This is a genomic window from Flagellimonas sp. 389 (genome assembly GCF_018449435.1).
Lineage (GTDB): Bacteria > Bacteroidota > Bacteroidia > Flavobacteriales > Flavobacteriaceae > Flagellimonas.
The window spans coordinates 1-115,343 of sequence record NZ_JAHCMU010000005.1 but is presented as its reverse complement, the minus strand read 5'-3'; the positions used below and the strand labels follow the sequence as shown (position 1 = coordinate 115,343).

97 protein-coding genes, 1 tRNA gene and 2 pseudogenes (1 of these 100 running past the window's edge) are annotated in these 115,343 nt (G+C 38.5%); 52 read left to right on the top strand and 48 right to left on the bottom strand.

Features of this window, described 5'->3' with window-relative positions:
- From gldK to KIM67_RS06040, 5 genes are all read left to right on the top strand, one after another.
- On the top strand, positions 1–834 hold the 3' portion of the coding sequence (gldK, locus tag KIM67_RS06060; protein ID WP_213830453.1) for a gliding motility lipoprotein GldK. 546 nt of this gene lie to the left of the window's left edge; the window shows 834 of its 1,380 coding nt (coding positions 547–1,380); its start codon lies beyond the left edge, outside the window; the stop codon is at positions 832–834.
- Positions 835–915: 81 nt separating this feature from the next.
- Entirely contained in the window at positions 916–1,566 is a 651-nt protein-coding gene (gene gldL, locus KIM67_RS06055; protein ID WP_213830452.1) for a gliding motility protein GldL, read from the top strand.
- Positions 1,567–1,632: 66 nt separating this feature from the next.
- The gene (gene gldM, locus KIM67_RS06050) at positions 1,633–3,192 is read left to right on the top strand and encodes a gliding motility protein GldM (protein ID WP_213830451.1); all 1,560 of its coding nucleotides are present in this window, start codon (positions 1,633–1,635) and stop codon (positions 3,190–3,192) included.
- 19 nt (positions 3,193–3,211) lie between these two features.
- Positions 3,212–4,114 (top strand): gliding motility protein GldN, encoded by a 903-nt coding sequence (gene gldN, locus KIM67_RS06045; protein WP_213830450.1) that lies wholly within the window; start codon positions 3,212–3,214, stop codon positions 4,112–4,114.
- Between the two features lie 165 nt (positions 4,115–4,279).
- The gene (locus tag KIM67_RS06040) at positions 4,280–5,335 is read left to right on the top strand and encodes an FAD-binding oxidoreductase (protein WP_213830449.1); all 1,056 of its coding nucleotides are present in this window, start codon (positions 4,280–4,282) and stop codon (positions 5,333–5,335) included.
- Here the strand turns inward: KIM67_RS06040 and KIM67_RS06035 are convergent.
- On the bottom strand, positions 5,323–5,715 hold the full coding sequence (locus KIM67_RS06035; RefSeq protein WP_213830448.1) for a DUF983 domain-containing protein: 393 nt from the start codon (positions 5,713–5,715) through the stop codon (positions 5,323–5,325). The genes KIM67_RS06040 and KIM67_RS06035 overlap by 13 nt on opposite strands.
- 65 nt (positions 5,716–5,780) lie before the next feature.
- Between KIM67_RS06035 and KIM67_RS06030 the strand changes: the two genes are divergently transcribed.
- The 8 genes from KIM67_RS06030 (at position 5,781) to KIM67_RS05995 (ending at position 17,461) form a co-directional block, all read left to right on the top strand.
- Positions 5,781–7,691, top strand: coding sequence for an ABC-F family ATP-binding cassette domain-containing protein (locus KIM67_RS06030; RefSeq protein ID WP_213830447.1), 1,911 nt, complete (start codon positions 5,781–5,783; stop codon positions 7,689–7,691).
- 135 nt (positions 7,692–7,826) lie between these two features.
- Positions 7,827–8,714: a hypothetical protein gene (locus tag KIM67_RS06025; RefSeq protein ID WP_213830446.1), complete on the top strand. Its 888-nt coding sequence runs from the start codon at positions 7,827–7,829 to the stop codon at positions 8,712–8,714.
- 150 nt (positions 8,715–8,864) lie between these two features.
- Positions 8,865–10,001, top strand: coding sequence for an efflux RND transporter periplasmic adaptor subunit (locus KIM67_RS06020; protein ID WP_213830445.1), 1,137 nt, complete (start codon positions 8,865–8,867; stop codon positions 9,999–10,001).
- A complete protein-coding gene (locus KIM67_RS06015) occupies positions 9,998–13,282 on the top strand; it encodes an efflux RND transporter permease subunit (RefSeq protein ID WP_213830444.1) in 3,285 nt (1,094 codons plus the stop codon). The genes KIM67_RS06020 and KIM67_RS06015 overlap by 4 nt, the downstream gene beginning before the upstream one ends.
- Positions 13,279–14,607 (top strand): TolC family protein, encoded by a 1,329-nt coding sequence (locus KIM67_RS06010; protein WP_313788427.1) that lies wholly within the window; start codon positions 13,279–13,281, stop codon positions 14,605–14,607. Before KIM67_RS06015 ends, KIM67_RS06010 begins: the two co-directional genes overlap by 4 nt.
- Before the next feature lie 76 nt (positions 14,608–14,683).
- Entirely contained in the window at positions 14,684–14,866 is a 183-nt protein-coding gene (locus tag KIM67_RS06005) for a CPXCG motif-containing cysteine-rich protein (RefSeq protein WP_213830443.1), read from the top strand.
- 38 nt (positions 14,867–14,904) lie between these two features.
- The gene (locus KIM67_RS06000) at positions 14,905–16,236 is read left to right on the top strand and encodes an MFS transporter (protein ID WP_213830442.1); all 1,332 of its coding nucleotides are present in this window, start codon (positions 14,905–14,907) and stop codon (positions 16,234–16,236) included.
- 121 nt (positions 16,237–16,357) lie between these two features.
- Complete coding sequence (locus KIM67_RS05995) at positions 16,358–17,461, top strand: formylglycine-generating enzyme family protein (protein WP_213830441.1); 1,104 nt, start codon at positions 16,358–16,360, stop codon at positions 17,459–17,461.
- 9 nt (positions 17,462–17,470) lie between these two features.
- Here KIM67_RS05995 and KIM67_RS05990 read toward each other — a convergent pair whose 3' ends face one another.
- The gene (locus tag KIM67_RS05990; protein ID WP_213830440.1) at positions 17,471–19,858 is read right to left on the bottom strand and encodes an outer membrane beta-barrel family protein; all 2,388 of its coding nucleotides are present in this window, start codon (positions 19,856–19,858) and stop codon (positions 17,471–17,473) included.
- Positions 19,859–20,053: 195 nt separating this feature from the next.
- On the opposite strand from KIM67_RS05990, the gene KIM67_RS05985 reads away from it, so the two are divergent.
- The 11 genes and pseudogenes from KIM67_RS05985 to KIM67_RS05945 all read left to right on the top strand — a co-directional run bounded on the left by KIM67_RS05985 (position 20,054) and on the right by KIM67_RS05945 (position 30,487).
- Positions 20,054–21,124, top strand: coding sequence for a sensor histidine kinase (locus KIM67_RS05985; RefSeq protein ID WP_213830439.1), 1,071 nt, complete (start codon positions 20,054–20,056; stop codon positions 21,122–21,124).
- Positions 21,121–21,822, top strand: a complete 702-nt coding sequence (locus KIM67_RS05980; RefSeq protein WP_213830438.1) for a LytTR family DNA-binding domain-containing protein — start codon at positions 21,121–21,123, stop codon at positions 21,820–21,822. Before KIM67_RS05985 ends, KIM67_RS05980 begins: the two co-directional genes overlap by 4 nt.
- Before the next feature lie 193 nt (positions 21,823–22,015).
- A pseudogene (locus KIM67_RS18770) lies at positions 22,016–22,957 on the top strand (tetratricopeptide repeat protein); the annotation flags it as partial.
- A pseudogene (locus tag KIM67_RS18765) lies at positions 22,931–23,845 on the top strand (histidine kinase); the annotation flags it as partial. The pseudogenes KIM67_RS18770 and KIM67_RS18765, both read left to right, overlap by 27 nt.
- Complete coding sequence (locus KIM67_RS18760; RefSeq protein WP_371815687.1) at positions 23,843–24,211, top strand: ATP-binding protein; 369 nt, start codon at positions 23,843–23,845, stop codon at positions 24,209–24,211. The pseudogene KIM67_RS18765 and the gene KIM67_RS18760, both read left to right, overlap by 3 nt.
- On the top strand, positions 24,211–24,936 hold the full coding sequence (locus tag KIM67_RS05970; RefSeq protein ID WP_213830436.1) for a LytTR family DNA-binding domain-containing protein: 726 nt from the start codon (positions 24,211–24,213) through the stop codon (positions 24,934–24,936). Before KIM67_RS18760 ends, KIM67_RS05970 begins: the two co-directional genes overlap by 1 nt.
- Positions 24,937–25,096: 160 nt before the next feature.
- A complete protein-coding gene (locus KIM67_RS05965; protein ID WP_213830435.1) occupies positions 25,097–25,315 on the top strand; it encodes a hypothetical protein in 219 nt (72 codons plus the stop codon).
- A gap of 27 nt (positions 25,316–25,342) precedes the next feature.
- Positions 25,343–25,912 carry a hypothetical protein gene (locus KIM67_RS05960; protein WP_213830434.1) on the top strand — a complete coding sequence of 190 codons (570 nt, stop codon included), beginning with the start codon at positions 25,343–25,345 and terminating at the stop codon, positions 25,910–25,912.
- Positions 25,913–26,941: 1,029 nt separating this feature from the next.
- Complete coding sequence (locus KIM67_RS05955; protein ID WP_213830433.1) at positions 26,942–27,658, top strand: ABC transporter ATP-binding protein; 717 nt, start codon at positions 26,942–26,944, stop codon at positions 27,656–27,658.
- Positions 27,655–29,076 carry a DUF3526 domain-containing protein gene (locus tag KIM67_RS05950; RefSeq protein ID WP_213830432.1) on the top strand — a complete coding sequence of 474 codons (1,422 nt, stop codon included), beginning with the start codon at positions 27,655–27,657 and terminating at the stop codon, positions 29,074–29,076. Before KIM67_RS05955 ends, KIM67_RS05950 begins: the two co-directional genes overlap by 4 nt.
- Positions 29,063–30,487 (top strand): DUF3526 domain-containing protein, encoded by a 1,425-nt coding sequence (locus tag KIM67_RS05945; RefSeq protein ID WP_213830431.1) that lies wholly within the window; start codon positions 29,063–29,065, stop codon positions 30,485–30,487. Before KIM67_RS05950 ends, KIM67_RS05945 begins: the two co-directional genes overlap by 14 nt.
- A gap of 217 nt (positions 30,488–30,704) precedes the next feature.
- Here the strand turns inward: KIM67_RS05945 and KIM67_RS05940 are convergent.
- Positions 30,705–30,777 (bottom strand) — tRNA-Met (locus tag KIM67_RS05940).
- Between the two features lie 226 nt (positions 30,778–31,003).
- On the opposite strand from KIM67_RS05940, the gene KIM67_RS05935 reads away from it, so the two are divergent.
- The 3 genes from KIM67_RS05935 to KIM67_RS05925 all read left to right on the top strand — a co-directional run bounded on the left by KIM67_RS05935 (position 31,004) and on the right by KIM67_RS05925 (position 34,878).
- Entirely contained in the window at positions 31,004–32,386 is a 1,383-nt protein-coding gene (locus KIM67_RS05935) for a sodium:alanine symporter family protein (RefSeq protein WP_213830430.1), read from the top strand.
- Positions 32,373–33,257 carry a GTPase Era gene (gene era / locus KIM67_RS05930; protein WP_213830429.1) on the top strand — a complete coding sequence of 295 codons (885 nt, stop codon included), beginning with the start codon at positions 32,373–32,375 and terminating at the stop codon, positions 33,255–33,257. Before KIM67_RS05935 ends, era begins: the two co-directional genes overlap by 14 nt.
- Positions 33,258–33,333: 76 nt before the next feature.
- Positions 33,334–34,878: a choice-of-anchor I family protein gene (locus tag KIM67_RS05925; protein WP_213830428.1), complete on the top strand. Its 1,545-nt coding sequence runs from the start codon at positions 33,334–33,336 to the stop codon at positions 34,876–34,878.
- Positions 34,879–34,935: 57 nt separating this feature from the next.
- Here the strand turns inward: KIM67_RS05925 and KIM67_RS05920 are convergent, their stop codons facing one another.
- Positions 34,936–35,439: a GTP-binding protein gene (locus KIM67_RS05920; protein WP_213830427.1), complete on the bottom strand. Its 504-nt coding sequence runs from the start codon at positions 35,437–35,439 to the stop codon at positions 34,936–34,938.
- A gap of 77 nt (positions 35,440–35,516) precedes the next feature.
- On the opposite strand from KIM67_RS05920, the gene der reads away from it, so the two are divergent.
- On the top strand, positions 35,517–36,818 hold the full coding sequence (gene der / locus KIM67_RS05915; RefSeq protein WP_213830426.1) for a ribosome biogenesis GTPase Der: 1,302 nt from the start codon (positions 35,517–35,519) through the stop codon (positions 36,816–36,818).
- A 71-nt stretch (positions 36,819–36,889) separates the two neighbouring features.
- Here der and KIM67_RS05910 read toward each other — a convergent pair whose 3' ends face one another.
- The 4 genes from KIM67_RS05910 to KIM67_RS05895 all read right to left on the bottom strand — a co-directional run bounded on the left by KIM67_RS05910 (position 36,890) and on the right by KIM67_RS05895 (position 40,077).
- On the bottom strand, positions 36,890–37,615 hold the full coding sequence (locus tag KIM67_RS05910; RefSeq protein ID WP_213830425.1) for a LytTR family DNA-binding domain-containing protein: 726 nt from the start codon (positions 37,613–37,615) through the stop codon (positions 36,890–36,892).
- A 2-nt stretch (positions 37,616–37,617) separates the two neighbouring features.
- Positions 37,618–38,295, bottom strand: coding sequence for a sensor histidine kinase (locus KIM67_RS05905; RefSeq protein ID WP_250149173.1), 678 nt, complete (start codon positions 38,293–38,295; stop codon positions 37,618–37,620).
- 358 nt (positions 38,296–38,653) lie between these two features.
- Positions 38,654–38,992, bottom strand: a complete 339-nt coding sequence (locus tag KIM67_RS05900; RefSeq protein ID WP_163417785.1) for a DUF4907 domain-containing protein — start codon at positions 38,990–38,992, stop codon at positions 38,654–38,656.
- A gap of 86 nt (positions 38,993–39,078) precedes the next feature.
- On the bottom strand, positions 39,079–40,077 hold the full coding sequence (locus KIM67_RS05895; RefSeq protein ID WP_213830424.1) for a kelch repeat-containing protein: 999 nt from the start codon (positions 40,075–40,077) through the stop codon (positions 39,079–39,081).
- A 226-nt stretch (positions 40,078–40,303) separates the two neighbouring features.
- Between KIM67_RS05895 and KIM67_RS05890 the strand changes: the two genes are divergently transcribed.
- Positions 40,304–41,623: a DUF4270 family protein gene (locus tag KIM67_RS05890; protein WP_213830423.1), complete on the top strand. Its 1,320-nt coding sequence runs from the start codon at positions 40,304–40,306 to the stop codon at positions 41,621–41,623.
- A complete protein-coding gene (locus tag KIM67_RS05885; RefSeq protein WP_250149172.1) occupies positions 41,616–42,866 on the top strand; it encodes an OmpP1/FadL family transporter in 1,251 nt (416 codons plus the stop codon). The genes KIM67_RS05890 and KIM67_RS05885 overlap by 8 nt, the downstream gene beginning before the upstream one ends.
- An 80-nt stretch (positions 42,867–42,946) precedes the next feature.
- Here the strand turns inward: KIM67_RS05885 and KIM67_RS05880 are convergent, their stop codons facing one another.
- The 13 genes from KIM67_RS05880 to KIM67_RS05820 form a co-directional block, all read right to left on the bottom strand.
- Positions 42,947–43,681, bottom strand: coding sequence for a LytTR family DNA-binding domain-containing protein (locus tag KIM67_RS05880; protein ID WP_213830421.1), 735 nt, complete (start codon positions 43,679–43,681; stop codon positions 42,947–42,949).
- 17 nt (positions 43,682–43,698) lie between these two features.
- Complete coding sequence (locus tag KIM67_RS05875) at positions 43,699–44,742, bottom strand: sensor histidine kinase (RefSeq protein WP_213830420.1); 1,044 nt, start codon at positions 44,740–44,742, stop codon at positions 43,699–43,701.
- Between the two features lie 13 nt (positions 44,743–44,755).
- Positions 44,756–45,976, bottom strand: a complete 1,221-nt coding sequence (locus tag KIM67_RS05870; RefSeq protein WP_213830419.1) for an ABC transporter permease — start codon at positions 45,974–45,976, stop codon at positions 44,756–44,758.
- A gap of 1 nt (position 45,977) precedes the next feature.
- Entirely contained in the window at positions 45,978–46,718 is a 741-nt protein-coding gene (locus tag KIM67_RS05865) for an ABC transporter ATP-binding protein (protein ID WP_213830418.1), read from the bottom strand.
- A gap of 11 nt (positions 46,719–46,729) precedes the next feature.
- A complete protein-coding gene (locus tag KIM67_RS05860) occupies positions 46,730–47,962 on the bottom strand; it encodes an efflux RND transporter periplasmic adaptor subunit (protein ID WP_213830417.1) in 1,233 nt (410 codons plus the stop codon).
- Between the two features lie 71 nt (positions 47,963–48,033).
- Positions 48,034–49,362 (bottom strand): TolC family protein, encoded by a 1,329-nt coding sequence (locus KIM67_RS05855; RefSeq protein ID WP_213830416.1) that lies wholly within the window; start codon positions 49,360–49,362, stop codon positions 48,034–48,036.
- A gap of 298 nt (positions 49,363–49,660) precedes the next feature.
- Positions 49,661–52,033 carry a penicillin-binding protein 1C gene (gene pbpC / locus KIM67_RS05850; protein WP_213830415.1) on the bottom strand — a complete coding sequence of 791 codons (2,373 nt, stop codon included), beginning with the start codon at positions 52,031–52,033 and terminating at the stop codon, positions 49,661–49,663.
- A gap of 4 nt (positions 52,034–52,037) precedes the next feature.
- Positions 52,038–57,608 carry an alpha-2-macroglobulin gene (locus KIM67_RS05845; protein WP_213830414.1) on the bottom strand — a complete coding sequence of 1,857 codons (5,571 nt, stop codon included), beginning with the start codon at positions 57,606–57,608 and terminating at the stop codon, positions 52,038–52,040.
- A gap of 213 nt (positions 57,609–57,821) precedes the next feature.
- Positions 57,822–58,655: a TPM domain-containing protein gene (locus KIM67_RS05840; protein WP_213830524.1), complete on the bottom strand. Its 834-nt coding sequence runs from the start codon at positions 58,653–58,655 to the stop codon at positions 57,822–57,824.
- A gap of 7 nt (positions 58,656–58,662) precedes the next feature.
- On the bottom strand, positions 58,663–59,100 hold the full coding sequence (locus tag KIM67_RS05835; protein WP_213830413.1) for a TPM domain-containing protein: 438 nt from the start codon (positions 59,098–59,100) through the stop codon (positions 58,663–58,665).
- A gap of 2 nt (positions 59,101–59,102) precedes the next feature.
- Positions 59,103–59,702, bottom strand: a complete 600-nt coding sequence (locus KIM67_RS05830; protein ID WP_213830412.1) for a LemA family protein — start codon at positions 59,700–59,702, stop codon at positions 59,103–59,105.
- A 174-nt stretch (positions 59,703–59,876) separates the two neighbouring features.
- The gene (locus tag KIM67_RS05825; RefSeq protein ID WP_213830411.1) at positions 59,877–60,206 is read right to left on the bottom strand and encodes a MerR family transcriptional regulator; all 330 of its coding nucleotides are present in this window, start codon (positions 60,204–60,206) and stop codon (positions 59,877–59,879) included.
- Entirely contained in the window at positions 60,206–61,183 is a 978-nt protein-coding gene (locus tag KIM67_RS05820) for a M23 family metallopeptidase (protein ID WP_163417794.1), read from the bottom strand. Before KIM67_RS05820 ends, KIM67_RS05825 begins: the two co-directional genes overlap by 1 nt.
- Before the next feature lie 105 nt (positions 61,184–61,288).
- On the opposite strand from KIM67_RS05820, the gene alaS reads away from it, so the two are divergent.
- Genes alaS through KIM67_RS05800 form a run of 4 tightly spaced genes read left to right on the top strand, consistent with a single transcriptional unit; the run spans position 61,289 to position 66,157 of the window.
- A complete protein-coding gene (gene alaS / locus KIM67_RS05815) occupies positions 61,289–63,901 on the top strand; it encodes an alanine--tRNA ligase (RefSeq protein WP_213830410.1) in 2,613 nt (870 codons plus the stop codon).
- Positions 63,902–63,916: 15 nt separating this feature from the next.
- Positions 63,917–64,573 (top strand): hypothetical protein, encoded by a 657-nt coding sequence (locus KIM67_RS05810; RefSeq protein WP_213830409.1) that lies wholly within the window; start codon positions 63,917–63,919, stop codon positions 64,571–64,573.
- A 9-nt stretch (positions 64,574–64,582) separates the two neighbouring features.
- Entirely contained in the window at positions 64,583–65,527 is a 945-nt protein-coding gene (locus tag KIM67_RS05805; RefSeq protein WP_213830408.1) for a GSCFA domain-containing protein, read from the top strand.
- 3 nt (positions 65,528–65,530) lie between these two features.
- Positions 65,531–66,157, top strand: a complete 627-nt coding sequence (locus KIM67_RS05800) for a DUF4230 domain-containing protein (RefSeq protein WP_213830407.1) — start codon at positions 65,531–65,533, stop codon at positions 66,155–66,157.
- Here the strand turns inward: KIM67_RS05800 and KIM67_RS05795 are convergent.
- The 3 genes from KIM67_RS05795 to KIM67_RS05785 all read right to left on the bottom strand — a co-directional run bounded on the left by KIM67_RS05795 (position 66,125) and on the right by KIM67_RS05785 (position 68,805).
- Positions 66,125–67,882, bottom strand: a complete 1,758-nt coding sequence (locus tag KIM67_RS05795) for an aromatic amino acid hydroxylase (RefSeq protein WP_213830406.1) — start codon at positions 67,880–67,882, stop codon at positions 66,125–66,127. The genes KIM67_RS05800 and KIM67_RS05795 overlap by 33 nt on opposite strands.
- A 101-nt stretch (positions 67,883–67,983) precedes the next feature.
- A complete protein-coding gene (locus tag KIM67_RS05790) occupies positions 67,984–68,574 on the bottom strand; it encodes a DUF4136 domain-containing protein (protein WP_213830405.1) in 591 nt (196 codons plus the stop codon).
- 69 nt (positions 68,575–68,643) lie between these two features.
- Entirely contained in the window at positions 68,644–68,805 is a 162-nt protein-coding gene (locus KIM67_RS05785) for a DUF5522 domain-containing protein (RefSeq protein WP_213830404.1), read from the bottom strand.
- A 175-nt stretch (positions 68,806–68,980) separates the two neighbouring features.
- Here KIM67_RS05785 and KIM67_RS05780 point away from each other — a divergent pair, with 175 nt between their 5' ends.
- From KIM67_RS05780 to hemL, 4 genes are read left to right on the top strand one after another with little or no spacing between them, the layout of a single operon-like run.
- The gene (locus tag KIM67_RS05780; RefSeq protein ID WP_213830403.1) at positions 68,981–69,310 is read left to right on the top strand and encodes a hypothetical protein; all 330 of its coding nucleotides are present in this window, start codon (positions 68,981–68,983) and stop codon (positions 69,308–69,310) included.
- A gap of 9 nt (positions 69,311–69,319) precedes the next feature.
- Positions 69,320–70,225, top strand: a complete 906-nt coding sequence (locus tag KIM67_RS05775; protein WP_213830402.1) for a 1-aminocyclopropane-1-carboxylate deaminase/D-cysteine desulfhydrase — start codon at positions 69,320–69,322, stop codon at positions 70,223–70,225.
- Positions 70,222–71,076, top strand: a complete 855-nt coding sequence (locus tag KIM67_RS05770) for a glucosaminidase domain-containing protein (protein WP_213830401.1) — start codon at positions 70,222–70,224, stop codon at positions 71,074–71,076. Before KIM67_RS05775 ends, KIM67_RS05770 begins: the two co-directional genes overlap by 4 nt.
- 44 nt (positions 71,077–71,120) lie before the next feature.
- Positions 71,121–72,398: a glutamate-1-semialdehyde 2,1-aminomutase gene (hemL, locus tag KIM67_RS05765; RefSeq protein WP_213830400.1), complete on the top strand. Its 1,278-nt coding sequence runs from the start codon at positions 71,121–71,123 to the stop codon at positions 72,396–72,398.
- A 20-nt stretch (positions 72,399–72,418) separates the two neighbouring features.
- Here hemL and KIM67_RS05760 read toward each other — a convergent pair whose 3' ends face one another.
- A complete protein-coding gene (locus KIM67_RS05760; RefSeq protein WP_213830399.1) occupies positions 72,419–74,713 on the bottom strand; it encodes a glycoside hydrolase family 3 protein in 2,295 nt (764 codons plus the stop codon).
- A gap of 66 nt (positions 74,714–74,779) precedes the next feature.
- On the opposite strand from KIM67_RS05760, the gene KIM67_RS05755 reads away from it, so the two are divergent.
- Complete coding sequence (locus tag KIM67_RS05755; protein WP_213830398.1) at positions 74,780–75,499, top strand: NUDIX domain-containing protein; 720 nt, start codon at positions 74,780–74,782, stop codon at positions 75,497–75,499.
- A gap of 57 nt (positions 75,500–75,556) precedes the next feature.
- On the opposite strand, the gene KIM67_RS05750 is transcribed toward KIM67_RS05755, so the two are convergent.
- The 9 genes from KIM67_RS05750 to KIM67_RS05710 form a co-directional block, all read right to left on the bottom strand.
- Positions 75,557–76,729, bottom strand: a complete 1,173-nt coding sequence (locus tag KIM67_RS05750; RefSeq protein WP_213830397.1) for an MFS transporter — start codon at positions 76,727–76,729, stop codon at positions 75,557–75,559.
- A gap of 100 nt (positions 76,730–76,829) precedes the next feature.
- Complete coding sequence (locus KIM67_RS05745) at positions 76,830–77,228, bottom strand: hypothetical protein (protein ID WP_213830396.1); 399 nt, start codon at positions 77,226–77,228, stop codon at positions 76,830–76,832.
- Entirely contained in the window at positions 77,221–78,078 is an 858-nt protein-coding gene (locus tag KIM67_RS05740) for a hypothetical protein (protein ID WP_213830395.1), read from the bottom strand. The genes KIM67_RS05745 and KIM67_RS05740 overlap by 8 nt, the downstream gene beginning before the upstream one ends.
- An 84-nt stretch (positions 78,079–78,162) precedes the next feature.
- A complete protein-coding gene (locus tag KIM67_RS05735) occupies positions 78,163–78,474 on the bottom strand; it encodes a type II toxin-antitoxin system RelE/ParE family toxin (protein WP_213830394.1) in 312 nt (103 codons plus the stop codon).
- Positions 78,456–78,698, bottom strand: coding sequence for a hypothetical protein (locus tag KIM67_RS05730; RefSeq protein WP_213830393.1), 243 nt, complete (start codon positions 78,696–78,698; stop codon positions 78,456–78,458). Before KIM67_RS05730 ends, KIM67_RS05735 begins: the two co-directional genes overlap by 19 nt.
- Positions 78,699–78,868: 170 nt before the next feature.
- Positions 78,869–79,987 carry an adenylate/guanylate cyclase domain-containing protein gene (locus KIM67_RS05725; protein WP_213830392.1) on the bottom strand — a complete coding sequence of 373 codons (1,119 nt, stop codon included), beginning with the start codon at positions 79,985–79,987 and terminating at the stop codon, positions 78,869–78,871.
- Positions 79,988–80,045: 58 nt separating this feature from the next.
- On the bottom strand, positions 80,046–80,492 hold the full coding sequence (locus KIM67_RS05720; RefSeq protein WP_213830391.1) for a DoxX family membrane protein: 447 nt from the start codon (positions 80,490–80,492) through the stop codon (positions 80,046–80,048).
- A 1-nt stretch (position 80,493) separates the two neighbouring features.
- A complete protein-coding gene (locus KIM67_RS05715; RefSeq protein WP_213830390.1) occupies positions 80,494–81,384 on the bottom strand; it encodes an IPT/TIG domain-containing protein in 891 nt (296 codons plus the stop codon).
- Between the two features lie 13 nt (positions 81,385–81,397).
- A complete protein-coding gene (locus KIM67_RS05710; RefSeq protein WP_213830389.1) occupies positions 81,398–83,503 on the bottom strand; it encodes a TonB-dependent siderophore receptor in 2,106 nt (701 codons plus the stop codon).
- A gap of 102 nt (positions 83,504–83,605) precedes the next feature.
- On the opposite strand from KIM67_RS05710, the gene KIM67_RS05705 reads away from it, so the two are divergent.
- From KIM67_RS05705 to KIM67_RS05690, 4 genes are read left to right on the top strand one after another with little or no spacing between them, the layout of a single operon-like run.
- Positions 83,606–84,532, top strand: coding sequence for a DUF6607 family protein (locus tag KIM67_RS05705; protein ID WP_213830388.1), 927 nt, complete (start codon positions 83,606–83,608; stop codon positions 84,530–84,532).
- Positions 84,516–85,070: an FMN-binding protein gene (locus tag KIM67_RS05700; protein WP_213830387.1), complete on the top strand. Its 555-nt coding sequence runs from the start codon at positions 84,516–84,518 to the stop codon at positions 85,068–85,070. The genes KIM67_RS05705 and KIM67_RS05700 overlap by 17 nt, the downstream gene beginning before the upstream one ends.
- A gap of 12 nt (positions 85,071–85,082) precedes the next feature.
- Complete coding sequence (locus tag KIM67_RS05695; protein WP_213830386.1) at positions 85,083–85,427, top strand: hypothetical protein; 345 nt, start codon at positions 85,083–85,085, stop codon at positions 85,425–85,427.
- A gap of 36 nt (positions 85,428–85,463) precedes the next feature.
- Positions 85,464–85,982 (top strand): hypothetical protein, encoded by a 519-nt coding sequence (locus tag KIM67_RS05690; RefSeq protein WP_250149169.1) that lies wholly within the window; start codon positions 85,464–85,466, stop codon positions 85,980–85,982.
- Here KIM67_RS05690 and KIM67_RS05685 read toward each other — a convergent pair.
- From KIM67_RS05685 to KIM67_RS05675, 3 genes are all read right to left on the bottom strand, one after another.
- Complete coding sequence (locus KIM67_RS05685; protein WP_213830385.1) at positions 85,979–86,701, bottom strand: DUF3307 domain-containing protein; 723 nt, start codon at positions 86,699–86,701, stop codon at positions 85,979–85,981. The genes KIM67_RS05690 and KIM67_RS05685 overlap by 4 nt on opposite strands.
- The gene (locus KIM67_RS05680; protein WP_213830384.1) at positions 86,698–87,306 is read right to left on the bottom strand and encodes a transcriptional regulator; all 609 of its coding nucleotides are present in this window, start codon (positions 87,304–87,306) and stop codon (positions 86,698–86,700) included. The genes KIM67_RS05685 and KIM67_RS05680 overlap by 4 nt, the downstream gene beginning before the upstream one ends.
- 203 nt (positions 87,307–87,509) lie before the next feature.
- On the bottom strand, positions 87,510–88,325 hold the full coding sequence (locus KIM67_RS05675) for an SH3 domain-containing protein (RefSeq protein WP_213830383.1): 816 nt from the start codon (positions 88,323–88,325) through the stop codon (positions 87,510–87,512).
- A 216-nt stretch (positions 88,326–88,541) separates the two neighbouring features.
- Here KIM67_RS05675 and KIM67_RS05670 point away from each other — a divergent pair, with 216 nt between their 5' ends.
- Positions 88,542–90,284 (top strand): alkaline phosphatase, encoded by a 1,743-nt coding sequence (locus tag KIM67_RS05670; RefSeq protein ID WP_213830382.1) that lies wholly within the window; start codon positions 88,542–88,544, stop codon positions 90,282–90,284.
- 61 nt (positions 90,285–90,345) lie between these two features.
- Here KIM67_RS05670 and KIM67_RS05665 read toward each other — a convergent pair whose 3' ends face one another.
- From KIM67_RS05665 to KIM67_RS05655, 3 genes are all read right to left on the bottom strand, one after another.
- On the bottom strand, positions 90,346–90,792 hold the full coding sequence (locus tag KIM67_RS05665; protein WP_213830381.1) for a hypothetical protein: 447 nt from the start codon (positions 90,790–90,792) through the stop codon (positions 90,346–90,348).
- Positions 90,793–90,899: 107 nt separating this feature from the next.
- Complete coding sequence (locus KIM67_RS05660; RefSeq protein ID WP_213830380.1) at positions 90,900–91,088, bottom strand: hypothetical protein; 189 nt, start codon at positions 91,086–91,088, stop codon at positions 90,900–90,902.
- 271 nt (positions 91,089–91,359) lie between these two features.
- Positions 91,360–93,855 carry a zinc-dependent metalloprotease gene (locus tag KIM67_RS05655; RefSeq protein ID WP_213830379.1) on the bottom strand — a complete coding sequence of 832 codons (2,496 nt, stop codon included), beginning with the start codon at positions 93,853–93,855 and terminating at the stop codon, positions 91,360–91,362.
- Positions 93,856–94,123: 268 nt separating this feature from the next.
- Between KIM67_RS05655 and KIM67_RS05650 the strand changes: the two genes are divergently transcribed.
- On the top strand, positions 94,124–94,858 hold the full coding sequence (locus tag KIM67_RS05650; RefSeq protein WP_213830378.1) for a hypothetical protein: 735 nt from the start codon (positions 94,124–94,126) through the stop codon (positions 94,856–94,858).
- A 355-nt stretch (positions 94,859–95,213) separates the two neighbouring features.
- A complete protein-coding gene (locus KIM67_RS05645; RefSeq protein WP_213830377.1) occupies positions 95,214–95,516 on the top strand; it encodes a hypothetical protein in 303 nt (100 codons plus the stop codon).
- 63 nt (positions 95,517–95,579) lie between these two features.
- On the opposite strand, the gene KIM67_RS05640 is transcribed toward KIM67_RS05645, so the two are convergent.
- From KIM67_RS05640 to KIM67_RS05625, 4 genes are all read right to left on the bottom strand, one after another.
- Positions 95,580–97,010, bottom strand: a complete 1,431-nt coding sequence (locus tag KIM67_RS05640) for a DASS family sodium-coupled anion symporter (RefSeq protein ID WP_213830376.1) — start codon at positions 97,008–97,010, stop codon at positions 95,580–95,582.
- A 383-nt stretch (positions 97,011–97,393) separates the two neighbouring features.
- A complete protein-coding gene (lysS, locus tag KIM67_RS05635; RefSeq protein ID WP_213830375.1) occupies positions 97,394–99,085 on the bottom strand; it encodes a lysine--tRNA ligase in 1,692 nt (563 codons plus the stop codon).
- A gap of 49 nt (positions 99,086–99,134) precedes the next feature.
- Complete coding sequence (locus tag KIM67_RS05630; protein ID WP_213830374.1) at positions 99,135–99,692, bottom strand: thioredoxin family protein; 558 nt, start codon at positions 99,690–99,692, stop codon at positions 99,135–99,137.
- Positions 99,693–99,791: 99 nt separating this feature from the next.
- Positions 99,792–100,841, bottom strand: a complete 1,050-nt coding sequence (locus KIM67_RS05625; RefSeq protein WP_213830373.1) for a response regulator transcription factor — start codon at positions 100,839–100,841, stop codon at positions 99,792–99,794.
- 92 nt (positions 100,842–100,933) lie between these two features.
- Between KIM67_RS05625 and KIM67_RS05620 the strand changes: the two genes are divergently transcribed.
- From KIM67_RS05620 to lipB, 3 genes are read left to right on the top strand one after another with little or no spacing between them, the layout of a single operon-like run.
- Positions 100,934–101,089: a YqaE/Pmp3 family membrane protein gene (locus tag KIM67_RS05620; RefSeq protein WP_082433465.1), complete on the top strand. Its 156-nt coding sequence runs from the start codon at positions 100,934–100,936 to the stop codon at positions 101,087–101,089.
- Positions 101,090–101,099: 10 nt separating this feature from the next.
- The gene (locus tag KIM67_RS05615; RefSeq protein ID WP_213830372.1) at positions 101,100–101,840 is read left to right on the top strand and encodes a hypothetical protein; all 741 of its coding nucleotides are present in this window, start codon (positions 101,100–101,102) and stop codon (positions 101,838–101,840) included.
- A 32-nt stretch (positions 101,841–101,872) separates the two neighbouring features.
- The gene (lipB, locus tag KIM67_RS05610; RefSeq protein WP_213830371.1) at positions 101,873–102,589 is read left to right on the top strand and encodes a lipoyl(octanoyl) transferase LipB; all 717 of its coding nucleotides are present in this window, start codon (positions 101,873–101,875) and stop codon (positions 102,587–102,589) included.
- 32 nt (positions 102,590–102,621) lie between these two features.
- On the opposite strand, the gene KIM67_RS05605 is transcribed toward lipB, so the two are convergent.
- From KIM67_RS05605 to KIM67_RS05590, 4 genes are all read right to left on the bottom strand, one after another.
- Positions 102,622–103,320 (bottom strand): hypothetical protein, encoded by a 699-nt coding sequence (locus tag KIM67_RS05605; protein WP_213830370.1) that lies wholly within the window; start codon positions 103,318–103,320, stop codon positions 102,622–102,624.
- Positions 103,321–103,335: 15 nt separating this feature from the next.
- A complete protein-coding gene (locus tag KIM67_RS05600) occupies positions 103,336–104,652 on the bottom strand; it encodes an OmpA family protein (RefSeq protein ID WP_213830369.1) in 1,317 nt (438 codons plus the stop codon).
- A gap of 295 nt (positions 104,653–104,947) precedes the next feature.
- Entirely contained in the window at positions 104,948–107,407 is a 2,460-nt protein-coding gene (locus tag KIM67_RS05595) for a ribonuclease HII (protein ID WP_213830368.1), read from the bottom strand.
- 29 nt (positions 107,408–107,436) lie between these two features.
- Complete coding sequence (locus KIM67_RS05590) at positions 107,437–108,033, bottom strand: ribonuclease HII (RefSeq protein WP_213830367.1); 597 nt, start codon at positions 108,031–108,033, stop codon at positions 107,437–107,439.
- Between the two features lie 218 nt (positions 108,034–108,251).
- Between KIM67_RS05590 and KIM67_RS05585 the strand changes: the two genes are divergently transcribed.
- The 3 genes from KIM67_RS05585 to KIM67_RS05575 all read left to right on the top strand — a co-directional run bounded on the left by KIM67_RS05585 (position 108,252) and on the right by KIM67_RS05575 (position 115,161).
- Positions 108,252–111,551: a SusC/RagA family TonB-linked outer membrane protein gene (locus KIM67_RS05585; protein WP_213830366.1), complete on the top strand. Its 3,300-nt coding sequence runs from the start codon at positions 108,252–108,254 to the stop codon at positions 111,549–111,551.
- Positions 111,552–111,562: 11 nt separating this feature from the next.
- Positions 111,563–113,044 carry a RagB/SusD family nutrient uptake outer membrane protein gene (locus tag KIM67_RS05580; protein ID WP_313788426.1) on the top strand — a complete coding sequence of 494 codons (1,482 nt, stop codon included), beginning with the start codon at positions 111,563–111,565 and terminating at the stop codon, positions 113,042–113,044.
- Between the two features lie 134 nt (positions 113,045–113,178).
- A complete protein-coding gene (locus KIM67_RS05575) occupies positions 113,179–115,161 on the top strand; it encodes a putative porin (protein ID WP_213830364.1) in 1,983 nt (660 codons plus the stop codon).
- Positions 115,162–115,343 lie beyond the last annotated feature (182 nt).

Genomic DNA, 115,343 nt, shown 5'->3' with positions numbered 1-115,343 from the left:
TTATACATACCAGAGGAAGAAAGCTACAACGGTCAACGAACTATTGATGTTACTCAATTGAAATACAAGTATAATTGGATGGATATTGAGGCTGCTGCAAGAGCCAAGACAGCCAGTAGAAAAGACTTTATTAAACAAGAAGAGTTGGAAATTTATCCCGATACTACCGTTTGGATTCGTGATTTTGAGTACTCTTATAACGAACCCATGCACAATGATTATTTTTGGCATGATGCTTACAGTGACTACCCTGTAGTTGGTGTAAATTGGCAACAGGCCAAAGCATTTTGTTCTTGGAGAACCAAGTTTAAAAATGATGATCAAAAAAGTAGGGGAAAACAGTTCGTTAACCAGTTTAGATTACCTACCGAAGCAGAATGGGAATATGCGGCACGAGGAGGTATCGAAGGAGGAACATACCCATGGGGCGGTCCTTATGTAATTAGTGATACTGGTTGTTTTATGGCCAACTTTAAGCCACAGCGAGGAGATTATGCTGCAGATGCTGCTCTTTATACTGTTGAGGCAAAATCGTATGAGCCTAATGAGTACAACCTATACAATATGGCAGGAAACGTTTCTGAGTGGACAAGCTCCAGTTTTGATCAAGGGGCATACGAGTATCTGTCTACAATGAATCCAAATATCGGGTCAAAACAAAACAAAAGAAAAGTTATTCGTGGAGGATCATGGAAAGATGTTGCTTACTTCTTACAAGTAAGTACCAGAGATTATGAATATCAGGATTCCGCCAGAAGTTATATCGGTTTCCGAACAGTTCAAGATTATATGGGCGAAGAAGATTCAACCAGAGGTCAAGGACTTCCAAACTAATTAGTAACAAGCAAAGGAGAGAACATTATATTAAATCAGTAACCAAATACTTATTTATATAACTTAATTAAAACTAGAATTATGGCACAGTCAAAATCAACAAAAAAACTGTTTAACATGGCCTACGGGCTTGGAGCATCAGTAGTAATTATTGGTGCACTATTTAAAATCCTTCACTGGGAATTTGGACCACTGACCGGTGGATTGCTTCTTGCGGTAGGACTTATTACTGAAGCATTAATTTTCGCGATCAGTGCATTTGAACCAGTAGACGATGAGTACGATTGGTCTTTGGTTTATCCAGAATTAAACAATGGTGAAGCTAAAGGAAACAAAAATGAAGCTAAGCAAGCCCAGGAAGCTGAAGGTCTTCTTTCCAAGAAATTGGATGATCTTCTTAAAGATGCAAATATTGATTCTCAACTTTTTACAAGTTTGGGTGATAGCATCAAGAATTTTGAAGGTGCTGCTAAAGGTATTGCACCTACTACAGATGCAATTCAGCATACTAAGAAATACTCTGAAGAATTATCACATGCTGCCGCTCAAATGGAATCTTTGAACAGTTTGTACAAAGTACAGTTGGAAAGTGCAAGCAGACAAGCTTCTATTAACGAAGAAGTCGTTCAGAATGCTGGTGCATTGAAAGATCAAATGGAGTCTTTGGCAACTAACCTTTCCTCTTTGAATGGAGTTTACGGTGGTATGCTATCTGCAATGAGCAAAAACTAATTAGGGATTTGATTAATATACCAAAACCCAGATCAAATTAATTATTAATTCTAATTAGAAAAAAACATGGCAGGAGGAAAACAAACACCACGTCAGAAGATGATCAATCTTATGTATTTGATCTTCATCGCGATGTTGGCCCTGAATATGAGTAAGGAAGTTCTTGCGGCGTTCGGTATCATGAACGAAAAGCTTGAGACTTCCAATATAAAGACTACCGAAAGTAATGATAACTTTTTGGCGAGTCTGGAAACTAAATCCGAAGAGGATGCCGCGAAATACGGTGTCTTGTTTCAAAACGCTCAAAAGATAAAAAGTTTATCGCAAGAGTATTTTGATTATTTGGAATCCCTTAAAAAGGGTATGACCGAAAAGCTTGAAGACCCCAAGGATTATGCAAGAATGGATAATTCGGATTATTTGGATCAGAAACTTTTTCAAGGAGACAATTTATCTAAGGAGGGTAAGGAATTCATGAAAAGAATTACTGATTACCAAACCCAAGTTGCCGCTATTGTACCAGAAGCTCTAAAGCAGTCCGTAAAGACCCGTTTTCAAACTGGTGATGAGAACGGTAAGGTTGAAAAAAGAGATGGGACGAAGCAAGACTGGATAAACTATCACTATGAAGGATATCCATTGGTAGCTTCTTTGGCTAAGTTAACTGCACTACAGGCAGATGTTAAGGCTACTGAAGAGAGTGCTTTAAAATCGATGTTGGAAGGTGAACTTACAAGTCAGGTTTCATTGACAAACTTTGCCACTTCATTGTTGGCTTCTAAGTCAGCTTTCTATAACGGCGATAAGTACGATGGTAAAATTATCATCAGTAAAACAGATAAAACATCTACACCTGTTAAAGCTGAATTGACTTTGGACGGTAGAAAATTGACCGAAGGTAAAGATTACAGATTGGAAGCTGGTGGAGTTCAAATGTTGATTGGTGCCGGTAGCCCGGGCGATCATGAAATTGTTGGTACTATGTACTTTATGCAAGATGGTGAAGAAATACCTGTTGAAGTAAAAAATACTTTTGCAACAATTTCTAAACCAAATGCTGCAGTAATCGCTGCTGACAAGATGAATGTGGTATACCGTGGGGTTGCTAACCCTATGACCATATCCATTCCTGGTATTCCTGATAACAAAGTTTCCGCATCTGCTCCTGGACTTTCCAAGAGAAGTGGTAGCAAGTATGTAATGAATCCTGGAAAAGGAAGAGAAGTTACAATTAGTGCTTCCGGTGTTTTGCCAGATGGTCAGCGTATCAGTACACCTGCAACGTTCCGTATCAAAGATATTCCAAGACCAGGAGGTACCGTAAGAGGTGAATCCGGTAGCGTTAAAATGCCAAGGAAGAACTTGGAAATATCTACGATAGGAGCTATGTTGGAAGACTTTGACTTTGATTTAAATCTTGGTGTAAGTGGATTTAAGTTCAAAGTACCGGGTCAACCTACTATAGTGATCAACGGAAACAAATTGAATGCCAGAGCCAAATCTGCCCTGCAAAGAGCTAAGAGAGGTGAGGCGGTTCAGATATTTGATATTAAAGCATACATTTCTAACAACAAGAGCTATAAGTTGAAAAAAGTTTCTCCTGTTGTTGTAGAGCTTACAAACTAAATAAAGTATACAGATTATCATGAATTGGAAAAATGTATTTTTAATTGGAGCTTTAAGTTTGGTACCGGTGTCTATGATGGCCCAGGCAAACATTCTGAATGCCAAATTGCCAGAAGATATCGGTAAGAAAACCGAGGCTCAAATAGAACAGGACAACGATGCCCCGTTGGAATATGGATACACAGATGATAGAGATATCCTTTGGTCCAAAACCGTATGGGAAGTAATTGACCTGGATGAGCGTGTTAATTTCCCGTTATACTATCCAACCGATACCATAGGTATTGGAGGGGACAGAAGGTCCTTGTACCACGTATTGATGAAAAATATCAAAAATGGTAAACTGACCGAAGTATACACGGATTCTTACTTTACCGAAAAGCGTAAGTTTGAAGATTTAAGCGCTACGCTGAGTAAAGTGGATACCACAGACCTTGGTTACGAACAAATCAATGCGGGTGAGCAAATTTCAGCTGAGTTTATCAATCAGAGAGATTTGACCGCTGCAGATATTGAAGAGTATCGCATCAAAGGCATCTGGTATTTTGATAAGCGTCAAGGGGAATTGAGATACCGCTTATTAGGTATTGCACCAGTTGCTCCAGACGTAAACTTTATCGACGATGAGTCTGTAGATCCTGGTGAGAATAAAGTAGAATTGTTTTGGGTCTGGTATCCAGCAGCAAGACAAGTTTTGCATGAAGCCAAAGTGTATAATCAACGTAATTCGGCACGACCAATTACTTATGATATGCTGTTGAACGCAAGACGTTTTAATGGCGTCATCTATAAAGAAGACAATGTTCACGGTGACCGTGAAATTGACGACTATGTTTTTGACAATGCACTTTTCCAACTATTGGAGTCCAAAAGAATCAAAGAGGTGATCCGAGATAGGGAGCAGGATATGTGGGCATATTAGCCCCAAGTATTAAATTTCCAATTCAATTCATACAGACGCCGCACGAAAGTGCGGCGTTTTTATTTTGGTACCTTTTGTGTAGATGTATTGTCTAATGCGGAGTTTTCCAATCTCATTTAATTTGGTAAAGTAGCAAATTCCAATGAAGAAGATTAGTTTTGCATTATGTTGGATTATCTGGTAGTTGGTCTTGGTTTAGCGGGAATTGCTTTTTGTGAAAAATTGGAAAAAGAAGGTATGTCCTTCAAAGTAATATCGGATGATTCCCAACAAGCATCGCTTGTAGCTGGAGGACTTTACAATCCGGTCATCCTAAAAAGATTTACTCTGGCCTGGAACGCTAGGGAACAAATGGATTTGGCTATTCCGTTTTATGCTGATTTAGAACAAAAACTCAGCATAACATTAGATCATAAGCTTCGAGTATTACGAAGGTTCGCATCCATAGAAGAACAGAATTCTTGGTTTCAGGCTGCAGACCGCCCTGGACTTGATTATTTTTTATCCACTACTATCCTCAAAAACAATAATGCAAATATTGATGCTCCTTTTGGTTTTGGAGAAGTTAACTATACGGGTAGAATAGACACAAAGGCATTACTGTTAGCCTATTCGAATAGTTTGATTCAAAAGAACCTGCTGATTAAAGAACCTTTTGAATATGGTAGTTTTGAGGTGCTTGAGGATTATGTTTCGTATAAACCTACAAAAGCAAAGTATATCGTTTTTGCTGACGGCTACGGACTCAAGAGCAACCCTTTTTTCGAGTATTTACCGTTAAATGGTACAAAAGGAGAGCTTTTGACCATAAGAGCACCTGAGTTGAAAGAAAACAGTGTCATTAAATCTTCTGTTTTTATTATCCCGTTGGGAGAAGACTTGTATCGTGTAGGCGCTACATACAAATGGAAGGACAAGACCAATGAACCTACGATTGATTCAAAAAATGAACTGCTAACAAAATTGAAGACATTTTTAAAATGTGATTTTGAGGTCGTGAAACATGTTGCAGGTATTAGACCAACTGTAGTGGACAGAAGACCATTGGTTGGACAGCATCCGGAATATAAAAGATTATATGTATTAAATGGTCTTGGTTCCAGGGGTGTACTAATAGCACCACAAGTTTCCAATCAATTGTTCAGTGCAATCGAAAAGAATATGGCACTGGATTCGGAAATTGATATTGATCGGTTTACAAGAAAGTATTATTCCAACTGACCCTTCAAACCTTTGGGTTCGTACTTAATAAAAAAGTTGATCCAAATATTTCTGGACAACCGAATGATTACCGGCATAAAAACAATCAATGTTAGTACAATAGCAATAAAAGTGTTTACAAGAGAAGCGCCAACTATCAAGAAAACGATAACAAAAGCCGCTACGGCAAATGCTATTCCAACCCCATAACTCACATACATAGAGCCGTAGAAGAAAGAAGGCTCGATTTTGTATTTAAGCCCACAATTTGAACAGCGTTCATGCATCTTAAAAATCTGTCCAATCGCATACGGATTATTGTTTGCATACATGTTCTCCTCGTGGCACCTAGGACAACTTCCTGTTAAAATGCTGTAGAGTTTGTTTCCTTTTTTTAACATTTGTAACAATTTTTTACAAAGGTACGGATTCAACTACTTTTGTTATGTAACACAGGTCACGTAAAATGCTGAACATTCATAATCTATCTGTAGCTTTTGGGGGTGATTACCTTTTTGAAGAAATTGCCTTTCGTTTAAATGGAGGTGACAGGGTAGGTCTCATTGGAAAAAACGGAGCTGGAAAATCCACTTTGTTAAAGTTGCTTGCCAAGGAAATGGCTCCAGATTCTGGAACGATTGCCATGGAAAAGGATATTAGGGTTGGATTTTTAAAACAAGACATCGATTTTGAATTAGGAAGAACGGTTTTAGAAGAATCCTATCAGGCATTTCACGAGATTAAATCATTAGAGCTGCAGCTTGATGAAATAAACCAAGGTCTTGCCGAGCGTACAGATTATGAAAGTGAGGCGTATAACCAACTCATGATAGACCTAACCGATGTTACCCACAGATACGAGATTTTGGGAGGCTACAATTACCAAGGAGATACAGAAAAAGTGCTCTTGGGATTAGGTTTTAAGAGAAATGATTTTGATAAAGTCACCGATACGTTCTCAGGAGGTTGGCGAATGCGAATAGAGCTTGCAAAACTTCTGCTTCAAAATAATGATGTGCTGCTATTGGATGAACCTACCAATCATTTGGATATTGAGTCCATTATCTGGTTAGAACAGTTCTTAAAGAATTATGCCGGGGCGGTAGTGATTGTTTCGCACGATAAAATGTTTTTGGACAATGTAACCAATAGGACCATAGAGATTTCGTTGGGGAGAATCTATGATTACAATAAACCGTATTCAAAGTTTTTGGAACAACGGAACGAAATAAAAGTCCAGCAGCTTAGTGCCCAAAAGAATCAAGAAAAACAGATACAGCAAACAGAAAAACTTATAGAAAAGTTTAGGGCAAAAGCCTCAAAAGCCTCAATGGCACAATCTCTAATTAAAAAGCTGGATAAGATTGAACGTATTGAGGTCGACGAAGATGACAATAGCGTAATGAACTTTAGGTTTCCTATATCCGTCACCCCTGGAAAAGTTGTTGCCGAGCTTGAAGCCCTTTCCAAGAGTTATGGCAAAAACCAAGTTTTGAATGGTGTTGACCTTTTAGTGGAACGCGAAAGCAAAACAGCCTTTGTTGGCCAGAACGGGCAGGGAAAGACAACACTGGCAAAGATAATGGTTGGCGAGCTAGACTATGAAGGTCAACTTAAAATGGGACACAATGTCCAGATCGGTTATTTTGCCCAGAACCAAGCTGAATATCTAGATGGCGGCAAAACTGTCCTAGATACAATGATAGATGCCGCTAATGAGAGTAATCGAAGTAAGGTAAGGGATATTTTGGGCTCTTTTTTGTTTCGGGGCGATGAGGTTGAAAAGTATGTAAAAGTGTTGTCCGGGGGCGAACGAAATCGATTGGCATTGGCCAAAATGTTATTGGAACCTTTCAACGTGCTGGTTATGGATGAACCCACGAACCACTTGGACATAAAATCGAAAAATGTATTAAAACGGGCATTACAGAATTTTGAAGGCACTTTGATCTTGGTCTCCCATGACAGGGATTTTCTTCAAGGCCTAACAAATAAAGTATATGAGTTCAAAGATGGAAGCATTAAAGAATATTTAGGAGATATCGATTTTTATTTGGAGCAACGCAAAGCGGATGATTTTAGAAAGATAGAAAAGAGAGAAAAAGTAAAGCCTGTTGAAAAAGTTGCGGTAAAAGAAAACGACTATCAAATTCAAAAGAAAATTAAATCCCTAAAAAATAAGCTTAGCGGAGTAGAAAAGAAAATCACTCATTTGGAACAAGAAATTGCATCCATTGACCATGACTTGCTAATGGATTATGATAGCACTATCGCCAAACAAGGTTTTTTTGACGAATATCAAGGTAAAAAGGATGTTCTAGAGTCCTTAATGGAGGATTGGGAAAACATGTCCAAAGACCTTGAAGCATTCCTTTAGCATCAAAAAAGATTTCTTCACCACATAATTCACTTCGTTTACAACATATTGCTCGTAGTTCACCCAATTAATTTGTAAGATTTTACTTTCATTGCCATATTTGCACCTATAACACGATACCTAAACGCATAACCCATGCTCAGAAAGACATTTTTTTGTTTGATAGTAGTATGTATTACTTCCCAATTATTTATTAATGCAGCGGTTTCCAAAAAGGAAAAAGACGCATTGGTAGATCTGTTCAAAAGCATGAATGGTGAAAAATGGACCACTCCTTGGAACCTAAAGGACCCCGTGGATACATGGAAAGGTATACAAGTGAAGGACAACCATGTTGTAAAGATTAACCTTTTTAGAAACAATTTGGAAGGAATTCTTCCTGAAAGTATAGGGAAACTGAAATACTTGACGCACTTAAACCTTGCTTTCAATAATATTACCGGCGTTTTGCCCGAGAATATTGTGAAACTTGAAAATTTACAAGTCTTGCGTTTAGAGATGAATAGAATCAAAGGATCTTTACCAGCAGATGTGAATCAATTGGAATCACTTCAGGTTTTTTCTATGTTCAATAATTTTTTGACGGGTGCCATACCCGCATCATTTGGGAAATTAAAAAATCTGAAAGAACTTAATCTCTCTAGCAATAACTTGAAGGGTATTATCCCTAATTCCATAGGAAACCTATCAAACTTAGAGGCACTAGGTCTTTTTGAAAACAATTTAGAGGGAACAATTCCCCAAGAAATAGGAAAACTAGGTCAGTTGAAGGAATTGGTATTGGCAAATAACCAATTAGGTGGCGAAATACCTCTAGAATTTGCACAATTGGCAAGTTTAAAAATTCTACAGATACAGAACAACAGATTTAATTCCTACAAAGGATTAAACGAAATGGATACAAAACAGTTTTTAGTTTTTGATTCTGACGAAAAAACATTGAATCCTAAATTCAATGAAATACAATTAAAACGTTCTAGAATGGCGGACACAAAATTCGAAGACGAAGACGATAATGAGTAGTTAGTTATACTTTAGTTTGTTTGGTTTGGGGATACAGGCGTGTATCCCCTTTTTTTTGTCAAAAATTAAAAGGATAAACATTTTATGAAATATTTAACCCTTCAAACTTATAGGAGGGGATAGTTTTGCAGGGACTAATTTATACGACACATGCGTAAGCTTATTATTTCTGCTGTTGTAGGCGGCCTAATTATTTTTGCATCATTATATTTCGCTGGATTGATTGCGGGAAGCAAAAAGGATAGAAGACCAAAGCCACAACAAGTTGTCAAGACTGTTTTTGTAGATACGGTGCTAAATAGCGTTATTCCAATAGTAGTTCCCGCTAATGGAAATTTAAGGGCAAAGCAACGTGTTGAACTGTTTTCTGAGGTTCAGGGCGTTTTCAGGTCTGGAAGTAAATTATTTAGGACAGGTCAGGAATATAGTACCGGACAGACTTTAATCAGAATCGATGCCAATGAGTATTATGCCAGCGTACAATCCGCCAAAAGCGATTTGTACAATCTGTTGACTTCCATTATGCCGGACTTACGATTGGATTATCCAGAAATCTATACCAAATGGCAAGAATATTTAAATAACTTCGATTTAAACAACAGTACTCCCAAATTACCTGAAATTACTACAGAGAAGGAAAAATTCTTTATTTCCGGTAGAGGTATTATATCCAACTATTATAATGTAAAGAACCTTGAACAGCGTCTCTCCAAGTATAATATTGCTGCACCTTTTAATGGTGTCCTGACCGAAGCTTTGGTGACAGAAGGAACCTTGATACGGGCAGGACAAAAATTAGGAGAGTTCATAAGCGTGGGAGCTTATGAATTAGAGGTGTCCGTTAGTAAAACGTACGGAGATTTTTTAAAATTGGGAAAAAAAGTACAACTTTCAAACCTGGAGAATACACAGGATTATATGGGTGAGGTAACTCGAATTAATGGACGTGTTGACCAAAGTTCGCAGACCATAACCGTATTTATAGAGGTTAGTGGCGAAAACTTGAAAGAAGGACAATATTTGGAGGCCAATGTAGAGGCAAAAGAAGAAGCCAATGCCATCGAAGTAGACCGTTCATTGTTACTTGAGAACAATCAAATTTTTGTGGTACGCGATTCAGTACTTGATTTAATAGACGTTAAGCCCGTATATTTCACGGATAAAAAAGTAGTGCTAAAAGATGTGCCGGACAGTGAAGTGATTGTTTCCAAATCGCTCACGGGTGCATATGCAGGAATGCTGGTGAAGGTATATGACGAAAATCAAGATAAAAAGGCGAAATCGTGAGAAAGGTAATATCTTATTTCATTAAGTATCACGTAGCGGTAAATGTAATCATTATTGCTTTTTTCATTTTTGGTATTGTTGGGGCACTTTCGCTAAAATCATCATTTTTCCCACTTGCAGAATCACGAAATGTTGTTATAGCAATTACATATCCTGGAGCATCCCCACAAGAAGTAGAGGAAGGTATTGTTCTAAAAATTGAGGATAACCTCAAAGGTTTGGAAGGAGTGGATAGGGTGACCTCGACCTCAAGTGAAAATAGCGGAACCATAAACGTAGAGATTGAAAAAGGCAGGGACATCGATTTCATGTTATTGGAAGTTAAAAACGCAGTCGATAGAGTCCCCACATTTCCTACAGGTATGGAACCTCTTGTGGTTTCAAAACTAGAAGCGGTAAGACCTACTATAAGTTTTGCGGTAAGTGGAAATAATATTCCGTTGGTAACCTTAAAACAGATAGGTCGCCAGATAGAAAATGATTTGCGTGCAATCGATGGGATATCACAAATAGAAATTGCAGGGTATCCAGATGAAGAAATAGAAATTGCTGTTGATGAGAATAGTCTTTTGGCCTACGATATTTCTTTTGCCGATGTAGCACAAGCCGTTTCAGGTGCCAATATTTTGGTGACGGGAGGGAATATAAAAACCAATTCGGAGGAATATCTGATAAGGGCAAACAACCGCTCCTATTATGGTGATGAACTTTCGAATCTGGTGGTACGGGCAGATGAATCCGGTAAAGTCATACGATTAAAGGACGTAGCAAAGATTCGTGATCGTTTTTCCGAAACACCAAATGTATCCTACTTCAATGGCGACTTATCGGTAAACGTGACAATAACAAGTACCAACACCGAAGATTTAATCGGTTCTGCGGAGAATGTAAAAGAGTATATAGAGGATTTCAATCAGAAATACACCAATGTTCAATTGGATGTTGTTAGGGATCTGTCCAAAACACTTACGCAACGTACAGACCTACTTACGGAAAATGCCATTGTAGGTATGGCCTTAGTGCTTCTTTTTCTATCTCTTTTCTTGAATACCAGATTGGCGTTTTGGGTGGCTTTTGGCCTACCGATAGCTTTTTTGGGGATGTTTGTTTTTGCTCCAATGCTCAATGTTACCATTAATGTACTGTCTTTATTTGGGATGATTATCGTTATTGGGATTTTGGTGGATGATGGTATCGTGATAGCCGAAAATATCTATCAACATTACGAAAAAGGAAAAACACCCGTTCAGGCGGCTATAGATGGTACCATGGAGGTTATTCCCCCTATTCTTTCCGCAATCATAACCACGATACTAGCATTTTCAATCTTTCTGTTTTTGGATGGAAGGATAGGTGATTTCTTTAGTGAGGTATCTGTAATCGTCATATTGACTTTGGTGGTTTCTTTGGTGGAAGCACTGATTATATTACCTGCACATTTGGCACATTCAAAAGCACTTCAACCACAAAAGCAGGGACCTAAGAATGGAGTTGCCCGTGTTTTTTCCAAATTGAGGGTTATCAATAAAATGGGTGACCAATCCATGGCTTGGATGCGTGACAAGTTATATAGTCCTACATTACGCTTTGCCCTAGACTATAAATTACTCACTTTTGCCATTTTTTTTATGGCACTTGTTTTGACCTTTGGGTCTATAGGGGGAGGCATCATAAGAACTGCGTTTTTTCCAAGAATTGCCAGTGATCAGATTGCAGTGGAATTGTCTATGCCGAATGGAACTAACGAAAAAATAACAGATTCCATTATCAGTTTAATACAGGACAAAGCACAAATAGTAAATCAAGAGCTAACGGATGAATATTTACAGGAAACGGATAAGATGTTGTTCGAAAACATGCTTAAAAATGTGGGCCCGGGCTCCTCATCAGCAAGATTGATCATTAATTTATTGCCTGGAGAAGAACGTCCAGATGCGATCAGGGCAGACTTGGTGACCACACGGCTTAGGGAATTGGTGGGTCCAGTTGTAGGTGTGGAAAGTCTTATCTATGGTTCTGGGGGCAATTTTGGGGGTGATCCAGTTTCTGTTTCACTTTTAGGAAATAATATAGAAGAACTCAAAGCAGCTAAGACAGAATTAAAAACAGCGATGCTGAACAATTCGCTTTTAAAGGATGTTACCGATAACGATCCAGCGGGAATCAAAGAAATACGACTGGAACTAAAAGAAAACGCTTATTTACTTGGATTGAATCTCCAAACCGTTATGAACCAAGTGCGATCGGGTTTTTTTGGTGCCCAAGCACAACGTTTTCAGAGAGGACAGGACGAGATTCGGGTTTGGGTCCGTTACGATAGAGATAATAGATCTTCCATTGCTGATTTGGACGAGATGCGGATTTCAGCGCCCAATGGAGAGCGGATACCACTTAAGGAAATTGCCACGTACTCCATTGAACGCGGCGATGTTGCTATCAATCACTTGGACGGGCTACGGGAAATTCAAGTTTCATCTGATTTAAAAGACCCGGAAACGACTAGTGGAACGGATGCAATGACTTGGATTCGTACAGATGTTATGCCAGAGATATTATCAAAATATCCCTCAATAACCCCATCTTACGAAGGACAGAACAGAGAGGCAAATAAACTTATAGGTTCCTTACGTTTTGCAGGCCTTACGGTACTTTTTCTGATCTTTGTGACCATAGCATTTACTTTTAGAAGTTTTAGTCAACCTTTATTGCTCATACTTTTGGTGCCCTTTAGTTTAACGGCTGTGGCATGGGGGCATTGGATACATGGCTTTCCAATTAATATCCTTTCCATGCTGGGCATTATTGCCCTTATAGGTATCATGGTCAATGACGGTCTGGTACTTATTGGTAAATTCAATATAAACCTTCGTAATGGTCTCAAATTCAACGAAGCTATATATGAAGCCGGTCGCTCTCGTTTTAGAGCTATATTTTTAACTTCTGTTACCACTATTGCTGGTTTGGCACCATTGCTATTGGAAAAAAGTAGACAGGCACAATTTCTTAAACCAATGGCCATCTCTATTGCATATGGTATTGGTTTTGCCACCGTTTTGACCTTGGTCATGTTGCCTTTGTTCCTTTCGTTCGGAAATAATATAAAAGTTTGGAGCAAGAGAATATGGACTGGTGAAAAAGTTTCCAAAGAAGAGGTGGAGCGCGCTATTAAAGAGCAAGGTGAAGAACAGTTTATGTTGGAAGGTACGCACAAGCTCAACGGAAGTACAAACCATATAGAATCCAACGAAGACGTTTCAGAAGTTTTAGAAGAAACAAGATGATGAGAAGTATATTATATACACTACCCTTTTTTTTACTGGTTCACATACATTCAATACAAGCTCAGGATAAAATACTGTCCAAAGAAGAAGCTATTGATTTGGCTTTAGAAAATAATTTGGACATTAGGGTCGCCAGAAACACAAAAAAAATCGATGATAATAATGCCAGCATCTTAAATTCTGGATATTTGCCAACGGTAACCGCAATAGGAGGCGGAAGTATAGATGTACAGAATACAGAAGGTCAGTTGGCAAGTGGCGATGTGCGTACAGCGGATGGCGCAGAAACAAGACGTTACAATGCATCCGTAGATGTAAACTATACCTTGTTCGATGGTCTCAACAGACGGTACACCTATAAAAGTTTTAAGGAACGCTCACAACAGTCGGAATTAGAAGTAAGACAAACCATAGAAAACACAATTCTTCAGTTGTTTACGGTGTATTACGAAGTAGCCAGATTGACCGAAAACACCAACAATCTTGGGCAGGCCTTAGAAATTTCAAAGGAGCGATTGAAACGTGCTGAATATCAATTTGAATATGGACAGAATACGGGCTTAGATGTGTTGAATGCCGAGGTGGATATAAATACGGATAGCATCAATCTTTTAAATTCCAGACAACAGTTACGCAATACAATGCGGGATTTAAACCTAGTCTTGAACCAAGAGCTTTCAAACCAGTTTTTAGCAGATACTACGGTCAACTTTGTTCCTGGGCTACAAATGGAGAACATGCACGAAGAAGCAAAATTGAACAATGTTCGTTTACAGATTGTGGATAAAGAAATGATTATCAACGAATATAATGTTAAGGCCGCTAAAAGCGTTTTTTTGCCCACCATTGGTTTGACGGGAACATACGGTTGGAATGAATCCAACAACAACAGTCCACTTGCTTTCTTAATTCAGAACACTTCAACAGGAGTAACGGGAGCGGTTAACTTAACATGGAACCTTTTTGATGGTGGAAGAGGGGTTACTGGTATAAAAAATGTAAAAATCGGATACGAAAATCAAGAACTGCTAAAAAAACAAATAGAGCTGGAAGTAGAGCGCGATATCCGAAATGCATGGGATAGTTACACTAACGCATTGTTCGTTTTGGAAGTGCAGGAAAAGAATTTGCAGACCAACCAAAACAACTTTAAACGAACAGACGAACGCTATAAGTTGGGCCAAGTCACCTCTATAGAATTTAGGCAGGCACAGTTAAATTTATTGAATGCGGAGTTAGCACAAAGTCAAGCCAAATACAGTGCTAAACTGGCCGAATTACAAATGTTGCAAATAAGCGGTCAATTGCTGAACGTAGACTTTTGATCGGCGAATTGATACGTTAAGCCATATCGAGCGCAGTCGAGATATTGAACTCGTAAGAATTGTTTTTGAATAAGATATGCACGAACATTTTTTTCAATGTCCCTATTGTTGGGAAGAGATTTCTTTTCTGCTGGATATGTCGGTATCCAACCAAACCTATGTTGAGGATTGCGAGGTATGTTGCAATCCTATTGAAGCAAATACGGCTTTTGAAAATCAAGAACTTGTTCGTTTTGAAGCTAGGGAATTGGGACAATAAAATCCGTATCTTTAAAAGGAACGGATTTTTAACTTTATATGAAGCTTCCCAAGCTCATTTCTCCTAAGATTTTTCCTATTTTATTGGTCAATTTCATTGGAATATTGGGCTATAGCATTGTAGTACCTATTCTTATTTTTATAGTAACGGATTTGGGAGGAAACGGTTTTATCTATGGAATCCTGGGAGCTATGTACCCCTTTTTTCAATTTATAGGTGCACCCATATTAGGGCGGCTTTCCGACAAAATTGGGCGAAAAAAAGTACTCGTCATAAGCCAGTTGGGAACCTTTGTTGCCTGGACACTTTTCTTGTTGGCCTTTATCCTTCCCGAAACCGAGTTATGGTCACAGAATACAAATATTACAGGAAGTTATGTGATGACCCTGCCCTTGGTCATTATTTTCCTGGCCAGAATTTTTGATGGTTTTACGGGCGGAAACATCTCTGTCGCCAACGCTTACCTATCCGATATCTCTACCGATGAGGACAGAAATTCAAATTTTGGAAAAATGGGTGCCGCGACCAGTCTGGGCTTTGTACTGGGGCCGGCTTTTGCAGGGGTTTTAGCATCAACTATTTTGGGTGAGGTCTTGCCTTTGATTTTGGCTGCCATAATCTCATTAGTGGCCATATTTGTAATCAACACACAATTAAAGGAAAGTGTTCCTTGCGTCGTTAATACCGGTAAAGTAGGTTTGCGTTCGCTACGTCGATTCTTTCAGGTCGAGCATAAAGACTGCTATCAAGAAGGTGAGCTGCAGGCGGGCCCACAAAAAACCAGTTTAAAGATGGTTTTGAAAGAACCTGGGATTCCTTTGCTGTACCTTGTCTATTTTCTCACCTTTTTAGGATTTAGCCTTTTCTATGCAGGATTGCCCATTTATGCGAATACCATTTTGGAGTGGTCCTCTACGAATTTGGGTGTTTTTTTGGCATACTCAAGTCTTATCATGATTATTGTCCAAGGTCCGGTACTTACTAAACTAGAGGGAAAAGTGAGCAATGAAAAGCTAATCCTGGTAGGTTCGTTTGTATTGGCGCTGTCATTTCTACTATTATCTTACCAGAGTTTATTGATTATCTATTTGGCAAATACACTGCTTTCCATAGGGAACGGATTAATGTGGCCAAGCTTTATGGCACTCTTGTCCAGAACAGGTAAATCAACTATGCAAGGAACTATTCAGGGCTATGGGAATAGCATGGGAAGTATCGCCAGTATGTTTGGGCTCATTCTAGGCGGAGTTTTGTTTGAGTTTTTAGCAACGAAAGTTTTCATAATCGGTGGAATGATTTTTTTAATTATCACTGTGTTAATGATCTTAAATTTCACACAAAGAAGAAAACCAATTTTGGAGGTAACATAAAATCTTCGAAAAGTATATTCTCTTTAGGAAGTACTATTGTTTTCAATCTATTTTTTATGAAACAAGCTTGTCGAAAGGCAAAAACGCCTTTGTATCTTCGTTTACCTAAAAACCAATAGGCATGATTTTAAACTATTATAAAAGTATAGGTGTCCTTCTTTTGATTTTGCTTTTTTCCTGTAATTCAAGAAAGCAAAAACCATCCGAAGAAAAACCAAAAGAAAGTTATTCCATACTAGATAGTCTTCTTGAAGGTGTAAAAGTACCGGAAGGAATGGTCTGGATTCCTGGAGGGAGTTTTGAACAAGGGGCTGTAGCTGGGGATCAATTAGCTATGGCGCACGAAAAACCCTCCCATACCGTTACAGTAGATGGATTTTTTATGGATGCTACGGAAGTCACCAATGCAGAATTTAAAAAGTTTATAGAAGCTACCGGTTACGTTACCGTTGCAGAGCGGGCATTGGATTGGGAGGAGATGAAGCAACAATTGCCTCCGGGAACTCCAAAGCCACACGATTCAATTTTTCAGCCAGGCTCATTGATATTTAGAAAAACGCCCGAACCCGTTACTAACTTTATGGACGTATCACAATGGTGGAAGTGGAAAGTAGGAGCTTCCTGGAAACATCCTAAAGGACCGGGAAGTGATTTAACCGGGAAAGAAAATCATCCCGTAGTTCACATATCTTTTGAAGATGCATTGGCGTACTGTGAATGGAAAGGGCATCGATTGCCAACAGAGGCAGAATGGGAGTACGCCGCTCGTGGGAATGCAGTTAAAGATGCTCCGTACCACTGGGGCGTACTTAAAGATGGTTTAGAAAATAGGGCAAACATCTGGACAGGAACTTTTCCAAATGAAAATAATGAAGCAGATGGATTTGAAGGTACCGCTCCAGTAAAAAGTTTTGAGGCGAATGCTTTTGGACTCTACGATACATCGGGGAATGTATGGGAATGGACTTCGGATTGGTACAATACCAAGTATTACAGAACATTGGCCAATTCAGAAGAGGTGATTATCAATCCTCAAGGTGCTAAGGAGGCCTTTAATGCCAACAACCCCTATGTACAGGAAAAAGTGATTAAAGGAGGTTCATTTCTTTGCCATGAATCGTATTGTGCAAGTTATCGCATTTCTTCAAGAATGGCGAATAGTACGGATTCTGCACAAGAGCATTTGGGTTTTAGAACGGTGAAATCTTTATCAAAAAGAGATTAACTATAATTTCTACAGTCTATTGTTTTCGTCGTCACCCGTGGACTTGCGTTGGTAGTTGGTTTTTGTCAACTTTCCAAAATTATAGGTAGCCATAAACCTAAAGTACCGGGTGTTATTGATCCTATCGAAAAAAATCAATGTATTTCCAAGGCGATAGTCGCCATCAGGCTTATTCGTTTGAAAGATATCATTGGCGACCACTTGGAGTTTTAAAGAGTTATTGAAGAAATCCTTCTCCAATCCCAACGTGATTTCAGCTTGATTTTTTCTAGAATAAATTCCATCATAGCGATTACTCAGGTACCAAGCTATTAATTGTAGCTTCATACCTTCGAACAAGGTGAATTTGTTATTGGTGTAGAGGTAAGCCTGTGGTCGAGTTTCTTTGAAACCAAAAGAGGATTGGGTGTCTATTAATTTATTGTAACTAACGGTCACGGAATTCATAGACGTCCACCAATCGATATTGAAAGGTAAGATTGCATTGGCAAAAACATCATGTTGTCTATTACTATTTAAGCGTTGTAGTATATAACTCTTTGGGTCCTCTCCTTGAACCGCTCCGCCTGTTATTGGATCTAAAGTGTAATTGTAACCAAGTTTTAAGGTTATTTTACGGAGATTTGCCCCGATTTCAAAAGCGTGGATTTTTTCCGGCACTATATTGGGGTTTCCCTGAATTGAGGTAAAGGCATCCTGGTAGATGATAGTGGGATTTAAGGATTCATATCTTGGGCGCGCTATTCTTGAAGCATAAGAGGCGAAAAAGGACTTGTTTTCATTCAAGACTAATCCTATTGAAGCATTTGGGAATAGATTTAAGTAATCATCCTTTATTGGAGCTTCTAGATTGTCCGTTGCAAGTTCATATTCGGTCAATTCACTCCGTAGTCCAAAATTGTAATTCACTTTTTCCGATACACTTTTACTGTAATTGATATAGGCTGCATAAATCTGTTCATTGTATTCAAATTCTCTTGAAAGGTCTTCATCTAGAGTAAAATCGGCTTCATTGGTCGAGACCAGAAAGTCAGAGTCTGAAGTATTCTGGACGTTCCCAAATTTAATTCCGGTCTCCAGCTGTCCTTTTTCTGAAAATACTTTGGTAAAGTCCAGTCTTGCGCTGTAAATGGGAATTTCCCTATCTACAAGATTTTTAAGTGTACGCCTTGATATTTGCCCTTCACTAACGGATTCTTCATCAATAATATCATCTATTGCGGTATTATTACGAGAATATTGACCCCCAAAATAAAATGAAGAACCTAGAGAGTCCAGTGATTGAAAATAGTTTAGAACATAAGCATTTTGGGTGGTGAGGTCGTCTTTGTTGACAATACTTTCAAATTGTTCCAATACACTATTGAAGTTAATGTCGTTGTTGCTGCTTTCGGTTCCTCCCAGAGCGTGGTTGAGGCCATTGTAACCGATGGACAAATAGCTTTCATCCGTGAAATTGTACTGTACTCCAACTCCGTAGTTGGCAAAATATTTTTGCTCTCTTTCCCAATCTGTTGTAATATCCGAATTAAAAGAATCTCCTTCTCCTGATCTGTTTCTGGTCGTATTCAATAAAAAACGATAAGCTCCTAACTGCATTCCATAGTTCCCTGTTATGGAAACACGATTTTTTCTATAATCAAAATTAAAATTGGTGTTTGTATTGGTTGGTGAAAAGTCCGAAACACTAACATTTTGGCTTAGCATTCCCTTTATCCCCTCCATTGTAGAAGTACTGGTAACAATATTGATTACTGCCTGTCCTTCAGCGTCGTATTTTGCGGAGGGATTGGATATAATTTCGATGTTCTTGATTTCGGAAGCTTGTACGTTTGCCAATTGCTCGCTAAAAATACGTTGACCGTTCAAATAGATGATGGCCGTACCCTTTCCAATAATTGAAATACCTTCATCTTCAACCAATACATTGGGCGACCTTGATAAAATCTCTTGAACGGAGTTACTTGTTGCTAATACTGTGTTCTCTACATTAACTTGTACTGTTCCATCATTTTTGGTTTCGAATAAGGGGAGGTTGGCTACCAGTACCACCTCTTCCAAGGCATTGCTTGCTTCGTCAACGATGATATCCCCCAAGTCGATATCCGAAATTCCTTTAAAATCTATAGTTATAAATGTGTCTTTAAATTCGAGCGAAGTAAGTTTTAGAAGTATTTTACGCTCGTTAAGATTTGTTAACTCAAACTTTCCTTCAAAAAAAGTTGTTCCCGTTATAATAGTGGAGTCTAATGGAGAGATGATAAGGGCGTTTCCCAATACAACCTCTTTTTTTGTATTTAGTACGTTGCCAGTAACCGATGTTATGGTTTGTCCGTATATATTAGCTTGTATGCTCAGGACCATAATTACAACAATAACTTTTAATATTTTACCCATTGTCACCTCTTATTTTTTTCAAAACTATCGCTGTGTACAGTCCTTTTTTGGAAAAGTAGACGAATGGCCTATCCTTGTCTGTAGAATAGCCAAAAGGCTTTTATTGTTCATTTTCAACTCTTCATAGCCCGTAATCACTGTTTCATGGACAAATGGTTTCTAGAAAGACTTTAAAGGTTATTTTTATGCCCTACGATGGATAAGTTACCGGCATATTTTCAGTCCCCTGTTTTTAGGCATGTACTGTTTTGGACAGTGGTGTACCTGTATTTTGTCTTGTCCGTGAACAATACGAGTATGTATGCCAGTTATCGGCATATCTTGGAATCCTTTGGGCTTATTGTATTGGCACAGATGGTAACCACCTATACATGTATCTATGTACTTATGCCCAAACTTTTGGATAAGAACAAAATTGGCCTCTTTGTTTTTTGGATGTTAGTTTTATTGATGTCCGTGTTTGCATTGTATCAGGCTGCTAAGACGTTTTATTTTGATGTTATCTATTTTGACTCTTACAACGAAATTCAAGTTAAATACGCGTTAGAACCCTATGGAAAGCGTTTGACTTATTTTTCCGTATTCTTGAGCAAGTGTATATTGTATCTTACGCCGACCGCTTTGTTATTGATGGCGCGATTTTACCAGAATCAGCAGAAGTTTTTAAAATTGAACGAGCAAAAAAAGATTGCCGAGCTTACTGCTTTACGCAATCAACTGAACCCACACTTTTTATTCAATACCCTTAACAACCTTTATTCGTTGGCGTTGGATAAATCGGATAAAACGCCAGAGGTTATTGAAAAACTTTCTGATATTTTGGATTATATACTTTACCGTTGTAAGAATAACTATGTGCCCGTTCAAAAAGAAATTGATTTAATAGAGAATTATTTAGCACTGGAAAAAATACGGTACGGTGAACGTATTGCAGTGAATTTCGATTATACTATTGACCCTGAAACCAAGATAGCTCCTCTTTTACTTTTGACCTTTATTGAAAATGCCTTTAAACATGGCGTAACACAAGAATTAAGAAAGGCTAAGATTGATATTTCCTTAACGATGGACAATACGGATTTGCTATTTTCAATATACAATTCCAAGCCAAACAATTCTACTGAGAGAAATTCAGAAAATGAAGGGCGATTGGGTCTTAAAAATGTAATGCAGCAGCTGGAACTACTTTATCCAAACTCACATGAACTAACACTTGCCAATGAGGTTGATAGTTATAAAGCAGTACTAAGATTGAAGAAAAAATGAAATACCGATGTGTCATTGTTGATGATGAAATACTAGCCAGAAGGCTCATTCAAAAACATTTAGCACAGTTAGATGATTTTGAACTGGTGGCATCTTGTGCCAGTGCTATCGAGGCTAGCAAAATCCTCAAGGCAGAAAAAGTAGACCTTCTCTTTTTGGATATAGAAATGCCGATTTTAAAGGGTACGGAGTTTTTTAAAAACCTGATAGAGAAGCCAAAAGTTATCTTCACGACCGCTTATCGTGATTTTGCTTTGGATGGCTTTGAATTGAATGCTGTGGATTATCTACTGAAACCTATATCATTTGCTCGTTTTTTTAAGTCAATAGAAAAGTTTTTGGAGTATCAAAAAGCTATGAATACCGAAGCTAAACTTTCTGAGGTTGTAAAGAGTGATTTTATTTTTATTAGGGAAGATAGAAAACAGGTGAAACTATTTTTTGATGATATTTTGTATGTTGAAAGTGTCAAGGATTACATCAAAATAGTAACGGAAAAAGGAAGTCACTTAATAAAACAAAGTCTTAAGTCCTTTGAAGAGACCCTTGATGCTAGATTTCTCAGAACACACCGCTCCTATATTGTAAATAGCCATAAAATAACTGCTTACACAAAGCAAGATGTAGAAATTGGAAAATTGGAACTCCCTATTGGTGATAGTTATAGGTCAATCGTATTAGAGTTCTTGGAAAACTAAAAAGACTTCCAAACTGGAAGCCTTTTTTCTAGTAGCAGGGACTGGACTCGAGCCATTGATTCTTGGATTATGAGGAATGACTAAAAATATACCTGCCCAATGGTGTTTATTTTTACAAAATCGAAAAGTTTAAATAGCTCCGGTATATATTTATAGCTTTGATTTTCTATAAAGTTTAAAAATAGCCTAATATATGCGTTTAACCTCTAAAAATATGCTGCTTGTATGCTGTATATTTTTTATGTCAATTACGATAAAATCTCAAAGTGTTAATGCTATAGATAGTTTAAAAAACGAACTGTCCCTTCATAAAGAAAATGATACCGTTAGAATAAATCTGTTAAACAATCTAGCTTTTTCGTGCCATCGAAAAGATATTGGTAAAACAATAAAGTATATAAAAGAATCAGAGGAACTTGCTGAAGCTATCGGGTTTAAAAAGGGAAAGGCAAAAGCCATTTATATTAAGGGTACTGTACAGGTAATTCTATCTGATTTTGACAAGGCACTGCAGTATTACGAAGAGGCCATGCAGCTTTACACAACTATCGATTTTAAAATAGGGGTATCTGAAAGCTTCAATGGTATGGGAACAGCATACTATTATAAGGGAAATTATAAAAAAGCTATAGAACTTTATAAAGAATCCTTACGGGTCGATGAAGAAATTGAAAACTGGAAAAATAGTGCTTCAAGTATCATGAATATAGGTAGCGCATATGCTGATTTAGGCAATTATACAGAAGCGATCGCATACTATAAAAAAGCCTTGAAAATCAATAGGGAATATAAGTATGAGGAAGGTATTTCAAAATGTTTGAACAATATAGGAATCGTATATGATGATCAAGGAAACCTTCCCTTGGCATTAGAGTATTACAACAAATCGCTATTTCTTTCCAAGAAAAATGGCGATACCCTGGGAATATCAAAATCTCTAAATAACATTGGGATTATTTACAAAAACCTTGAGAATTATGATAAGGCTTTGGAAAATTACAGACAATCTTTGGCTATCCAAGAGAAAAATGGAAATGTAAAAAACATAGGCAAGCTAAAGAATAATATCGGGATTATTTACAAACGGAAAAAGGAGTATTCGAAGGCCATGGTATTATTTAATGAAGCACTGAACATAAGTAGAGAAATTAATGATTTAGATAATATCTCTGTTTGTTTAAATAACATTGGGGACATTCATTTGCTAAATAAGAGCATGTCCAAGGCACATGCGTATTATGAAGAATCAAAAAATATCAATATTGAAATTGAAGATCAATACGGTCTCTGTAATTCTTATTTAGGGATTGCAAGTACCTATTACAGTGAAAAAAAGTACAAAAAAGCATTGCTGTTTGCGCTAAAGAGCATAGAGCTTTCGAATAAGCTCAAAATACTGAATTACCAGCGAGATACGTATCAATTACTTTTTAACATCCATAAGGATATTGGAGATTATAGGAAAGCGTTAAGTAATCATGAAATGTATAAAGTATTGGAAGACAGTCTTTTTAATAAGGAAAGTATTGAACGGGCCGCCCAATTGGAAAATGAGTACAAGTACAAACACGAACTGGAATTAGCGAATACAAGAGAAACAAAGCTTGCCAAAACAATAAAAACTACTTCTCAAGACCTCGAGGTATCGCAGCGAAACTCCTTTATTGCCATCATTGTGGTCCTATTGGTCTCAATTGTATTGGGGAGTATCATTTTTTTCTTAAAGCTTAGACATGTAAACGCAAAAAATCAAAATATCGTAATAGAACAAAAGCTATTGCGTTCACAGATGACCCCTCATTTTATATTCAATTCATTATCTATTTTACAAGGGATGATCTTAAGTAAGGACGATAAAAAATCAATTTCGTACATATCCAAATTCTCAAAATTGCTTCGAACCATATTGGAAAACTCCAGACAAAAGACAGTATCGCTCTCTAAAGAATTATCTGCAATCGAGAGTTATATTGCACTTCAAAATTTGGATACCAGCTCACCTTACAATTATAATCTCTCTATGGACCTAGCTTGCAACAATGACCTTCTTAAGATTCCGCCAATGCTCATTCAACCCTTTATAGAAAATGCAATAGAGCATGCATTTTGCACTAAAAAGAAAAATAGGGAAATCAATGTGCGAATAACACTAAATGAAGGGAGATTAAAATGTTCCATCTCTGATAATGGGATCGGTATCAATGCACATAAGCGGAAAACGAATAAAAACAAGAGTTCGTTGGCCACAACAATAACCTCGGAAAGATTGGCCACATTGTCCAAAGATTTTAAAGCTCGGGGCACAATTAGCGTAAAGGATAGGAGTTTATTTGGTGAACAGGGAACGTTGGTTATTTTAACCATTCCTTATAAAATGGATGAAGTGTAATGAAGGCATTGATTGTAGAAGATAAAGAACATATTAGAAAAGGCTTAATGCAGCTATTGGATGACGTAGGTAATGGAATCATGGTCATCGGCGAATGTGAATCTGTTAAAGAAGCCGTTATCGTAGCCAATTCCTGCAAACCAGATTTGGTTTTTCTGGATATTAATCTTGTGGACGGTACGGGTTTTGATTTTTTAGACCGCACTGGGGAACTACATTTCAAGGTCATATTCATTACGGCTTACGAAGAGTACGCTTTACGAGCATTAAAAATAGGTGCTGTGGACTATCTTTTAAAACCGGTTGATGCTCAGGAATTAAAGATCGCTATCGGTAAAGTGACCGAACAATCGGTAGAAGCACAACAACTAAAAATATCAACAGCAAGAAGCGTATTTGGCAATGATGATAAAGTTTTGATCTTATCACTTCAAGATTCCTTCCAGCTTATCGATTTAAAAGAATTGATGTTTTGTCAATCAGATAAGGGCTATACTACTTTTCATCTGGGTAACGGAAAACAATACTTGGCGTCAAAACCATTGAAAGAGTTTGAGGCACAACTCTTACGAAATACTTTTTCAAGACCGCACCAATCGTTCATAGTCAATTTGAAATACATAGATAGGTATGATAAGTCTGGTACAATTCATTTAAAAAACGGAGTGAGAATACCTGTTTCGTCACGCAAAAAGGATAGTTTTCTTACCCGTCTGTTTACATAAAGTCAAAGTAGAGGCCAAATCATCAACGCATCTCATTTTTGCGATATACGCTTATTGATTTAAACACATCGCTTATTCCTTCGCACCGTTCGGAAATGGATTCTCTATTTTTTCTTTTTTCATTCCCCAATAGTTTTGTTCTCAAAACAAATGTGGCTACATGGAAGATATTAAATCAAAACTAGGTAAAGGAGGATTGATTCTAGTTGTAATGGGAATTGCCTCCATGGTGCTCTCCATTTTTAATTATAACATAAGATTGCTCGCATGGGTAGATCTTTGGGGCATTACCATGGGGTGGATAATCAGAATTCTTTTAATAGCAGGTGGAGCTGCCTTATTCTTCTTTTTTGGAAGGGATGAGAGCGAAGACGAATAAATATGATATACTAAAATTGATAAATAAATGAAAAAAGTAAAGCGTTTGGCAGTTGCATTGGTATTGGTTTCAACACTACTATCATGTGGAGGAGGAAGTGGAAAACAGCCCGCAACCGCTGCTGGGTTTTCGGAGATAGAAAAAGAGATAAAAAATGAATTTGGAGAAGATGCTTATTTTACAGATATAGATGTGGTCTATGACAAGTCTTTAGGGAATATTATAGGTGTTACAGTGACCAAAGAACCTAATTCCTTAAAAATGGGACAATGGAATCAAACACAAGGTGTATGGAAACAAACTTCAGAAATAACATTGGAAGTGCCAGAGGGTAGCCAAGCTGCCGATTTTATGTTTCAATTAGATGATAAAATTAATCTCGTTATGCTTGGAGAGGTTATCGAAAAGTCCAAAAAACAATTACAAGATGAAAAAAATCTTGAAAATCCAATGTTGTCCATGGCATATATCTCATTTCCAGATGATGGTGATATTTCACAAGCGGAATATTTAGTAAACCTTAAGCCAGAAAATGGTGGGACCACTTTTCATTTTTACTATACGTTAAACGGAGAGCTTAGAAAAATGGATTATTAGAATGTACATGTCAAGTATAATAAAGCACCACTTTTGGTACGATATCAAATTTACCAAAAGTGATATTTTCTCATTATCTGTATAGTACAGGTTAGTGTAACATCCAAATAAGCAGCTTTTAAACAGTTTAAAGAAAATAGTAGTCGATGGTTGAATAGGCAAAGACAACACCAATACATTCAACTTATATTAGCTGTGTAGTATTGATAATAAAAAGGGCTTCCGTACAGGAAGCTTTTTTTGTAGTGGGAATAGAACTTGAATTGGTACTTTCGGTTTATGGAAGTATATAGTTTTAAATAGTGTTTTTATTTTTAACAAGAAAATACTATTTAAAAAGTATTTGAAAATTAGTAAAGGGTAAGAAAAAATGAAATCAGAATATTTTATAATGTAAAAAGACTTAAAGCTTCTTTCCGACTGTAAGGTTAAGTAGTATCTAGTGCACATTAACAAAGTTTTTACGCTATTTTGTTTAGCTTTGAGTTGTGGGCCAAAATACATCTCATAGCGTAAAAAGTATTTTACTTCTGCTAATCTTTATCTTTTTAAAGATAGGAGTAGCCCACTCACTTTCTCATGCTGTCTCACACGATGATAGTAGCGATTGTCAGCATTGTATCTTAGTCGTTGATTCGAACAAGACCAAAACATTTAATGGCCATTTGTATTCCTATTCAAGTAAGGTCTTTAAAAAAGCGATATTACCAAAGCCTTTTACCTTGCTTTACAAAAACCCTCTGTTTAGGGAGCACCATCATTTTTTCTACTTTAATAAACCACCACCATCGTTATAACTTGGATGACTCTGTTCTTTATGCTCAATGATGCATGGCCTAACATGTTTAGCTATCTATTTCATTAAGCCATTCTTATTTGGTATCTGCTTCAATGTAGCAATAAGTAAATTTCAAGAGCTCAATGTAACGAATTAAGTCACCATTGCATTCCAAAAATTCATTTAGAGAGCATTTTTGTTGTACACTGTCAGTACAATAACATACCTAATATCAATTAATACAAGAAGATATGATACATACCAATAACCTTACAAAATCCTATGGTGATTTAACCGCTTTGGATGCTCTTGATTTAGAAGTAAAAGAAGGAGAGATTTATTGTCTCTTAGGAGCAAATGGAGCAGGCAAAACAACTACTATAAATCTTTTACTTGGTTTTCTGAAACCAACCTCAGGGAGTGCCTCTATCAATCAATTAGACGTTGTTGAGCATTCCAAACAAACCAAGCAGTACTTGGCTTATATCCCCGAAAATTTAATGTTATACCCAAGTCTAAATGCAATTGAAAATCTGGATTATTTTTCAGGAATCGCAAACAAGAACTTCAATAAAAAGACCTTGGAATCCATATTGACCGAAGCTGGACTTCAGGAATCTGCCTTTTACAAGCCGGTATCAAAATACTCAAAAGGAATGCGTCAAAAAGTAGGTGTTGCGATTGCATTGGCAAAAGATGCTAAAGTCCTGCTCTTGGATGAACCTACCTCTGGATTGGACCCAAAAGCAAGTTTCGAGTTTGGTAGACTATTGCAAAAATTAAAACAAAAAGGTGTTGCAACACTCATGGCTACCCATGATTTATTTAGAGCCAAAGAAGTTGCAACAACCATTGGTATTATGAAAAATGGTCAATTAAAACAACAATGGTCCGTTGATGAAATTACACTGTCTGATTTAGAGAAAAATTATCTGGAGACCATGTCCTATAATACCATTGAACTATGATACTGACCACCCTTAAAAAAGAAAGTAAAGAACTGTTTAGGGATGGTCGTATTAGAATCGCATTCATCCTTGTCATCATTCTTACTATTGTAGCCGTTATTATAAGTGCATGGCACTATAAAGACATCAATGAAGAATATGTATTGGCAAAACAATCGGAACGAGAGGTGTGGGATAACCAAGGCGAAAAGAATCCTCATTCCGCTGCACATTACGGGACATACGCTTTTAAACCAAAATATCCATTGGCACTCATAGACCAAGGCGTGGATAAATATACGGGTACTTCTATTTTTTTAGAGGCTCACAAGCGAAATGAAGCCCAATTTGACGAAGCTTCTGACCAAACGGGGTTGGCAAGATTTGGAAATTTAACACCAGATTTCATTCTCATGTTTATTATTCCTTTGCTCATCATTTTTATCGCTTACAATAGCTTGACGAAAGAAAAGGAAATGGGAACTATCACATTGCTCAACAGTCAGGGTGTTATAGGTTTTAAACTCATTTTTGGCAAATGGCTCGCCGTATTTTCACCCTTATTTGCGTTGCTATTTGTTCTTTTTGTCGCAACTGGCATCATATTATCCAGCTTACCGGATTTTGGGATTTTTAGTTGGTCATCCTTAGCGACACTCTTCCTAGCTTACGTGGTCTACTATGCTATATTTATCAATTTAGTATTTATAATTTCTGGGTTGGTGAAAAAATCTGGAATTGCATTGGTACTATCATTGAGTATATGGATTTTAGTTTGTTTGATATTGCCAAAAACAGCTAGTAACATTGCTGAATACAAGTATCCTTACCCCTCAAAACAAGAGTTTGCAGAAAATATTACTAAGGATAAAAAAGAAGGATTAGATGGCCATAACCCATGGAGCGAAGCATCTAAAGCTCTTGAGAAGCAGGTCTTGAAAGAATATGGTGTGGATAGTTTAAGCCAATTGCCTTTTAATTATGATGGTTACAGAATGCAAAAAGGAGAAGAGCACCAAGCCGAAGTCTATTTTAAGCACTATAAGCAATTAAAGGCACAGTATTCAAACCAATCAAGAGTTTATAGTCAATTAGCGGTTGTTTCACCTTTTTTGCCCACTCGCTTTTTAAGTATGTCAATAGCCAACACAGATTATACCACGCATTGGGATTTTGCTGATGCTGCTGAAAATTACAGGATTGAAACCCAAAAATTTCTCAATGAACATTTCGCAGAAGAATCCGAATATGGCGATTGGTCTTGGAAAGCGGATGCAGACTTTTGGAAACAATTGCCAAAATTCAATTACGAGCCACCGACATTAACTGAGAACTTAAAGCACAATATTGGTAATATCCTGATACTATTGTGTTGGTTGCTCGGTTCGTTTGCAATACTATTTTTCACGACTAAATCGCTTAAAAATGTTAAAATATAATTTCAAATACGAATGGTTGCTTTTGATACGCAACCGATGGATTCAAGTGTTGACCATACTACTACTAATCCTCTTTGGCTTTGCTGTATATAATGGTATACAAAAGGTGGATGCGAGAACATCCAATATTGCTGAAGCCATAAATCAGTTCAAAACGGGAGAAAAAGAAATGTTGGCACAACTCGATTCTATTGACAAAGGTTTTGAAGTCAATGCATCGAGCTGGCTTGTTCCCACTCGACCAATCGTGATAGGGAATCTACATCCAAGAGTGGTTAATATGCCTGCCAAATCAACAGCTTTTGTGGCTACGGGACAATCTGATTTGTTTGCACATTACGTACAACCAATTGTTACTGGCGATGACTCAACACTGAGCTTTAAAGAAATGACCAGTCCAGTTCAGTTATTATTTGGAAGTTTTGACTTGGCTTTTGTCATTGTCTATCTTTTACCGCTTCTTATTATAGCATTTTCATTCAATATATTGGCATCCGAACGTGAAAGTGGCTCTTTAAAACTATTGGCATCACAACCTATTGATATTAGGATTTGGGTCTTACAAAAATTAGGGTTACGCTTTTTTTGGTTGGTAATCGCTATCATCATAACGCTCTCTATAGTGTTCATTGTTTTTGGCTTTGACTTCAAGACGGGCTTTATGTCTTTTGTGGCTTTATTGTCCATCGTTATTGCATATGCTTTATTCTGGTTTGTATTGGCTTTTGCAACTAATATTTGGATAAGGAGTTCTGCCAAAAATGCCATTACATTAATTGGGTTTTGGATTCTGTTTGTTTTGCTATCCCCCTCATTGATAAACCAAATGAGCAATACCCTGTATCCCATTCCATCAAGAACATTGATGCTAAATGAAATGCGTTCAATTAAAGCTGAAGCTACCAAGAAACAAGATGAAATTTTAGATAATTTTTTAAGAGACCATCCAGAATATGCAACAAATGACAGCACACAGGTAAGAGGGTTTTATCAAAAGTATATGGCCACACAAGAGTTGATTCAAGACGAATTGAAGCCATTACTATCAGAGTTTGAAGCACAAATAAGTAACCAACACAGATTGGTAAATGCTTCAAGTTGGTTGTCGCCTGCTTTGATTGTACAAAATACATTGAACAGCATTGCAGGGACTTCAACAGAAGATTATCAAGACTTTAAGCGCCAGAGCTTGGCATTTTCAAAAGAGTGGAGAAACTTCTTTAAGCCGATGCTATTTAAAGATTCAACCTTCGGCAAAAGTGACTATAAAAATCTACCAGAGTTTGAATTTAGCTATGCTATTGTCAATATGTACAGTAAAACTCTTGGACTGGTGTTTTTAAGCAGTTTGATTCTATTTTTAGTATTGGCGTTAAAACCAAGTAAACAACAAATCGAATTATTCGGTTAAACTATCAAGTGAGCTTAAACAAAGTCTATAAGTAAGACAATCCTTTTAGAATTATAGAACATAAAGAGGTTTATCTAACTTGTGCTGGCTATTTTTCTAGTAACGGTAACTGGATTTCCTTTGGCTATGCTCAGGATAAACTTCTCGTCTTGTTGTTCCAAAAAATCTTTAGGGATAAAAAAAGCCTTTCAATTTTTGAAAGGCTTTTTTCTTCTAGTAGCGGGAACTGGACTCGAACCAGTGACCTTCGGGTTATGAGCCCGACGAGCTACCTACTGCTCTATCCCGCGATGTGGACGGTAAATATACAACCGTTTCTGTGTTATATCCAAATTTAGCAAGACTTTGATTTGAAAAATATCTGTATGCACATCAATTCAATCAAACTAATCCTAGGAGAAACCGATGTGTCATTTCATTTTTTAAACCAATCTTTTGCGCCTTGATTTGAAAAACATACTGAATTCTATAGAAGTAAACAGAATTGTTTTAATGAAATAGCTACCTTCGAAACCTATGAAGCAGTTCAACGACTTTTTGATTAAGGCAATTTCAGGCACTGAATGGCCTATGTTTATCTTATTGATAGGTGGTGGCTTATTCTTGGTATTTTATTCTCGATTATTGCCCTATCGTTTTTTTGGGCATGCCATTGCCATAACCCGGGGCAAGTATGACGATAAAAATGCCAAAGGTGATGTGAGTTCACTGCAAGCCCTTTCGGCAGCAGTGGCTGCGACAGTAGGCTTAGGGAATATCTCAGGTGTGGCGATTGCCATTCACGATGGTGGGCCAGGGGTCGTTTTTTGGATTTGGATGACCGCCTTAATAGGTATGTGCATTAAGTTTTATTCGTGTAGTCTGTCCATTATGTATCGTGGCGAAGACTCAGATGGAAATTTGCAAGGAGGACCTATGTATTATATCACTAAAGGTTTGGGTAAAAAGGCAAAACCCTTGGCGATTTTTTTCAGTATAGCGGGCTTATTTGGTTTTCTTGGTGTTTTCACGGCAAATCAGTTTACGGAAACTTTCATGAGCGTTGTTGTACCGGAAGAGAACCTAATTGCAATGGGCGGCACTGAAGCGGACCCCTTGTTCAATTGGAAACTGACCATAGGTATCGTATTGGCCATAATTTCTTCTTTTGTAATTTTTGGTGGATTGAAAAATATTGCGAAAGTAGCTACTGCTATCGTCCCCTTTATGGTAATGGTCTATCTGGTGGCGGTCATTGTGGTCATGGTTTTGAATGCATCACAAGTAATACCATCATTAAAATTGATTGTTACCGAGGCTTGGAATTTTAAAACAGTGGTCACAGGCGGCTTCTGGGGACTGGTAATCATTGGGGTCAGGCGGGCCATGTTTTCAAATGAAGCAGGATTGGGGAGTGCGCCTATGTACCACGGCCAGTCAAAAAATGATGAGCCTATCCGGGAGGGACTTGTTGCCATGTTGGGCCCATTTATAGATACCATTTTGGTCTGTACGTTCACTGCGGTCGTAATCATACTTAGTGGTGCCTATTTAGAAGATTCCAGTGGAATTGTAATGACGCTTCAAGCATTTAGAACAACACTGTTTGGTGTAGGTGATGATTTGTTGATGGTCATCGTTTCGGCATTCGCATTGTCAACACTTTTTACCTATTCCTATTATGGCGTAAAGAGTTTATCGTACTTGACCAACGCTAAAATTGGAAAGCTGTACAATGTATATTTTGTGATCATGATAGTTTTTGCGGCGATAGCCTCATTGGATTTGGTAAAGAATCTGATTGATTTATCGTATGCCCTAATGGTAATCCCAAATATGATAGCAGTTTTACTATTGGCGCCAAAGGTGAACGAACGGGCAAAAGTGTACTTTAAAAAACTGAAGGATGAAAAAGCATAAAGCAGGTTTTGTAAATATTATTGGTAATCCCAATGTCGGTAAATCAACATTGATGAATGCTTTTGTTGGTGAAAAATTATCTATCATCACTTCGAAGGCACAGACTACAAGACATCGAATTCTAGGGATTGTCAATGGAGATGATTTTCAGGTCATTCTTTCGGATACTCCTGGAATTATAAAACCCGCATATCAACTACAAAACTCCATGATGGATTTTGTGAAATCTGCTTTTGAAGATGCGGATGTGCTCCTCTACATGGTCGAAATTGGGGAAAAAGCATTGAAAGATGAGGCCTTCTTCAAGAAAATCCAGAACAGCAGAATTCCCGTATTGTTGCTCCTGAATAAGATAGACACTTCGGAACAGCACATATTGGAAGAGCAGATACAACACTGGCAAGTGTTGCTCCCAACTGCGGAAATACATCCAATTTCTGCTTTGGAAAACTTTAATGTAAAAGAGGTTTTTGAACGAATTTTAGAATTATTGCCCGAAGCTCCACCATATTATCCTAAAGACCAGTTAACGGATAAACCAGAGCGTTTTTTTGTGAACGAAACCATTCGGGAGAAAATATTGATGCACTATAAAAAAGAAATTCCATATGCCGTTGAGGTAGAAACAGAAGAGTTTTTTGAAGATGACGATATCATTAGGATTCGTTCCATAATAATGGTGGAAAGAGATACCCAGAAAGGAATTATTATAGGGCACAAGGGCAGTGCCTTAAAACGAGTAGGCGTAGAAGCAAGAAAAGATTTGGAGAAATTCTTTAGCAAGCAAGTGCATATAGAACTCTATGTTAAGGTAAATAAAAACTGGCGAAGCAACTCGCGTCAGTTGAAACGTTTTGGTTACAATAACTAAATCATAATTTAGTATTCCTCTAACAATCACTTAATGTTTGGTTTAGAACTTCCAAGGAAATTTAAACCAAACGAAAATGAAAAATTACCTTAGACTTTTATTCCCCACGATTTTACTTTTTACCTTCTTTTCTTGTGATAAAATAGATGATTTTATTGGTGATGGTGGCAGTGACGATGACCCCGTTGACGACGAAATTCCAGTGACCCAAGTGGATTTTGGATTTTACGGTACCATTCAGGTTGGAGGCGAAGGTGCTTCCGAAATCTCTGCATTCGACCCTTCTACCAACAAATTGTTTATCGTGAACGTGGAGAGCACGGAAATTTCGGTTTTTGATATTTCAAACTTAAATAGCCCAATAAAACTAAATTCGATTACGTGTATTAATGCGGGTGCCCCAAACAGTGTTGCCGTAAGCGATGGCAAATTAGCTGTTGCAATCGAAGCGGAAGATAAGCAGGCCGATGGTTATATTGAACTGTTTGATACAACTACCCAAAAAGAAATCTGTAGCTTCAAAGTAGGTGCTTTGCCAGATATGGTTACGTTTACGCCAAACGGAGCGTATATTGTATGTGCCAACGAGGGCGAACCAAATGATGAATACACGAACGACCCTATGGGTTCAATTGGAATCATAAATGTAAAAACCAGAGAGGTATCCATTCTTGATTTTACAAGCTTTAACGGTGATGAAGCTTCCTTGGAAGAAAAAGGATTCCGTGTTTTTGGCCCTAACGCCACGCTGGCTATGGATGTTGAACCAGAATACGTGGCCGTTTCAGATGATTCTAAGAAAGCATGGGTTACTTTACAAGAGAATAATGGGGTTGCAGTGGTCAACTTAGAAACAAAACAGATTGAATCCATTCTTCCTTTAGGATTTAAAGACTATTCCGCTCCCGGTAACGAAATAGATCCCAGCAATAGAGACGACAAAAAAGAATTGCGGAGCGTTCCTGTATTTGGAATGTACCAGCCAGATGCAATAGCGTATTATTCTGTAAATGGGATGGATTACGTAGTTACTGCCAATGAAGGTGATGCACGCGATTATGACGGTTTTTCAGAAGAGGAACGTATGGCGGATTTAGTTTTTGATGAAACAGCTTTTCCAGATGCAGCTACCTTGCAATTGGATGAGAACTTAGGGCGTCTGCAATCCACCACGACGTTGGGCGATATTGATGATGATGGTGATTTTGATGAATTATACAACTATGGAGCAAGATCCTTCAGTATTTGGTCTGGAATGGGACAGTCGGTCTACGATAGTGGAAACGATATTGCTGAAAGAACTTTGGAACTTACACCAGCAGTATTTAATGGAGATGACAGCCGTAGTGATGATAAAGGTGCCGAACCAGAGGCAGTGACCATTCAGAAGATAGGGGATAGACAAATTCTTTTTGTTGGCCTGGAGCGAAATAACCAAATCATGGTATATGATATTTCCAATCCAAGTTTCCCGGAATTCTTACAGATTTTGGAGACCGCAGGTGACGTTGGCCCAGAAGGAGTTTTGGCAATAGATGCTGATGATAGCCCTACGGGCAAAGAAATTCTAGTAGTTAGCAACGAAGTAAGTGGAACGGTTACCTTTTATCAGAACGATTAGATATTTTTTGCTTCATAGTTTAAGTTGGTTAAGGGTATGGTCTACGGACTGTGCCTTTTACTTTTTATCAAAATCAGAAATCAACTCATACAGATAATTCTTTAGCTGCTTCATTTGTGGTCGCCCTTTAGCCTTTCCAAGTCTTCCAAATGCATATAGCGCAAACCATATCAACACTAAAAACACCATTCCAACCATCCAAAGCGTAATATCGTGGCCCAGGGAATAATTTGAATAGGCAAAAATTCCTAAAATGATGAAAAGCGTACCTATGCCAAAATGTAGAAACATAAAGAAGGTCCAAAGGGTGGGATTTGGTCCAAAAACCCCATGTATACTGCTCACTCCTTTTTCAAAAGAGGTCAGTTCTAAATGGAGTTGGGGAGACCAAAACGTGGTATCGTTCTTTTTAAATCGAATATAGATATGCTCATCCAACCGTTTTACCAATAATTGGTCTTGTTCGGTTTTATCAAAAACCTCTAGTAATGGCTCAAGGTCTGAATTTAAAAGTATGTCAAACCTGGGACGTAAGACGATTTCATTACCTATATCATTCATAACGTATTGAAATTGATTAAAAAAGATATCATTTTTTTCTTCATAATTAGTGGTATTTTTGCCAAAATTTAATGTTGATGGGTGCTATTGTTGCAATTGTAGGAAGACCGAACGTGGGTAAATCCACTTTTTTTAATCGACTCATTCAACGTCGAGAAGCTATTGTGGATGCCGTTAGCGGTGTAACACGTGACCGTCATTACGGAAAAAGTGATTGGAACGGAAAAGAATTTTCGCTTATTGATACAGGAGGTTATGTATTGGGAAGTGATGATATTTTTGAGCAGGAGATTGACAAACAAGTTGAGCTTGCCATAGACGAAGCTGATGCCATTATTTTTATGGTAGATGTTGAATCTGGGGTAACGGGAATGGATGAAGATGTTGCTAAACTATTGCGTAGGGTCAATAAACCTATTTTCCTCGCCATTAATAAAGTGGACAATGCCCAACGTGAAGCGGATGCTGTAGAGTTTTATGCTTTGGGTCTTGGTGACTATTTTACCTTATCGAGTATAAACGGAAGTGGGACAGGAGAGCTATTGGATGCACTGGTCAAAGAACTTCCGGAAGTTGTGGAAGAAGAAAGTGATTTGCCGCGATTTGCAGTAGTAGGTAGGCCGAACGCAGGTAAATCCTCTTTCATTAATGCGCTAATTGGTGAAGACCGTTACATTGTTACGGATATTGCTGGGACTACGCGTGATAGCATAGATACCAAATACAATAGGTTCGGATTTGAATTCAACCTAGTCGATACGGCTGGAATCCGAAGAAAGGCCAAGGTAAAGGAAGATTTGGAGTTTTACTCTGTAATGCGCTCTGTGAGAGCTATTGAACATTGCGATGTTTGTATTTTATTGGTAGATGCCACAAGAGGTTTTGACGGACAAGTGCAGAATATCTTTTGGTTGGCGCAGCGAAACAATAAAGGCGTTGTAATCTTGGTAAACAAATGGGATTTGGTGGAAAAAGAAACCAATTCCGTGAAAGAATATACCCAAAAGATAAAACAGGCAATAGAACCTTTTGATGATGTGCCAATTCTATTTATTTCGGTGCTGACCAAACAACGTATTTTTAAAGCAATTGAAACTGCCGTGGATGTCTTTAAAAATCGTTCAAAAAAGGTCGTGACCCGAAAATTGAACGACATTATGTTGCCCATAATTGAAAATACGCCACCGCCGGCCTACAAAGGAAAGTATGTAAAAATTAAGTTTTGTACCCAATTGCCCACACCATACCCACAGTTTGCTTTTTTCTGCAATCTACCACAATATGTGCGCGAACCTTATAAACGTTTTTTGGAAAACAAGCTTCGGGAAAACTTTGATTTTACTGGTGTTCCCATTACAATTTTCATGAGGAAGAAGTAAAAATTTATTTTTTTTGCTAGTTTGAAACTATAGGTAATCGTCGTTCTTAAGATTCCATAGTTATATATTTTTCATAATCCCAAAAAAGAAAAGAGTTGTGTCTTATGACTTTCTCCAATTGGTATTCTAATGTCATCGATTACAATTCGGTTTCTCTGGACACTCTGTATAAAATTTATATTGACCAGAAAAGATTTATGCACGCGTATAAATTGGTTTTGTGGCAATTTATCAAGCATTTCCTTGAAGTTTAACAATGTCAGGATAGTTTTATTGGATCCCGCTATATGGATTTTTAAATAATCCTTAAGACCTTGAACATATTGAATTTCATCCAGGTTTATCTTGACACTTTCATGCTCTGACTTTACAAAAATGAATTTTTGATTTTCGTTCTTTGCCCCATAGGAAGGAAATACATTGGCCTTGACAGGTTTTTCTTTTTTTGTCAATAGTTCTTTTGCTCGTGAAACAGCTTTTATAAAACGATGGTAAGGAATGGGCTTTACCAAATAATCAACGGCATTTAATTCAAAGCCTTCAACAGCATATTGTGAATATGCGGTCGTAAAGATAAATAGCGGACGGTTCTCCAAAGATCCTATAAAATCGACACCGCTTATTTGTGGTAGTTCGATATCGCAAAAAATGAGGTCAACATTACCTTCTTTTAATATGGAAATGGCATTGAGTGGATTGGTAAAAGTGCCAACTACTTCAACAAAGCCCATTTTGTTACAGTAGCCTTCCAAAAGATCTATTGCCAAAGGTTCATCATCGATAATTATACATTTCATAATTACAATTTTAAGGTAAGGTTTACTTCATAATTGACACCATCGTCTTGTACGGTCAAATCGTGCGAATTAGGATATAAAAGCGTTAGACGATTTTTTATGTTGACCAATCCAACGCCCGAGCTTTCTACTTTTTTTCGAAACGCTCCTATTTTGTTCATTACGTATAGGTGTATGGACTCTTTTTCAATGGAAAGGTTTATTTTAACGTTTGTCCTTCCCTTGAAATCAGTACCATATTTAAAGGCATTTTCGATAAAGGAAATAAACAATAAGGGCGGTATCGACTTTCCTTTATCTTCACCGGAAATTTTCAAGACTACGTTTTCGCTATCGGAAAGTCGAATTCGCTGTAATCTTACATAATTTTGAATGTATTCCAATTCTTTTCCCAACGGCACAAACTCCTTATCTGCTTCGTATAACATATAGCGCATGAGTTCAGATATATTGATGATGGCATCAGAGGTGTCGGGAGAATTTTTTACCGAAAGGGAATAGATGGCATTCAATGAGTTGAAGAGAAAGTGCGGGTTCAACTGGGTCTTTAGGAACTGAAGCTCTGAATTGATTTTCTCCTTTTCCACTATTTTGCGCAAATCGTCATTCCTTCGCCATTCAATGTAAATCCTTAATGCAGTACTGGTGACAAAAGGAACACTAAAAACAACGATGGACATAATAAATTGCCTTGACATGTAGAAAGCGTGGCGATCTTGTGGAAAGGGTGGAATATTTTCAGGGGGACGAAAAGGAAAATACCTTTCTTTTAAGAAAATAATCCCCAGAATTATAAAGAGAGAAACAATGATGTAAATAGCTGTACGATTTTTTAGCAAGAGTCTTGGAACCAGAAAAGAATAGTTGAAATAGAACAGTGAAATTACAACAACAAAACGTATGGGTACATCTGGAGGTATAGGCCTTGGCTCTGAAATAAAAGGGTAAAACAATAGGATGGATAGCACTAGCCATAAAAAAAAATGGAGTGAAAACTGATAGGTATGTTTTTTTGTAATGTCCACTGTCTTTATGCCACTATAGCTCAATATTGAGTTTGTCCATTTCTTCCTTATAAATTATTGGACTTTCGCCGTTTGAGAGTTTTTTCACGACCAAATCGGCAATCAGTTGGGCATCTTTGGCCAATACAAATGGTTTCTTTCCAGAAATAGCTGGAATAAAATTCTGTTCAATAATTAGCTTCTTTTTATTATAGATTTGATAACCAAAACCTCCATCTACTATAATGACCTTTGATTTTAAAACTTGTTCTTGGGTTTTCTCCTTTGGCCAAGAATCTATGGCCATCAAAAAAAACAATCCCATAGCGAATACAGCAGAAATTATAATAAGTTTTTTAGTTAATGATTTCATTTGTGTCTATTTTAACTTAAACGGGGCTGGCCGCCTCAGCGGAACAGCCCCGTTCATTCAATTAAAAAAAATCCAACCCTAAAACTTTAATCATCTTCATCATATTCTTCAAACGGGAAGAATTCGTCAAAATCATCTAAATATAGACTGCCGGTTCGGCCAAGGCCCACAAAAGCCATTGATGAATTTGAGAATGCGACCGGATCTTGTCTTGTAGTACCTTCAAAATTGGTCTTGTTTTCCCAAGTGTCCGTAGAAGGGTCGTATTCCCATACGGAGGACAAGGTACCACTGCTCTCGCCGCAGGCGATATAGCCGTAACCGTTTATAGCAAAACCTACGGCATTACTTCTTGTAATCGAGTAGTCGTCTTCCTCGTCCAAATCCAACTTTTTCGTCCAACTTTCCGTTGCGGCATCAAAAACCCAAAAATCTTCCAAATAACTTCCATTGGACACCCCTGTTCCCAAGTAGACTAAGTCGCCTATACGGAAAGTAGTAGCAGCTCTTCTTTTATTCCCACCAAACCCAACAAGTTCTGACCATGTATCGGTTGCGGGATCATATTTCCAAAAATCTTTGCGGTCGTTTTCGCCATCATACCCAGTTCCAAAGTAGCCATACCCATTAATACCAAAAGCTACAGCGCTCCTCCTTGTAGTTGAGGGTAATGCTGCAATCTCTGTCCATGTATTTGAACCTGGGTTATAGGAGTAAAAATCCCCTAACTCATCAAGTCCATCATAACCAGAGCCTACATAACCAGTTCCATTAATTTCAAAACCTACCGCTGCATTTCTTGCTACTCCTGGGAAATCGGCCTTCTGTGACCAGAAATCTCCGTCCATGTCATAGGACCAAACAGAATTAAGATAATCGTCTCCATCATATCCTACTGCTATATAACCAATATTGTCTATGGTAAAACTTGCTGAGCTACTACGTGGACTTCCATCAAATACCGAGCGGTTGGTCCAATTGCCCAAATCATCATCATCGTCGTCATCATTTGAACAACCTGTTAAGAAAATAAATGATAGACTTAAAAGAGATACTATTTTAAGTGACTGTCTTGATTTTTCCATATAGTTAAGATTAATTGATTGTCAAAACTATAAAGCTTATTTCCAGTTTAAAACCAAAATAGATAAAGTCGGCTTTTTAACCTATGAACCTGCCTATATAATCTACCAACATAAAGTTTGACTTTTGTATTGAAAATGAGCCCTTTTATCTTGTAAGATTTGGGTTTGGTCTATTCTGGTTTTAATGCTCGGGGTCTCCATTTACATTTACCCAAAACATTAGAATATGCTTAGAATTATAGGGATGTTGGGGATATTGCTATTGGTGCTTTTGGCTTGTAGTGAAGATAACCTGAACTCCGATTTTGTTGCTGGCGAAGCATTTACAGATAGTAATATACGGGTGTTGTTGGTGGATACTCTAACGGTTGAAACATCGACCATGAAATTTGATAGTATAATAACCGCAACGACAACACGAATGTTGATAGGAAAATATACTGATTCTGTATTTGGTACGGTGCAGAGTTCAAGCTACGCAGAATTACTCCCATCGACCTATACTATAGATACCGAGGCCGAATATGACAGTATTGTTTTTTACCTTAAATACGACGAGTATTACTACAACGATACATTACAGACCAATGGTATTCATATCAAGGAGCTCACTGAGCAAATGAAGCCTGAGGATGATGAAAACTTTTACAATTCCAGTACAATTGCCTACGCCGATGAAGACTTGGGCTATATCGACTTTTCACCGAGACCTTTGCAAACAGATTCGATTGAAATCAAGTTGAACGATGATTTTGGAGCCGCTTTATTTGAAGGTTTACAAGACAAAACACTTACAAACTCCGATGAATTTACGGAATACTTAAAAGGTGTCGCATTTATACCGGACGAAACCAACAACGGTTCGGTTTTAGGGTTTTTATTGGAATCAAGTATCATGAGGCTTTATTTTAGTATTTCGGAAGAAAACGATCAAGAACAGTATTTTATAGATTTTAGCATAAATACCTCTGATTCCCCAATTCCGTTTTTTAATCAGATTACCGCAGAAAATCCAAACGATTATCTAAATAGCCTTATAGATCAAGAAATAAATCTGAGCAGCTCCGAATCGGAAAATCAAAGCTATATACAATCGGGTATAGGCATTGCAACAAGGATACAGTTTCCCCACATTAAATCTATCTATGATATTCCGGGGCAAGGCACCATTTTGGATGCCGTTCTCAAAATAAAGCCAACAGAAGGTGCTTATAACGACGAATTAATATTGAGGGACAATCTATCGGTTTATATCGTCGATCAGAACAATGACTTAACAGAACAACTGTTGGTCGCAAGCACTACGCCCGTAGTGGCGGTACTTAATACCGATGGTCAAGAATTCAACGATATCTATTACGAAATATCATTGGGCAGTTATATAGAAGAACTGTTAAAGGCAGAAAGGGATACTGACGAAGCACTTATCCTTTTACCTGACAATTACAATACTACTGTTGATAGGTTTGTGTTGAACGGAAACACAAGTCCTGACTACCAAACCACATTGGAACTTACCTATGCCGTTTATGATGAAAATGAATAAAATAACCTTGTTTACGACTTTTGCAGGAATAGCACTGTCTGTAAATTGTACACTCGCCCAGTCGGAAGGATTGACCAGTTCCCCATATTCATTGTACGGTTTAGGGGTCATCAACCAGACCAGTATAGGAAGGTCCAATGGTATGGGCTATACGGGTATTGGATTAAAGACAGAAACCGAAATCAATAATTTAAACCCTTCCAACTACGCTTTGACTCCCAAAAATTCCTTTTTTTACGATGTGGGTGTCAGGGGGCAATATGACTACATCAGCAATGAAGTATCTGATGACGGCAAGACTACCTTGAACTTTTCCAACTTGGCGTTTGCATTTCGGATTACGGACGGGTTGGGAGCTGGAATCACTATGGTTCCCTATAGCGATGTAGGATACTCATTAGTAGGTTTACAGACCAATATCGAAGGTTCCAGTGAAACGTTTGAAAGCAGCGTAACAGGATTGGGGGGATTAAGTGACCTTAGACTGAATCTTGGTTATAGCATCATCGAAAAATTACGATTAGGGGTCAGTACTTCTTTTCTTTTTGGCAACATAGAGGAAAATGAAGCGTTCATAATCAATAATAGCGCTTTTCAATTGACCGAGACAACCAATTATAGTGGTATACGTTTGGGTCTTGGAATACAATACGATATTACCGATAAGTTTACTTTGGGCGGTACCGTTCAGTTTCCAACTAGTTTAAATGGAAATTTAAAACGTTCGGTGCTCAAAACCTTGGATGCTTCGGAGATTACCGTAGAAGATGAGGAACCAGACACAGCGGCAGACTTTAAAATGCCCTTGGAACTAGGTCTTGGAGTAAGCGGTACAATTTTTAACTCGTTTACCCTAAGCGCCGACTACAAGAAAAACTATTGGTCCAATACCGGACAGCAAGAGAACATAGGAGAATATGCAGACCAGGATATTTATGCATTTGGATTGGAATATGCTAAAAATACATCTAGTTACAAATATGTAGAGAGAATACGATTTAGGGCTGGTTTTAACTATGACAACGGTTACTTGGCTATAAACGATACAAAAATAGATGGTTACAGTATTACCGGTGGTATAGGACTTCCAATTGGGCGGGACAACAATTCTATACTGAACTTATCATATGGTTACGGCTCAAAAGGTCAGATTCAGAACATACTGGTAAAAGAAAACTATCATATTCTGACACTAAATATGAGTCTGGAAGACCTATGGTTCAGAAAACGTAAGATAAATTAATCTATCTATCATTGATATTGATAAAGGATTAATCGTTTCGATGTTGTTACCTGACCATAGTAACCTTTTTTGTTGATAGATCAATCTAGTGAGTTTTTCTTGAGATAGTCCAAAAAATGAGGCTTGTACTGCTCAGAGACCGTGATTCTTTTGTTGTTGATGATGATTTGACTTCGCTCGATCTCATCGATAACATCAAGGGCTACAATAAATGATCGGTGTACACGCATAAATTTATGGGATGGAAGCTGTTTTTCAAGGTGTTTCAAAGACATCAAAGTCAATACCGCCTTCGAATTATCCCTGAGCCAAATTTTGATGTAGTCCTTTAGACCTTCAAAATAGAGTACTTCGTCCAGATTGATTTTTAGTTGCTTGTATCCCGACTTTACGAACAAAAAGTTCTGTGCTTTTTCATCGGATTCTTCTTTGTGCGGTCCATGTACCAATCTAAACCACTCTTTTGCTTTCATTGCAGCGGCCAAAAACTCGGCATAATCAAAAGGTTTCAATAGATAGTCCAGTGCTTCTACCTTAAACCCTTCAATAGCGTATTCACTGAATGCGGTCGTGAATATGATCCGCGATGTTTTTGGCACTAATTTGGAAAATTCCAAACCGTTAAGGTCGGGCATTTGAATATCCAGAAAAAGCAGGTCCAAAGGTTCCTGTTCTATAAGTGTCAAAGCCTCAATGGCACTATCGCACTTTTGTCTGAGTTCTAAGAACGGGGTTTTTAGAACATAACTTTCGATAAGACTCAAGGCCATAGGCTCATCGTCTACGATCATACATGTTATCCTTGTCGTTTTCATTTTAGCAAAGCGCTGTCTTATATTTCCAAAGTCAAGATAACCATAAAGTTACCATTGGCTACAGTATTGGTAAAGGTGTGTTTGTTAGGGTACAAAAGTTTTAATCGTTTACTCAGATTTTCCAACCCTATTCCCGAACCGCTTTTATCGCTGACCTTCTTGGGAAAATTTTGGTTGATTGCTTTAAAAACCAATGTTTTTCCAATGATTTCCATACTAAAGGTAAGCGTTGCCTCTTTACTTGCAGGTATACCGTGCTTAAAAGCGTTTTCTATCAAGGTAATGAACAATAATGGAGTAATCTTTATTTTATCGGCATTTTTAGGAAACGTATAGGATATGGATATTTTTTCTGAAAACCGAAGCCGCATCAGTTCAATATACTGGATCATAAAATCGATTTCATCCTGTAGGCCTACCTTTTCGATATTCGTTTCATACAGCAAATAGCGCATCAATTTACCGAGTCGATGTATGGTTTTTTTTGCCCGTTCCTGGGAAATATCAACAAGAGAATAGATATTGTTCAGGGAGTTAAAGAAGAAATGTGGTTGTAACTGATATTTTAAATGTTGTATCTCGGATTGTAGTTTTATGTTTGCAGCTTCTTTTTTTTCGGCTTCCGTCCTTGTCCATCGCTGCATCGTTTTCAAAGCCACCGAAAAAGCGATTGGAACCGAAGATGCAATGACACTTAGATAGAACATGATTTCTTTGGGCCTACCTTTGGGAGCTCCGTTTTTTGATGCTAAAAACTCATCAAAATAATTGGTTTTGAGAGCTTCCCGCATCCAGATGGAAAGAGCGATCAACAATGCATTGATGAGAAAAAAGGCCACTGCATTTTTCTTAAACAAGTACCGATCAATAAGAAACAAAAAATTGATGTAAAAGATAATCGCATAGAAAAACAAATGTAACCACGAACGTTCAAGGGTTTTAAGAAAGACGTGGTCCGTCTCCTCGTCATAGTTTAGGGTCAGAAAATAAGGAATTAATAAAAGTACCGCCCAAGCCATTAGGTGTAGTATGGGCAATAAAATCTTGTTCTTTCTAGTCATTCCAATAGTAATGTTATTCATATCGCATGGCCTCAATGGGATCTAATGTAGCCGCTTTTCTTGCCGGATACCAGCCAAAAAAGATACCGGTGATTGCACATACCGCGAACGATATTACGATGGAATACCCTGTGACGCTTGTGGGCCATGAAAGCATTTTTTCTATAAAATAAGTAGTACTGAGTCCTAAAAATACACCAATTAAACCACCTGTGATACTGATCAGAATGGCTTCTATTAAAAACTGCATCAAGATATCACTACTTTTTGCACCAACTGCCAACCGTAAACCAATTTCGCGGGTTCGTTCCTTGACGGATACGTACATAATGTTCATAATTCCTATGCCACCTATGAGTAGGGATATACTGGCTATGGCCACCAATAGTATTGTCAGCATTTCACCGGTGGAGCTAAATGTGGAAATCAGTTCCTCCATGGAGCGAATCTCAAAATCCGCAGTTGCACCCTTTTGTATTTCGTGTGATTTGTTCATAAGTTCCGTTACTTCTTCGACTGCCTCCTCAGATTGCTCTTCACTGATGGCTGAAGCCGTAATGGATTGTAAATAATCGATGGCCAAGATTCTTTTTTGTACCGTTGTGTAAGGCGCCAATACTACATCATCTTGATCCTGCCCAAAGGTGTTCTCCCCTTTCTCTTCCAAAACCCCTATGACCTTGAAAGGAATATTGTTGAAGCGAATCATCCTTCCTACGGGATCTTCGCCGTTCGTGAATATGTTCTCTACCACGGTCTGGCCAATTACTGCAACTTTTGAAGCGGATTTTACTTCGACATCCGTGAACATGCTCCCACTCTGTATTTCCCACACGCGTATGGACAAATATTCGGGATTGACACCGTAGATGCTCGACGGCCAATTATCTGAACCATAGATGACCTGGCCATTGCCATCTACCTGAGGCGAAACATTTGTCAGTAATGAAGCTTCGGACTGTATCAACTCAAAATCATCCAAAGTCAACGATTGCATTTCATTTCGGCTCAAACGTACGCCCCCCTGTCTTTCGGCATAGGGCCTTATGGTAATCATATTAGATCCCATGCTAGAGATTTGCGCCTTAATGCTCTGTTTGGAACCTTCTCCTATGGCCAGCATGGCGATAACGGAGGCAACCCCGATAATGACTCCCAACATGGTCAAAAGTGCCCTGACCTTGTTCAGGACAATTGCTTTGAAGGATATTTTCAATAAGTTTAGCATTCTCATGTCAATCCTGTTTTGGTATTGCTCTTAAATCGTCGAGGGCTACGCGTACGTTAGTGTTCTTTTCATCCCTAATGATTTTACCATCCTTCAAAACGATGGTCCTCCCACTAAAACTGGCGATATCGGGTTCATGGGTCACAAAGACAATAGTTTTGCCCTGTCTGTTCAGTTCTTGAAAAAGGGCCATGATTTCATATGATGTTTTGGTGTCCAAGTTTCCTGTAGCTTCATCTGCCAAGATGACCACAGGGTCATTTACCAGGGATCTGGCAATGGCCACGCGTTGTTGTTGACCTCCTGATAATTGTGATGGGGTATGGTGCAATCGGTCAGATAAGCTTACTTTTTCCAAAGCCTCCAACGCCCTCTTTCTGCGCTCTTCCACGCCAATGGAATTGTTATACAGTAATGGCAGCTCCACATTTTCGAGGGCGGTCGTCCGGGGCAGAAGGTTGTAGGATTGAAAGATGAACCCTATTTTTTCATTACGAATTTGGGCAAGTTGATTTTTACCCAAATCTTTTATAGAAACACCATCTATTTTATATGTTCCCGAAGTGGGTCGGTCGAGGCACCCGATAAGATTTAACAAGGTGCTTTTACCAGAGCCACTGGAACCCATAATGGTCACAAACTCCCCCTCTTCGATACCGAAGGAAATCCCATCCAATGCATGAACCGTATCTTCCCCCATTTTAAAACTTCGTTTTAAATGTGCTAGGTGTATTGCTTTCTCTTTCATAGTCTTTCATTTTATTGGGGTCCCCGACCGCCACCTGGGGGTTTTGGCGGCATAAAAGGATTTTCACTTTCTTCGTCTCCAGAAGGGGCAGTTTTGGTATTTTCCATATACCGCATTTGGTATACCAGTTCTTCCCCTTCCTGTAAACCGCTTAGCACTTGTACATTTACACCATCACTGGTTCCTAGGATCACCTCTTTTGGTTTTAAGGTTCCATTGTCATCCATCCAGACCGTTGTGCTTTCATCGCTAAATATCCGCTCGCCTTTTCGGGGCTGTTGGTTTTCCTGTTTATTTTGTACTAGATAAGCCATCATCATGGTTCGATTGGGCCTAAAATTAACGGCCTTTGCCTCTATGGTCAATACATCTTTCAGTTCGACCGTATAGATGGATATTGTTGCCGTTAGTCCGGGTTTGAGTTTTAATTCGGGATTGTCCGCTTTGATGACTACGGTATAAGTGACCACGTTGGAGGTAGTAGTAGGGTTTAAGCGTACTTGGGTCACTGTACCCGAGAATTCTTCGTTCTGATAGGCATCTACGGTAAACGAAACGCGTTGTCCCGCTTTTACCTGCCCAATATCAGCCTCATCGACATCAGCCTCTACCTGCATTTGTTTCAAATCTTCGGCGATGGTAAATAGGGTGGGGGTACTATAGCTCGCCGCCACGGTTTGGCCTTCATCCACGTCGCGTGACAGTACAACACCGTCTATTGGGGAATAAATACTCGCATAGCTCAAGTTGGTCTTCGCACTTTTAAGATCGGCCATGGTTTCTGTTACCGAATTCTTTGCGACGTTGAGGTTATAGAGTGCTTCATCATAATCAGAATTGCTGATGACCTTATTATCGTGCAAAACTTTCTGTCTGTCATAAATGGTCTGTAGATAGTCCAAGTCGTTAACGGCCCTATCATAATTGGCCTGTTGCTTGGAAAGCGTTGAGTGCAAAATGGTCTTGTCCAGTTCCGCGAGCAATTGTCCCTTGGTGACCACACTGTTATAATCCACATAAATCTTTTCCACAACGCCCGACACTTGTGTGCCGACCTCTACTTGTTCAACAGGTTCTATGGTGCCAGTAGCCGTGACCATTGTAGTCACCTCCCCTTTTTTTGATTCTACGGTAAGGACTTCTATTTTAGAATTGCCATTATTGGCGAAAACAACATGGTATAGCCCAAGTGCAAGTACAATGACGCCAATTCCTGTCCAGATTAATGTTTTTTTATTCTTCATCTCTCGCTATGTTTTATATGACTACTGTATGTTACCCGATTTCCATAATTAGCTTCGTTTTGCTCTAAACACTAAATCTTAATCTTGTTTCCTTGATAAAATTCCAACAGCTGCGTATATAGGAGGTTCAAGTACTTAGCCTGAACATAATTTTGTTCAGCATTGGTATAGGTATTTTGGCTCAATATCAAATCTGCCGTGCTCAAGGCTCCAAGTTCATATTGTTTCTGAGCCAGTTTGTACGATTCTAAGGCCGCTGAACGTGCCACTTGGGAAGCCTCCAGTTGATTTTGGGCTGTATTGGCATTTTGCCATGCGGTTTCTATTTTTAGGTATAAATCTTTCTTTTCTTGTGTCAATTGTAGTTCTGCAATATCCTTATTTACTTTTGCTATCTGAACATCCGCTTTTGTTCTATTTCTATTGAAAATAGGGATGCTCAATGACAATCCTGCCCTTTGGTTGAAGTTAACATCGAACTGATCGCTGAAATCCAGTTCTTGGGTAGAGGTATAACCGGTCCCAATGGTTCCCGTAAACACCAAGGTGGGCAAATATTGGCCTTTGGCAATAGCTATTTGTTTATTAGAGAGGGATATGTTGGTCTCGCCAGCATTTATTTCGGGCAATATGTCCAGAGCTTTTGTATATACTTCGCTCAGATTCGGAATTTTATCGAAAATGAACTCAATGGAATCTGCTATCTCTAAGGGTTGACCTGATGGTAGTTCCAACAATTGTTTTAAGGTCACCAGTTGCAGCGCATAATCATTTTTTGCAGTGATTACATCATATCGATTGGTTGCTGTTTGCGATTGGGCATCCATATAATCACGTATAGCTATTGAACCAGCTTTGTATCTCGCCTTGGCAGTTTCTTCTTCTTTTCCCGAAGTTTCCAAATTGTTTTGAGCGATTTTGATAGCTTCTTTACTGTAGAGTAGTTGTATATATTGTTCTAAAATGCTTAAAGTAATATCGTTTTTGGCCTGTTCCTCAAAAAAGCCATTTTGGTCTACCAGTAACTTACTTTGTTTAATTTGATTATTGATTTGGTTACCTTGATATAAGGTCAATTGCGTATTTAGTCCCAACGCCGTTGAATTTATCTGCTGTGAAACAAAGTCACTTGTAATAGGGTCAATGGAATTACCATTGGTGAAATTTTGATTGGCATTACCAATCAAGTTGGGCAATCTGGAAGATTTTGAAGCACTATATTCTACTTCAGCATTATTTTTTGTCAGTGTGGCTTCCTTCACTGTAATACTATGATCAAGGGCATAAGATATACATGTTTCCAAGTCCCATATTTTTTCCTGAGTGGCTTCGACTTGCTGAGCGATAGAAAAGTTTATTCCAAGTATGGCGGTGACTATTATGTAAATATGTGCTCTCATAGGAATTTTCCAGTAATTCAACATATTGGAACAAACCTATTAGGTATTGGAAAAATGGGGAAACGAAATGGACAGTTTTGGGGATTGACTAGACGAACGCCCTTTTTTTATAGATGGTTTTTGAATATAATCATCCAGTTCGGTTAAAACTGTGATCCCATGAATGCAAAATTTTATGTAGCTCGGTTATATCGTATATAATTAAAGCTATTTCTATTTTTTGTAGGCTTTCCACATTCTTAATTTTTTGACTGCAAAAAATTAAGAATGGCCTTAAAGGTTGTTTTAGGAAGGGTAATTATTCTCCAGACGCCAATCGTATGGAAATTTGTTGTTCAATTCGATTGCCTTTATCATCTACGGCGGTAAGTGTATAGTTGTTGGGTTCTATATCCAATATAAGCTCATGAAAACTCGTGGTCATACCAACATAGCGCTCATTCAAATACCAGTAGACAATACTTTCGTTTTGTTGGTGTGCCAACTTAAAGATTACTTCCGTAGTTTTTTTGCCCAGATCTTTGGGAAGAAGTACCGTTTCATTTCGTTTTGGAAATATAAATTCCATGAGCCTTGCTTCTGAAATCGAGCATCCCTGTAGAAAATTTGGTAACGGTTTGTAATTCGGATTTGAAGCGGTATAGTAATACTCGATTACCGGAGGAAGCGTAAACCAATTTTTGGCTATCATGTTTTCCAAAGGATAGCATTCAGAATTGACTCTATACGCTTCTGAGTTGTCCAAAAAAACCTGATGGTGATAAGGACATTGTATACTTTTCTTTCCATGTATTGGTAAAAGTTCTTTTTTGGTGATATCACAAAAAGCAGAAGCACGATATCCACTTTGAGAACAAGTTTCAAGTGCTGACAAATCATCAAAAGGTTGCTGAAACCAACCACTATTTGGAAGTACATCCAAAATATCGAATAAAATAGGTGCGGCTGCAGTAATACCTGTCAATCCGGGTCTTCCTTCGCCATCAGCATTTCCTGCCCAAACCCCAATGGCATATTTTGGAGTTACGCCAACGGCCCAAGCATCCTTAAAACCAAAACTTGTACCCGTTTTCCAGGCGATACGCTGCGAAGAATCAAAAAATTGCCAGTTTTCATTTCCTTCTGGGCGATTGACTTCTTGTAATGATTTAAACGTATGGTACAACGACCCGGCATTTAGAACGGACGGATTAAATTGCTGTTCGCCAAAGTCGTTTTCACTTTCAAAAAGATAGCTGGGTTCTAAAAATTCGCCTGTACGATATGTGCTGGAATTCGATATAAAGTAATTTAAGGTCGATGCAGCTGAGGCATAGGTTTTGGTAACGTCCCATAATGTGCTTTCAGCTCCACCTAAAATCAATGATAGCCCATAATGCCCCGCAGGTTTGTTCAAAGAGTGCATATTCATTTTGCGGAGCTTGTTGTAGAATTTTTGAAGTCCGTATTCTCGTAACAATCTAACTGCAGGAACATTGAGCGATCGTGATAAAGCCCTACTTGCGGGTACGGCACCAGAGTGCTTCTTATTGAAGTTTTTTGGATTATAACCGTTGATTACTGTTGGAACATCTTTGACCAAAGTATTTGGCAACAATTGTCCTTCGTGCATGAGCGATGCGAAAAGGAAAGGTTTTAAAGTACTGCCCGTGCTTCGATTTTTTGTGATGATATCCACATAGCTGCCATGTTGTTCGCCCGATTGTGAATTACCTACATAGCTTAGTACTTTCCGAGTTTCAACATCCAATACTAAAATGGCAAGATTATGAATTTCATTACTTTTTAGTCGTTGGTAATGGCGTTCTGCAACAATATTTGCTTGATTTTGTAAATACCTGTCGATAGACGTTTGTATACGTTCGCCCTTATGCTCCTTTTTAACGCGTTCTGTTAAATGTGGCGCATTGTTTGGAAGAGGTATTGGTTGTTGCGGCAAGGGTTCGGAAATGGCAAGTTCGTAGGTGGTTTGGTCAAAACATTTTTCATCCAATAGTTTTTTGAGCAACCTATTTCGTTTTTTCAATAATGATTCATCATTCCTCCCTGGAAATATCAATGATGGAGTATTTGGAAGCACGGCCAAAGTAGCCGATTGTCCCCAACTTAGCTCGTGTGCAGGTATTCCAAAATAACGCCAAGATGCGGTTTCAAGCCCAACCACATTACCTCCGTAAGGTGTATATGTGGCATATAGTTTTAGAATTTCCTCTTTGGAATGGCGAAACTCCAATCGTGTGGCCATGAAGATTTCGATACATTTTTCAAAATAAGTACGCCTTTTGTTTTTTCTGCTCAGACGAATAACCTGTTGGGTGATTGTACTGCCTCCTCGGCGTGTATTTTTTGTTAGGTTGTATATTATAGCGTTGAAAATAGAAATTGGATTAAACCCTGGATGTCTATAGAAATATTCATCTTCAAACAGTAAGACACTTTGCTTAAAGCGTTCTGGAATAGAATCAATTTGAGGAAAACGCCATTGACCATCATCCGCAATCCGTGCTCCTATCAATACATTATCTGAACTTGTCACCACCGTTGAAGTAGGCTCTTTAAAAAGCTCCTTGGGCAAACAGAACAACCATAACAAGAATACTATCAGAAAAACCGAAACTTTAATTTTATGTTTCGGTAAAAACCTTTTTAAAACTGATAAAAAATCGGTCATCCCATTATTGTGACACTTTTATCCATTGCCCCTTATTACGGGCATATCTATTATCATCGTACATAGCTTCGACCTGTGATCCAGGTAGATAATAATCTCCCAAAAAGGAAGCATTTAGCTTTACCGTAAAGGTTTTGGATTTTTTTGAACCAAGGTCAAAATAGAAATTGGTTCGATCATCTCGCGTATCAATATACTCCGCTTTACTCGAATTTGAATCTCCTCCGCCCGCATAGGAAGTATTCACGATTTCCCAGCCACTTGGAACAATTTGTGTTAATGCTAGATTATCAATATAGTCATTTGAACTATTAAAAACAGTGAGCTGAGCTTGCAACTCTGTACCTTGGCGAAGGTTGGATACATCAATGGAATTTCCAATGGCATCTAGATATCTTACCGACAAGGAGAGGTTTCGTTGTTGTGCCAACTCTTCACCTACAGGTAATTTGCCTGTTTGGGTAAGGGTGGCATAGATAACATTCCCTTGTTTATTATTAACGGTGATTTCACTTTGTGCCGATGTAATTGAAAGTCCTCGTTGTGCAATAGCTCTATCTGTTTTTACGGATATTTCCTTTCCATTATTGGTAAAAGTTAAATTAATGGATTTACCGCCATTTTTTGCTACCATCTTTGCCATGGCCAAAAGGGCAAAAGATGTTTCTTGGGTACTGTACCAACTTTGGGAAGATAATTTTTTCGCCAATGAAATGGCCAACTCCCGTTGTTGGTCATCTCCAATGATTACCATGGTCTCCAATGCCATCGCCATATTCCTAAAAACGGAGCCATAAGTTCTATAATTATAGGAGTTAGGCTGAAAATTGATGTTTGCCTTCTGTATCAATTGCTCGGCTACTTCTTTCTTGCCTACCAATGCGTAAGCTGCAGCTAAACGCCATTTGGCTTCGTTACTTAAATTTTTAGCTTCCCGCAATCGGTTCATGGCGGCAAGCTCTGGTTGTTGTGCCAAGGCAAGGGTGTATAGCCTATAAGCTTGTGCAATATCTGTATTGTAACTTGTACGTTGATTGCTCCATTGGCGTGCAGTATTCTTTTGGTAGCGTAACCAATTGCTCAAAAATGTCAATGGCAATTGATACCCTTTCTGTTTGGCCTCCAACATAAAATGTCCAGCATATGAAGTTCCCCAATCGTCAGCATAGCCGTAACCGGGCCAATAACTTAATCCGCCACTAGGCGCTTGGAAATCGTTGAGCTTCTTAATGGCGGCTTTGATGTTTTTCTCGATTTCCTTTTTTCTGTCAAAAGTAATATCCAGTATCTCTGTCAAAAATAATTGAGGAAAAGCAGCAGAAGTGGTTTGCTCCACACAGCCATGAGGATACTGTAATAAATAGTTCATCCGTTTTGAAAAATCCATAGGAGGCAATGTTGAGAACTCTATAAATGCCGTATTTGTTCCGGACGTTCCAAAAGTTTCAAAAGAAATGCTCTGTGATTGATTCTCCGTTACGGTGTACAAGGTGCTTTTTGTGGTAATTGGGTTAGGGTTTTCTACATCGACCTCGGTTTCATTACTAGCACGCTCTCCGTTACCAGAAGCCGTTACTTTTATGGTCTGAAATGATTTGCTCGGATTTACCTTAAAATCAAAATTCACGATTTGTTCTCCAACCGAATTGAAAGTGATGTTTTTCGTAGTGGCCCCTATAGGTTCAAGCGCTTTTCCTGCATCAATGGAAACCTTTACATTTTTCACCTTTTTCTCCATGGCAAATACAGTAACGGGAATAGTAACTGTTTCCCCAGGCGATAGTTTTCTGGGTATCGAAGTCAATACCATTAAAGGCTTCCGCACAGGAGTAGCCTTTTCGGTTTTTCCATAAGCACTGTTTTTGTTCCCCGCAACCACCATGGTACGAACGGAACCAACATAATTGGGCATATCAATGGTGTGCGTTGTTTTTTCACCAGCTTTTAAAGTAAACGGCCCTAGATATGTTACTACGGGTTTAAAACGTTGTGCTTTCCTGTTTTTAGCACCCTCACCAATTCCACCACCACCAATGGCATAGATATTATCCACACTTATGGAGTAGGCGCCCATGACATCATCAAAGATGTCAAAGGTCTTTACGCCCAATGCTTGTCTGGCATAAAAGGAGGAATGTATTTCTGGGGTTTTAAAACGTGTAAGGTCCAATAGTCCTTCATCCACAACTGCAAGTGAATACGTCATCGGTTTTTTGTTGCTTTCTGAAATGGTCACTTTATATGACTTCTCGGGTTCTAAAACTTCGGGCATTTTTAGCTCAGGTTTTAGAAAGGTAGCGGGATTTTCAACTAGTAGGGGCACAATACCGTACAATCGAATGGGCAGGTCGTTCGCTACCTGACCATGGGGCTGCAACAGCGATATGTTGATATAGGCATTCGGAGCCATATCTGCTGTTATGGGAATGGTGGCCGTGGTCTCCTTTGCAGAAGTTTCGATCCATTGTTGTGATAAAACTTCAGAGCCATTTTCGATACTCAATAATGCTCTTCCTCCTACATCCGAAGGAAATGTGACCACTGCCTGATCGCCAAGTGTATATTTTTCCTTATCAGCGGAAAAAATCAGAATCTTTGAGCTTTCCGTATCGCCAGATGCAGGTCTTCTCCACCAATTTCTGTAGAAGTATGCAGTTCGTCCCGTAGCATGACCAGATACTTCATCGATAACGCGAATTAAATAGCGACCCCCTTCATCGTCGGGAATGTTCACCCTAAAATTGGCTTTTCCGTCTGCACCGGTAGTTACGGTCATTTCTTTAAAGGGTTTATGAACGGTAGCGTTTTCATAGCGAGAGAGATTGTCGTAGCCTCTGTTCCACCACCAACGCCATGCTATCTCAAAGATTTTTACTTTCAGTTTGCGATTGGCTGCTTTTTTGCCATCTGCGTCCACGGAGATGACATCAAAAGTGGTATCCTCATCTGTTAAAAACGAACCATATCGTTTTGCTTTTGGAGAGCGTAATCCCACAAAGTGTGAAAAAGGAGCAAGTTTCTTGGAGAAAACATCTATGGAGAAATCACCACCGCCTTCAAATACCTTAGTTGTGAAGGTGGCTTGTAACATCCCGGGGGCATTGGTGTTGGCCGTAATTTTTTGGTCAATGTTCAATGTTCCCTCTCCATTTAATTTTGAGGTTACAAATTGAAGTTCCGTTTCATTATATGTGCGAACCGGATCTTGAAAAATGTATCCTTTATGTTTTGGGAATGCATTGGAAACCTGTTGCAGTTTGGCGTTGACATCAATTTTTAAATTACGGGCAGGCGCACCGTGCAACCATTTTACTTCAACTTTTCCCTTGTTGTTTCTATTTGCTTTTAAAACTTCATCTTCAAAGTCAAAACTTACCTTTAAGCGATTGGGTTTAATGGTAGCTATTTTTAAACTTTTATTGAATTGCGCTCCGCCTACAATAATCTTGGCATTCCAAGTTCCTGTAGGTGATGTACTCTTTGTCGTGATGGGGAAATAGTAAAAGTTTCCTTCTTTTTTTGCATACAGTCCATCAGAAACGGGAACGGTTCCCTCTTTAAGCACATTTCTTTGAACCAGTTTTCCTCTGGAATCGGTAACTTCTATAGCTACGGGATGTTTTGCTGGTAATGGATTGGCCTTATCATCCAATACAAAGGTGAGATGAATTGGATCGCCCGGTCTATGCACGCCTCTTTCGGTATACATGAATCCTTGAAGGCCACTTTGTAGTTTTTGTCCCGAAACATCGAATTTGCTTAATGATAGTGCATTGCCATCAGCAAGTTTGGCGTAGGCGAAATTGTTGTTTTTTTCGGCAATGGCGAAAGCAACATTAGCATCTCCATCATAAATACCAAACCCGGAAGCATCTGTTTTTACTTCGGTAAGTAACTGCTGCTGATAATTATATAGTTTTATGGTTGCACCAGCTTCGGGATTAGTGGTCACGAGATTCGTTGCCGCAAAATGGTAAGAACGATTATTACCTTTTTTGACGATAAGCCCTAAGTCGCTACCTAAAAGATTAGTGAATGCAATTCTATCTGAATTGTAAAAAGCATTATGACATGGATTATCCCGCTCTTCCCAATTATAACTGTTGTCTCTCCAATAATAGAGTTCATTGTCCCAATAACGTTCTTCTCTGGCTTCTTCACTAAGGTTTTGCGCTTCGGCTATGGAATTGGTTGCTTCATCGCTTTCTGAATTTCCAGAACCTTCGCATCCGTAAGTAGTATGTTCTTTTTTAAAACTGAATTCTATTCGGTATAAAGAACTGGGATTCACTTTTATAAGCTTTGATAGGTCTAGGGCATGAGCTTTCCAAGAACTGGTGTCGTCATCCTTATTTTCAACTAACGGAATTACCTTGTAAGCTACCCTACGACCAACAGTTCTAATATCCGAGTTGTATCGCTGGGTTAGATCATTGTGTTGAAGGTACTGCAACATATTGTTTTCAAAGACCTGGATTACCCTTACTTCGACTGCTGAAAGGTTTACCGTCTCAAAATATATTGGCGTGGAAGCGGCATTAGGGAGAATAGTACCTTTAGAGATTAAGCGTACGGAAGGTTTTAACTGTTCAAAGGAAACCAATTCAGAAAATGGTTTTTTGAGTGAGTAGCCGTATTCGCTTTTTATGCCTTCAAAAACATTGACACGTACCTGCCCTAAAATTCGGTTGGCTGGATATACTTGTAAAACGTTGCCATTGATTTCATATCGTAAACTTTGGGCGCCTTCAATAGTGACAAGCCCGTTAAGGTTTTGATTTTGTTTTAAGGGATCGGAAAAGTTAAGCGTTAATGCAGCATTTGGGGCAGTTGATGTTTTGGCATCAACAACAATAAATTTGTTTAGGCCAGGTATGGTGTAATTTTCCGAGCCTTTATTTTCTGTTCCCAACGCTTCTCCGTTCCAGCTAATTGCCAATTCGCTATCATCCGTTTTGCGCGGAATGCTATCAATCTTAAAAGTGAAATAGCGAGCATCTTCTTTTGTATTTTCCCATTTTACAGAAATCTTTTTATCGCCTTGTGCTACAGAAAGAACGCTGTTTATTTTGGAAGCATTTAAAATATCCGAAGCTTCTAGGGTTCCTGTTAGATATTGCCAATTTTTACTGTAGGATTGTAGGTTGCCAAGGTTGATCTTAAAATTTGGGGTTATGGTCTTAAAGCTGAAGGTGTATTCCTTAAAGTCGCGGTCAATGGCATCAAAAAGTTTGTTTAGCGCTACACTCACGGCATATTCCGTATCAGGCTCTAGATATTCCGAAGGTTGAAAAACAAGTTCCCTTCCGTTTTCGATGGCCAGTTTACCTTCTATTTTTGGTGAGATCTTAAAATATTCCGAGGGCAGTTCCTGTGTCAATTCAAATTGATCAAGCTGTTTTGCAAGTACAACTTTAATGGGGGTCGATATACTTTGTGTCCCATTGGTATGGTAACTTATATAATCCTTGAATTTGAAGAGATTATCGGTATCCAAGGAGCTATCGGTTTTCTTTTTGCAAGAACCAATAAGTACCAACATTGAAATTAAAAATAATCTGAAATAACGTCCCATTTGAAAACCTTTAGAGTTAAATGTATATTAAGCACAGCCAAAATACTTTAAAAAAGAGATATGAAATACACGGTAAATGGGGTTATTGAGCTTGCACTCCATTTATTTAAGCTGCTCTATTTGTAACGGATTCTTTTTAAGAATATTTTGGGAGAGATTTTTTTAAAAATGTATTAGTTTGATTTTATTATAAAGGCACAATTTTTTTGAAAATCACCAACCTCCTGAAGCGCCTCCGCCTCCGAATCCGCCTCCACCGAATCCACCGCCAAATCCACCGCCAGACCCGAATCCACCACTACCAAACCCTCCACCCGATGAGCCACGGTAACCTCCACGTCCCATATTGCTGAGAATTATGATGTCCCAAAGGTCCAATCCTTTTTTCTTGTTTCCAGGTCCACCCCTGTTGTTACGACCTTTTCGAGATAGAATAATGAGAATTATGATGAAAATAATAAAGGGTAACACTGCCTTTAATGAAAACCCTTGATCATTTCCAAAAGTTCGATCTTCTTTAAATTCTCCGTTCAGTACTTGAAAAATTGCATCGGACCCTTTATTGAGTCCGCCAAAATAATCTTCTTTTTTAAACTCGGGGATAATTACGGATTCAATAATTCTTTTTGACATAAAATCCGTAAGATTACCTTCCACACCATAACCGGTATTGATGGCTATTTTGCGATCTTCCTTCGCTAAAAGCACAAGCACCCCGTTGTCTTTGTCAGCTTGGCCAATGCCCCATTTTTGTCCCCATTGTGCTCCTAAATAGTTGATATCCTCACCTTCGGTAGAGTTGATAATGGCAATAACGATTTGGGTGGATGTACTATCTGAATACCGAATCAGTTTTTGCTCTAAAGTTTTGTTTTGGGCGGCAGACAAAAGGTTTATATAATCATAAACACTTGTTTGTTCTTTGGGTTTTTCCGGAATGGCGAATTGTCCATTTATGAAATTAGAAGCAAAAAGTGCTAAAAAGAAAGTAGTTAATAGAATTCCTCTAGACGAAAAAACAATATTCCCCTCATCTGGAGGGGCCATGGGAGGCCTACCCTTTGGATACCGCATCGCTGAGTTCATTGGTGTCGTTATGGTCCCAAGGAAAGTGTTCTTCCAATTCCTTTCCGGCCCTTAGTATGCCTTCTACTACACCTTGTTTAAAAGCTCCTTTTTTAAAATGTTCGGCAATAATGTCCTTGGTCGAGTTCCAGAAGTCTTTAGATACGGCACGGTCAATGCCTCTATCACCATAAATAACAAACTTTCTATCATCTACTGCAACGTATAGCAATACTCCGTTTTCTTCTTTGGTATTGTCCATTTTAAGAAAGTGGAACACTTGCTGGGCTCTACTAAAATGGTCGATTTTAGCAGATGCTTCGAGGTGGACTCGTATTTCTCCAGATGTGTTTTTCTCGGCTTCCTGTATGGCCGCGATGATTTCCTGTTCCTCTTCTGCGGTTAAAAACTCCTCTACGTGCGACATGCTCAATCGAATTCGAAGTTTACATCAGGAGCATTTTCTGCACCTGGATTGGAACTGAACAAGGCAAGACGGTCGAAATTGGCAATGCCCGCAATAATATTGGTCGGTATTTGTTCGATGGTTATATTGTACTCTCCGGCAAGATTATTAAATCTATTGCGCTCTACGTTGATACGGTTTTCCGTGCCCTCCAGTTGGGATTGTAGTTCCAGAAAATTTTGGTTCGATTTTAGATCGGGATAACGCTCTACGGTGACCAAAAGTCGGGAAAGTGCCGAGGAAAGACCTGTTTGTGCCTGTTGGAACTGGGCCAGTTGTTCTGGTGTAATATTATTGGCATCAATGGTGGTAGAAGTAGCTTTTGCTCTAGCTTCAATAACGTCTTTTAAAGTTCCCCTCTCAAAATCTGCCGCTCCCTGTACGGTCTTAACGAGGTTGCCAATTAAGTCACTCCTTCGTTGATACGAACTTTCCACATTGGCCCATTGTTTTGTAGCTTGTCCTTTCATATCTACAAGCATATTGTTCGTTCTTACGTACCATCCGCCAAGGATTACTGCCAGTACAACGAGTACGATTACAGCAATGATGCCTTTTTTCATTTTTTTGGTTTATTTAGTGTTAGTAGATAGGTGTGTTATTGGTTTTTTTTGTTACGCTTTTACTTGAATTTTTAACTTCTGACTTCTGACTTCTGACTTCTGACTTCTGACTTCTGACTTCTGACTTCTGACTTCTGACTTCTGACTTCTGACCTCGTTCGTATTTCTACCTTTTCAAAGTTGTTCCTTAATTTTTAAAAGCTCGGCTCTTACTTTTTGTAATTTTTGTACGACCTCAAAATTAGAAAGTGTTTTTTGTTTTTCTTCCTTTAAATGAATTTTTGCACCTTCAAGGGTAAAGCCTCGTTCTTTGACCAAGTGATAGATCAACTGTAAATTTTTGATGTCCTGTGGAGTGAATTTTCTATTGCCCTTGGCATTTTTTTTTGGTTGGAGTACATCAAACTCTTTTTCCCAAAACCGAATCAACGAAGTATTTACATTGAATGCTTTTGCCACTTCGCCAATGCCGTAATATCGTTTTTCGGGAAGGTCTATATGCATTAATCCAGGGATTGGTTTTCTTGGTTGGCGAATTTGAGCATGTTTTCAAACTCTTCCGCCGTTAAACTTCCATAGTAGAAATTAATGGGATTGATGCGCTCTCCGTCCTTAAAGACCTCGTAATGTAAGTGGGGGGCTTCAGAGCGTCCTGTATTTCCAACAAAACCTATCAAATCGCCACGTTTTACCTTTTGGCCTTTACTAACATTGTATTTGCTCAAATGCGCATACAGTGACATATAGCCATATCCATGATCTATCCTAATGTGTTTTCCGTATCCGGACGAGCCATTGTCGGCACGTTTGATCGTTCCATCTCCAGTTGCATAGATGGGAACGCCCCTGGGAGCGGTAAAATCCATGCCCCAATGCATTTTTCTTGCCTTGGTGAAAGGGTCGGAACGCCATCCGTAACCAGAAGCCATTCGAGTTAAGTCTTCATTACGTACAGGTTGAATGGCAGGTATGGATGCCAATAACTTTTCTTTTTCTTCGGCAAGTTTGGCAATTTCATCCAAAGATTTGGACTGAATTACCATCTGTTTTTGAATGATATCCAACCGCTCGGTAGCATTGATTATAATTTCGGAATTATTGAAGCCTTCCAAGGATTTGTACCGATTGATACCACCAAAACCTGCTTTTCGTTGTTCTTCCGGTATAGGGTTAGCTTCAAAATACAATCGATATATATTGTTGTCCCTATCCTCAATATTGGCGAGCACTTGCTCCATTTGCTCCATCTTCTTCATCAGGATTTCATACTGAAGCTCATAATTGTTCACCTCACGTTCCAGAGAAAGCTCTTTAGGCGTGTTCAAAAGACTAGTGTTCAGTAGTATGACAAGCCCTAAAAATCCAAATAAAGCCGCTCCTACTATGAAAAGAAACAAATTGCGATACTTCTTGGACTTTTTAGGTTCAATCTTTCTATATGAAAGTGTATCTGGATCGTAATAGTATTTAACTTTAGACATGAAGGGATTTTATCCTATTTTTGCGCTTTCTTTCTAATGAAAACAAGCAAATATAAAAATTGTTTTGCTTAAACTGTTAAATTTAATAAAACCCTAGCAATTCCGATGACATCCCAAGAAGTTAGAACTCAATTTTTAGACTTTTTTAAAGGGAAAAACCATAAAATAGTTCCTTCCGCACCAATGGTTATGAAAGATGACCCAACATTAATGTTCACCAATGCGGGAATGAACCAGTTTAAGGAGTATTTTTTAGGGAATTCCGTTCCTAAATCCAAGCGTGTTTCTGACAGTCAAAAATGCCTGCGGGTCAGTGGTAAGCATAACGATTTAGAGGAAGTGGGAAAAGATACCTATCACCACACCATGTTCGAGATGTTGGGGAATTGGAGTTTTGGCGATTATTTTAAAAAAGAGGCGATTCAGTGGGCTTGGGAACTGTTGACAGAAGTCTACGGTATAGACAAAGATAGTTTATATGTTTCCGTCTTTGAAGGCAGTGACGATGCCGATAATTTGGAGATGGACAAAGACGCTTTTGCGTTATGGAAAGCCATTGTTCCCGAGGATAGAATAATCATGGGGAACAAAAAAGATAATTTCTGGGAAATGGGTGACCAAGGTCCTTGTGGCCCTTGTTCGGAGATTCATGTGGACATTCGCCCCAAAGAAGAAAAAGCAAAAGTTTCTGGTGCTTCGTTAGTGAATCAAGATCATCCACAAGTTGTGGAAATCTGGAACTTGGTCTTTATGCAGTATAACAGAAAGGCCGATGGAAATTTGGAAAGCCTTCCAGAAAAACATGTGGATACGGGAATGGGCTTTGAAAGACTTTGTATGGTTTTACAAGGGGTCACATCCAATTACGACACCGATGTTTTTACCCCATTGATTCATGAGATAGAAACCATAACAGGGCGTAAATATGGCAAGGATGAAGAAACGGATATTGCCATACGAGTTGTGGCGGATCATGTTAGGGCCGTAGCATTTTCAATAGCGGATGGACAATTGCCGAGTAATTCCGGTGCGGGCTATGTTATCCGCAGGATTTTAAGGAGGGCCATTCGATATGGTTTCACATTTTTGGGTACAAACAAACCCTTCATTTACCGATTGGTGAAGGTGTTGTCCGAAATTATGGGCAAAGCATTTCCAGAACTTCGCGAACAATATCAATTGATCGAGAATGTGGTGAAGGAAGAAGAAAATTCTTTTTTAAGTACGTTGGAGCAGGGATTGGTGCTATTGGATTCGGTCATAAAATCTTCTAAAGCAAAGATCATAGATGGCCACAAGGCCTTTGAACTTTATGATACGTTTGGATTTCCAATTGATTTAACTGCTTTGATTCTTGATGAGAAAGGATACCAACTGGATAAGACAGGTTTCGAAAAAGCCTTAAAAGCCCAAAAAGATCGATCAAGGGCTGCTTCTGAAGTGTCCAAGGAAGATTGGACCGTTCTAATGGAGGATTCGGAGCAAGAGTTTATCGGTTATGATCGTTTAGAAGCGGATGTCAAGCTCGTAAAGCATAGAAAGGTCAATAGTAAAAAAGACGGTGATCAATTTCAATTGGTATTTAACCTAACTCCATTTTATCCGGAAGGAGGGGGGCAGGTAGGTGATAAGGGGTATTTGGAAGTTCCAAATGGTGATGTTGTCTATATTGTCGATACCAAAAAAGAAAATAACGAAATCGTACATTTCGCTAAAAATTTACCAAAGGATACCTCGGGAACTTTTAAGGCAATTGTCGATAAAAAACAGCGATGGCGTACCGCAAGCAATCACACGGCCACGCACTTGTTGCACCAAGCTTTGAGAGAAGTTCTGGGAACGCATGTGGAACAAAAGGGTTCGGCCGTACATTCCAAATATTTACGATTCGATTTTTCACATTTCTCAAAACTGAAGGTAGATGAACTACGCGCAGTAGAAAATTTTGTAAATGCCCGTATTGAAGGACAATTACCGTTCGAAGAAAATAGAAATATTCCATTGAAGGAAGCTATGGAGCAGGGGGCAATGGCACTGTTTGGGGAAAAGTACGGGGACACGGTACGTACCGTTAAGTTTGGTCAGTCCATTGAACTATGTGGTGGTACACATGTAAAAAATACAGGTGATATCTGGCACTTTAAAATAGTATCCGAAGGTGCTGTTGCAGCGGGAATTCGAAGGATTGAGGCGATTACCTCGGATGCTGTCAAAGAGTTCTACTTTAAGAACAATAGAATGCTTTTTGAAATTAAGGATTTACTGAACAATGCCCAAGACCCGGTCAAGGCTGTCAACGTCCTGCAAGAAGAGAATGCTAGTCTAAAGAAACAAGTGGAGCAACTTTTGAAGGATAAGGCAAAAGGACTTAAAAATGATTTAATTTCAGAATTGGAGGATGTGGATGGCGTTCGATTTTTAGCTAAAAAAGTTGATTTGGACGCAGCGGGAATCAAAGACCTTGCCTTTGAAATTGGCGGGCAGTTGGATAACCTGTTTTTATTGCTCGCAGCTGAAAATGATGGAAAAGCGTTGTTGTCCTGTTACATTTCCAAAGAATTAGTGACCAATAGAAAAATACATGCAGGGAACATTGTCCGTGAACTTGGAAAACATATTCAAGGGGGAGGTGGTGGACAACCGTTTTTTGCTACCGCTGGAGGTAAGAATCCGGCCGGAATTAAAGACGCACTTAAAAGCGTCAGGGAAATGATTTAGGAAATTCTATGGGTTATGCGGTTTTTCAAAGTAAAGACGATTAACTGGAAATATATCTTGGGTGAGATATTCTTGATTTTTGTGGGAATCAATCTTGCAATTTGGTTTAACGATTGGAATGCTTCAAAAACAATTCAGAATGATAAAGAGATAGCATTGACCAAGATAAAAGGAGAGTTGGAGGCTAATTTGGAAGAGTTAGTTGTTAATAGAAACCTTAATCAAAAAATACCTTCTTTTTTTGCCGAAATGGACAGCTTGAAGATGGATAACAAAAATCTACTTCTTGTTCCTTCCGTAATGTACGAATTAAGAAAAAGGTATCCATCACAGATCAGAGGTGTTGATTCTGTTAAGACAGATGATGAACTTTACGAGTATCACGTAGATGCTTTTATAAATCTCGAGATTACGGATTTGAGCAGTATAGCATGGGATGTTGCAAAATCCACAGGTATATTCCATGAGTTTGGATACGATTGTCTTTATGGTCTTCAAGGATTGTACAATACACAGGACTTGGTAAAAATTGAACTGGAGAACGCTACAAATGCTTTACGAAGCGGTTCCATGCAAGAATTTTTAAGAGTGCTCGAATTTATGGTGCAAATAGAGAATCAGCTTGAAGATCAATATCAAAAAATGATAGAAAGCATAGATAATTGCAAGTAACCTATCTAAATGAAATTACAGACTATAGTTCCATTAAAAAAGGAGGAAGCCCAAATTGATTATCAAAGTAAGATATTGCTACTAGGCTCCTGTTTTGTGGAAAATATAGGTCAAAAACTTAACCATTATAAATTCCAACAAGTTCAAAACCCCTTCGGAATTTTATTTCATCCGCTTTCTATTGAAAATTTGATAGAGCGTGCTTTACATGATGAAATGTATCACGAGAACGAGGTTTTTGAGCATCAAGAAATCTGGAAGTGTTTTGATGCGCATTCCGATTGCAGTGCTACATCGAAAACAGCATTGCTTCAGAATCTAAATGACGGACTTCATCAAACCAAAAATCAGTTAAAAGAAGCTAGTCACATCATTATTACCTTAGGGACTGCTTGGGTATATCGGAATACTGAAAGCGATAGCATTGTTGCCAATTGCCATAAAGTACCGCAAAAACAATTTTCAAAAGAATTATTGTCGGTGAAGACTATTCAAGATTGTTTGGAACGATTGATTGATTTGATTCAATCCGTCAATGAGAAAGCAACATTAATTTTCACGATTTCCCCTGTCCGCCATCTAAAAGATGGTTTTATTGAAAACCAAAGAAGTAAAGCAAATCTGATAAATGCACTCCATCACGTAAAAGAAAAGCAAACTATTTCCTATTTCCCTTCTTATGAAATCATGATGGACGAACTAAGGGATTATCGCTTTTATGAAAAGGATATGGTGCACCCCAATCAACTTGCTATAGATTATATATGGGAGAAATTCAAATGGGTATGGATTGCTGAAGAAGCATATTCCAGCATGGGGGAAGTGGAAACCATTCAAAAAGGATTATTGCACAGACCTTTTAACCCCGATTCAAATGCACATCAAAAGTTCACGGCTTCACTTCAAGCCAAAATTGCCTATCTTCAAAAAAAGTATCCCTTCATTCAATTCTAAAACATGAAAAAAGTACTGTTTGGGGCATTGATCGCACTGGCATCGGTATTGATTTACAAGTCCTGTACGGACGATAAGGAGGAAAAGGCGGTCTTAAAAGAAAGTTCGTTGCTCATTCAAGAAGAATTGAAAAATGTTTCCAAGCTTATTGTTACCGAGGGCCATTTCGCCGAAGTTTACAATTACAAGGATTCGAAAGAGCTATTTGGCTCACTCATTTCCGCCGACAAAAAAGCTTTGGTCGTAGTGAATGCTGAGGTTGCTATTGCATATGACCTTTCCCAAGTGGATTATGAAATAGAAGAGACAGAAAAGACGATTTACATTAAGTCCATTCCAGAACCTGAGATAAAAATAAATCCTGATTTTGAATACTACGATGTATCTGCAGATTACCTGAACCCTTTTAGTGCCAGTGATTACAACAAAATTAAAAATACGGTCAAATCTTCATTGCTAAAAAAGATTGAAGCATCGTCGTTAAAATCCAACGCCGAAAACAGGCTGGTCAGCGAACTTTCAAAACTCTATGTGCTTACAAATTCCTTGGGCTGGAAGTTGGTATACAATCAAAAACAAATTGATTCTTCAACTCAATTAGATGCTATGGGAAAAACTATGGTCGACTAAGCTCAGTCCGTCATCAATCAAATGACCCACTTTAGGATTATGTTGTTTTACGGTTTCCAAGTGCTCTATAATCTCTTTCTGGAAATCTTCATCACTACTTTTTTTGGCCAACTCATAAAGTTCCGTAGGTAATAACCAATCGTTAGGATGCTCTTTTTTTATTTCCTGAAACACCTTGTGACGGGAAATGGTGGTATTTTTACCTTCTCTAAATTCTCTTATCTGTTTGTAATAAACTTCCAATTGTGCTCTTTCTTTACTCTTTTTGGACTTGATCGTAGTTTCTGTAAGTTCGTGCGTGATGAGATTAAAGCTGTTTAAATCTGCAGGACCGTTAAATGCAGAAACCACTTCTTGGCCAATAGCCATATGGTACAATCCCCAATCTGGCAAGAACAGTAGCGTTCCATCATGCATTACCCTGCAATCCTTGAACGTTATTAAAATTATTTTTCCTTGAAGGTTACGTGTACCTGTAACTATGGTGCCCTCAACGGTAACTCCCCCTTCAAATTCCAACGATACCTGTTCTCCTTCATATATTTTATAGGCTTTTAAGTCGCGCGGACTCATATCTTCTATGGCAAGATTGATGCCTTTTAGCTTTCCGACAGGGGAGCCAAAGCCTTCAGGATGTTGTTCCGTACCGTGCCCTACTAATTCTTTTTCTCGATAAGATAGTGCTGTTGGGCCAACGGTTCGTAGGTAAATAGGTTTTCCATTGTGGTCAATAACAGAGTTGAACTGTCCGGATATTTGTATTCCCGTGCTTAGTTCTATGCTTCCGAGCGCTTTGGAGTCAATCAGTTTTTGTACTCCAGAAAGACCACCGGTGCGTAGAGCCATCGTATTGGCAAAGTCTTCCAAAACTTGACTTAAATGCGCAAAATTAGGAGTTGCAAAAAGTTGGGGCTGTGGTTTTGTAATATCAAAAGCTATATTGGCGGCCTCCAAGGTATAGGGCTCTTTTATTACATCACTCTGCATGCACCATTTGCTTTCTCCAATAGACGATAGCAATCCGGCTCCATAAATTTTTGCATTTTCTGGTGAGCCAATCAATCCATACTCTACAGTCCACCAGTGTAAGTTGCGTATGAGGGCCATTTCACTGGGTTTGCCCATGTTCTCTTGAAGTTCCTCAATATGTTTTTCAGCGGTATCAATTTCATCTTGTGGTGTTCCGGCAGCTTCTTTTATGATAGAAAGATGTCTCACCGCTTGGTAGAGTTCATAATCCTTGGCACTAGATATTGCTTTACTGCCAATTTCCCCAAAACGCCTTAAATATTCCGCATATTCTGGGTTGGCGATAATAGGTGCATGTCCGGCCCCTTCGTGGATAATGTCTGGCGCTGGAGTGTATTCAATATGTTCCAATTGTCGTATATCCGAGGCAATGACAAGCACATTATAAGCCTGGAATTCCATAAATGCTGAGGGTGGTATAAAACCGTCAACAGCAACCGCCGCCCATCCAATTTCTTTTAGAATACGGTTCATCCCATACATATTGGGGATATGGTCAATGGATATACCGGTCTTTAACAAGCCGTCTACATAAGATTTGTGGGCTACTTTGCTTAAATAGTCTACGTTTTTCCGCATTACATAGCGCCAGACCGCTTGATCAATGGCAGAGTAATCCTCATAATTCTGTGGTTTTATGAACTGTTTTAGATGTTTTGGTAACTTATCTAGTATGGGATTGGACTCGTAACTCATGTTTCGTTTTTACTATCCCCTAAAGATACAAAATCAAGGTGTTTTTGCATAAACGATGAGTGTGGACACAAAAAAACCGCCAGTTAGGCGGTTTATCTATTTTAATTAGCTGCTATCTCATTTGATGGCGGGTATTTTTTTAGAATATTTGCCACAAATTCCCGAATACGCTGTTCTTTTTTCTCAATGTTCTTTGTGTTGTTCAAAGTGCCAACACCCCGGCCTTGCCAAACAAGCCCTTTATTTTTATTGTCGATTAGGTCAATATACAAAGAGCCTTCCGTTCTCGTTGAAACATCAGGGCCAAAACCGCCGCCCCATCCTGGACCCCAACCCCATCCTGGACCCCAGCCGAGACCGCCCCAGCCAAAGCCACCCCAGCCCCAACCAAAGTTGTTATTATAAACATCGACTTGCTCACGTTCCTTAGTGAAAATATTTACTAAAAGATCAGGTTGTTGTGACTTGACAAAACCTCGGGAACTCATCTCTGCGTCTATAGCTTTTAGAATCCGTTTTTTGTCCAAATCCGAGATTTGGGCTCTATCGATGCCTGTTTTGTAGAAGGCATACGTCTTATAAGTTTGAAAATTGGCTTTTTCGTCATAGTCCGCAATGACCTTTACGGAACTACAGGACGCCAAGAAGCTAATGGCTAAAATAGCTAGGGAAAACAGTTTTAAATTCTTCATATCAATTTTTTTTGGGTTAATACAAGTCACTTTAAACTAATCACAAATATTATGCCGAATCTCTGAAAACTAGGCTCTTCTATTGGTTTTTTTGTCAAAGCCATACGGACAGTGCCTACAACCGCTTTCGCAACAATAACCACGTTTAAGGTGATATTTCTCTGTAAATACCTTGTAGCCTTCTTTGGATAGGTAAAAATCACCTTCTTCCAAAGGAATCAGTTTTTTCATTCTAGAAAACTCATTGATACTATAAAATTAATCTATTATAAATAAATGACCAGTACTTTGCCATTTGTGGATTTTTTACGTAGTTCACCGAAATAGTCAAGCTTATTATCGATTGCATCCAATTTTATGGATTTTTGACAGTTACCTTTGTAGGAATCTTTTGATATTGTAAAGTTTGATTTTAGTTTTTAAACATTTCTTTTATCGAAATTATGTTGGTCTTTCACTTTGGCCATTTATCATCTTAAAAGAGGGCTCCCTCAAAACGGATGAAGTGCTTATCAATCATGAAAGGATACATTTAAAGCAACAGCGAGAGCTCTTCATCCTGCCATTTTATCTTCTCTATTTTACGGAATGGCTATTGCGGACATTACTTTATTTGAACAGTTATAGGGCCTATCAGAACATTAGTTTTGAACGTGAAGCGTATGCCAATGAAGATGATAAAGAGTATCTTGCACGTAGAAAACCATATAGTTTTTTAAATTATTTGGTGCGTTAACCATATACCTTGTCAATTCCAAATCAGAACGTAGATTTACCCATTCTCAAAGAAAAAGGCGTAACCCTTCACATTAAAAGGGAAGATACTATCCATCCTTTTATTTCTGGAAACAAATACAGAAAGTTAAAGTATAACCTTATTGAAGCTAAAAAGTTGGGGTATGGTACTTTGCTCACGTTTGGTGGCGCATTTTCCAATCATATAGCCGCTGCTGCTTACGCTGGAAACACATCGGGCATAAAAACCATTGGTGTTGTTCGCGGTGAAGAGTTGGCGGAACAATGGCAAGAAAATCCAACTTTACAACTAGCCAAAGAACATGGGATGCATTTTCATTTTGTATCTAGAAGTACATATCGGAAAAAGAATACCATTGGTTTCTTAAATGATTTGAAAGAAAGCTTTGGGGAATGCTATATTCTTCCGGAAGGTGGAACAAATGAATTGGCGGTAAAAGGATGTGAGGAAATTTTGACGAGTGAAGATGCGCAATTTGATATTGTGAGCTGCTGCGTGGGAACTGGTGGTACACTTGCCGGACTCATCAATTCTGCACAATCGCACCAAACAGTTTTGGGATTTCCGGCGTTAAAGGGTGATTTTCTAAAAGAAGATATTCTTAAATTTGTCCAGAATGAGAATTGGAACTTAATTTCTGATTATCATTTTGGTGGATATGCCAAGGTTGATGAACGCTTGATTGAATTCATCAATGCCTTTAAAAAAGAGACTGAGATTCCATTGGATCCCATTTATACAGGAAAGATGCTTTTTGGTATTCTGGATATGATAAAAAAGGGAGTCTTTGAACAGGGAACACGTATTTTGGCAATTCATACGGGAGGATTACAAGGTATAGAAGGAATGAACCTTGTTTTGAAAAAGAAAAATTTACCGTTATTGGATTTATGATCAGGAGAATAGCATTTGTTTTGGTAACGGCATTGTTGTTGGCAAGCTGTGGAGCAAAAAAAAGAACGACAAACAGAGAAAGAAAAACTTCGGTTGCCAAAACCAAAGAAACCAGAGGCCAAAACACCAAGATTTCCGATAGCAATAGTGAAGCTTCAGGATTGTATGTGTTGCCCGAAGATTCCGGAAAGTTTGTGAAGTTTCCAATTGCAAATACCCAGGAATATATCGAGACCTTTGCAGAAATCGCACAATTTGAAATGCGAGCCTATGGTATTCCTGCCAGTATTACCCTTGCACAAGGTATTTTGGAGAGTGGCTCGGGTAAAGGAGCGCTGACCCTCAAAACAAATAATCACTTTGGGATTAAATGCCACACAGGATGGGAAGGAGAGTTCGATTTTCATGACGACGACGAACGCGGTGAGTGCTTTAGAAAGTACAACCACCCTATGTATTCCTTTAGGGACCATAGTATTTTCCTCTCCTCACGCTCCCGCTATAAGTTTCTGTTCAATTACAGAAGGGATGATTACAAAAAATGGGCGTATGGGCTAAGGCAAGCAGGATATGCTACAGACCGTAAATATCCGCAAAAGCTCATTGCACTCATTGAGCGTTATGATTTGGACCAGTACGATGATGAGGTAGTAGATGCTGGCTTGGACACCGTGCGCAAACCAAAAAAATATAATGTTTTTACCCATACTGTAGAAAGAGGGGATACATTATATGCCATCTCCAGAAAATATGAAATATCCGTAGACGAACTTATGCGAATCAACCGACTTCGTTCCACGAACTTATCTATTGGACAGGTTTTGAACATCAGAAAAGAAAAATCAAAATAGCACGTGGCTTTACATCAAAGTGCAACCATTATAATCCTTTATACATGATTTACCAAAGAAGCAGTGCCTTGTTTCAAGAAGCAAAAAAATATATTCCAGGAGGGGTAAATTCACCAGTTAGGGCGTTTAAGGCGGTAGGGGGCGACCCAATTTTTGTAAAAGAAGCCAAAGGTGCCTATTTATATGATGAGGACGATAACCGGTTGATAGATTATATAGCTTCATGGGGGCCACTGATTTTGGGCCATGCCTATGAACCCGTAATCAATGCCGTGGTCGAAAAAGCTCAAAAAGGTACTTCGTTTGGAATGCCAACTGAGATTGAAACCGAATTGGCGAAACTGGCCGTTTCCATGGTACCTAATATTGATAAGATACGTTTTGTAAATAGCGGTACAGAAGCCTGTATGAGTGCGGTGCGGTTAGCACGTGGATATACCGGAAAAGATAAAATCATCAAATTCGCTGGGTGCTATCATGGCCATTCCGATTCATTTTTGATTCAGGCTGGGAGCGGAGCCGTTACTTTTGGAAGTCCAAATAGCCCAGGTGTAACTCAAGGAACGGCAAAGGATACGTTACTTGCGGATTACAATGATTTGGAGGGCGTAAAAGCACTGGCCAAAGCCAATAAAGGAGAAATAGCGGCAATCATCATAGAACCTGTAGCAGGGAATATGGGATGTATTGTACCTACGGAAGAATTTATCCATGGGTTACGAAAGTTATGTACTAAAGAAGGTATTTTGTTGCTTTTTGATGAGGTAATGACTGGGTTTCGATTAGCAACAGGAGGTGCCCAAGAGGCATTGGGAGTCGATGCCGATATCCTTATGTTCGGCAAAGTAATTGGAGGCGGGCTTCCCGTTGGTGCATTTGCTGCAAAAGCCGAAATCATGTCGCATTTAGCGCCAGAGGGACCTGTTTACCAAGCCGGAACCTTGAGCGGAAACCCATTGGCAATGAGCGCTGGGTTGGCCATGCTTACATCCCTGAACAACAAACCAGAAGTTTTTACAAACTTGGACGAGAAAACTGAATACCTGCATAAAGGTATTGCCAACGTTTTGACAGAAAAAGGCGTTGCCCACCAAATTAACCGCTTTGGTAGTATGGTCTCCGTTCATTTTACTGAAGAACCCGTTGTTGATTTTACTTCTTCAGCAAAAGGAAATAACGATATGTTTAAAAAGTACTTTCACGGTATGCTGGAGCAGGGGGTTTATTTACCACCCTCGGCTTTTGAAAGTTATTTTTTAAACGATGCCATTAGTTATGCCGATTTGGATTTCACTATAGAGGCGGTCAAAAAAGTTTTTTGATCAAACATTTTGGTTTTTGTTTATTTTGAAGTTTCTTCCATAATTTCTTGGACGGAAAATGTTGCCTTTAGTAAATCACGCTCTGCTGAAGAACTACCCACATAAACTTCATAGTCCATAGCTTCAATTTGCCATGCTTTTGCTTCAGGGTTGTACCAGGCCATATCATCTACGTTTACTTCCAGCATGATTTTTTTGGTTTCCATGGGGGCAAATGTTACTTTTTTAAAATCCCTCAATAATTTTACAGGTCGGTCTATCTTGGAGTTATTGAAACCAATATATAGTTGCACGACCTCTTTTGCAGTCATGTTCCCTTTATTTGTTACATTGACTTCCACTTGCAAAACATCGCTTTTGGATAGCTTTGGTTGGATGACCTTTAAGGAATCATAAACGAAATTTGTATAGCCCATACCAAATCCAAAGGCATAAGCTGGCTGAATACTCTTTTTGTCGAATAAGGTATACCCATGGTAGTACTCATATTCTATTTCCTTTGTGTAGGGCGTAAAGTATGGATAGTCTTTGGTATCCTTCGCAATGGTAAAGGGTAATTTCCCACTGGGACTCACTTTTCCGTATAAAATGTTCGCCAATGCGGTACCACCTTCCATGCCGCTATACCATGAAAATAGGATGGTTGGTACTTTGTCTTCCCAAGAAGTCATATCTATGGCACTTCCCCCAACATATACCAGAGCTAAATTTTTGTTTTCAGGAGCAATAGCTTCAATGAGGTTTTCGTCTGAATTGGAAAGGCGAAGGTCCGTTCGGTCACCCCCAATAATCATCCCTTCAGGAGCTTTGCCATTATTTGCAGACTCAACCATTTTTTCACGGTCTAATATAATGTACTCTCCTTCGTCCTCATGGGTAAAACCTACTATCATAATAACTTCATCCGCTTTTTTTGCAAGTTCTTTGGCGCTGTTTAAATCATTGCCATCATTTAGAACTACGGTATTGCCCAATTTTTCATGATGTTTTTTGATGCCTTCATAAGGAGTTTCAACGTATATAGGCGTGGAATCACTGCTGCCATGGTCACCTGTATTTTCCAAATCTGCCAATCTGCCTATGACCGCTATGGTTTTGCCCTGCTTTTGTTGAAAAGGCAGTATGCCATCATTTTTTAATAATACCATACTCTCTTCCGCTACTTTTCGTGCAAGGTCCAAACTCGATTGTTTGCCGATACTTTCATGGGTATAATTGTTGTCATTTTCACCTAGAGCGTATTTGAGCCGTGTCCTTAACGATTCCACCACAAGTTTATCAATATCCGTTTCGGTAATCTCACCCTTTTCAATTGCTTCTTTTAATAGTTCTGGCTTATAGGCCTGTTTAAATGGCATCTCAACATTTAGACCAGCTTTTACACCTTTAACACCATCGTAGAGTCCCATAAGCCAATCTGTAGATACAAAACCTTCAAACCCCCAGTCATTTCTAAGAATGTCCGTTAATAGATATTTGTTTTCACCACAAAATTCACCATTTACCGAATTGTAGGCACTCATTATGGATGCAGGTTTTCCATCTTGTATTGTTTTCTTCCAATGTGGCAAATAGACTTCTCGTAATGTTCGTTCATCTACTTTTACATCAACGACCCAACGAGAATTTTCGATACTATTTAAGGCGAAGTGCTTAGGGCAGGCCATTATGTTGTTATCCTCTAAACCTTTGACAGCGGCAACACCGAACTCCCCCAATAACCATGAATCTTCTCCATAGGTTTCCTGGGCTCTTCCCCAACCGGGATGGCGTAACAGATTAATACACGGAGTAGCGCCATAATTGACTTTGTTTGCTCGCATTTCTGATGAGATTACCTTATGTATTTCGTATTCCAGTTCGGGATTCCATGAGGCGCCCCTTGCCATTCCTACGGGAAATGTGGTTACCCCGTTAACGTCCTTGTCCAATACCCTTGCTCCTCGGGGACCATCGGAAAGTACCCAGGGTGGGATGCCCAGCCTATCATTTTTACCTACATAAATATGGGCGAACCGCTCGTTGAACAGCATATTGATGGCCAATTTGGTAAGGCCGCTACCATAATTCTCACCATACATTTGCGAAACTTTTTCCTCAAAGTCCATTTGGGAAACCAACTGCTTCGCTACATTTTCAAGATTGCCTTTAGAAAGTTCAGTTTTTAGGTCTACGTTGTTTACGAACAGGGAATGCATCTTGTAATCCGTATTCCTGAAATACAAAAATCCTCCTATGATTAAAAATATACCAACCAAAAGGGCAATCCCTTTTAGTGTTCGCCAACCCCATTTCTTTAGTTTTTTACTGCCCATTTGTGTCGCTTTGCCACAAATATAATTAAAATGTGGCGGAACGACACAAATTATTATCTTTGTCTAATGGACATCACTCAGTTTTTAAAAGATGGAGCTAGTTTTTTCTTGCCAAATATTTCTGTTGACATCGTGATTTTAGGCTTTAAAGATGGTGAGTTGAAGGTTCTGTTACAGGAGTTTGATGGTAAATGGTGCTTGCCCGGTGGTTATGTCTTTAAAGAAGAGGCTGTTAATGATGCGGCAGTACGTGTACTCGAAGAAAGAACAGGGTTACAACAACCTTTTCTAAGACTTTTTCAGGTTTTTGGGGATAGTAATCGAAGTTTTACCGAAGAGTTTAAAGGGTTGATGAAGAAAATAGGTCAAGATTGGGATTCCGATTTATGGATTAACCAACGTTTTGTGACAATGGCCCATTATGCATTGGTCAATATTGAGGAAGTGAAGCCAACAGGGGGGATTTTTTCCATGCATTATGATTGGTTCGAGGTAGATAGTCTACCCGATATGTTAATGGACCATGCTGAAATCATTACAGTATCAAAAAGCCAATTGCGACGTGATATTACTTTGGAACATATTTCGTTCAATCTGCTTCCGGAAGAATTCACCATGCCCGAATTACAACGAATCCATGAAGCGATTTTGGGCAGAAAATTAGAACGTAGCCGTTTTCAAAAGAAAATGTTGTCACTCGATGTTTTGGAGCGATTGCCTAAACCAAAAGAAGATGCGCCACGCCGAAAACCTTTTTTGTACAAGGTCAAGGAAGAGAATCCGTAGAGAATCAAACCGTATAAAATTGTGTTTAGCTTTGGTTTTGGAAGAGTGTCAGTTTTTTCAGATAACTCTCTTTTTGACCAATGCCATCAATCCTAAAACGGGGCCAATAGCCAACAGCATGTATGCACTATGTGCTGGCAGAACATTTTCCAGAGCTGCAATCACTTGAATACTGATAATGGTGATACTGAATCCAATACAGTTTACAATGGTTAGGGCAGTTCCTTTGATTTCTGGAGTGGCACGTTGCGCTACCAAAGTTGAAAAAAGTGGAGAATCCGCTATGACCACCATACCCCAAAAAAGCAAGAAGCCAACAAAGAGTAGTTCTGAGGATGCAGTAAAAAATAAAGGTGAAACCAAACAGCATACACACGAAAGCGCCAGTGCGAATGAAGCAGTTTTTTTTAGGCCCATACTTTGGGATAGGTAACCGCCCAGCACACACGCTAATCCCCCAATGGCGATAATTGCAAACGATAGTGTTGACACGGGCAAGTCAGTGTTTTGATGTATGGCGTTATAAGATTGAAGCATTACCGGTACAAATGCCCAAAATGTATATAGTTCCCACATATGCCCAAAATAGCCAAAAGCGGCAGCACGGAAATCTGGATTTTTAAAAACACTTAGAAAAGCCGTTAGCTGTACCTGCTGACTACTTTTTCTGTAGGGACCATCGGGAACTAAACGTATCATTAGTATTCCGCCCAACGTGGCTAGGGCAGAGGTGGATAACACTACCGAGGTCCATGAAAACAAGGTATTCAATCCCTTTAATAAATGTGGAAGGGCTGTGCCTAGAACTAAAGCTCCTACTAAAAAACCTAGCGACTTGCCAAGTCCTTTGTCAAAATAATCTGCTGCTATCTTCATACCCACTGGGTAGATGCCTGCTAGAAAAAATCCAGTGAAGTATCGAAATACCAATAAGGTGGACAAGGTATTGGCTTCCCATAAAATGCATATATTAAACACAGCGCCCAGCAATGCACTGATCATAAAAACCTTGGAAGGAGAAAAACGATCTGTTATCGTTAGTATGGCAAAAAGTAATGTGCCTGAAATAAACCCAAATTGAACCGCTGACGTTAAATGGCCTAAAGCACTGGATGCAAGATTGAAGTTGGTCACCAAGTCTCCCATAACCCCGTTTCCTGCAAACCACAAAGATGTGCAAAAAAATTGCGCAATTACAATAATATGCAAGATGTGTTTGGGCGGTTTCACGTATAGCGTACAATATAGGCTTTGTCGTTGGCTTTTAGCTCGGTTTACAGCAACAATAAAAAATGGATTTGTAACAGTTCACTTTTTAACCTGTTTCATCTTAGACCTCGGTTTCAAAAATGTCCGATAAACTTCCAATAGCTTCGGATATGGCTTGGGGGTTTAAACTAAAAACAGAGGCTCCCAAGGTCACAATTGCAGTTGCTATGCCGATAGCTTTTTGTACGTTGATAAGGGAGGCATACGATTTTTCCATCTGTTCGGTAATAGCAGTTAATTTGGATAAAGCCTCTTCCGCATCGTTCATGACCAGTTTGGCCGACATGGTAAACAGGTCATCCGAGTAATCCAATGTCCGTTTATGGTACTCCCGTAACCGCTTGTTCTGTGCCCTGGTCAACGAGGCGTAGTTTTTATAGCGGTAATCACCTATTGCCTGCGCATATGCCAAGAAGATTTTGGCAAGCTCGTTGGTTTGTTTTGAATTGAGTCTAGCCATTAGTCCGTATTTTTTTGAATTCGATTACAATGGTTTTAATGTCACTCGCATATCTAAAAAGTTCTTCTTGGATTTCCCGCACGCTCAATTTATCGGCATTTTCGGTGAGTGTTTGGTGTCCTTCGGAGATTTCGGTCAAGGTTTCGGAGTATAGGGCGAATTTTTGCTGAAGGTTTTCAATGGTTTCTATGCCGTTGAAGTAATCCGTGGCAATTTCCCTTTTCTCTTGGGCTGAAAGCTCGGTGTTCTGCAAGAACTCAAAGTAGTCCGATTTTAGCTGCTCTTTTTTAACGTCCAGTTTACCGCTAAGATTTGACGAAAGATTAAAATCCAGAAAGGACAACAAGGTTTTAACGGGTTCGTTGCCCTCTTTTATGTACTCCCTGATTTTATTTTTTCGGTAGGCGTTTGTAAATGCACCTAGTACTACCGTAGAGATTCTGGAATATGATGCTGCCTGTTTCTGATTGATTTGAATGGGCCCAAAATCGCCGCTGCTCAGCGCGTTTTCTAAAGCTTCTGTATTGTAGGTGGTCAAATCATTACTGGAAAGCTTGGTCAATCCATCAAAATAAGCGTAGACCGAAGTGTATATTTTAAGGCTGATGCTATCGGCCTGTTGTTCTCCCGAACAATCGCAGCTATCATTAAGAATATTTAGGTTTTTGATGTTTTCCAGCCTACATCCATCCAAGCAACTTTGCTCAAAATTATACGGTATGGTTTCAAACGCTGTGACAGCCTCCAAGGAGGTGGTTGAAAATTCACTCACATGTTTTAAGTCCGCGCAACTGGCTAGCCCTATTGCGAAGAGCAAAATAGTCGAAGCCTTGATAAGGTATTTGTTCATTGGTTTTGGGGTTATATTTTATGAACGTTTTTGATAGTATAACTGCTGGTAAAACAGTAAAGAATCTGGTAGGTTGATTCAGGATTACTTTTGTCTTAGAATATCCAGTAATCTTTTAGGATTCTGTCTGTTGTCCCAAAAGGCATAAATTATTATTGATTTATCTGTTATTTTATAAAATATGCTAAAGTTGCCCAACGATGCTACTCTAATATCATTAAAATCCGTTGACTTAAAAATCAGAGGTGATTTGGCGATTTCCTTGGTACGCTCAGCAACTAATCGAACCAATTTTTTGGAATATATGGTAGACTTGTTTCTCTTTACCCAATATTCAAGAATTCCAACAAATTGAATATCTGCAGTTTTAGTCCAGATTACATTGCGTTCAACCATTCAAGATTTCGTTTGTCCATCTCATCCTGTGAAATCAAGCTCCCGTTTTGAATATCTTCTTCGCTCATTTTTAGCATCTGTTTTTGCTCGTCAGAAAGTTCAACGATTTCATTTTCTGAAGCACTTGAGGTAATCAATTGGTCAATTGCCTCCAGAAATTGCTTATTTCGGATAGTTAAAATCTTGTCTATCAATCCATTTCGTATTTTATCTACAGTTGCCATTGTTGATTCTCTTTTATGTAAATATCTTAAAAAATGATGAGTTTGGCTAACGCTGTATGATAGGACCTTTCGAAACGTGGTAGGTGACAAGATTATATTTTCGGACAGGCACTGGAATCATTGATTAAAATGCATTATGGTAATAAAAAAGTAAGAATGTAAAAGTGCTTTTATGAAGTACTATTTTCCCTTACCGCGTAAATAACCACATTCTCTTTTTTCCCTTTAAGTGGAATACTTCCCATAGGAGTATAGGTGAAATTGGTGGATGCCAGTTCTTTTTTCAGTTTTTCCGAAAGCAATAGCTCGCTTTTTAATGCATTACATTGCCCCTGAATACGCGCAGCCGTATTGATGGTATCACCATGATAGGCGATTTCTTTTTTGTATTTTCCAACTTCGGTAACGGTTACAATGCCCGAATGGAGTCCTGCTTTAAAAATAGGTTTGCAGTTATATTTTTTCTGATATAGGTCACCGTTTTTCTCCAATAAGGCTGTAAAATTGTAGTAGGCTCTAAGGCAGTTTTCGTTCTGTAGTCCTTCGTTTAAATTCCATGTGAGTACCGCCTCATCACCCACATATTGATAGATTTCGGCTTCATTTTTCAATGCTATGCCCAAATCATTAAAGCAATCTTGTAGGAGCATACTATAGTTTACATGGCCCAAGCGTTCTGCCAGTTCCGTGGAGGCCTGTAGATCTAAAAACATGAAAATACGTTTCTCTTCACGGGGGGTATAAAACTTACCACGCAATAATCCGCCTAATTTTCCCTCGCCCAACATTAGATTGACCTGTCGTAACGTAGCTAACAATAAATCGACCACAATGACATAAAAATAAATGGCGAAACTACCTCTATCAAAAGCAAAGGACGTAATGTTGATATTTAAATCAAGATATAAGGTAAAGATGCCATAAGAAATTAATACGACAACCATGATGAACAAGTAGAAATACAAAAGATTGATGAGCAACAATCTTCGTATGGATACATGTTTATAGATTCGCTCTTCTGTTAAAATTTGGGCTCCTCCAGAAATGAAACCTACTATGGGACCCATGGTGAAGGCAATGAGCAGGCTGATTTCAAAGCTTAATTGTATATTTCCCAATTCCACTGTGCCAACGCCCCGTACAATACTTAAAAAAATAAAGGCCAAGGTCCACCCGATACAATAAAAACGAATAATTCGTGATCGGCGTTTGTTTATGAATCCAAATAGTGGGAAGGTCATGGGTTTAAAGGTATCGGTTTTGGATAAATTCCCCTTGGTCATTCGCATAAAAAAAGTGGGGTTTTACCCCACTTTCTCAAATAAACTAACTCAAACTTAACTCGAATTAAATCGGTTTGATCCATAATAGGTGTTTCCACTTCGCCCGTTCTTTTAGGACAAGCGCAATATTGATAGCGAACAATGCTCCGGTTTGCAATAGCTCCGATATTTCGTCGGATTCCAGAAATACATGGAACAAAAAGATGTGCAGGGTAATGGGCAGTAAAAAGATAGCTCCCACAAAACTTGTTCCTTGCAATAACAACAATAGACCAAATAATAGTTCGCAAACCCCCAGTACATGCCAAAAGTATCCGGTCTGTTTTGCCCCACTGATGTACAAAATCTTTTGAAGCGTATTCTCTTTTTCGGGAGCTTTGAATTTCTCTGCCTTTTCCACTACTTCAATAGGGGTAGGAATTGGTTTCTGAAATTTTTGGATACCTCCATAGATCATAAAACCACCTAGAAACAGACGAAGGACTATGAAAAGAATATTGATGGCTTTCATCTTAGTTTGCTAAAGATGTTTCTCCTTCGTTTGGGTTGTACACGTAATTGAAGGTGTAGTATCTAAAATCATTTTCTGCTACTTCTTGTGTTATATCAGAAGGTGCGTCTTTGTAGTAGCTCAAGATTTCAATTTTTGCAAATTTTCCGTCATGAGTACGGAATATCAATATTTTACCTGGAATTGGAGTAACGGTGGTTGTCATGAAATTGTAGTTGTACCAACCGTTGTTGCTTCCAGTGGGAATGGCAAGTTCTCCGTTGGCATCTTGAGCAAATTCGATTCCGCTAGTATCTGTGATTTCGGAAAAGATACCTTCCTCTATTGCTGCACCTGAATTTCCGTTTCGTTCTGGTTCATCGTTTGTTCCAGTAGTAGTTCCGCCATTGACTATAATGGTCAACCCGCGAAAAGCAATGTCCCACTCTGTATCGCTATCCGTAACGGCACCAGTAGCAAAACTAAACTTGGTAAATGGACCAGATGCTTCCTCTTGTGTGCCCTGACCGCCAGTTTGAGGTGCAAAAATGTTTTCAGCCCTTGCAGATACCAAATCAGAGAGTACGGTAAAATCGGTAGTCACGTTTTTGGTTACACCATCAACGACTACTGTTACGGAACCCGTTGTTGCTCCAGATGGAACCGTAGTTACGATTTGCGTGCTGGTTACAGAAGTTATGGTTGCATTTGCACCACCAAAAGTTAAGTTGATGTCCGAAGTATTGCTAGGAAAGTTTGTGCCGGTAATGGTAATTTCTGTACCAACCGCTCCCGATTCTGCGGAAATCGCGGTTACTGTGAATTCAGCTGTTGTGTTTTCGTCGTCATCGCTACAACTAACAAAGGCAATGAAAAATAATAAAAGGCTTGATAATTTAATTAAGTTTTTCATAGTAATCTAGAGTTTAAAATTGAATGTTAAGTCTTGTGAATAATTGTATTCCTGGATTTATAAGTACTTCGCTGTCTTGTGCTGCAAGGGGGTTAGTGCCCTTAAAATCCAAAAGGTTGTTAACCCCCAGTTGCAGGCTGTAATGTTCAAGAAAAGTTTTTCCAAAAGCTAAATTGACCAAAGCATAGCCATCAACGAAGCTATTGTCCAATTCATCCAATAGGTTATTGCCATTACGATCGGCAAGACCAAATCTGGAGCGGTATACTACTCTTAGATTGGCATTTATGTCCCATTCCGGTATTTCGTAAAAGGCCTTGAAATTTAGGGTATGACGAGAACGGTTTTCCAGCCCAAAATAATCTTCGCGCTGTAGCCGTACCGTTTCTAAAGTTTCTTGGTTTCTACCGAATACATCGCCATTTTCAAAGGCTTCTTCTTTTTCTTTATCAAAAGCATATAATAATTGGTAACCAGCAGAAAGATTCAGGTTTTTGGATATTGTATATTTTATATCGATTTCGGCGCCTTGGGTATAAACACTTTCACGGTTGATGTAGCCAAATACATTCTGACCATTGGTCTTTGCAGCTAAAATTCGAGTATCGATAAGGTTTTCAAAATCGTTTCTAAAAAAATTAACTTCTGAGGAAAGCGCTCCTTTTTTATACGTAAAACCAAGGTTATAGCCTATAGAGCTTTCTGCATCCAACGATTGCCCTAGTTGAGAAGGGTCAACTTGCAAGGTCGCGATTTCATCATTTTCTTGTAGCCGTTGTATGCCAGTTGCTTCGACCTCTTTTCCGAAAACCGAGTATCCACCACCTGCAGCATTGGTAAAGTCCAAGTATAACTGCCGGAAATCTGGGGCTTTAAATCCGCTGCCAACCGAGCCTTTTATAGAAAAATTGGAAGTGACATCATATTTAGCTGAAATCTTTGGGCTTAACTGTGAATTGTATTCACTGTGATTGTCAAAACGTGCGCCAGCAATGATATTGAGTTTTTCCAAAGGTTTAAAATCATACTGGGCAAAGACGTACTGCGAATTAAATGTGATAGTCTCTGAGAAAAGAGAGCGGTTCAGATTTTCGAAATTATAACCAGCACCTATGGTCAAGGTATTATTGGGGTTAAAGGAATGATTGAACCGTATTTCTGGTCTAAATAGTTTTTGGTCAAAATCATTGGCGATAAGCAGTTGGTCATCAATAGGGTCTATTACCTGTTCATCCGTTGTGTAATTGGTATAGTAAAACTCGTATTGAAGATTGGTCTTTTTTGAAGCGTCATGATTGATGCGCAATAGGACATTGGCATCTTTTTCTTCACTAGTACTTGGCTGTACGTCAAACTCTTGGAAAAAATACCTGCCTGAAACAAAAACATCTAGATTTTCCGTAATATCTGCAAAAAATCTACCATTAAATGTGTAGTTATAGAATGGATTAACCGTTTGTCCCTCATCAGAAGGGGCAAGATCAAAACCATCCGTGCTTAAACGGTCCGCAAAGACGGAGTATCCAATTTTATCAAAACGTTGGTTAAGGCTCAAGTTGGTATTTTGATCGTTGAAGGTGGCAGCTCGATGTGAAACTTGTCCACTAATGTTCTCAGAAGTAGGTTTCTCCGTGATAATATTAATGACCCCACCAAGCGCTTCGGACCCAAATAAACTGGACGATGGACCTTTAACTATCTCTATTTGTTTGATGTTACCTATTGCAAAACGACTTAAATCCAGATTGCCAGAACTTCGCCCCACAACGGGTACGCCATCAATTAATATTAATACATAGTCTGATGCTATACCCTGGATTTGTACACCTTCCCCACCACCAATCGTAGCATCTGGCGTCATGATAATTCCAGTTTGCTCATTCAATATTTGGTCTAGTCGTGTGACGCCTGTCTGTTGCAATTGCTCTTTTCCAATTAAGGTTACGGGAAGTGGAAGTGATGAAAGTTGGCGTATGGTACGTGTGGCCGTAACGACGACCTCGTCCAAGTTTTCAGTAAGAATGGAGTCTTTCTCTTCTTTTCTGCCTTCCTGAGCGCAGACTGAAATACTGACATAAATCAGAAAATAAAAGAGAATATTATTTTTATTTAGACTCATTCTGTTTAAATTTGTGACAAATATATATTTTATTTTAAATCAATCTAAATAAGAATAGTTATAATTTTCAATTTTTTTAATTCAAAAAAACAACACTTCAAAATGAAACGTGTAACATTTTTTAGCATTTTCAGCTTTGTTTTTGCATTTGTGTCAATAGCCCAGGATAAAAAGGAACAGGACAAAAAAGCCATAAAGGATATGTGCGGTTGTTATGATATCACCTTTAAGTACACTGAAACTTTCGCCCCAGAAATTGACTATGAGAAGAAAATGGACTATACCGCCAGTGCTTTGGAATTAGCATTACCGATTGTTGATGAGGACGACAGGATTTCGATTCAGCATCTTTTGGTGGTCAATGATACTATGGTCATCAAACATTGGAGGCAAGATTGGGAGTATGAAAACCAGAAAGTTTTCTATTACGACAAAGAAAATAATTGGGTATTCAAAACATTGCCTGCAGATGATGTAAAAGGTCAATGGACACAGAAAGTATTCCAAGTAGATGACAGCCCTAGATATTCAGGCTCTGCAACTTGGATTCACGCAGACGGAAAACATTATTGGGAAAACAAGACAGATTCCCCTTTACCAAGACGTGAGTATACAAAAAGAAGCGATTACAACGTAATGCTTCGGGGCAATCGACAAGAAATCACTGATTATGGATGGGTACACGAACAAGATAATGACAAAGTTATTCGTGAAGATGGTAAGGAAGATGTGTTGTTGGCACAGGAAAAAGGATGGAACACTTATACCAAAGTTGCCGATGAAAAGTGTCAGCTTGCTATGGATTGGTGGAAAGAACACAGTCCTTTTTGGGCGAACGTAAGAACATCTTGGGATGTTATATATAATCGACAAGGAGACCTCACCTTGGTTAAGGCCATTGACAAAAAACCATTGTTCATGCACTTATATCCGTTGGAAAAAATGAACGCTGACCCTGAGAAGATTACAGCGGTACTTTCAAAGTTTGTCGCAGACCCAAAAACTGCAAAAAGTGAAACTGGAAAGTAATTCGAAATTGATAGTAATGGCCATGTTCTGCATGGCCTTTTTGTTTTTAGGATTTTCACCCAAAAAGATTTCCCCCAGGCTTCAGGAAAAACTGAACAATGCGGTACAATCCACATTTGAAGTTGAGGGTTTTGAGTTACAATGGATACAGGTTGAAGAAGCTATAAATGCCAAGACCAAAGTAGAATTGGGCCATGAAAATCTATTCAAGGTAGAAAAGTCTGGTAAGCTCATTGGGTACGCTTATCTTGGGGAAGCGCCCAGTATGAAAAATATATTTGATTATGTAGTACTTTTTAATCCTGACCTCAGCATAAAAAAATCCAAGGTTTTGATTTACAGGGAAGACTACGGGAGGCAGATTGGAAGCCAGCGTTGGTTAAAACAGTTTATCGGGAAAAAATCTGGGGATACGATCATTTATGGTGAAGATGTGGATGCCATCTCGGGGGCCACTATTTCTGCAAAATCAATGACCGTTGCCGTAAATGCCGTTTTATCCAGTGTTGAAGTATTGAAAAAGTCCAAAATATTATAAGAATAAATAAGTATGGAAATCATTCAGTTGTATCACAATTCAGTTGGAACCACATATCAATGGAAAAGCAATGATGCGATTGACATAAAGCAACTACAGCTTATTTTTAGGGATACAGGACTTTTGTTTACCCATAAGGAGTTGACCGTCCTTTTCAAATTAATATGCACAACAACGGGCAATACCAAACTCTGTAAAAAGTGCAGTGAGGATAATGCGTGCAAGGCAATACACCTAAAAACCCCAATTCCCCAAGTTTCCTTTGCAGTAAGTGCAAAAGAGTTGAAGGGCCTTAGCGAACTTGTAGAAGGAACAATTTTTCAACTAGGGCTGAATAAACTGCTACACAAATTATAGAAGGTTTCCTATCCATGGTAGTTTTTAGTATTTTCCATGGGTGATATCATTATTATGACTATAGTTGGGAGCATTCAAAATTTTTCAAAGGAAATCAAAGCACTTATCGTGCTGTTCTTGCTAGTGGTAAGTACAGGTTTTATTTCTGCTTTGCAATTTGTGGACTTGACCACCAGTGGAAATCCCAAAGGAATAGAAGAAAATTATCTGGGCAACGAAGATGACCTTGAAGCAACAGAGATGAAGTTTGCCAAAAGTGAAAAGCAGATACTGAACATTGTCCACACGCATGTTTTGGCCATGGGAATGCTTTTTTTCATTTTGGCTTTGTTGGTAGCTACTACCCCCTTGCGTGATTTTTGGCGCAGCTTCTTGCTGATGGAACCTTTAGTTTCTGTGTTGTTAACTTTTGGGGGAATCTATCTTCTTTTTAAAGGAATACTTTGGATGCGATACGTCATTATGGTATCAGGTATATTGATGACCTTTTCTTTTATTGCTTCTGTTGCAGTAATTCTATTCTGGCTTTTTAAAAAATCAAATCAACAATCTTAGATTAAGGTCACCAGATAATTATAGAACATCCCTGCTAAAATCGCCAAGCCAAAGCTTAGCAGTGTACCAATGAGTACATACTCGGTCAACTTTCTGTTTTTTCCTTTGTTGAGGTCCCCAAATCGGAAAACAGATTTAGCGGTAATCAAAAATCCAATCGACGCCCATTGATTGAACAAGATAAAACCAAACACAAATAGGCGTTCCAACATGCCTATGTAACGTCCGGCGTTTTTTAATGATTCTCCTTCAGACTTGCTCTCTTTTTCTAGTTCTTTAATATAATGAGCCATCATTAGTTTGATCAGTATCGCCGAAACATAGGTGACAAAAGCAATCATAATCAATAAGAATATGGTTTTTGTAGAAAGCCATGTTGCCAAATGAATGGAAAACGGTTCATAAATATAGATGACCAATGCAATAACCAATAGATGGAGCAGCTGGTCAACAACAAAAAGCCAACGGTGATTTTTTTTAGTGGTCAGCACCAGTTTGGTCAAATCTATTAGGTAATGAGAGACGATTACTACTGCAATGATCCATAGGTATTGAAACTGTAGTAATACCAAAAGGGCCAAAAGATGTATGCCCATATGCCAATACAGATATTTCGATTTCCACTTTTTTTTCAATTTGTCATCCACCCACTTACTGGGTTGTAACACAAAGTCACCTAAAAAATGGGCCAGTAGAAGCTTTAAGGTCAGTAAGATCATAGTTTTGCAAGTTGGGATTTATAAAAATAGATAAGCTTTTGCACTTCGTCAAATCCAGCCCGTAATAGTGCTTCGCTTATGTTGCTCTGGGTTGTTTCCAATAGGGATGCCAATTCTTTTTGATTGGCTTTGGGATTTTCCATGGCAGTTTTTACCACTCTAGCGGTTGCAGGTAGCCAATTGTTCATGGTCAGTGTTGCAAGCTCCAGCATAAGATTCAGGGTAGTATCAAAAGACGTTACATTTGACTTTAATGCTAAAGTCTGTTTTTTTAGATTTTCAAAACATTCTCCTGAATATACGAATGCAGAGCCATTGGATTCGGTTATCTTATCCGAATCATAGTCCTTTTTGCCAAGACCAATCCCCAATCTAACATCCAATTCTTTGTTTTGCTTCAGGCTTGCTTTTATGTGGATGGCCGCTTCCAATGCTTTTTCTGATGGGATTTCCAATTGAAAACTGTCCCCACGATAGATTTCCCAGTGTGCAGGTTCTTTGCCATACGTACTCAATGCCTTTTTTAAATAGGGTAACCAAGTTTCTGGTTTTACCTTACGAGAATCGATGATATCTCCGGTTATAATTGCAATTGTAGTATTCATAGGTGCAAATATCGGTAAAATAGCCGATAATGAAGAATATCGGTAAAATAGCCGATAATCGAGAATATCGGTAAAATAGCAGATAAACGGAATATGCTTAAATAGCAGTATATCAAAATAAGAACCTGTTGAAACTTAGTATTGATTATAGTCGAATAAAATATTTCGACAGGCTCAATATGACAATAAGAAATCTAAATTATCTAATTTGAGATTTTCTCCCTAAAATCCGGAACTAGTTTTCCGTCTGTCCAACTAAGTTCCCTAATCTCTGAAGAAGATTTTGACCAGTTGGAATCTTCCTCATATATCACATGGCTTTCATTTCTGTAAACGATTTTTCCGGGAACCCCTCCTTCATCATAGGGAAAGACAAATGTTTCGGAGTAACTGAATTGCCCAGCTTCCGATATTGCGGAAAGTTCAGCAACTTTTGACAGTCCCTTGTCGTGGGCGAAAAAATAAACGCTACCACCCTCCATTCCACAGGCTTCCGATATATAATCGATATAAAGGATGTCGTTCAAATTTTCCAGACCCTGATTTCCTATTGCTTTGACCATGATATTCGGATTTGCCAATTGTACCTTGTTCTCAACATAATCACCATCCTTTATGTTACGGATATTCAAAAATAGGATATCGTCTTCTCTAGAGTAGGCAAAGAAATAGTTCGTGTTGTTCATGGTTTTCTTCTCCAAAGAAAGTAAGCCGCCAATAATGTAGCCGGTCATGTCATCGTATTTTACTTTATAAAATGGAGAATCAAAACCTTTATAGGGCCAAGATGATGAGGTCTTTTCAATGATTTCTACCCATTCCCCAATTTTCAACAGTTCCAAGACCTTGGATTTTGTGTCTGGTGCAGTTCGTAATTTTACATCATTGCCAAATAGATACACCTTGTCGCCAGGTTTAAAACCGCATGAATCCCAAGGACAATGAAAGTTTTCCTGGGCCATGCCAAAAGAGAAAATGAATAGTGAGGTTAGGGTCAATATTATAGATCGTGTCTTCATAGTTTTATGTATTAATGTTATAACAGTCCACACAGAATGTTAGTATATATACGCCTTAAAATGTTAAAATAGTTTTCGTTGGTTTTCTATGGAATTTTCCTTCTAGTTAACACAAACGCAATATGGGCCCAATAATTTTAATTTTCTGGTAATATTTGGCTAACCCAAAAGGTACTTGCATGATTTAGTTTTAGGGAAACCTGAGAACACAAAAAAATGCAACGTAAAACAGAAACAAGAAGAGCTTTCTTGGCCAAATCCATTTTGGCTTCAGGAGGTGTTATTTTAAGCTCCCAACTGGTAGCTTGTGAAAAATTGGATGATTTTTTAAGCGATGATGGCCCAAGTGATGGCGTGCCTAGATTTTTACACGGCGTAGGAAGTTTTGACCCTATTGCAGACGCTGTTATCATCTGGACCAGATTCACTCCTACAGCAGATGAGGTTGGAAAATCTATTAAAATCAATTGGCAAATGGCTACGGATAAAGACTTCCACCATGTAGTCAAGGAAGGTATGCAATATGCTTCTTCCGCAAATGATTTTACCATAGTCCAGGATGTTACCGGACTACAGGCGAATGGTAAATTTTATTATCGGTTTATACAATCCGATTTAAAAGAGACTTCGCCAGTGGGTGAGACCATTACATTGCCAGTAGCTGGAGCTTCTGTTGACAGTCTTAAGGTAGCCACGTGCTCGTGCAGTAACTTTCCAACAGGACTTTTTAACGTATATGATGCTATTGCCAACAGTGATGCCGATGTAGTGCTTCATCTTGGGGATTACATCTACGAATATCAAATAGGGGGCTACGGCACAAATGAGAATACGGAACGTCTGAACCGAGAACATGATCCCGCCAATGAGATTTTGACCTTGGAAGACTATAGACTTCGCTATCGCCAATATCGTACAGACGAAGGATTGCAATTGGCGCATCAGAAAAAACCATTTATAGTGGTTTGGGATGACCATGAAATAACAAACGATGCCTATAAAGATGGTGCTGAAAACCACGATGCATCAGAAGGGGACTACCAAGCTCGTTTGCAACGTGCCATTCAAGTACATAGTGAGTATTTACCGGTTCGTACAGATACACAAGGGGTTATCTATAGAAATTTTGAATTTGGAAACTTGGCAAACTTGGTCATGTTGGATACCCGAATTATTGGAAGAGATAGACAGTTGAGTTTTGGAGGATATTTTAATGTTGATGGAAGTTTTGATTTTGCAGGGTTTTCAACAGCATTGAACGACCCTTCGCGCAGACTTATGGGACAAGAGCAATTAGATTGGTCTGCGGGGGCCATTGGTGGTAGCAATGCCAAATGGCAAGTTTTGGGACAACAAGTTTTAATTGGGAAAATGACTGTGCCAGCAGAGCTTTTAATATTAATTGGTCAGGTAGCTGGTGGCGATACATCTCCAGAAACTTTGGGAGCTTTACAAAGTGCTATTGTTGAATTGTCCACGCTTAAAGGTAGGGCATTGGCAGGTGACCCAACCTTAACGCAGGAAGAATTGGCGCGCTTGGCAGCTGAGGTACCTTATAACTTGGATGCTTGGGATGGTTATGCAGTGGAGCGCGAACAACTGTTCAGCCTATTGAAAGGAAAAAACACCGTAGTATTTGCTGGTGACACGCACAATGCTTGGCATAACATACTTAAAGATAATGATGGAAATAAAATTGGCGAGGAATTTGCCTGTCCATCTGTTACTTCTCCCGGTTTCGAAGGAATATTTGGAAAGAATCCCAATACAATAGCTGGAATTCAGCAAGCGTTTACGCTGCTCATCGATGGTTTAAAGTATTTTGATGCATCGCAGCGTGGTTATGTATTAACAGAATTCACACATTCTGGAGCCACTGCATCCTACAGGTTTGTAGATACCATAGCTTCCTCGGCCTACACGGAAACTGAGGGGTCAAGTATTACTGTTGCCTGTTAACATAAAACAAAAAAGAAGCCACGCCCATGGCAGGCGTGGCCTCTAAAATCAACAAAAAACATTATCCTCTTCTTCCTTTCTCCCGCATTTTCTTTTTGCCATTCATTGTCTTTTTCAATGCCATTTTTTTCCATGTGTCGTATTGCTCGTCTGTCAATATCTCTTTCATTTTTTGATGATGGACTATTTGGTTGTCCAATCTTTCATTTTCTAATGCATACCGTTCTTCAGTAGTGGGTCTTGTTGATTCACCACTTTCTTTTTTTGACTTGCGTTCCTCACGCTTGGCCTTACGTGTTTTTGCTTGTTCTAGATTTATCTCCATAACTCGTTGCTGCTGCCTTTCGGTTAAATCTAGTGCTAAAGTCATTTTCTTTGTGTGCAGCGTTGCCATTTGTTCTACGGTCAAATCTGCTTTAAATCCTTCACGTTGCTTAGCGCCATCATGCCTTTGTGAAAAGACACTAACTGTAGCTAGCAATACCAATACTGTTACTAATCGTCTCATAAGTTTAAATTTTAATGATTTGATAGTAGGACACAGAATATGCCCTATGGTTTAAATGTCAAACATCACATTTATGAAACTCTTAAGAATAGTAGGGGTAATTTGTATTACTGGGGTAGGTTTGATACCTCGTCCTGAAGTTTTCCAGATTTTTGATCGTCTTCAAATTCATTTCCTGCCATTTGTTCAGTGGAAATTTTATCTTGAAACGCTTCTTCCTGTTCCATGTCGTAGTAAAGAATAGCGACAATTATAAAACAGGACAAATAGATAAGACTTTTGATTCTGTAGGTCATAATACTAAAATTTGGGATTACTAAAGTACAGAAATCATTCCTTGGTATTGGTGATATGTTGTAAAACCACCCTTTTAAGATGTCTACAAATTGAAAAACATGGTGTATCCGACAAAATACACAGTCTCCCCAAAAAGTCAGGTTTAACGATAATTTGGGATGGAATCAGTGTATATAAATGATGAATCAGCCCCACTTTTTAAGTGGGGCTGATTCATGTATTTTAAGAAACGGATACTTATTACACCCAGAACTTTTGGGTCAAGGATTTCTATTTTGGGTCCAAGATTAAGTCGATGCGTTCCAAAGCATCCTGAAGATGATATCTACTCATTCTATCTGAGATTTGGTTTAGACCATTTCTGATATCCCTTTTTAGGTTATTGAGTTCAGCACGTGAAACAGAGCGTATATCAGATTGGCTTGTGTTGACGGCCGTAGATTTACGATACCCCCCAAAATCCGATAGCTTCTTTTGGTTTTCTGCTGTCATTAAATAGTGTAAGCGGTCAATATGAGCTTTTTGTAAGTTTCTTCTATACGTGTCAATGGATTTTCCGTTTCTGGTTTCTGACCAGATACCTTTTCGTAGATCGCCCATCATGTCCAACAGGGTATATGCTTCATTACCGTTTATAGCTTCGTTTTCTATAAGGCGTGCCATTTTGCCCAGATGGAGCACAGTGTTTAAGTAACGTTCCTGTACCGAGCGAATTCTTTCGATAGAGCCTGAATATTGAATCTTGTTAAAAATCTCTTGGTCAATCAACCACTCAGGAGTCGCAAAGAGTTCTTCCTGAAGAAAATCCATACAATTCTTTTGATGCTCTTTAGCTACATGTGTATATACTGCACCTTCTTGATCAGCGGTTTTATGATATTCATAAACACCACCAATATTATTGGACACATGTCCCATATATCTTCTGTACTGTCCAACTACCTGACCATACAAAGTCTCCAAATCATCGTAGTTCTTTCCGTCTTCCGTTGTCCATTCTTTTAATTTTGGTACAATACGTTTAAGGTTTGCTATCCCGTAAAGACTTGCCTTTATAGCATCATCACCTAAATCTTCCGTTTGGGAGCTAGGATCATGGATATCTCCTACTTGTTGATGGCCAAAACGATACATTGGGTCATTTTCGTGCGCTCTTATCCATTGGTTCAATATTGGTTTCTCATCTACCGCCGAAACATCTAGAATAGGTTTGTAACCCCAACGAATAGCGTATTTGTCATAAATACCAATATTGGGCATCAGTGCTACACCTTCATCGCCCGGTTGCGCCACGTAGTTGAACCTTGCATAGTCCATAATAGATGGTGCCGTACCATATTTCTGGGTAAATTCTTTAGAACGTAAAGAATCCACAGAATAGGCAACACTACTTCCCATGTTGTGCGGAAGTCCTAAAGTATGACCTACTTCGTGGGCAGATACAAAACGAATCAGTCTTCCCATGATTTCATCTTTAAAAGCTACTTTTTGTGCTTCGGGATTAATGGCCGCAGTCTGAACAAAGTACCAGTTGCGCAATAGCGTCATTACGTTATGGTACCAATTAATGTCAGACTCTAAAATTTCACCGCTTCGTGGGTCGCTAACATGCGGGCCATTGGCATTTGGTATTGGTGAAGCCAAATATCGCACAACGGAATACCGTACATCTTCAGGAGACCATTCTGGGTCTTCCTCTAAGGTTGGTGGGTCTTTGGCAAGAATGGCATTTTTAAATCCAGCAGCTTCAAAAGCTACTTGCCAATCTTCTATACCTTGTTTAATAAATGGAATCCATTTTTTTGGCGTGGCACGGTCTACATAATATATAATAGGCTTTTTTGGCTCGACCAACTCACCAGCTTTGTACTTTTCTATGTCCTCTTCTTTAACCTCTAATCGCCATCGGTCTAGATAACGAACAGTTTTACTCTCCTGTGCATCCAATCCATAATCCACTTGTCCTCTGGCGAACCACCCTACACGTTCATCAAAATACCTTCGCTTCATTGGCTCTTCTGGCAATAAAATCATAGAATTATTGATTTCTATGGAAATGGAACCCATGCTCTGGTTGCTGGGCGGTTCTTTGGCAACATATGTTTTTACGTGCCGAGCTTCAATATTTAATGGATAACTCTTTAGGGACTCAATATAGCTACGGTCACTATCCAAACGACTTACCTTATATCTTTTTCGAATACCGTCGGGCATACCGAGGGCGTTGACATCTTTGGTGAATAATGGGTCAACTTCGATTACGGTAGCTGGATTTAAGGAATCTTTCTTAAAGGCCTTAATATCGAAAGCGAACAGTACAGGTTCAAAATTGGAATTTACAACCGCTTCGTGCACGGGCAAGGAGTCCGCAGCATAGTTTTCGTAAGACACAACTCTTAGCAGTACCTTTTTTGGTTTTTTTTCCCATCGAAGCACTTTGGTATTTATTTTTCCACCACCAAAACCGATTCCAGTTGCCGTTTTTGAGATACGGCTTACCATAAGCATTTCTCTATTTAGAAGCGAATCCGGAATCTCGTAATAATGTTTGTCCTCAACTTGATGTACCTTAAAAAGGCCTTCGTCAGTTTTTGCATCTTTGGTGATTACCTTATTATAAGGTTGAATAGCTCCCTTTTTTGGTTTGTCCTCTGCTTTTTTCTCTGTTTTTTTCTGTTTCTTTTTAAAAAGTTGGGCTTCTACAGTTTGAAAAGAACCCATTAAGAAAATAAGAAGTAAGACTTTTGGAAGTAGTTTTTGAATCATTTTGGTGTTAGTTTGATATGATGAATGCATCCAAAGAACTTAAAAAAGGATAAAAAAGAGTGTTAAATAAATATTAACTCTCTTTTTTTTTGTCACATACGCCAACCTTTGGGAGTATTGGATTTTACTGCTAGTTTTCGTTGAAAGTGTACCTATAGCTGGGTTCGTGGGGAATCATAATTTTTGAAAAAAAATAAAAAAGCTGTAACAATTTAAAATTTGCACAGTCTTATAAGCATATTACATCAATCAAAAAATTCAATCAAAAATGAACAAGTTATTAATGATTTACGGATGTGCACTATTAGGTAGTCCCACCGTAGCAGAAGACCAACAAAGTACGGCAGCAACTGTTGTAGAAACTAAAACTGAAACTGTTGGTACGTTTGAGAACAATTTTACGGTATTGACCATCAATGCTGAGGCAAACAGTGAAACTTCCAGATTTTATAGTGCTATAAATGAGGAATCCTTTCAATTAAATTTAAACGAAATTGAGTTTGTAGAAGAAGAATCGGATTTGGATTTAGGTTTTAATACCTCCGATTATCTTCCCGAGGGCTTTGACCCCTACGAAACTTATTTTGATTTGAATTCCCTTATATACATCGAAGACGAAAACGAATTACATCTGGATTTCTCGACCAGTGCGTATTTACCAGAAGGATTTGATGCTTATACAGCGGTAGTGGACGTACATTCCATCAACTACATCGAAGACGAGGATTTAGAGTTAGGTTTTGATACTGCAAATTATCTTCCTGCAAGATTCTCACCGTACGAAGCGTATGTGGACTTGAGCACTATTGAATACATAGAGGATGAAGTTGATCTAGAACTAGGTTTGGACAGCTATTATTCTTTACCAGAGGGATTTAATGCCTATACGGATACGATTGGAATTGCATCCATCAATTTTATAGAGGATGAGGCAATTGATCTGGGTTTTGATACTACTGCGTATCTACCAAAAAACTTTGATCCCCACATGGAGGTCAACTAAGTAAGATGTTAGATTTCATTTTACGAACTTTTGATTTAGTCAGTCAAAGAAAAAGCCCTCTTCGGAGGGCTTTTTATATGGGGCTTATTTTTTATTTCTATAAATGTATCGACGAGTTGCAGTTAACAAAATAATAACAATAAAATCGACCAAGTGTAAATGGCAAGAAAACCAACTTAAAGCTGATTATTTGGTAGGCTTCAAGACGTTAAATTAACACTTTGTCAATGATTTGAAATAAGTACTGATAATACTCTTCTAACCTGTTTTATTAGCATTAGTTAATGAAAATCTAAATATAATAATCTTGAATTTTAGGGGTTTTATCTTTGCTATATATTTAAAAACAGCAGTTATGAAATACCAGACTTTTACATTGACCGCAGTAATGATCGTCTTTATGTCAATCTCGCTTCAAGCCATGAAATCGAATGCATTGGTTGAAGAATTTGATATAAACAAAGTTGTATTTATAGAAGAAGATCAGGACTATGATTTAGGTTTTGATACTTCTATATATCTACCTGAAGGATTCGATGCCTACAGTAATGAATATTCAATAGAAACAGTTAATTATATCGATGATTGTGATGAAATTGAATTAGGTTTTGAAACCCTTATTTTTTTACCGGAAGATTTTGATGCCTATACAAAATAAGTTAGTTTTTTATTTTTTGAGTTAGTTAGTTTGATGAGCCCTCCAATTAGGAGGGCTTGTTCGTTAAAAAAGGAACGGAACCACAAATTGAAATACTAAAATCAACAAGCCAACGGCAATAAGGTTCAAAACGATACCAACTCTCGCCATTTGCGGTACTTTTACGTAACCGCTGGCAAAAACTATTGCATTGGGCGGGGTGGCCATAGGCAGCATAAATGCGCAGCTACTTGCTATAGTTACCGGAATGAGCAAATAAAGTATGGGAATTTCCAATCCAATGGCTATACCTGCAACAACGGGAGCCAACACGGCTACAAGTGCCACATTGCTCATAAGTTCGGTCATAAACAACATTAGCAGAATTAATAAAGATGCGGTTAGGATTATACTTATTTCGCTATTTGCAATAGCAACCGCCACCATATCAACTATTCCACTTGATGACATCCCCTTTGCCAACGCCAGTCCACCGCCGAATAGGATTAAAATGCCCCATGCTAATTTTGAAGTGTCTTTCCACTGAATCAAAAAGTCACCCTTCCTTAAGTTGTATGGAATTGCAAACAGGGAAATTGCCGCAAAAATACTGATCATAGTATCGGTAAGTCCCAAATTTGGAAAAATACTATTGATTAAGGTTCTAAAAATCCAAAGGGAAACCGTTACCGCAAAAATGGCTAGTACTAACTTCTCTTTCCCAGAGGTAGGCCCTAACTTTTGGAGCTCAATATGAATGACTTCTTTTGATGCACTAAACTTTAAATCCCTGTTGGGGAACATCCATTTTACCAGTACAAGGTAGCTTATGCCAATCATTACTATGGAAAATGGAAGTCCAAGAGTCATCCATTTTAAGAAAGAGATTTCGGTATTGTATTCATTTTCCAATAATCCTATCAAGACCGAATTTGGTGGTGTACCGATAACAGTTGCGATACCACCTGCATTTGCAGAAAAAGCAATGCCCAACATCACACTTAGGGCAAAATTTTGGTCATTTTTTGTAAACCCGTCTTCATCGTTGATCAACAAGTTGATTACAGAAATTGCGATAGGGAGCATGACCACAGTACTTGCTGTATTACTGATCCACATACTCAGAGAGGCTGTGGCTATCATAAATCCCAAAATAACTTTGTTTGGAGTTGTTCCGGTCAGTTTTATGATGTTCAGAGCAATTCGCTTGTGAAGATTTACCTTTTCCAATGCCAATGCCATTACAAATCCACCAAAAAATAGAAAAACAATAGGGCTTCCGTAGTTGGCACCTACTTCAGCAATCGGCAGGATTTTTAGCAAAGGGAAAAGCAATAACGGTAGAAGTGCCGTTACGGATATGGAAACTGCTTCGGTAATCCACCAAATCAACATCCAGACTGCTACCGAGATAACGGGGTCGCCTTGTTCGGAAACAAGATGAAAAGGCAGATTATTTAAAGCGAGAAATACAATTGGGCCAAGAATGAGCCCGGCAATTTTTGATTTTTCCATGTTGGTCTTTAGTATTCAAAGTTCTAAAGATAATGAAGACTTAAAAATAGTTGCGCAATCGATTGCATAAATTTTCATTAAAGACGGATTCAAAAGTATTTACAGCAAAAAACTATATGATTGAAATTATGATGATGAACTCATTTAAACTTTTAATGAATGCCCATTTTTTGTCATGATATAGTTTTGTCGTCATGCTGAAATTGTTTCAGCATCACATAACAGTTGCAGATCAATATTTTGTGATGGGACCCTGAAATGAATTCAGGGTGACGATTAATTTTATGAATGATTACGGACGATCAGAAACTTTTTTGCCAATGGAAAAAGTTTAAATGAGTTCGATGCAATAATTCTTTATAAGGTGGCGGAGTTAATCTGTTTTAACTCAACTTTTTTGCAAAAAGCCCATCATCGCGTTTTTCAACGGCAAAAACACCAAGTTTTGATAGGTTTTTGGTGCTCTTGTCCCATTTTTTGCCACTGAGCCCAGCTTTTTGTTTCAATTCAGCTAAAGGCATTTCTTCAACTTGCTTCAACAAGTCCATGATTACCTTTTCTTCATCACTAAGAGCAATTGCTTTTTTCTCTGGGCGCATTTGCGGGAAGAACAGTACTTCCTGAATGGAGGAATTATTGGTCATTAGCATTACCAAGCGGTCAATGCCGATACCTATTCCCGAGGTTGGTGGCATACCATATTCCAGAGCTCTTATAAAATCTTGGTCAATGAACATCGCTTCATCATCACCCTTTTCAGAAAGGCGTAATTGTTCTTCAAAACGTTCTCTTTGATCAATGGGGTCATTGAGCTCCGAGTAGCAATTTGCCAATTCTTTACCGTTGACCATGAGTTCAAAACGTTCGGTCAACGCTGGGTTATCGCGATGTTCCTTGGTGAGCGGACTCATTTCTTTTGGATAGTCGGTAATAAAAGTGGGCTGCACATAGCGGTGTTCGCACTTTTCTCCAAATATTTCATCAATAAGCTTGCCCACACCCATTGTCTCATCAACTTCAATGGACAGTTTTTTAGCGACTTCGCGAAGCTCTTCCTCGCCCATCCCTGCAACATCATACCCTGTATGTATCTTGATAGCCTCTAAAATAGGAACTCTGGCATAAGGTGCCTTAAATTCTATTTCATTATCGCCTACGGTGAGTTTTGTGCTTCCGTTTGCATCCAATGCAATTTTTTCCAAAAGCTGTTCCGTAGTATCCATCATCCAATTGTAGTCTTTATAAGCTACGTAGAGTTCCATTACGGTAAACTCTGGATTGTGGGTGCGGTCCATTCCTTCATTCCTAAAGTCCTTGGAAAACTCATAGACTCCATCAAATCCACCTACGATCAAACGTTTTAGGTATAGCTCATTGGCAATACGCAGGTACAAAGGGATGTTCAGTGCGTTATGGTGCGTTAAAAAAGGTCTTGCGGCAGCTCCACCAGGAATGGGCTGTAATATAGGCGTCTCTACTTCAAGATACCCTCTATCGTTATAAAACTCACGGATACTGTTGGTAATTTTCGTTCGCTTGATGAAAGTTTCCTTTACGGACGGATTTACCACTAAATCAACATAGCGTTGGCGATAGCGCAATTCTGGGTCATTGAATTCATCGTACACATTTCCATCAGCATCAACCTTAGGAAGGGGCAATGGGCGTAACGCCTTGCTGAGCAGACTAAAGGCTTTTACCATTACCGTTTTTTCGCCTACCTGGGTGGTGAACAATTCTCCTTCAATACCTATGATATCTCCAATATCCAGCAGTTTTTTGTAGACCTCGTTGTATTGCGTTTTATCTTCGCCCGTGCAAATTTCATCTCTGTTGAAATAAACCTGTATGCGACCTTCACTATCCTGAAGCTCTGCAAAAGAAGCTTTTCCTTGTATTCTTCTAGACATTAACCTACCGGAAATCACTACTTTTTTTCCTTCTTCATAAGCATCTTTGATACTTTTGGAAGTGGCATCAACTGGATATAATGCTGCGGGGTAAGGGTTTATTCCTAGTTCCCTGAGTTTGGATAATTTCTCCCTTCGAACGATTTCCTGTTCCGATAGTTGCATAGTCTATAAAAAATTAAAGCGCAAAATTACACTTTTGCGCTTTAATTCCTTAGTTGGAAGTACTTAATGTAGCGTAATTTGGTACGTAAGGTTTTTTCTTTACGATTTGCACCATATCCTCTTCTAAAGATTCGATAGGACTTTCTACAATTCTATTGACCTCTTTTCCACCTTTAAAGAAAATCATGGTGGGTACTTTTATAATGCCAAGCCCTTTTTCCTCGCCAGTCGGGCTTTTCTTGTAGTGTTCTTTTCGTCTATCCAATGCGACAATTTCCAATTTTTCCATAGGGAATTTAGCGGTCTTTAAGATTTTGATGATTCTCGGCACTTCTCTTTTACTATCACCGCACCATGTTCCCAGAAATAATTTAATCTCATGCTTTGCAAGTGGTTTTTTGAACATGTTGACCAAGTCCTTATCTACGGTATAGGAATCATAACCTTGATTGAACCACGCCTGGTATGGTTGGGAATCCAATCCTTCTAAATTAATTTTTCCAACCAAAAACTTTTTGCCTTTTTCTGTAGTGATTTCCTTATTGAATTCTTGAGAATAGGAAAACGAGATAGAAATAAAGAGCAATGTAAAAAAAGATGATTTCATGATTTTTCTGTTTAAAATTCGAAAGCGAAAATTGCATAAAATCAAAAGCGGAAGACGGTCTAGCAGTTGGAAATAAGGACTAGACCCTAGGTGGAAATTTTATTTTTTGAAGAGTACCACAATCTCGTGGCGTGAAGAAACTTCCAATTTTTTGTACAGATTATTGATATGAGTTTTAATGGTACTATGGCTTACGAAAAGTTCTGCAGCAATTTCTTTGTTGCTCTTATCCTGTAAAATCTGTTGTACTATTTTTTCCTCTTGCGGGGTTAGTTTTTCCACTAGCATTTTGGCCTTTGTCTTGGCCTTTGTCTTTTTTGAAATCAATAAATACAAATTTAGGCACAAGGATAAGGCGAATAGTATTGAAAGTATCCATGTCCAGTTCCAAGTTTTGGGGTTATTAAAACTTGCCAATTGTTCATCTGTAGTTATTTCAGCTTCATATTGTTGTGTAAAACTTGTGTTGGGGTACGCTGCTTTTAACCGTTCCGACAAATTTTTGTAGTAATCGTTTTTTAAAATATCCCGCAAGTAGTAGGAATAGGTTTCGTTTTTTTTGTCTGAAAGAAAATCATAAATGTAAAGCTCTACCAAAGGTTCTTTAACCTCTGCTCCAAAGTCATGGAGTACCTGAAACCATTTTTTTAAGTTAAGTTTTTTGTTGGTTTCACTGACGTAATTCGTAAAATCAAAAATCATTTCTTCTTTTAGATTTTCCACTTCTAAAAGCATCGATGCTTTAGGGTTGGTGGCCATAATTGTACAAAGCGCTTGGTCCTCAAAAGACGTTGGGAATTCCACGGTATCACTATTATTGGCCACAAAAAGAACGCTTTCCGAGCTGCTACACTGCCCTAAATAATGGTGTGAATCTGTATTGTCCAAACAATCATCAAAGTGAATTCTATAGATACGGTTGCTATCAAGTAGATTATTTCCCTTAAACTGAAAAAAACCAGTTGAATCGATAGTGGCTTTCCGAACTATCTGCTCCAAATAGATTCGGGAAGACTTTCTGTAATCTTCAACTAGTGAAAGATAGATTGTTTTTCCAGTATTTTCTTTTGACACGGTTCCCGAAAAGTTATACTGTCCCGTTAATGAATACGAAGTCAGAACAATTAAGAAAAGGATGGAAATCCGCATAATACTGTTTGTAGGGTTTAAATTTAATGGTTTTTATGTAACAAATCCCGTAATTGAGCTACCTATAAGTATCATCAATCAAAATCAAACCAATGAGTTTCTGGAGAGTTTTATTAGCCATTATTTTCCCACCCTTGTCAGTCATCGGAAAAGGTTGTGGTTCTTTTGTTATTGTATTACTTTTAACCCTTTGCGGTTGGGTTCCCGGCATTATCGGAGCTCTTGTCATACTTAATAACACGAACTAAATACAATCACATGAAAAAAATCCAAATTCTAGGTTGGGCCATAACTATTGCCCTAGTTTCGTCATGCAATTTTACGGAGGAAATCCATCTTAAAGAAGATGGGTCTGGAAAGTTGTCCATTAATTTTGATGGGTCGGAACTTATGGAAATGGCAGGGGAAGAAATGATGAAGAGCAAAGAAAAAGCTGTAGATTCCACATTTTCGTTCAAGGATTTTTTAAAGGAAAAAAGAGATAGCATAGCAACATTATCCCCCGAAGAACAAGCAAAACTGAAAAAACTGGAACCTTTTAGTATGCACATGGTCATGAATGCTGAGGAAAAGTTGATGAAGTTTGATTTATTCAGTGAGTTCAAGGATGTAAGCGAGGTAAATGATGCCTTCAACGCCTTTCAGGGTGCAAGTGCACTTGGACCTAACCCTGGACAAGAAAAAACTTCTCCCATGGGTGGGCAGGAAGCTACTACCGAGGTAAACTATACATTTTCGAAGAACACTTTTTCGCGAAAGGCCAAAATTATAGATGAGGAGCTTTTTCAAAAAAGTGTGGATAGTCTTCAAAGTGCCGAAATGTTTTTATCGGGTTCTACCTACACGTTAAAATACCATTTTCCACGAAAAGTAAAATCTACAAATGTGGAAAGTGCTACTTTCAGTGCAGATGGGAAGACCATGTTTTACGAAGTTGGCTTTATGGACCTCATGAAAGACCCTTCGGTTTTGGATGTAGAGGTCGAGTTAGAAAACTAGTTTACAGATAAAGGTCTTTGTATCTTTGCAAGATGAATAAGAACGTAATTCTTCGGGATTTAGGATTTAAGGATTACAAAGAAACTTGGGATTATCAAGAAGAACTGTTTCAAAACATAGTAGACCTTAAGATTAAGAACAGAAGAACGGGGACACAAGATGAGACTCCAAATCACTTCCTTTTTGTGGAGCACCCGCATGTATATACGCTTGGTAAAAGTGGAGATATGTCCAATTTGCTTATTGATGAAGAGCAATTAAAAGAAAAAGGCGCTACTTTTTATAAAATCAATAGGGGAGGGGACATTACATATCATGGTCCCGGACAAATAGTAGGATACCCCATTCTGGATTTAGATAATTTCTTCACCGATATCCACAAGTATTTACGATTATTGGAAGAAATGGTTGTTTTGACCTTGGCTGAATATGGTCTAAAGGCGGAACGTTCTGAAGGAGAAACAGGGGTTTGGTTGGATGTTGGAACGCCATTTGCCCGAAAAATATGTGCTATGGGCGTACGTGCCAGTAGATGGGTCACCATGCACGGTTTTGCCTTGAACGTTAATGCGGATTTAGGATATTTTGATATGATGATACCCTGCGGAATAAAAGACAAGGCGGTCACATCCTTAAATGTGGAGTTGGGAATGCCTCAAGTTGATATGGAAGAAGTGCAACAAAAATTACTGCGTCACTTTGAAGTTCTTTTTGAAGCTAACCTCCTAAAAGAGAAAACCCCGGCGTAAACCGAGGTTTTCATATAGCTACACTTTTTAGGCTACTTGGAATATTTGATCAATTCCATTCTACTTAAGAGCTTTCCATTTTTACCGTAAGATTCTTGTTTTACCATTCCTACCCCTTCAGCCAACCATATTTTATTGTCCATTTCTTGGTTAGCCATCATTACTTTTGATTTTCCCTTCTCGGTAATAAGGAAACAATCAAAACTGCCAGCAGAGGTGGTAACGGATTCTTTTGCCTCGACCTTTCTATCCGTCATTTCAACATTGATTTTCATTTTCATACCGCCCATATCCATACTAACATTTACGTTCGAATCCTCTAAGGTCTGACCTACTGCAAGATTGTTCGGTATCTGCACGTCTGTTCCCGTGATATCCATTTCCATTCCCATATCCTTGTATTGTTGTTGTAATTGTGAAGGAAAAAGACTCTCATAATCGATTCGTACCCCATCACCCGTACAGGTAATGTTGTAATCTGATTCGAATACATTTTTGCCCTTATTGTCCTCGAATCTAAGTTGCATTGTTGCATAGGTCTCATCGCCCGAGGTACTAACTTTAGAAACCGTGTAATCCGTTGTGCCTTCAATCTTGTCTTTCTTATTGTAAATGGTATATTGGTACGATGTCCCTTCTTCCATAGGGTAGAACGTACTGCAATTGTTCTGAGCTATAAGGAAATAACAGCTACAAAACGCTAAAGCGCTTAAAATGGTCTTGATTCTCATGCTTTTTGGTTCAGGTTATTGTTTTATGAATTCTACGCGTCTGTTCTGTGCCTTTCCATCAACGGTATTGTTATCGCCAACGGGTTCAGATTCTCCTTTGCCTTCAAAAAGTAGTCTGTTCGAAGAAATTCCATAAACGGACACAAGTGCATTTTTAACGGCTTCTGCCCTTTTTCTGGATAGTGAGAGGTTGTTTTCATCTGAACCATCGGAATCGGTATGCCCCACTATTTTTAAGGTCATACCTTCCTCTTGTTGCAGCACTTGGGATACTTGTCGGATGATACCCATAGACTGCGGCTGGATATTTGCCGAACCAGATTCGAACAATATTCCGTTGGTAGAGATTTTTCCTTCGGATATTAACTTTCTTCTAAGGTCCATTCCACCTTCTGCTACTTTTAAATTTGAAATGAACAGGCGTTCTTTGCCATCTTTGAATCCCCTGGGCTCAAACTTTAATGTGGTTATCTTTCCTTCGGATACCAATCTTGGAACATCGATATATTTATTTTCATTCACCCAAAGCCTGAAGCGTTTTCCATTTACTGCTACGGATATATGGACTTTCTGTAAGACATCTTTTCTGATATCTGCAGTAACTGTATTGTTCACGGTGTTTTTGCCATCAATATTGTTCCAAATTCGTATGCCTATAGGAACGTATTGGCAAAATGGGAGATAGGCATAAATAGCGTTCCTGCCGTAACCGAATTTGTCGCTCTCATCCAAAATAAAGTGTAATATGGCCTGGGACGAAGTTTGTTTGTCGAGGCCATTGGCCAAAAGATCAAATTCTATAGTATAATCTTGCGGTAATGTGGGAACATCGGGAATATAGTATGAACTGGGTTTCATTTCGAACCATTTTCCATCCTCAGTGCTTATTTTTACAACCTCTCCACTGCCATCGGTATTCCATTTTGAAGGGAAATCGCCAATAAAGTCATTGGCAAAATCATCAAAAAACAGTTGCTTGTCCCCAGGAACAAAATCAAACTTGCTATATACCTCTATTGTTTTTGGCCCTCCACTGGAAGATTCTATTGATGTATTCGTTGAGTTTTGATTGTTGCCAGAGGTCGAAGTAGGGTTCTCTTGGTTATCCTGTGGTGTTCTAGGGGCTTTCTGATTTCCTGACCCATCGCCCAAAACACTGTCCAATGCTTGGTCGGTTTTTTTAGCGCTTTCTTGTTCTACCCGTCTTTCAACAGTTCGTTCAGCAGCTCTTTCGGCTTTTTTTGCCAGTTTTTTAAAAAATTGAGCATTTGCATTAAGGCATAACGTCATGGCAAAAGCCATAACGATTTTGCTTAAAAAGGAGGTTTTCATTTTTAAAAGTGTTTAGATATTTTGTTATCAAGGTATTGTAATTCCTAGAAAACTACAAAATTGGGTAATTAAAGCATCTTAAGATGTATATCTTGTTTTAATAAATGTACAAGTTGCAGTAAATGAACTCGCCTTGAGTTAAATGTTTGGAACCGAGATTTTTGGCTTTAGTGGTCTAATGAAAGCTTTTTTGAGCAGCATAGCCTTAGCTACGGTGGGAGAAAAAGATAAGATTAGACCATAAAATGTAAAAATAGCAGGTAAAAGATTAACTCAAGGCGAGTTCAATATGCGGTTAATTCATTCCATAGACAATGATAGAATTCTCCTGATCTTTAGCAACGATTTCCAGTTTCTTGTCATTGTCCATATCTGTTAAATCGATAAGGGAGCTTCCATAAACGGGAAAATTGGGAATGGACACTGCTTGGCTATCGAATAGGTATATTTTCTGGTTCTGGATATCGGTAACACCAACATAAATCTTATCGTAGATATAAAAGATTTTTGGTTTGGTGTATACGCCAAGTTCCAGTTCCACTTTTTTGCCCCTAATGCTCAAAACATTATCATCCATGAAAACCAACGTATTGCTTGTAGCATACATTCCATGGTCTTTGTTAAGATTAAAATCAGTACTGGTCAACTTTCCTTTGGTATCTATTTGATGGAGCACGCCCTTTTTATTGGTTATGGAAAACTTGTTTTTGTACAAAAAGGTCTCGTTATCGGAAAAATCTATTTTTTGAGATATTTTTAGGCGTTCCCCACCAGCTCGGTGCAGAATTTTGAGACTTTTATCTTCTAATTGAAAAACCAAATAATCTCTATTGGAAATCCTAAAATGTTTGGGAGCTTTGATTATAGGGCTTTGGGCTTTTGTATACGTAAAACCATCGACTATATTGGCTTTATTATTGTACATGAACACTTTTTCTCCTTGTGTAACCACAAATCTGTAATCCTTTTTTCCTTCATAGTCAAAGACAGCAAGTTCGTTTAAATTACCTCCTTCAAAAGTTTTGTTGAAAGGAGGAACGATTTCACCATTACGGTCTAGGATGAAGAATTGGTTACTTGTACAAAAGGCCAATTGCAAACGACCGTTTTTATAGATGTCCACTTGTTTAATGTCACCTTGAATCCTACCATCTAGTTGTTTTTTCCACAATACCTTTCCATCTGTGGAGATGAGATACAGAAAATTATTTTGGTCTTGTACTACAATTTCCTGTTTGTTGGTTCTGTGGTTTTTCACAAATTGAGGGATATTTGCCAAATCGGTTTCCAGTTCCAGCGTAAATAAAGGACTTACTGTTTTAGCAGCTTTGGTTTTTCCCACTTTGGAAGCCAGAAGATTAATGTGTGCAAAATTGTTGTCGGAAACCACTTGAGTTGCAAAAGAGTAGTTTTCAAACGAAGCTTTGTCGATGGCCTTGGCAATATCGGGATTCAAATCATTTTTGGCCAAGTCGTTAATTCCCGAATCGTTGGATACGAACAGTATTGTGGATTCGCTCGCCAATGTTGAAACTGCTGTCTTGTAGAACGGTGCATCATTAAAGGAAGACGAACTCTTATAGCTACTGATAACAGCTTGCATTGCTCCCTTTTCCTCGGCGAAGAGAAACGTATTTTCCAAGATTGCACAGAAATTGGATGTAAATCCAGGCAATAACGGATTAAACCCCTCTTCCAGAAAGCTGGTATTTCGTAATGCCATAATTTCGCTACCTTGATATGTAGAAGAAGATGTTTTATTTGTGCTTAGGAACTCGGAAAGACTTTCTGCCCCAAAAGAATTCAACAACACAATTTTTTTACCGCTCAAATAGATAATTCCAACTTCCTCTATGGTATTGAAAAGAGAATCTACACGTTTTGTCCTATCCAAATAGGTGTTTTGGTTCTTTGCAAAAACTTGATAATCATCAAAACTATAAGAAAGGATTGCCTTGGCATTCAGCGGAGCTATTAAAGGAGTCTTATTGGTCAAGGGCTTTGTGCCCTTAAACAGATTGATGAAGCTTTTTGTTGAATCTGAAGAAATTCCGATGCCATTAAGATGAATGTTATCGGAATTTGCGGAAAAATCCAATGACATCCAATCTGAGAAAGGAGGTTTTTTCTTGTCCTCTTCCTTTTTAAAAGTTGTAATAAAGGAAGAGGTTCCGTTTAAGTTGAGAAACACACTTGCCGATTTTTCTGGGCTGGAGGTCTCGTATAACTTTGTCAGAGTATCGTCAATGGTGTAGTCAAATCCAGCACGCACCATATTTTCAGCAAGCATTTTTGAAGAACTGAGTATGGTAAGGCCATTTTCTTCCGTTCCAAACACCTTGGAATCTTCAAAACTATATTCGATGATGGTTCTTCCTTCGTAGTTTAAGGTTTCGATAGTCTTATTGGCTACACCTTCCAAATTGAAGAGATTTTCACGCTTTTTTGAAATCAATACAAACTCATAATTTTCTTTTCCTATTTCATAGAAAGCAAGCACACAAGTCTCATCTGTTGTAACGTGGGTTAATTGATTCAATTTGTCCTTAATCTTTTCATGTATGGGAAAACCACTTGTTTCTTTTAAAAAGGTACTGTTTTTGAGTTCGCTTTTAAAGTTGGAAAGGTTATTGATTTTTAGAATTAATTGTGAATCGGAAGGGAGATAGCTCAATAAAGAATCTGAAGTTTTTACTTCGGTTTTACAGGAAATGAAAAATAGCGTTACTATAAGGAAGAGTAATTGGGGTTTCATTTTCAAAGTTTCAAACAAATTTAGGATTTTTAAATGTCCAATGTAAATTGTTCGGGAAGTTGCCTGAAGCTTTTTCTATGATATTTGGTCAATCCATACTTTCGTATAGCATCTCTATGCTCTTTTGTAGGATAGCCTTTATTTTTTTTCCAATTATACATTGGGTATTCCTCATGAATAGTGTTCATATATTTATCCCGATATGTTTTTGCTAATATAGATGCTGCTGCAATGCTCATAAACTTACTGTCCCCTTTAATAACACATTCATGTCCAACAGAGCGATATGGTTTAAAACGATTGCCATCTACTAAAATAAAGCTCGGGGTCTGTGAAAGTCCATCTATTGCTTTATGCATAGCGAGTATGGAAGCGTTCAAGATGTTTATCTTGTCTATTTCATCTTCAAAAACATGGGATACCGAAAAAGTAACGGCTTCTTTTTCTAAAACTGATTTTAAATAATCCCTTTTTATTGCGGATACTTGTTTCGAATCATTAAGAATATCGTTCACAAAGTCTTTTGGTAATATGATTGCACCTGCTGTGACAGGTCCGGCCAAGCACCCCCTACCAGCCTCATCAGTACCAGCTTCATTCTCGAATTTTAGTAAACTTTGGAGCATGATTTCTAGCGGTATTGCATTTTATTCATAAAAATTGATGTGTAATTAGGTAAAATGGTTAAAATGGTAACTTTTTTTCAAAGAAAATACCTACGAAAAAAAAATATCGTAATTTTTGGTACAATTTTAACATTTAACCCCTTCAACCCAATGTATTTTTTGGAATATTAAGTTTTTATTAAGATTTTTACCGCTGACTAATTCAAAAATTCAATTAAATGAGATCAAAGTTAACTTTGATGCTGACACCATTATTGGTGCTATGCATGAGTTTCTCTTTCGGACAAGAGAAAGCAATTACCGGTAACGTATCCGATGAAAACGGCTTGCCTCTTCCAGGTGTATCGGTTGTCGTGGTGGGTACAACTTCCGGTACACAAACCGATTTTGACGGTAACTACACAATTTCTGCAAGTGAGGGCCAGGTACTTCGTTTTACTTACTTGGGACAAAGGACCGTGAACAGAACGGTTGGTTCTTCTTCTAGTATCAATATTCAGATGGAGGAAGACGCTCAGGCTCTGGATGAAGTTGTCGTTGTGGGTTATGGTACTACAACCAAAAAATCGTTCGTCGGTACGGCAGCGGTTGTGGAAGCTGAAAATCTTGATGCAAAATCTAATCCGAATATTGCTCAGGCTTTAACTGGTGAGGTGGCTGGTTTATCAGTTGTCAATACCTCTGGACAGCCTGGTAATGCGTCTACGATTCGTATTCGTGGTTATGGGTCGGTCAATGGAAATAGAAATCCACTTTATGTTGTGGATGGTGTTCCATTTACAGTTCCACGTGTTCCTAATAGTGATATAGGTAACGATAACGATGAGCAAGACTTTGCAAATACAATAAGCCCGTTGAATTCCATAAACCCTCAAGACATTGCAAGTGTTACCGTTCTTAAGGATGCTACAGCAACTGCTATTTACGGGTCAAGAGGTGCTAATGGAGTTATTGTGATTACTACCAAAAAAGGTAGGTCGGGGGATGCAACTATTGAAGTTGACTTCAAAACTGGTTTTAATACACAGCTTATTCCCCGTTATGATGTGATACAGTCTCCAGAAGAATATATTGTATACGCTTGGGAGGGTTTGTTTGGTGAGGGGTTAGGTGACCCTAGTATTGATGATCCTCTAGCTTATGCCAATGCTAACCTTTTTGATGCTGGAGCTGGAATTGATCCTGGCTACAATTTATGGAATGTGAATTCAACATCTGAATTGATAGATCCAGATACTAGAGCAGTACGCCCTGGCGTAACTAGAAGGTATACACCAGAAAGATTTGCGGATTTAAGTTTTCAAGCTGCTATTAGAACGGAAGGAAATATTCGTATGAGCGGTGGAAACGAGAAAACGAGCTACTATGTGTCAGCTGGTTTTTTGGATGACAATGGATATGCGCTTAATACAGGTTTTGAACGTTATAATACGCGTTTAAACTTGACATCCCAAATTAAGGATTGGTTGAAAGTAGGGTCAAATATCACATATTCTTACTCTGAAAATCAGAATAATGGTCAAACGGTCGGTTCGGAGAATCTCTTTGAATTCGCCGATAAAAATCCACCTATATTTCCGGTATTTTTACGTGATAATGATTTCAACCTAGTTCCCGATCCAATTTTTGGAGGTTTCCAATATGATTTTGGTTCTCCATCGGGTTTCAGAAGTAGAAACAACGCAAACTTATTGAATCCGATTGCATCTGCTCGCTACGATTTTTTAGGAAGTACCAGGCATGATATTATAGGTAATTTCTCCGCGGAGATTCAAATTGCAGAAGGGTTGGTATTTGAAACGCGTTATGGATTACAATTCGCAAACGATATTCAAAAGAGCTATGGAAATCCATTTTATGGAACTGCAGTTCAACAGGGAGGAACATTGTTTCAGAGGGAGCAGCAGGACATAACGACTAACTTTTTACAATTGCTTCGTTATAATAAAAGCTTTGGAAACCATAATTTCGATGCATTGATAGCGCATGAGAGTAATGATTACAACCGCGACAGAAGCAGTGGTAATAAGCGAGATGTAGCAGTGCCAGGCTTATTAGAGTTGGATAACTTTGCGGTAACTCAAGGACAACCTGGGGGATTTAGTGAAGGTGCTACATTAGAGTCTTACTTTTCTCAGTTTAACTATAATTACAATGGTACGTACTTCTTTTCGGGTTCTGTGAGAACCGATGGTTCTTCAAGATTCCTTAATGATAAGTGGGGCGTTTTTTGGTCTTTAGGTGGTTCTTGGATAGCTAGTAATGAAAGCTTTTTGGAAAATAGCAACTTGTTTTCTTATTTAAAGCTAAAAGCGTCCTATGGGGTTTTGGGCGATCAGGAAGGTATCGATTTCTTCCAATCTTCAGATACTTTTAATGTAAATAATTTGAACGATGGTTTGTCTATCTCGGAAAGGCTTAATGGAAATCCAGATTTGACTTGGGAAGAATCGCAAATGTTTCAGACGGGTGTAGAACTTTCTTTGAATAGATTTGTTGATGTTAATGTCGATTACTATATAAAAAATACGGAGAATCTCTTCTTTAACAGAAGGGTAGGCTCTTCACAGGGGATATCTTCAATTACGGTTAATGATGGTGTTCTGCGAAATACAGGTCTGGAATTCAGCGTTATAGGGCACTTGATAAAAACAGAGAATGCAAGTTTGGATTTGACCATAAATGGTGAACATGTAAATAACGAGATTACTACCATGCCTATTGAGCCATCAACTGGTGAGCCTCGAATCATTGATACCTCCGCCCCATTTTTTGGGTATTCTCAAGGAAGATCTATATTCGATTTCTTCTTGAGAGAGTATGCTGGAGTTGATCCTGACACTGGTGTCAGTTTATGGAATCAGTACTTTAATGACGGTAATGGTAACGGAAGTTTAGATGATGGAGAGGAATCTATTGATAACTTGGCTCAATATTTAAATGATAATCCTGATGCAAATGTTGCTAGTCAAACAACTAGTGAGTTTGCACAGGCCACTCTTAAGTATGTTGATAAATCTGCTATTCCTACATTAAGAGGTGCATTTAGGTTGGCAGGTACCTACAAGAACTTTAGCCTTGCAGCACAATTTACATATCAGTTTGGTGGTTATGCATATGATGCTCAATATTCCGAACTAATGAATGACCGTTTTGGGATAGCGGCCAATAATTTTCATACAGACATACGTAGAAGGTGGCAACGACCAGGCGATATCACCGATGTGCCTCGTCTTTCTAATGGATTCGACCCACAACAGGGCGGTCAATCTACAAGATGGTTGATAAAGTCTGATTTTATAGCTCTGAACAACGTTCGATTAGGATATCAAGTGCCTTCACAGCTCTTAAGTAATACTGGTGTAAAGAATATTAATGTATGGGTTTCTGGAGACAACCTCTTTATTGGAAGTAAGCGAGATGGTTTCAACCCTACGACTTCTGAAACGGGTAATACAGGACGACGTTTATACGCGCCATTGAGTACAGTGACAATGGGTGTTAATGTTAAATTTTAAAAAAAATGAAAATGAAAAACAAGTTTCACATAAGTACGATCATAGCCGTGATTTTATTAACATTTGGCTGTGAAGATGACTTCTTAGATCGAGAGCCCTCTGAATTTATAACTCAGAACCAGATAAATGATGCAGCAGTCACCAACCCAGGTATAGTTGCTGGTACAATAGCAGGTATTTATTCTTTGATGATTCAGATAGAAACAGGCGGTACAACCGGGGATGATGATTTTGGACAGAAAGGGAACGATATATTTGGTGATATGTTGTCTGGTGATATGGCTTTGTCCCAAAGTGTGTTTGGATGGTATAGGGCAAGTATAACACAGTTTCAAGGTCCTCAGGATTTTACTTTTGCTGATAACAGACAGGTTTGGAGATATTATTTTCGGATTGTACGTTCTGCTAATTCTGCTATTAGTGCCCTTGGTGGTAGTGACGCTGTTCCAGAATTAGAAGATAATAGATTTCAGTTAGGTCAAGCATTGGCTATCAGAGCGCACTCTTATTTTTATTTGACCCAGTACTTTGCCAATGATTACAATCCTTCTGCGGAAATTTTACCACTCTATGATGATGTAGAGGATATAAATGGGCCAAAGGTTGCAACAAGTGTAATTTATGATTTAATGGAGAATGATTTGACTTCTGCCATTTCTTTGCTTGAAGGATTCGGTCGTAGTGCCAAAAATGAGATTAATCAAGACGTTGCACGAGGTTTATTAGCTTATGTCTTAGGATCCAAAAGAGATAGTTGGACTGAAGTTGCTTCACTTACAGGGGCAGTTATTGATGGTGGTGCCTTTCCTTTGATGACTGCTGAGGAAGTTGTTGGAGGATTTAATAATGTCAATACACCTGGATGGATGTGGGGTATTGATTTAACCTCTGAAATTGGTCTCAATCTAGTTTCATGGTGGGGACAAATGGATTCTTTTACGTTTAGTTATGCATGGGCAGGAGATTATAAGGCGATTGATCAAGATTTATATGATGCTATTCCCGCTGATGATGCGCGAAAAGCTCAATTTAATGATGATCCTGAAGATCGTTTTTTGCTTCCGCTTAATAAGTTTTATGACCCTAACAGAGTAATTGGTGGGCAGCGTTTTATTGAAACAGATTACATATACATGCGAGTTGCTGAAATGTATCTGTTAAATGCTGAAGCATTGGCAAAATCAGGTAACGAAGCAGGTGCACGTGAAAGATTAAAAGAGTTGTTGAATTTACGTATCCCCGATACTTCATATGTAGATGGTTTAGCAGGGCAAGATTTGTTGGATGAAATCTATTTGCAAACCAGAATAGAGCTATGGGGAGAAGGTAAGAGTTATTTGGCGATGAAAAGAAATCAGGCTACAATAGTTAGAGGTCCTAACCACTTGTCTTTTGTGGGTATTCCAATCGAGCATAACGATGAAAGATTAACTTTTGAAATACCACAATTGGAGATTCAAAATAATCCATTTATCAATACTCAGAATGAGTAGTAATTTTATATAATAATATTTTTAAAGAGCCGTCTATCAAGATGGCTCTTTATTTTTTGAAAGTTTTTGTTTTCAAAAACTTTCACATTTCTTTAAAAACAAAAAATATACCTTTGCCTTACCAATAACAGGTAATGAGATTTTTATATTTATTCCTTCTATTCTTAGTTGGTCCTTCCATTTTTGCACAACAAGATTCTTTGCCTCCCATCAAGAACACAGATTCAATAGCGCCACCTAAGCCCAAGACGCTAAATAGTAAAGAGGAAAAAAAGGTTGATTCCATTTCAATTTTAGATTACAAAATAATCTCATATGCAAGAGATACTACCTCTTTAGATACAACGTTAACCATCAAAAAAGAGTATAAATACAATTATCTCCGAAAAGATGATTTTGAATTAATGCCTTTTGCCAATATAGGTCAACCGTATAATGCTTTGGGAAGAATTTTTTCAAACAATTCATTTTATCCCCAATTAGGTGCATTGGCAAAGCATTGTAATTACATGGAGGTTGAGGACATTGCGTATTACAATGTTCCAACACCAATGACAGAACTTATGTTCAAGACGACTTTGGAGCAAGGTCAACTGTTGGATGCATTATTGGCATTCAATATCAATAAAAGATTCAATGCTTCAATTGCATATAAAGGATTCAGGTCTACCGGTAAATATCTTTTTAGTCAGACCCAATCAGGTAATTTTAGAACAACTGTTAATTATGCCACAAAGGATAATGTATATAACTTGCGAGGGCATATTACAATGCAGGACATTGAGGCGGAAGAAAATGGGGGATTAGAAAATCGTTCACAGTTTGAAGGTGGTACTCCGGACTTTCAGGATAGATTTAGAATAGATGTTTTATACACAAATGCGAATAATAGAGTTCTGGGAAGGCGTTATTATTTGGACCATCAACTAAGATTGTTCAATATAAAGAAAGATTCCTTGGATAATAATCCCACAAGTCTTTTAATAGGACATGAATTCAATTATGAGTCTAAATTATATCAGTTCACACAAACCGAACAAACAGATGCTTTTGGTCAAAATCCTTTTTCAGTGCCAATTGATGATAGGGCAAGATTAAAAACAATGTTCAATAAAGTGTCAGCAGAGTTTTCCAATAATATCTTAGGGAATTTAACAGGGAGTCTTAGCCTCTATAATTATAACTATTTCTTCAATAGTATATTGGTTACGGACTCTGGTACTATACCAAATCAACTTCAAGGAGAGGAAATAGCGGTAGGAGGTGAATATTTTAAAAGTTTTGGGCCTCTAAAATTAAGAGGTGATATAAATTATAATATTTCAGGAGTGCTTGGAGGTAATTCTTTCAATGCCTCTGTGGATTATGAATTAAATGAGCATAATTTGCTTTTTGGCTCCATTAATGTGTCTTCACGAATGCCCAATTTTAATTATTTGCTTTACCAAAGCGATTATGAAAACTTTAATTGGCAGAATGTGGATAATTTTGAAAAACAACAAATACAGAGTATAAGCTTTGGGTTTGATTCAAATCTATTTGGGAAAATACAAGCCGAATATAGTGCGATAGATAATCTTGCTTATTTTGAGTCTATAGCTACTCAAGAACAGTTTGATAATAATCAAGAAACAGCTTTTGTAAGGCCATTTCAAGAAAGTTCTACAATAAATCATTTGCGCGTAAAATATTTCAAGGAATTTAAGTGGAGAGGCTGGGCGCTTGCCAATACCATTTTATATCAAGATGTAACCCAAGACGAACAGATTCTTAATGTACCGCAGGTTGTAACCAGAAATACACTTTACTTTTCTACAGACGCATTTAAAAAAGCAATGTTTTTACAGACAGGAGTTACATTAAAATACTTTACATCCTATAATATGAATGCTTATAACCCTTTGTTGGGTGAGTTTTACATACAGAATAGAGAGGAGTTTGGTGGATTCCCTATGTTGGACTTTTTCATAAATGCCAAAGTTAGACAGACAAGGATTTATCTTAAAGCTGAACATTTCAATTCCTCGTTCTCAGAGCCTAATTTTTATGCTGCGCCCAACTATCCATATCGTGACTTCGTTATACGATTTGGACTGGTTTGGAATTTCTTTTCTTAAAGTTTTTGTAACATCAAAATAATTTAATGCTGAAAAACAGCATGTTATATTTTCATCATGTTTTTTTATTGAAAATTAAACGAAATCTACTTGCGGAGATAAAATAACCTTTCTATATTTGCACCCGCTTAGCTGATAAGGCAGGCGTTTGAGAGAGGGATTGTATAGTTCTTATGCGGGGT

Excerpts from the sequence above, each read along its gene's own strand:
- gldL (WP_213830452.1), top strand. The coding sequence starts at position 916 with ATGGCACAGTCAAAATCAACAAAAAAACTGTTTAACATGGCCTACGGG.
- gldM (WP_213830451.1), top strand. The coding sequence starts at position 1,633 with ATGGCAGGAGGAAAACAAACACCACGTCAGAAGATGATCAATCTTATG.
- gldN (WP_213830450.1), top strand. The coding sequence starts at position 3,212 with ATGAATTGGAAAAATGTATTTTTAATTGGAGCTTTAAGTTTGGTACCG.
- KIM67_RS06040 (WP_213830449.1), top strand. The coding sequence starts at position 4,280 with ATGTTGGATTATCTGGTAGTTGGTCTTGGTTTAGCGGGAATTGCTTTT.
- KIM67_RS06035 (WP_213830448.1), bottom strand. The coding sequence starts at position 5,715 with ATGTTAAAAAAAGGAAACAAACTCTACAGCATTTTAACAGGAAGTTGT.
- KIM67_RS06030 (WP_213830447.1), top strand. The coding sequence starts at position 5,781 with ATGCTGAACATTCATAATCTATCTGTAGCTTTTGGGGGTGATTACCTT.
- KIM67_RS06025 (WP_213830446.1), top strand. The coding sequence starts at position 7,827 with ATGCTCAGAAAGACATTTTTTTGTTTGATAGTAGTATGTATTACTTCC.
- KIM67_RS06020 (WP_213830445.1), top strand. The coding sequence starts at position 8,865 with ATGCGTAAGCTTATTATTTCTGCTGTTGTAGGCGGCCTAATTATTTTT.
- KIM67_RS06010 (WP_313788427.1), top strand. The coding sequence starts at position 13,279 with ATGATGAGAAGTATATTATATACACTACCCTTTTTTTTACTGGTTCAC.
- KIM67_RS06005 (WP_213830443.1), top strand. The coding sequence starts at position 14,684 with ATGCACGAACATTTTTTTCAATGTCCCTATTGTTGGGAAGAGATTTCT.
- KIM67_RS06000 (WP_213830442.1), top strand. The coding sequence starts at position 14,905 with ATGAAGCTTCCCAAGCTCATTTCTCCTAAGATTTTTCCTATTTTATTG.
- KIM67_RS05995 (WP_213830441.1), top strand. The coding sequence starts at position 16,358 with ATGATTTTAAACTATTATAAAAGTATAGGTGTCCTTCTTTTGATTTTG.
- KIM67_RS05990 (WP_213830440.1), bottom strand. The coding sequence starts at position 19,858 with ATGGGTAAAATATTAAAAGTTATTGTTGTAATTATGGTCCTGAGCATA.
- KIM67_RS05985 (WP_213830439.1), top strand. The coding sequence starts at position 20,054 with ATGGATAAGTTACCGGCATATTTTCAGTCCCCTGTTTTTAGGCATGTA.
- KIM67_RS05980 (WP_213830438.1), top strand. The coding sequence starts at position 21,121 with ATGAAATACCGATGTGTCATTGTTGATGATGAAATACTAGCCAGAAGG.
- KIM67_RS18760 (WP_371815687.1), top strand. The coding sequence starts at position 23,843 with ATGGACCTAGCTTGCAACAATGACCTTCTTAAGATTCCGCCAATGCTC.
- KIM67_RS05970 (WP_213830436.1), top strand. The coding sequence starts at position 24,211 with ATGAAGGCATTGATTGTAGAAGATAAAGAACATATTAGAAAAGGCTTA.
- KIM67_RS05965 (WP_213830435.1), top strand. The coding sequence starts at position 25,097 with ATGGAAGATATTAAATCAAAACTAGGTAAAGGAGGATTGATTCTAGTT.
- KIM67_RS05960 (WP_213830434.1), top strand. The coding sequence starts at position 25,343 with ATGAAAAAAGTAAAGCGTTTGGCAGTTGCATTGGTATTGGTTTCAACA.
- KIM67_RS05955 (WP_213830433.1), top strand. The coding sequence starts at position 26,942 with ATGATACATACCAATAACCTTACAAAATCCTATGGTGATTTAACCGCT.
- KIM67_RS05950 (WP_213830432.1), top strand. The coding sequence starts at position 27,655 with ATGATACTGACCACCCTTAAAAAAGAAAGTAAAGAACTGTTTAGGGAT.
- KIM67_RS05945 (WP_213830431.1), top strand. The coding sequence starts at position 29,063 with ATGTTAAAATATAATTTCAAATACGAATGGTTGCTTTTGATACGCAAC.
- KIM67_RS05935 (WP_213830430.1), top strand. The coding sequence starts at position 31,004 with ATGAAGCAGTTCAACGACTTTTTGATTAAGGCAATTTCAGGCACTGAA.
- era (WP_213830429.1), top strand. The coding sequence starts at position 32,373 with ATGAAAAAGCATAAAGCAGGTTTTGTAAATATTATTGGTAATCCCAAT.
- KIM67_RS05925 (WP_213830428.1), top strand. The coding sequence starts at position 33,334 with ATGAAAAATTACCTTAGACTTTTATTCCCCACGATTTTACTTTTTACC.
- KIM67_RS05920 (WP_213830427.1), bottom strand. The coding sequence starts at position 35,439 with ATGAATGATATAGGTAATGAAATCGTCTTACGTCCCAGGTTTGACATA.
- der (WP_213830426.1), top strand. The coding sequence starts at position 35,517 with ATGGGTGCTATTGTTGCAATTGTAGGAAGACCGAACGTGGGTAAATCC.
- KIM67_RS05910 (WP_213830425.1), bottom strand. The coding sequence starts at position 37,615 with ATGAAATGTATAATTATCGATGATGAACCTTTGGCAATAGATCTTTTG.
- KIM67_RS05905 (WP_250149173.1), bottom strand. The coding sequence starts at position 38,295 with ATGTCCATCGTTGTTTTTAGTGTTCCTTTTGTCACCAGTACTGCATTA.
- KIM67_RS05900 (WP_163417785.1), bottom strand. The coding sequence starts at position 38,992 with ATGAAATCATTAACTAAAAAACTTATTATAATTTCTGCTGTATTCGCT.
- KIM67_RS05895 (WP_213830424.1), bottom strand. The coding sequence starts at position 40,077 with ATGGAAAAATCAAGACAGTCACTTAAAATAGTATCTCTTTTAAGTCTA.
- KIM67_RS05890 (WP_213830423.1), top strand. The coding sequence starts at position 40,304 with ATGCTTAGAATTATAGGGATGTTGGGGATATTGCTATTGGTGCTTTTG.
- KIM67_RS05885 (WP_250149172.1), top strand. The coding sequence starts at position 41,616 with ATGAATAAAATAACCTTGTTTACGACTTTTGCAGGAATAGCACTGTCT.
- KIM67_RS05880 (WP_213830421.1), bottom strand. The coding sequence starts at position 43,681 with ATGAAAACGACAAGGATAACATGTATGATCGTAGACGATGAGCCTATG.
- KIM67_RS05875 (WP_213830420.1), bottom strand. The coding sequence starts at position 44,742 with ATGACTAGAAAGAACAAGATTTTATTGCCCATACTACACCTAATGGCT.
- KIM67_RS05870 (WP_213830419.1), bottom strand. The coding sequence starts at position 45,976 with ATGAGAATGCTAAACTTATTGAAAATATCCTTCAAAGCAATTGTCCTG.
- KIM67_RS05865 (WP_213830418.1), bottom strand. The coding sequence starts at position 46,718 with ATGAAAGAGAAAGCAATACACCTAGCACATTTAAAACGAAGTTTTAAA.
- KIM67_RS05860 (WP_213830417.1), bottom strand. The coding sequence starts at position 47,962 with ATGAAGAATAAAAAAACATTAATCTGGACAGGAATTGGCGTCATTGTA.
- KIM67_RS05855 (WP_213830416.1), bottom strand. The coding sequence starts at position 49,362 with ATGAGAGCACATATTTACATAATAGTCACCGCCATACTTGGAATAAAC.
- pbpC (WP_213830415.1), bottom strand. The coding sequence starts at position 52,033 with ATGACCGATTTTTTATCAGTTTTAAAAAGGTTTTTACCGAAACATAAA.
- KIM67_RS05845 (WP_213830414.1), bottom strand. The coding sequence starts at position 57,608 with ATGGGACGTTATTTCAGATTATTTTTAATTTCAATGTTGGTACTTATT.
- KIM67_RS05840 (WP_213830524.1), bottom strand. The coding sequence starts at position 58,655 with ATGGCCCCTCCAGATGAGGGGAATATTGTTTTTTCGTCTAGAGGAATT.
- KIM67_RS05835 (WP_213830413.1), bottom strand. The coding sequence starts at position 59,100 with ATGTCGCACGTAGAGGAGTTTTTAACCGCAGAAGAGGAACAGGAAATC.
- KIM67_RS05830 (WP_213830412.1), bottom strand. The coding sequence starts at position 59,702 with ATGAAAAAAGGCATCATTGCTGTAATCGTACTCGTTGTACTGGCAGTA.
- KIM67_RS05825 (WP_213830411.1), bottom strand. The coding sequence starts at position 60,206 with ATGCATATAGACCTTCCCGAAAAACGATATTACGGCATTGGCGAAGTG.
- KIM67_RS05820 (WP_163417794.1), bottom strand. The coding sequence starts at position 61,183 with ATGTCTAAAGTTAAATACTATTACGATCCAGATACACTTTCATATAGA.
- alaS (WP_213830410.1), top strand. The coding sequence starts at position 61,289 with ATGACATCCCAAGAAGTTAGAACTCAATTTTTAGACTTTTTTAAAGGG.
- KIM67_RS05810 (WP_213830409.1), top strand. The coding sequence starts at position 63,917 with ATGCGGTTTTTCAAAGTAAAGACGATTAACTGGAAATATATCTTGGGT.
- KIM67_RS05805 (WP_213830408.1), top strand. The coding sequence starts at position 64,583 with ATGAAATTACAGACTATAGTTCCATTAAAAAAGGAGGAAGCCCAAATT.
- KIM67_RS05800 (WP_213830407.1), top strand. The coding sequence starts at position 65,531 with ATGAAAAAAGTACTGTTTGGGGCATTGATCGCACTGGCATCGGTATTG.
- KIM67_RS05795 (WP_213830406.1), bottom strand. The coding sequence starts at position 67,882 with ATGAGTTACGAGTCCAATCCCATACTAGATAAGTTACCAAAACATCTA.
- KIM67_RS05790 (WP_213830405.1), bottom strand. The coding sequence starts at position 68,574 with ATGAAGAATTTAAAACTGTTTTCCCTAGCTATTTTAGCCATTAGCTTC.
- KIM67_RS05785 (WP_213830404.1), bottom strand. The coding sequence starts at position 68,805 with ATGAAAAAACTGATTCCTTTGGAAGAAGGTGATTTTTACCTATCCAAA.
- KIM67_RS05770 (WP_213830401.1), top strand. The coding sequence starts at position 70,222 with ATGATCAGGAGAATAGCATTTGTTTTGGTAACGGCATTGTTGTTGGCA.
- hemL (WP_213830400.1), top strand. The coding sequence starts at position 71,121 with ATGATTTACCAAAGAAGCAGTGCCTTGTTTCAAGAAGCAAAAAAATAT.
- KIM67_RS05760 (WP_213830399.1), bottom strand. The coding sequence starts at position 74,713 with ATGGGCAGTAAAAAACTAAAGAAATGGGGTTGGCGAACACTAAAAGGG.
- KIM67_RS05755 (WP_213830398.1), top strand. The coding sequence starts at position 74,780 with ATGGACATCACTCAGTTTTTAAAAGATGGAGCTAGTTTTTTCTTGCCA.
- KIM67_RS05745 (WP_213830396.1), bottom strand. The coding sequence starts at position 77,228 with ATGGCTAGACTCAATTCAAAACAAACCAACGAGCTTGCCAAAATCTTC.
- KIM67_RS05740 (WP_213830395.1), bottom strand. The coding sequence starts at position 78,078 with ATGAACAAATACCTTATCAAGGCTTCGACTATTTTGCTCTTCGCAATA.
- KIM67_RS05735 (WP_213830394.1), bottom strand. The coding sequence starts at position 78,474 with ATGGTTGAACGCAATGTAATCTGGACTAAAACTGCAGATATTCAATTT.
- KIM67_RS05730 (WP_213830393.1), bottom strand. The coding sequence starts at position 78,698 with ATGGCAACTGTAGATAAAATACGAAATGGATTGATAGACAAGATTTTA.
- KIM67_RS05725 (WP_213830392.1), bottom strand. The coding sequence starts at position 79,987 with ATGCGAATGACCAAGGGGAATTTATCCAAAACCGATACCTTTAAACCC.
- KIM67_RS05720 (WP_213830391.1), bottom strand. The coding sequence starts at position 80,492 with ATGAAAGCCATCAATATTCTTTTCATAGTCCTTCGTCTGTTTCTAGGT.
- KIM67_RS05715 (WP_213830390.1), bottom strand. The coding sequence starts at position 81,384 with ATGAAAAACTTAATTAAATTATCAAGCCTTTTATTATTTTTCATTGCC.
- KIM67_RS05710 (WP_213830389.1), bottom strand. The coding sequence starts at position 83,503 with ATGAGTCTAAATAAAAATAATATTCTCTTTTATTTTCTGATTTATGTC.
- KIM67_RS05705 (WP_213830388.1), top strand. The coding sequence starts at position 83,606 with ATGAAACGTGTAACATTTTTTAGCATTTTCAGCTTTGTTTTTGCATTT.
- KIM67_RS05695 (WP_213830386.1), top strand. The coding sequence starts at position 85,083 with ATGGAAATCATTCAGTTGTATCACAATTCAGTTGGAACCACATATCAA.
- KIM67_RS05690 (WP_250149169.1), top strand. The coding sequence starts at position 85,464 with ATGGGTGATATCATTATTATGACTATAGTTGGGAGCATTCAAAATTTT.
- KIM67_RS05685 (WP_213830385.1), bottom strand. The coding sequence starts at position 86,701 with ATGATCTTACTGACCTTAAAGCTTCTACTGGCCCATTTTTTAGGTGAC.
- KIM67_RS05680 (WP_213830384.1), bottom strand. The coding sequence starts at position 87,306 with ATGAATACTACAATTGCAATTATAACCGGAGATATCATCGATTCTCGT.
- KIM67_RS05675 (WP_213830383.1), bottom strand. The coding sequence starts at position 88,325 with ATGAAGACACGATCTATAATATTGACCCTAACCTCACTATTCATTTTC.
- KIM67_RS05670 (WP_213830382.1), top strand. The coding sequence starts at position 88,542 with ATGCAACGTAAAACAGAAACAAGAAGAGCTTTCTTGGCCAAATCCATT.
- KIM67_RS05665 (WP_213830381.1), bottom strand. The coding sequence starts at position 90,792 with ATGAGACGATTAGTAACAGTATTGGTATTGCTAGCTACAGTTAGTGTC.
- KIM67_RS05660 (WP_213830380.1), bottom strand. The coding sequence starts at position 91,088 with ATGACCTACAGAATCAAAAGTCTTATCTATTTGTCCTGTTTTATAATT.
- KIM67_RS05655 (WP_213830379.1), bottom strand. The coding sequence starts at position 93,855 with ATGATTCAAAAACTACTTCCAAAAGTCTTACTTCTTATTTTCTTAATG.
- KIM67_RS05650 (WP_213830378.1), top strand. The coding sequence starts at position 94,124 with ATGAACAAGTTATTAATGATTTACGGATGTGCACTATTAGGTAGTCCC.
- KIM67_RS05645 (WP_213830377.1), top strand. The coding sequence starts at position 95,214 with ATGAAATACCAGACTTTTACATTGACCGCAGTAATGATCGTCTTTATG.
- KIM67_RS05640 (WP_213830376.1), bottom strand. The coding sequence starts at position 97,010 with ATGGAAAAATCAAAAATTGCCGGGCTCATTCTTGGCCCAATTGTATTT.
- lysS (WP_213830375.1), bottom strand. The coding sequence starts at position 99,085 with ATGCAACTATCGGAACAGGAAATCGTTCGAAGGGAGAAATTATCCAAA.
- KIM67_RS05630 (WP_213830374.1), bottom strand. The coding sequence starts at position 99,692 with ATGAAATCATCTTTTTTTACATTGCTCTTTATTTCTATCTCGTTTTCC.
- KIM67_RS05625 (WP_213830373.1), bottom strand. The coding sequence starts at position 100,841 with ATGCGGATTTCCATCCTTTTCTTAATTGTTCTGACTTCGTATTCATTA.
- KIM67_RS05620 (WP_082433465.1), top strand. The coding sequence starts at position 100,934 with ATGAGTTTCTGGAGAGTTTTATTAGCCATTATTTTCCCACCCTTGTCA.
- KIM67_RS05615 (WP_213830372.1), top strand. The coding sequence starts at position 101,100 with ATGAAAAAAATCCAAATTCTAGGTTGGGCCATAACTATTGCCCTAGTT.
- lipB (WP_213830371.1), top strand. The coding sequence starts at position 101,873 with ATGAATAAGAACGTAATTCTTCGGGATTTAGGATTTAAGGATTACAAA.
- KIM67_RS05605 (WP_213830370.1), bottom strand. The coding sequence starts at position 103,320 with ATGAGAATCAAGACCATTTTAAGCGCTTTAGCGTTTTGTAGCTGTTAT.
- KIM67_RS05600 (WP_213830369.1), bottom strand. The coding sequence starts at position 104,652 with ATGAAAACCTCCTTTTTAAGCAAAATCGTTATGGCTTTTGCCATGACG.
- KIM67_RS05595 (WP_213830368.1), bottom strand. The coding sequence starts at position 107,407 with ATGAAACCCCAATTACTCTTCCTTATAGTAACGCTATTTTTCATTTCC.
- KIM67_RS05590 (WP_213830367.1), bottom strand. The coding sequence starts at position 108,033 with ATGCTCCAAAGTTTACTAAAATTCGAGAATGAAGCTGGTACTGATGAG.
- KIM67_RS05585 (WP_213830366.1), top strand. The coding sequence starts at position 108,252 with ATGAGATCAAAGTTAACTTTGATGCTGACACCATTATTGGTGCTATGC.
- KIM67_RS05580 (WP_313788426.1), top strand. The coding sequence starts at position 111,563 with ATGAAAAACAAGTTTCACATAAGTACGATCATAGCCGTGATTTTATTA.
- KIM67_RS05575 (WP_213830364.1), top strand. The coding sequence starts at position 113,179 with ATGAGATTTTTATATTTATTCCTTCTATTCTTAGTTGGTCCTTCCATT.